The organism is Alkalibaculum bacchi (assembly GCF_937875145.1).
GTDB classification, from domain to species: domain Bacteria; phylum Bacillota; class Clostridia; order Eubacteriales; family Alkalibacteraceae; genus Alkalibaculum; species Alkalibaculum bacchi_A.
Genome location: NZ_CALNCS010000021.1, coordinates 1 through 103,908, shown reverse-complemented (window position 1 = coordinate 103,908; position 103,908 = coordinate 1). Strand labels below are relative to the sequence as shown.

Annotated in this window: 96 protein-coding genes, 1 tRNA gene and 1 other annotated feature; of the genes, 17 read left to right on the top strand and 80 right to left on the bottom strand. The window is 34.5% G+C overall.

Annotated elements, in window-relative coordinates:
* The 9 genes from addA to Q7P22_RS01730 all read right to left on the bottom strand — a co-directional run.
* A partial coding sequence (gene addA, locus Q7P22_RS01770; protein ID WP_303859936.1) for a helicase-exonuclease AddAB subunit AddA occupies positions 1-2,809 on the bottom strand: 2,809 nt, incomplete at its 3' end.
* Between the two features lie 218 nt (positions 2,810-3,027).
* On the bottom strand, positions 3,028-6,375 hold the full coding sequence (gene addB, locus Q7P22_RS01765; protein ID WP_303859934.1) for a helicase-exonuclease AddAB subunit AddB: 3,348 nt from the start codon (positions 6,373-6,375) through the stop codon (positions 3,028-3,030).
* A 94-nt stretch (positions 6,376-6,469) separates the two neighbouring features.
* Positions 6,470-7,621, bottom strand: a complete 1,152-nt coding sequence (locus Q7P22_RS01760) for a DUF362 domain-containing protein (protein WP_303859932.1) — start codon at positions 7,619-7,621, stop codon at positions 6,470-6,472.
* A 150-nt stretch (positions 7,622-7,771) separates the two neighbouring features.
* A complete protein-coding gene (locus tag Q7P22_RS01755; RefSeq protein ID WP_303859930.1) occupies positions 7,772-8,605 on the bottom strand; it encodes a deoxyribonuclease IV in 834 nt (277 codons plus the stop codon).
* A 153-nt stretch (positions 8,606-8,758) separates the two neighbouring features.
* Complete coding sequence (locus Q7P22_RS01750; RefSeq protein ID WP_303859928.1) at positions 8,759-10,549, bottom strand: nitric oxide reductase activation-like protein; 1,791 nt, start codon at positions 10,547-10,549, stop codon at positions 8,759-8,761.
* 11 nt (positions 10,550-10,560) lie between these two features.
* Positions 10,561-11,484 (bottom strand): AAA family ATPase, encoded by a 924-nt coding sequence (locus Q7P22_RS01745; RefSeq protein ID WP_303859926.1) that lies wholly within the window; start codon positions 11,482-11,484, stop codon positions 10,561-10,563.
* 327 nt (positions 11,485-11,811) lie between these two features.
* Positions 11,812-12,558, bottom strand: a complete 747-nt coding sequence (locus Q7P22_RS01740) for a hypothetical protein (protein ID WP_303859924.1) — start codon at positions 12,556-12,558, stop codon at positions 11,812-11,814.
* Between the two features lie 2 nt (positions 12,559-12,560).
* Positions 12,561-13,601, bottom strand: a complete 1,041-nt coding sequence (locus Q7P22_RS01735; protein ID WP_303859923.1) for a ParM/StbA family protein — start codon at positions 13,599-13,601, stop codon at positions 12,561-12,563.
* Between the two features lie 255 nt (positions 13,602-13,856).
* Positions 13,857-13,932, bottom strand: a tRNA-Val gene (locus Q7P22_RS01730).
* A gap of 247 nt (positions 13,933-14,179) precedes the next feature.
* Here Q7P22_RS01730 and Q7P22_RS01725 point away from each other — a divergent pair.
* Positions 14,180-14,863 carry a uracil-DNA glycosylase gene (locus tag Q7P22_RS01725; RefSeq protein ID WP_303859921.1) on the top strand — a complete coding sequence of 228 codons (684 nt, stop codon included), beginning with the start codon at positions 14,180-14,182 and terminating at the stop codon, positions 14,861-14,863.
* 175 nt (positions 14,864-15,038) lie between these two features.
* Complete coding sequence (locus Q7P22_RS01720; protein ID WP_303859919.1) at positions 15,039-17,012, top strand: fructose-1,6-bisphosphatase; 1,974 nt, start codon at positions 15,039-15,041, stop codon at positions 17,010-17,012.
* Between the two features lie 53 nt (positions 17,013-17,065).
* Here Q7P22_RS01720 and Q7P22_RS01715 read toward each other — a convergent pair whose 3' ends face one another.
* The 4 genes from Q7P22_RS01715 to nuoE all read right to left on the bottom strand — a co-directional run bounded on the left by Q7P22_RS01715 (position 17,066) and on the right by nuoE (position 25,378).
* Positions 17,066-18,718, bottom strand: a complete 1,653-nt coding sequence (locus Q7P22_RS01715; protein WP_303859917.1) for a DEAD/DEAH box helicase — start codon at positions 18,716-18,718, stop codon at positions 17,066-17,068.
* Positions 18,719-19,507: 789 nt separating this feature from the next.
* Entirely contained in the window at positions 19,508-23,083 is a 3,576-nt protein-coding gene (locus Q7P22_RS01710; protein ID WP_303859915.1) for a molybdopterin-dependent oxidoreductase, read from the bottom strand.
* A 20-nt stretch (positions 23,084-23,103) separates the two neighbouring features.
* On the bottom strand, positions 23,104-24,837 hold the full coding sequence (gene nuoF / locus Q7P22_RS01705) for an NADH-quinone oxidoreductase subunit NuoF (protein ID WP_303859913.1): 1,734 nt from the start codon (positions 24,835-24,837) through the stop codon (positions 23,104-23,106).
* A 4-nt stretch (positions 24,838-24,841) separates the two neighbouring features.
* Positions 24,842-25,378 carry an NADH-quinone oxidoreductase subunit NuoE gene (gene nuoE / locus Q7P22_RS01700; RefSeq protein WP_303859911.1) on the bottom strand — a complete coding sequence of 179 codons (537 nt, stop codon included), beginning with the start codon at positions 25,376-25,378 and terminating at the stop codon, positions 24,842-24,844.
* A gap of 374 nt (positions 25,379-25,752) precedes the next feature.
* Between nuoE and Q7P22_RS01695 the strand changes: the two genes are divergently transcribed.
* Positions 25,753-26,646 carry a ComEC/Rec2 family competence protein gene (locus tag Q7P22_RS01695; protein ID WP_303859909.1) on the top strand — a complete coding sequence of 298 codons (894 nt, stop codon included), beginning with the start codon at positions 25,753-25,755 and terminating at the stop codon, positions 26,644-26,646.
* Between the two features lie 135 nt (positions 26,647-26,781).
* Here Q7P22_RS01695 and hcp read toward each other — a convergent pair whose 3' ends face one another.
* The gene (gene hcp, locus Q7P22_RS01690; protein ID WP_303859907.1) at positions 26,782-28,347 is read right to left on the bottom strand and encodes a hydroxylamine reductase; all 1,566 of its coding nucleotides are present in this window, start codon (positions 28,345-28,347) and stop codon (positions 26,782-26,784) included.
* A gap of 311 nt (positions 28,348-28,658) precedes the next feature.
* On the opposite strand from hcp, the gene Q7P22_RS01685 reads away from it, so the two are divergent.
* The gene (locus tag Q7P22_RS01685) at positions 28,659-29,354 is read left to right on the top strand and encodes a Crp/Fnr family transcriptional regulator (protein ID WP_303859905.1); all 696 of its coding nucleotides are present in this window, start codon (positions 28,659-28,661) and stop codon (positions 29,352-29,354) included.
* Positions 29,355-29,598: 244 nt separating this feature from the next.
* Here Q7P22_RS01685 and Q7P22_RS01680 read toward each other — a convergent pair whose 3' ends face one another.
* Positions 29,599-30,093, bottom strand: a complete 495-nt coding sequence (locus tag Q7P22_RS01680; protein ID WP_303859903.1) for a DUF1836 domain-containing protein — start codon at positions 30,091-30,093, stop codon at positions 29,599-29,601.
* A 157-nt stretch (positions 30,094-30,250) separates the two neighbouring features.
* Between Q7P22_RS01680 and Q7P22_RS01675 the strand changes: the two genes are divergently transcribed.
* Positions 30,251-30,892 (top strand): hemolysin III family protein, encoded by a 642-nt coding sequence (locus tag Q7P22_RS01675; protein ID WP_303859901.1) that lies wholly within the window; start codon positions 30,251-30,253, stop codon positions 30,890-30,892.
* 249 nt (positions 30,893-31,141) lie between these two features.
* On the opposite strand, the gene Q7P22_RS01670 is transcribed toward Q7P22_RS01675, so the two are convergent.
* Genes Q7P22_RS01670 through folE form a run of 5 tightly spaced genes read right to left on the bottom strand, consistent with a single transcriptional unit; the run spans position 31,142 to position 33,953 of the window.
* On the bottom strand, positions 31,142-31,639 hold the full coding sequence (locus tag Q7P22_RS01670) for an HD domain-containing protein (protein ID WP_303859899.1): 498 nt from the start codon (positions 31,637-31,639) through the stop codon (positions 31,142-31,144).
* 40 nt (positions 31,640-31,679) lie between these two features.
* Positions 31,680-32,159, bottom strand: coding sequence for a 2-amino-4-hydroxy-6-hydroxymethyldihydropteridine diphosphokinase (gene folK, locus Q7P22_RS01665; RefSeq protein ID WP_303859897.1), 480 nt, complete (start codon positions 32,157-32,159; stop codon positions 31,680-31,682).
* The gene (folB, locus tag Q7P22_RS01660; RefSeq protein ID WP_303859895.1) at positions 32,152-32,517 is read right to left on the bottom strand and encodes a dihydroneopterin aldolase; all 366 of its coding nucleotides are present in this window, start codon (positions 32,515-32,517) and stop codon (positions 32,152-32,154) included. The genes folK and folB overlap by 8 nt, the downstream gene beginning before the upstream one ends.
* The gene (folP, locus tag Q7P22_RS01655) at positions 32,510-33,331 is read right to left on the bottom strand and encodes a dihydropteroate synthase (protein WP_303859893.1); all 822 of its coding nucleotides are present in this window, start codon (positions 33,329-33,331) and stop codon (positions 32,510-32,512) included. The genes folB and folP overlap by 8 nt, the downstream gene beginning before the upstream one ends.
* A 52-nt stretch (positions 33,332-33,383) precedes the next feature.
* Positions 33,384-33,953, bottom strand: coding sequence for a GTP cyclohydrolase I FolE (gene folE / locus Q7P22_RS01650; protein WP_369695474.1), 570 nt, complete (start codon positions 33,951-33,953; stop codon positions 33,384-33,386).
* A 338-nt stretch (positions 33,954-34,291) separates the two neighbouring features.
* Here folE and nadA point away from each other — a divergent pair, with 338 nt between their 5' ends.
* From nadA to Q7P22_RS01625, 5 genes are all read left to right on the top strand, one after another.
* Positions 34,292-35,200, top strand: a complete 909-nt coding sequence (gene nadA, locus Q7P22_RS01645; RefSeq protein WP_303859889.1) for a quinolinate synthase NadA — start codon at positions 34,292-34,294, stop codon at positions 35,198-35,200.
* Positions 35,201-35,204: 4 nt separating this feature from the next.
* Positions 35,205-36,509, top strand: a complete 1,305-nt coding sequence (locus tag Q7P22_RS01640) for an L-aspartate oxidase (protein WP_303859941.1) — start codon at positions 35,205-35,207, stop codon at positions 36,507-36,509.
* On the top strand, positions 36,484-37,338 hold the full coding sequence (nadC, locus tag Q7P22_RS01635) for a carboxylating nicotinate-nucleotide diphosphorylase (protein WP_303859888.1): 855 nt from the start codon (positions 36,484-36,486) through the stop codon (positions 37,336-37,338). The genes Q7P22_RS01640 and nadC overlap by 26 nt, the downstream gene beginning before the upstream one ends.
* Positions 37,339-37,693: 355 nt before the next feature.
* Entirely contained in the window at positions 37,694-39,280 is a 1,587-nt protein-coding gene (locus tag Q7P22_RS01630) for an ABC-F family ATP-binding cassette domain-containing protein (RefSeq protein WP_303859886.1), read from the top strand.
* Positions 39,281-39,515: 235 nt separating this feature from the next.
* A complete protein-coding gene (locus Q7P22_RS01625) occupies positions 39,516-40,082 on the top strand; it encodes a DJ-1 family glyoxalase III (RefSeq protein WP_303859884.1) in 567 nt (188 codons plus the stop codon).
* Between the two features lie 101 nt (positions 40,083-40,183).
* Here the strand turns inward: Q7P22_RS01625 and Q7P22_RS01620 are convergent, their stop codons facing one another.
* The 3 genes from Q7P22_RS01620 to tlp form a co-directional block, all read right to left on the bottom strand.
* The gene (locus Q7P22_RS01620; RefSeq protein ID WP_303859882.1) at positions 40,184-40,552 is read right to left on the bottom strand and encodes a hypothetical protein; all 369 of its coding nucleotides are present in this window, start codon (positions 40,550-40,552) and stop codon (positions 40,184-40,186) included.
* Positions 40,546-41,133, bottom strand: coding sequence for a UbiX family flavin prenyltransferase (locus Q7P22_RS01615; RefSeq protein ID WP_303859881.1), 588 nt, complete (start codon positions 41,131-41,133; stop codon positions 40,546-40,548). Before Q7P22_RS01615 ends, Q7P22_RS01620 begins: the two co-directional genes overlap by 7 nt.
* 202 nt (positions 41,134-41,335) lie before the next feature.
* A complete protein-coding gene (gene tlp, locus Q7P22_RS01610; protein ID WP_303859879.1) occupies positions 41,336-41,569 on the bottom strand; it encodes a small acid-soluble spore protein Tlp in 234 nt (77 codons plus the stop codon).
* Between the two features lie 311 nt (positions 41,570-41,880).
* On the opposite strand from tlp, the gene sfsA reads away from it, so the two are divergent.
* Positions 41,881-42,576 (top strand): DNA/RNA nuclease SfsA, encoded by a 696-nt coding sequence (gene sfsA, locus Q7P22_RS01605; RefSeq protein ID WP_303859877.1) that lies wholly within the window; start codon positions 41,881-41,883, stop codon positions 42,574-42,576.
* 93 nt (positions 42,577-42,669) lie between these two features.
* On the opposite strand, the gene Q7P22_RS01600 is transcribed toward sfsA, so the two are convergent.
* Entirely contained in the window at positions 42,670-44,079 is a 1,410-nt protein-coding gene (locus tag Q7P22_RS01600; protein WP_303859875.1) for a polysaccharide deacetylase family protein, read from the bottom strand.
* 247 nt (positions 44,080-44,326) lie between these two features.
* On the opposite strand from Q7P22_RS01600, the gene Q7P22_RS01595 reads away from it, so the two are divergent.
* Positions 44,327-45,034 carry a pseudouridine synthase gene (locus Q7P22_RS01595; RefSeq protein ID WP_303859873.1) on the top strand — a complete coding sequence of 236 codons (708 nt, stop codon included), beginning with the start codon at positions 44,327-44,329 and terminating at the stop codon, positions 45,032-45,034.
* A 132-nt stretch (positions 45,035-45,166) separates the two neighbouring features.
* Here the strand turns inward: Q7P22_RS01595 and Q7P22_RS01590 are convergent, their stop codons facing one another.
* The 28 genes from Q7P22_RS01590 to Q7P22_RS01460 all read right to left on the bottom strand — a co-directional run bounded on the left by Q7P22_RS01590 (position 45,167) and on the right by Q7P22_RS01460 (position 63,753).
* Positions 45,167-45,982: a hypothetical protein gene (locus tag Q7P22_RS01590; RefSeq protein WP_303859871.1), complete on the bottom strand. Its 816-nt coding sequence runs from the start codon at positions 45,980-45,982 to the stop codon at positions 45,167-45,169.
* Between the two features lie 84 nt (positions 45,983-46,066).
* Positions 46,067-46,915: a hypothetical protein gene (locus Q7P22_RS01585; RefSeq protein WP_303859869.1), complete on the bottom strand. Its 849-nt coding sequence runs from the start codon at positions 46,913-46,915 to the stop codon at positions 46,067-46,069.
* Positions 46,916-47,657: 742 nt separating this feature from the next.
* Positions 47,658-49,250, bottom strand: coding sequence for a recombinase family protein (locus Q7P22_RS01580; protein ID WP_303859867.1), 1,593 nt, complete (start codon positions 49,248-49,250; stop codon positions 47,658-47,660).
* An 18-nt stretch (positions 49,251-49,268) separates the two neighbouring features.
* Positions 49,269-49,571 carry a hypothetical protein gene (locus Q7P22_RS01575; protein ID WP_303859865.1) on the bottom strand — a complete coding sequence of 101 codons (303 nt, stop codon included), beginning with the start codon at positions 49,569-49,571 and terminating at the stop codon, positions 49,269-49,271.
* Positions 49,558-49,794 (bottom strand): hypothetical protein, encoded by a 237-nt coding sequence (locus tag Q7P22_RS01570; protein ID WP_303859863.1) that lies wholly within the window; start codon positions 49,792-49,794, stop codon positions 49,558-49,560. The genes Q7P22_RS01575 and Q7P22_RS01570 overlap by 14 nt, the downstream gene beginning before the upstream one ends.
* Before the next feature lie 35 nt (positions 49,795-49,829).
* Complete coding sequence (locus tag Q7P22_RS01565) at positions 49,830-51,428, bottom strand: phage/plasmid primase, P4 family (RefSeq protein ID WP_303859861.1); 1,599 nt, start codon at positions 51,426-51,428, stop codon at positions 49,830-49,832.
* Positions 51,429-51,440: 12 nt separating this feature from the next.
* On the bottom strand, positions 51,441-51,800 hold the full coding sequence (locus Q7P22_RS01560; RefSeq protein ID WP_303859860.1) for a hypothetical protein: 360 nt from the start codon (positions 51,798-51,800) through the stop codon (positions 51,441-51,443).
* Positions 51,797-52,315 carry a hypothetical protein gene (locus tag Q7P22_RS01555; RefSeq protein ID WP_303859858.1) on the bottom strand — a complete coding sequence of 173 codons (519 nt, stop codon included), beginning with the start codon at positions 52,313-52,315 and terminating at the stop codon, positions 51,797-51,799. Before Q7P22_RS01555 ends, Q7P22_RS01560 begins: the two co-directional genes overlap by 4 nt.
* A gap of 256 nt (positions 52,316-52,571) precedes the next feature.
* Positions 52,572-53,348, bottom strand: a complete 777-nt coding sequence (locus tag Q7P22_RS01550; protein ID WP_303859856.1) for a hypothetical protein — start codon at positions 53,346-53,348, stop codon at positions 52,572-52,574.
* 222 nt (positions 53,349-53,570) lie between these two features.
* The gene (locus Q7P22_RS01545; RefSeq protein WP_303859854.1) at positions 53,571-53,888 is read right to left on the bottom strand and encodes a DUF960 family protein; all 318 of its coding nucleotides are present in this window, start codon (positions 53,886-53,888) and stop codon (positions 53,571-53,573) included.
* A gap of 264 nt (positions 53,889-54,152) precedes the next feature.
* The gene (locus Q7P22_RS01540) at positions 54,153-54,461 is read right to left on the bottom strand and encodes a JAB domain-containing protein (protein ID WP_369695473.1); all 309 of its coding nucleotides are present in this window, start codon (positions 54,459-54,461) and stop codon (positions 54,153-54,155) included.
* 225 nt (positions 54,462-54,686) lie between these two features.
* Entirely contained in the window at positions 54,687-54,839 is a 153-nt protein-coding gene (locus Q7P22_RS01535) for a hypothetical protein (RefSeq protein WP_303859852.1), read from the bottom strand.
* Positions 54,840-55,026: 187 nt separating this feature from the next.
* Positions 55,027-55,389: a hypothetical protein gene (locus Q7P22_RS01530; protein ID WP_303859850.1), complete on the bottom strand. Its 363-nt coding sequence runs from the start codon at positions 55,387-55,389 to the stop codon at positions 55,027-55,029.
* A 163-nt stretch (positions 55,390-55,552) separates the two neighbouring features.
* Positions 55,553-55,891: a hypothetical protein gene (locus Q7P22_RS01525; RefSeq protein WP_303859848.1), complete on the bottom strand. Its 339-nt coding sequence runs from the start codon at positions 55,889-55,891 to the stop codon at positions 55,553-55,555.
* 30 nt (positions 55,892-55,921) lie between these two features.
* A complete protein-coding gene (locus Q7P22_RS01520; RefSeq protein ID WP_303859846.1) occupies positions 55,922-56,119 on the bottom strand; it encodes a hypothetical protein in 198 nt (65 codons plus the stop codon).
* Positions 56,120-56,282: 163 nt separating this feature from the next.
* Positions 56,283-56,462: a hypothetical protein gene (locus Q7P22_RS01515; protein WP_303859844.1), complete on the bottom strand. Its 180-nt coding sequence runs from the start codon at positions 56,460-56,462 to the stop codon at positions 56,283-56,285.
* A 27-nt stretch (positions 56,463-56,489) separates the two neighbouring features.
* Entirely contained in the window at positions 56,490-56,636 is a 147-nt protein-coding gene (locus tag Q7P22_RS01510) for a hypothetical protein (RefSeq protein WP_303859842.1), read from the bottom strand.
* Positions 56,637-56,799: 163 nt separating this feature from the next.
* Positions 56,800-56,916 carry a JAB domain-containing protein gene (locus tag Q7P22_RS14895; RefSeq protein ID WP_369695472.1) on the bottom strand — a complete coding sequence of 39 codons (117 nt, stop codon included), beginning with the start codon at positions 56,914-56,916 and terminating at the stop codon, positions 56,800-56,802.
* An 80-nt stretch (positions 56,917-56,996) separates the two neighbouring features.
* Positions 56,997-58,145 carry a DNA methyltransferase gene (locus tag Q7P22_RS01505; protein ID WP_303859840.1) on the bottom strand — a complete coding sequence of 383 codons (1,149 nt, stop codon included), beginning with the start codon at positions 58,143-58,145 and terminating at the stop codon, positions 56,997-56,999.
* Positions 58,146-58,620: 475 nt separating this feature from the next.
* Entirely contained in the window at positions 58,621-59,100 is a 480-nt protein-coding gene (gene rlmH, locus Q7P22_RS01500; protein WP_303859838.1) for a 23S rRNA (pseudouridine(1915)-N(3))-methyltransferase RlmH, read from the bottom strand.
* 7 nt (positions 59,101-59,107) lie between these two features.
* Positions 59,108-59,713 carry an NAD-dependent deacetylase gene (locus Q7P22_RS01495; protein WP_303859940.1) on the bottom strand — a complete coding sequence of 202 codons (606 nt, stop codon included), beginning with the start codon at positions 59,711-59,713 and terminating at the stop codon, positions 59,108-59,110.
* A gap of 85 nt (positions 59,714-59,798) precedes the next feature.
* A complete protein-coding gene (locus tag Q7P22_RS01490; RefSeq protein WP_303859836.1) occupies positions 59,799-60,005 on the bottom strand; it encodes a hypothetical protein in 207 nt (68 codons plus the stop codon).
* A gap of 172 nt (positions 60,006-60,177) precedes the next feature.
* Positions 60,178-60,807 carry a bifunctional 2-keto-4-hydroxyglutarate aldolase/2-keto-3-deoxy-6-phosphogluconate aldolase gene (locus Q7P22_RS01485; protein WP_303859834.1) on the bottom strand — a complete coding sequence of 210 codons (630 nt, stop codon included), beginning with the start codon at positions 60,805-60,807 and terminating at the stop codon, positions 60,178-60,180.
* Complete coding sequence (locus Q7P22_RS01480) at positions 60,807-61,517, bottom strand: NAD(P)-dependent oxidoreductase (RefSeq protein WP_303859938.1); 711 nt, start codon at positions 61,515-61,517, stop codon at positions 60,807-60,809. Before Q7P22_RS01480 ends, Q7P22_RS01485 begins: the two co-directional genes overlap by 1 nt.
* Entirely contained in the window at positions 61,492-61,740 is a 249-nt protein-coding gene (locus Q7P22_RS01475; RefSeq protein ID WP_303859832.1) for a hypothetical protein, read from the bottom strand. The genes Q7P22_RS01480 and Q7P22_RS01475 overlap by 26 nt, the downstream gene beginning before the upstream one ends.
* A complete protein-coding gene (locus Q7P22_RS01470) occupies positions 61,740-62,186 on the bottom strand; it encodes a PTS sugar transporter subunit IIA (protein ID WP_303859831.1) in 447 nt (148 codons plus the stop codon). Before Q7P22_RS01470 ends, Q7P22_RS01475 begins: the two co-directional genes overlap by 1 nt.
* An 18-nt stretch (positions 62,187-62,204) precedes the next feature.
* Entirely contained in the window at positions 62,205-62,909 is a 705-nt protein-coding gene (locus Q7P22_RS01465; RefSeq protein WP_303859828.1) for a PTS sugar transporter subunit IIB, read from the bottom strand.
* Positions 62,910-62,925: 16 nt separating this feature from the next.
* The gene (locus Q7P22_RS01460) at positions 62,926-63,753 is read right to left on the bottom strand and encodes a PTS sugar transporter subunit IIC (protein ID WP_303859826.1); all 828 of its coding nucleotides are present in this window, start codon (positions 63,751-63,753) and stop codon (positions 62,926-62,928) included.
* A 240-nt stretch (positions 63,754-63,993) separates the two neighbouring features.
* Between Q7P22_RS01460 and Q7P22_RS01455 the strand changes: the two genes are divergently transcribed.
* Positions 63,994-64,836, top strand: coding sequence for a MurR/RpiR family transcriptional regulator (locus Q7P22_RS01455; RefSeq protein ID WP_303859824.1), 843 nt, complete (start codon positions 63,994-63,996; stop codon positions 64,834-64,836).
* Between the two features lie 223 nt (positions 64,837-65,059).
* Here Q7P22_RS01455 and Q7P22_RS01450 read toward each other — a convergent pair whose 3' ends face one another.
* Together Q7P22_RS01450 and gndA are read right to left on the bottom strand one after the other, a co-directional pair.
* The gene (locus Q7P22_RS01450; protein WP_303859822.1) at positions 65,060-66,040 is read right to left on the bottom strand and encodes a D-isomer specific 2-hydroxyacid dehydrogenase family protein; all 981 of its coding nucleotides are present in this window, start codon (positions 66,038-66,040) and stop codon (positions 65,060-65,062) included.
* Positions 66,041-66,102: 62 nt separating this feature from the next.
* The gene (gene gndA, locus Q7P22_RS01445) at positions 66,103-67,542 is read right to left on the bottom strand and encodes an NADP-dependent phosphogluconate dehydrogenase (protein ID WP_303859821.1); all 1,440 of its coding nucleotides are present in this window, start codon (positions 67,540-67,542) and stop codon (positions 66,103-66,105) included.
* 295 nt (positions 67,543-67,837) lie between these two features.
* On the opposite strand from gndA, the gene Q7P22_RS01440 reads away from it, so the two are divergent.
* Together Q7P22_RS01440 and Q7P22_RS01435 are read left to right on the top strand one after the other, a co-directional pair.
* Positions 67,838-68,713 (top strand): diacylglycerol kinase family protein, encoded by an 876-nt coding sequence (locus tag Q7P22_RS01440; RefSeq protein WP_303859819.1) that lies wholly within the window; start codon positions 67,838-67,840, stop codon positions 68,711-68,713.
* A 189-nt stretch (positions 68,714-68,902) separates the two neighbouring features.
* The gene (locus tag Q7P22_RS01435; protein ID WP_369695470.1) at positions 68,903-69,415 is read left to right on the top strand and encodes a lactate utilization protein; all 513 of its coding nucleotides are present in this window, start codon (positions 68,903-68,905) and stop codon (positions 69,413-69,415) included.
* Positions 69,416-70,013: 598 nt separating this feature from the next.
* Here Q7P22_RS01435 and cysK read toward each other — a convergent pair.
* Together cysK and Q7P22_RS01425 are read right to left on the bottom strand one after the other, a co-directional pair.
* Complete coding sequence (cysK, locus tag Q7P22_RS01430; RefSeq protein WP_303859817.1) at positions 70,014-70,946, bottom strand: cysteine synthase A; 933 nt, start codon at positions 70,944-70,946, stop codon at positions 70,014-70,016.
* Positions 70,947-71,041: 95 nt separating this feature from the next.
* Complete coding sequence (locus Q7P22_RS01425) at positions 71,042-71,425, bottom strand: RidA family protein (RefSeq protein ID WP_303859815.1); 384 nt, start codon at positions 71,423-71,425, stop codon at positions 71,042-71,044.
* Positions 71,426-71,661: 236 nt separating this feature from the next.
* On the opposite strand from Q7P22_RS01425, the gene Q7P22_RS01420 reads away from it, so the two are divergent.
* Complete coding sequence (locus Q7P22_RS01420) at positions 71,662-72,036, top strand: YbaN family protein (protein WP_303859813.1); 375 nt, start codon at positions 71,662-71,664, stop codon at positions 72,034-72,036.
* 155 nt (positions 72,037-72,191) lie between these two features.
* Here Q7P22_RS01420 and carB read toward each other — a convergent pair whose 3' ends face one another.
* The 11 genes from carB to Q7P22_RS01365 form a co-directional block, all read right to left on the bottom strand.
* Entirely contained in the window at positions 72,192-75,407 is a 3,216-nt protein-coding gene (carB, locus tag Q7P22_RS01415; protein WP_303859811.1) for a carbamoyl-phosphate synthase large subunit, read from the bottom strand.
* A 9-nt stretch (positions 75,408-75,416) separates the two neighbouring features.
* Positions 75,417-76,463, bottom strand: a complete 1,047-nt coding sequence (locus tag Q7P22_RS01410) for a carbamoyl phosphate synthase small subunit (protein ID WP_303859808.1) — start codon at positions 76,461-76,463, stop codon at positions 75,417-75,419.
* A 12-nt stretch (positions 76,464-76,475) separates the two neighbouring features.
* Positions 76,476-77,045 carry an orotate phosphoribosyltransferase gene (pyrE, locus tag Q7P22_RS01405; RefSeq protein WP_303859807.1) on the bottom strand — a complete coding sequence of 190 codons (570 nt, stop codon included), beginning with the start codon at positions 77,043-77,045 and terminating at the stop codon, positions 76,476-76,478.
* Between the two features lie 198 nt (positions 77,046-77,243).
* Positions 77,244-78,146, bottom strand: a complete 903-nt coding sequence (locus Q7P22_RS01400) for a dihydroorotate dehydrogenase (protein WP_303859805.1) — start codon at positions 78,144-78,146, stop codon at positions 77,244-77,246.
* Positions 78,139-78,846 carry a dihydroorotate dehydrogenase electron transfer subunit gene (locus Q7P22_RS01395; RefSeq protein WP_303859803.1) on the bottom strand — a complete coding sequence of 236 codons (708 nt, stop codon included), beginning with the start codon at positions 78,844-78,846 and terminating at the stop codon, positions 78,139-78,141. Before Q7P22_RS01395 ends, Q7P22_RS01400 begins: the two co-directional genes overlap by 8 nt.
* The gene (pyrF, locus tag Q7P22_RS01390; protein ID WP_303859802.1) at positions 78,837-79,691 is read right to left on the bottom strand and encodes an orotidine-5'-phosphate decarboxylase; all 855 of its coding nucleotides are present in this window, start codon (positions 79,689-79,691) and stop codon (positions 78,837-78,839) included. The genes Q7P22_RS01395 and pyrF overlap by 10 nt, the downstream gene beginning before the upstream one ends.
* Positions 79,678-80,820, bottom strand: a complete 1,143-nt coding sequence (locus Q7P22_RS01385; protein WP_303859801.1) for a dihydroorotase — start codon at positions 80,818-80,820, stop codon at positions 79,678-79,680. The genes pyrF and Q7P22_RS01385 overlap by 14 nt, the downstream gene beginning before the upstream one ends.
* An 82-nt stretch (positions 80,821-80,902) precedes the next feature.
* Positions 80,903-81,325 (bottom strand): aspartate carbamoyltransferase regulatory subunit, encoded by a 423-nt coding sequence (locus Q7P22_RS01380; RefSeq protein ID WP_303859799.1) that lies wholly within the window; start codon positions 81,323-81,325, stop codon positions 80,903-80,905.
* Positions 81,326-81,327: 2 nt separating this feature from the next.
* A complete protein-coding gene (pyrB, locus tag Q7P22_RS01375) occupies positions 81,328-82,248 on the bottom strand; it encodes an aspartate carbamoyltransferase (protein ID WP_303859798.1) in 921 nt (306 codons plus the stop codon).
* A gap of 497 nt (positions 82,249-82,745) precedes the next feature.
* Complete coding sequence (locus Q7P22_RS01370) at positions 82,746-83,615, bottom strand: DUF1002 domain-containing protein (RefSeq protein ID WP_303859796.1); 870 nt, start codon at positions 83,613-83,615, stop codon at positions 82,746-82,748.
* A 298-nt stretch (positions 83,616-83,913) separates the two neighbouring features.
* Complete coding sequence (locus Q7P22_RS01365; RefSeq protein WP_113920985.1) at positions 83,914-85,749, bottom strand: clostripain-related cysteine peptidase; 1,836 nt, start codon at positions 85,747-85,749, stop codon at positions 83,914-83,916.
* 410 nt (positions 85,750-86,159) lie between these two features.
* On the opposite strand from Q7P22_RS01365, the gene Q7P22_RS01360 reads away from it, so the two are divergent.
* On the top strand, positions 86,160-86,963 hold the full coding sequence (locus Q7P22_RS01360) for a YihY/virulence factor BrkB family protein (protein ID WP_303859793.1): 804 nt from the start codon (positions 86,160-86,162) through the stop codon (positions 86,961-86,963).
* A 150-nt stretch (positions 86,964-87,113) separates the two neighbouring features.
* On the opposite strand, the gene Q7P22_RS01355 is transcribed toward Q7P22_RS01360, so the two are convergent.
* The 13 genes from Q7P22_RS01355 to Q7P22_RS01295 form a co-directional block, all read right to left on the bottom strand.
* Positions 87,114-88,655 (bottom strand): DUF3794 domain-containing protein, encoded by a 1,542-nt coding sequence (locus Q7P22_RS01355; protein ID WP_303859792.1) that lies wholly within the window; start codon positions 88,653-88,655, stop codon positions 87,114-87,116.
* A 232-nt stretch (positions 88,656-88,887) separates the two neighbouring features.
* The gene (argF, locus tag Q7P22_RS01350; RefSeq protein ID WP_303859790.1) at positions 88,888-89,874 is read right to left on the bottom strand and encodes an ornithine carbamoyltransferase; all 987 of its coding nucleotides are present in this window, start codon (positions 89,872-89,874) and stop codon (positions 88,888-88,890) included.
* Positions 89,875-90,109: 235 nt separating this feature from the next.
* Positions 90,110-90,376 (bottom strand): Veg family protein, encoded by a 267-nt coding sequence (locus Q7P22_RS01345; RefSeq protein ID WP_113920989.1) that lies wholly within the window; start codon positions 90,374-90,376, stop codon positions 90,110-90,112.
* Between the two features lie 383 nt (positions 90,377-90,759).
* Complete coding sequence (locus tag Q7P22_RS01340) at positions 90,760-91,392, bottom strand: YhcN/YlaJ family sporulation lipoprotein (RefSeq protein ID WP_303859786.1); 633 nt, start codon at positions 91,390-91,392, stop codon at positions 90,760-90,762.
* A 213-nt stretch (positions 91,393-91,605) separates the two neighbouring features.
* Positions 91,606-92,802, bottom strand: a complete 1,197-nt coding sequence (locus Q7P22_RS01335; protein ID WP_303859785.1) for a hypothetical protein — start codon at positions 92,800-92,802, stop codon at positions 91,606-91,608.
* 201 nt (positions 92,803-93,003) lie between these two features.
* Positions 93,004-94,077, bottom strand: coding sequence for a 3-isopropylmalate dehydrogenase (gene leuB, locus Q7P22_RS01330; RefSeq protein WP_303859783.1), 1,074 nt, complete (start codon positions 94,075-94,077; stop codon positions 93,004-93,006).
* Between the two features lie 31 nt (positions 94,078-94,108).
* Entirely contained in the window at positions 94,109-95,686 is a 1,578-nt protein-coding gene (gene cimA, locus Q7P22_RS01325; protein WP_303859781.1) for a citramalate synthase, read from the bottom strand.
* Positions 95,687-95,720: 34 nt separating this feature from the next.
* Positions 95,721-97,385: a biosynthetic-type acetolactate synthase large subunit gene (gene ilvB, locus Q7P22_RS01320; RefSeq protein WP_303859779.1), complete on the bottom strand. Its 1,665-nt coding sequence runs from the start codon at positions 97,383-97,385 to the stop codon at positions 95,721-95,723.
* A 199-nt stretch (positions 97,386-97,584) separates the two neighbouring features.
* Entirely contained in the window at positions 97,585-98,577 is a 993-nt protein-coding gene (gene ilvC / locus Q7P22_RS01315) for a ketol-acid reductoisomerase (RefSeq protein ID WP_303859777.1), read from the bottom strand.
* Between the two features lie 155 nt (positions 98,578-98,732).
* Positions 98,733-98,987: a binding site (T-box leader), on the bottom strand.
* 262 nt (positions 98,988-99,249) lie between these two features.
* The gene (locus tag Q7P22_RS01310; protein WP_303859775.1) at positions 99,250-100,212 is read right to left on the bottom strand and encodes a 3'-5' exoribonuclease YhaM family protein; all 963 of its coding nucleotides are present in this window, start codon (positions 100,210-100,212) and stop codon (positions 99,250-99,252) included.
* A gap of 140 nt (positions 100,213-100,352) precedes the next feature.
* On the bottom strand, positions 100,353-101,510 hold the full coding sequence (locus Q7P22_RS01305) for a S1C family serine protease (protein WP_303859772.1): 1,158 nt from the start codon (positions 101,508-101,510) through the stop codon (positions 100,353-100,355).
* 17 nt (positions 101,511-101,527) lie between these two features.
* Positions 101,528-102,316 carry an MBL fold metallo-hydrolase gene (locus Q7P22_RS01300; protein ID WP_369695468.1) on the bottom strand — a complete coding sequence of 263 codons (789 nt, stop codon included), beginning with the start codon at positions 102,314-102,316 and terminating at the stop codon, positions 101,528-101,530.
* Positions 102,317-102,513: 197 nt separating this feature from the next.
* Positions 102,514-103,770, bottom strand: coding sequence for a UDP-N-acetylglucosamine 1-carboxyvinyltransferase (locus tag Q7P22_RS01295; RefSeq protein WP_303859768.1), 1,257 nt, complete (start codon positions 103,768-103,770; stop codon positions 102,514-102,516).
* Between the last annotated feature and the right edge of the window lie 138 nt (positions 103,771-103,908).

Genomic DNA, 103,908 nt, shown 5'->3' with positions numbered 1-103,908 from the left:
TAACCAAACACGCCCAATACTGTATTAAATCCCATTTTCCCTCTAAGTGTTCTGTTTTTAATTTATTTATGATCTCAGATAATCTTTTGTATTCAAGGATAAAACAGCTCTCATCATCCTCTTTGTGGTCCAACCTTTTAAGCACTACAGGCATAATCCAATCTAAATACGTTCTACCTGTAGAAATAAAATATTCACTTAATGTATTTGACCATTTCTTTTCAATAGATCTTTCTAATTTATTTACCGTTCCTACTAAATAAAGATAATCTTTTGCCCTAGACAAAGCTACATATAAAACTCTCATTTCCTCAGACAAAGTCTCTAATTGAATTTTTTCCTTGGCAATGGTCTTAAAGATGGTAGGGCAATATCTACGTTCATCTAGATTTACATAATTAGGACAAATACCTAAATCTTTGTGAACAATAATAGAATCTCGTATATCTTGTAGATTCATATTTTTTCCTAGTCCCCCTACAAAGACTACAGGAAATTCTAATCCTTTGCTTTTGTGAATGCTCATTATACGTATAACATTTTCGTTCGGTCCAATAATCTTCGCTGAAGACAAATCTCTTTTTGTCTCTCTCAAATTTTCTACTAGCCGAATAAAATTAAACAAACCATTAATATTAGATTCTGTGTACTGCTTTGCTCGATCTATAAGTACTCGAATATTTGCTTGTCTTTGTATTCCCCCTGGCATTGCACTAATATAATAGTAATAGCCCGTTTCTACGACAAGTTTCCAGATAAAATCATTGAGGGGCATATACCTACACTGTTTTTTCCACAATTCAATTTTTTGCATCATGTTTTTTAGGCGCGGACTTAAATCATCATCCTTATTGATGATATAAGCTTTAACAGCATCAATAAAGCTAGCTTTTTTTTCATTTATGCGTATCTGTGTAAGCTCTTCAATGGTAAAAGAGAAAACCGGAGACTTCATAACGCTAATCAAAGGAATGTCCTGATAGCTATTGTCGATTAGTTTAAGTAATTCAATGATCAATCGAATTTCTAAAGTATCAAAATATCCTGTTTGAGACTCTGCATAGACAGGTATTCCTTGTTGATTTAATACCTCATAATAAAGGTCAGACCATTGACGCGTGGTCCGAAGCAATATGACCATATCCTTGTATTCTAAGGCTCTGTAGTCGTTTATATCTTTGTCGTAAACCTTTTCTTTTAATAACTCTTTTATTTTGTTAGCAATAAACAGCGCTTCCCCTTCAATTTTTCCAATCTCCATAAGCTCTTCACTGGGAATATTGTCTTTATCATTTTCTATAATTGTAATTTCTACTTTTTCTTGCAAGGGAGCTTGCTGGGCACCTAAATACAATTTAGCATCGTCGTCGTATCTTACCTCTCCAATGTATTCGCTCATGATATTTTCAAAAACCAAATTAATAAAATCGATGATCTTTTGTCTACTTCTAAAGTTTTGATTTAAGGCGATGGTTTCCTTTGTATTCTCTTTTTTATCAGAAAAAGAAATCTGCTTTTTTAAAAATAAGGTTGGATCTGCCATTCGGAATCGATAAATGCTCTGCTTTACATCTCCAACAAAAAACACATTATCTTCTCTCATAATACTAGAGATAATCGTATCCTGAATTTCATTACTATCCTGATACTCATCTACAAATACAAATGCGTATTGGCTTCGCAGCTCTTCTCTAACTTCTGAATTTTGAAGTATTTTGAGAGTATAATGCTCCATATCATTAAAATCCATAACTCGTCTTTCTAACTTTTTCTCTTGAAAGACCTGATTGTATTGTAATACTAAATGTAACAGATACCCTATAACAGGTTCCATTTCTGCAATCTCTTCCATCATAGTATCTGGCGAATTGTACTGCAAACTCTCTTGAAGTTTCTTGACAATCTCTTTTGCACTGTTTCGGCGATCTACTATCATCTCTTTTAACTCTATATTATCTGTTTTGATTCTAAGAGTGCTAAACTTCGCATCTTCTAAGGACTGATAATAAAATTCATAACCACGATTTAAATCTCTTAGAATGAGATCAATTTGGCGTTCTTCGTCTTGTAAAACGTGAATAGCTTTCTCATTGTCTTCTAAGGCGTTTGCCATTTGTAAAGCTTTGTATATCTCTATTTTAGCCGAATTTAGTTTTCTTTTTGCACTAGCTCCATACTCCTCAAAAAGATTGCTCTTATTAAAACTCTCTAAGTTCATTTTAAAGCTTTTTAAGGACTTCTCCACCCACTCCTTAGGAAAAGGCCGATTCATTAAAAAGAGGTGGAGCTTGTTAATCATATTGCGTATCTCTTCATCATCTCTTTTATTGTTAAACATCTCTAACAAATCGATAAATCTTTCATCTTCTTTTTCGTACTCTTCTTCTAAAAGCTCTCCTAAAGCCTTATCCTTCAGTATTCCAATCTGAGTTTCATCTCCGATACGAAGCCCTGGATCTAAATTAATTATTTGAAAGTATTTCTTTGTAATATCTAAACAAAAAGAGTGCAAGGTGCTGATGGATGCTCCAGAAAGTTTCGCGATTTGACGACTTAAAAAGCTCCGACTAACCTTCTCCTCTTCCATCGTCTCCATTAATTTCTTATAGAGGCGAGCCCTCATCTCTTCAGCAGCTGCTTTTGTAAAGGTAACCACCAATAGACGATCTACATCTACCTTATCTTCAATAATTATCTTTACTATTCTCTCTACCAATATTGCTGTTTTTCCTGATCCTGCAGCTGCAGAAACCAGCAAACTTTTATCTCTAGTATCAATCGCCCTTTGCTGATTCTCAGTCCACGGCATGGTTTTCACCTCTTTTGCTATAGTTGTAAAGGATGCATTCTATATTGTATGTTTTTATAGTTCGTTTTAATTTTTAAGTAACGTTATGGTTGGACAGGCATTTGCTCACCCATGGTGACCGTTGTGCCGGAGCGGTGAAGGCGTCTTCTCCTACATAATAGCAGATTTTCTTTGTACAACCAGCTTGCAATCTTCTGCTTTAATGTTTTTCCGTCCAACTATTCGTCTAGACGTTTCAGTACTTCCTCATCACTCAAATCCAACTTCGTACTAAATTTATTTCCATCCAGCTGTTGATCAAAGAAACATATTCCTTTGTACTTACAATAGGTGCAGGCTTCTCTTTTTTGTCCTTTTATTGGTCGGATGGCGATGTTTCCAGCAAATATTTCTTCTCCTATATTGGTAATAGTATTCTCTACGTGAGATAAGAGCTGATCTAATTGTTTCTCTTCAATCAATCCTTTTGATGTAGCCGAAAAGTCCCCATTCTTTTTCACTTTGTAGTTGACGATATCAGAATGTTCTACATCCTCATCCATAGCCTTTAAAACCTCTATATCTTTTAACATGAGACCTTTTAATTTGAAATGCTTGGTAATTTCACTTTTAATCACTTCTTCCTCTACCTTACCACTTAAGACGAGAGGATCATCTAATTTAAAATAAAACATTCCAGCAGCCACCGATTCCATATCTTTTTTCTTGCCATAATTCAAACATACCCACATGTATACGATTAATTGTAAAGACAAACCGTAGTATATATCACTTAAGTTTAACTCTTTATTCCCCGTCTTAAAATCCATGATTTTCATAAACCATTTATCTTCATGTTTTAATATATCTACTCTGTCCATTCTACCCTCTAAATAGAGAATATGCTCTTGTGATAATTCAACTTTAATAGGAGGAATGGATTGTCCTAGACCAAAAATCAACTCATTTCCCAACATAGAAAATTTGCCTTTCTTGTAGTGATAGGTCAAAGTCTCTACTGCTCTAACGAAAATCCTATAAATATACCTAGCTAAATACTTATACCTAAAATTACTCTCAAAGATTCCTTGCCTATAATCTACTACGAGACGATCCATGACTTCTCTACATATTAAAACAGACTTTTCTCTTTGAATTTCCTTCCAATCCAATCCATCTTTTTCAATAATAAGAGTGTACTCATAAATCAATCGGTGAAGGATCTCCCCTATATCTGGTATAGAAACTTGATAAATCTTTCGTTCTTTTGGTCTTAATCCGTAATTTACATAATGTTTAAAAGGGCAATTTGAATACTCTTCTAATCTTGTAACGCTTGTATTTAAGGTTTCACCATAAAGTCCTTTTATCAAATCTGGTCTTAATCGAGATATTCTATTATCAAAAACCATTGCCTCTTTTATATGGGACATATGATTTTCCCAGCGGGGATTTTCTTCATACCAAAGGTATACATCATCCCAAATACTTTCACCTGCTTCATCAAAGCCGTCTATAATTGACCTGTAGTATTGAATCATATGCTTTACTGTTCCTCTAGCATTCGTAATAGGATAAGCATCCTGCCATTCCCTCTCCACTTTTATAGAAGGAAATATTTCTTCTAAGCGATGTATTAGCATAGATGGTCTTAATGAAGCTCCTTCCCAATCTGCTAAGGGATAACTTACGATAATCTTTTCTTTTGGCTTTGCTAAAGCGCTATAAATCAAGTATCTTTCCTGAATGTTTTTAAAGCTAATATCCTCTTCAATTTCCATACCCTTTTCTCTGAGAATAGCGTTCTCATTTTCACTGAAGATTCCTTCACTAATCTGGGGTGAAGGTAATTTCCCTTCATTTACCCCTAGTATAAATAAAGCCTTAAAATCTGTGGTTCGCGTTCTCATAATATCCCCTACGATGACTTGATCTAAAGAAGAGGGGATAACGGAAAGGTCTACACATTCGATACCTGACTCTAAAATATCTAAATACTCTCGTGTACTGGTTTTGTGATCGCCAAATATCTCGATTACTTCGTCAAATAAGTCCATTACAATATTATAAATTTGAGCGATTTCAGCAGCGTACTCATATTGACCATACTCGTTTTTTACTTCTTGTAACATTTTTTGAAGTTTTTCTTCTATAGATAAAGATTCCATGTATTCATACAAGGCAATTGTGATATGCTCGAAGCTAGGATTCCCCTTAATCTTCTCATATAAATTTAGTAGAGGGTCTATTATAGAACTTCTCATACTATTTAGTTTTTCTAAGTCAAACTCATCAGATTCTTGTGTTTGAGTAAATCCATTCTTCCACTTACTCCCCTTTATGCCGTATTTTAATACGTAATTTTCTAAGATTTCGTATTCTTCATAATCTAAATTGGTGAGTCCCGTCTTTATAAGGGCAAACATATCTTCATATGTAAAGTGATATGCAATGGCCCTCAAAGAATAAATGAGTAAAATACTTAAAGGCTTGTCTGTTATTTTCCTTTTAGCATCCATGAAAAAAGGGATACTGTATTCTCCAAAAGATCTTTTTACTAAGAATTCATAACTGCCTAAATCATTCGTCACAACTGTAATATCTCTAAATCGATAACCTTCTTCTTGTACCAACTTTAAAATATCTATACAAAGATAGTCTAGTTCTTCATAGACATTTTTGAAGGCTCGAATTTTAATATTCTCTTCTTTCTCTTCATAGGGGATAAGTGGATAAGAGTATAATTCTCTTTCCAAATGCTCAATATCTTTCCGTTTATCCTTTTGCTTATAATGAGTAGTGATGAGCTTTGCCTGTCCTCTTGCCATTTCCATTAGTTTATTTTGTGTATTTTCATTGATAAGGAAAATCTCTACATCACGATCTTCTTTATTTGTTATTTGAGTAAGACTTATGGTTAACTCTTTGCTATAGACATAGAGTTTTTCAACAAATTTAAACATCTGCTCCGTAAAAGTATCGAATCCATCAATCCATATCTTTAACTTAGGAATTGTAGTGCTGCCCTCCATCTGGTCTATAAGCAAGTCTATAACGCCTTCGTTGTCTAAGTATTCCTCTCCTAGCCAGTTATTATAACTTTCCATAAGAGTAGTAATATCCTTAAGTTTTCTGCTAAGCATTTGATGATCTTCTAAGTCCTTTTCTAGAATTTCTTTTAAATCTTCTTCACAAATCATCTTTTTTTTGAGATTAGCAATAATATCCTGAACTTCATGAATAAAACCTGGTTTTCGAACCATACCTCTGTAAACAGAAAGCTCTTCCTGTCTATCTAATAATGATTTTTGCAAGGCCATATGTTTTCCAGTTGGAGACAATTTCACTTTTGTAGCGCCTCCAACTTCTTCCATGAGCCTACTCATTAATCTGGAGAAGCTCAAAACTTCCACATCTAGTATTCCAGGGCTATCTAAGACTTCAATCAATTCCCTCTCTGCCTGAAAAGTAAATTGCTCCGGTACAATAAGGATAAGCCTATCCTCACCCTTTTCGATGCATTTTTTTATTTGATTATATATAATATGAGATTTTCCGGTACCTTTTCGACCTAAAATTAGATTCATGATTTCACTCCCTTCTGGTTGGACGGTTGGTTGGGAAAAGCCTTGGCGTATTTTTAATTACGAATTTAAAATTATTCCCTGCCTATAAGTATGCCTAGTTAAATACTCTACCCAACCTCGTTTGCGCCACTTCTATGGCCCCTTCTGGACATAATTCTTGGCAACAGAAACAACGAATACATGTTTTCTTATTAAATTCAGGTGCCTTCTTACCTTTTTGATCGGTCATAGTAATCACATCTGGTTTTTCAGGGCAAACTTCATAACATCGATTACAGCTGATACATTTTTCTAAAATCAATTTTGGATAAGGTGCTAAAAATCTTCTCATAAATTTGTGAGAACCTTCTGTGCCTAGGTACTCTAACTTTTTAGCTATGAGTTTAAAATCCTCTACCTTTAGACCTTCTCTCTTCTCTCCTAAAATCTTAATTTCATCAAGAAAAACCGTTCCCCAATTAGATTCATAAGCTGCTTTTAATTGAGGTAATTCTAAAGGATCTTCATAACCTATAAGACTCGCTGCAACTGCGTCTATAGCTGTAAGGCTTTCACCCATAATGATTGTATCCATTTTCCTAGGAGTTCCGTTTCTCGGCCCATTGCCTTCCATTGCCACTATGCCATCTAATACAGCAAACTTTGTATCGACTAAAGTGTTTAAATCTAAGAGCATTTTTGCAAAGTTTTCTAAATTATTCATTCGAGCATGCCATACAGCCTTTCTCGTACCTGGCACACAACCAAACTGATTTTTGACCGCTCCAGTGTAATACATCATTCCATGAGTTTTTAATTTAGGTAAGGATATCAAGACATCCGACTCATAAGCAGCCCTTGCTATATCCCAGTTTTTACACAAAATAGCGTCTTCTAGCTCTAGATTAATATTGTCATTAAAATCTACAAAGCTAGCACCGTATTTACTTCCTACTTCAATAAGCCTTGCCTTTTGAGCCGCTTTATAAGAGCTTCCAAAACCAGGAGAATCTCCAAAAGTAATACTGTCTGTGTAATCAGAGATAATTCGAAGGAGTGCTTCGAATACAATATAATGAGTTATAACAGGCGAACCTGCCTCTTCTGCCATTAAAAGATTTGGCTTTAGTAAGACCTTTGCATTAAGGGGAATAAGCTTTCTTATAAAGGGCTCTCCCCCAAGAAGTTCAAAACCTTCTCTTAATGTCCTTTCAACGAGCTCTAGTTCATAACCTGTGCACTTTAATAATGCAATTTTTTCTTTCATATATCTCTCCTTTTGAATGATGGTTGAATGATAGTAGAACAATTGTGGAACGATGGTCCAACAATAGTTAAACAGTAGTTAAACGATTGTTCGACTACTATTTAACTATTGTCAGATATATGTTTATATATCAGATATGCATATATCTGACTATATTTTTAGCGCTTTCCGTATCATCTCAATTTCTTCTCTATGACCTTCAAGTTCATTTGGCGTTTCTAAGAAGAATGGAATATGTTTAAGTTTAGGGTGTGTCATAATATTTAGAATTGCTTTTAAACCTATATGACCTTGTCCAATGGTCTCATGTTGGTCCTTTTTACTTCCTAGAGGATTTTTACTGTCGTTTAAATGAATGGCCTTTAATCTATCTACTCCAATAGTTTTATCTAATTCTTCTATAACTCCATCTAAATTATTGACGATATCATATCCTGCAGAGTATATGTGACAAGTGTCTAAGCAAATGCCTAATTTATCATTTAATTTGACTCTATCCATAATCTCTTTTACCTCTTCAAAAACAATTCCTATCTCTGTTCCTTTCCCTGACATCAACTCTAATAGAACAGTCGTCGTATGCTCTTCTTTCAATACTGCATTGAGAACTTGTGCAATAAGTTCAATGCCCTTCTCTGCACCTTGTCCTACGTGACTACCTGGGTGAAAGTTATACAAATCACAAGGTATATATTCCATCCGATTTAAGTCGTCTTCAAATACCATTTTAGCAAATTCTCTCGTACTTTCTGTTGCAGAGCTCATATTTAAAGTATAAGGCGCATGAGCCAGTAAAGGTCCAAAGTCATTCTCTTCCATTAAAACTTTACATTTAGCCATATCATCTAAGTCTAGCTTCTTTGCTTTACTTCCCCTAGGATTTCGTGTAAAAAACTGAAAGGTATTTGCACCAATACCTATTGCATCCTTCGTCGCCATATACATCCCCTTAGAGGTAGATATATGGGGTCCTATATATAACATTGGCCTTCTCTCCTCGCTGTCTATTCCATACCTATATTTTATCATCATTAGGGTGTATTATCCACGAAAAGGAGATAAACGAAACCTTAACTTGCCTATAGGCGAGTTAAGGTTTCCCTAGCCAACTAAAAACACCCTCTCGCGAGGGTGTTTTTAGTAATTTTCAATTACTCTCTTTAAGAATGTTCCAACTATATCTGCAAAGCGATCTACATTTCTAGTGTATATGAAGTCTTTGCCGTAAATGAATTTCTCTGCATGTAAGTCTTCTTCTTTTCCGGTGAATACGCCTAGAACTAGGATCCCTGATTTACGAGCTTTTCGTACTTCTAGGGCCGTATCTTTTATGGCTGCTGTCCCTTGATAGGATACTTTTCCTTTTAAACCAATCTGTGCTACTTTGGAAATAATAATATCATTAGGTTTACCATCGCTTAAGATAATCATGATTTTATTTTCTTCTTCTCTTTTCAAAAGATCTTGAGCAACTGATTGAATCGCTAAACCGTCTCTATTATTACCTGCAGAATAATATTCAAATATATTTTTGTTTTCACTGCGCGGACTATCATAATTGCGATATCGCCTTAAAATCGTGTAATCTAGAAAGTTGCTAAAACCCATAACCCTATTAGGAATAGATGCTAAGGTTAAAGCCTCACTAATAATATACGCTTGTGATGCTACCTGTCCTTGGTTCATCCTTTGAGAACCACTGGCATCTAGGAGGATGTCTACTGCATATCCGCCTTTTTCATTTTTTAAGATTTTATTAAACACTTTAGTATCTTTGCTTCTACCAATTTTCCAAAGCTTATTGGCAACTATTACGCCATTATCAGATGGTATTTTTGTCACTTCACTCTCAGCGATCATCGTTCGCAAGATCATTTGTTTCAATTTTGTAATATTTCTCTTGTTTATCCTTGGATTCTGAGCATAAAAGGATAAATTATTTTCTCTTTGACGAGACACAAACTTTTTCTGAAAAGCATTATCGTTGTCTGTTCGAAGTACTCCATCTGTAAAGTGAATCCTGCATCCATCATGGGCATTGCTACAAACTTTCCGTTCAATATTTCGCACTTCTTCTTTACTTAAAAAGGGATCCCCATAATAGTAAGATATTTTATCGTAAATTTTATTAGCTGTTTCTTGATCCACAAAAATATGTCTATTGTCCATTGTAGAGGCATCCTTAGAAAAATCTCCTAAAGACTCTACTAATAAGGAGCTATTCATATTATCCACTACTTCAGATATTTCTTGACTAACCTCATTATCTTTATATAATTCTTCATATAAGAAATCTTGAAAATCCCCATTGCTATCTTCACTTAAGGCCTGTTGTTGCACTTGTTCTATAAGCTGATCTTCTATTTCAACGAAGTAATCTTCTTCCTGGCTAAAGTGCTTTGTATAGATTTTGTCCATAAGCACAATTACTTCTTTTGTAGTAGTAGCGTTTTTGCACTCCAACATATCCTTCAAAATCCCCCTGACCTGTCGGTCAAATTGGACGCTTTTACCCATTTGCTCAAACACCCAAGCATAGCGGATTTTTTCCATCAATGTAGAGGAATGTGTCTTTAAAAACTGTTTTAAGAGTTCCTCGTACCCCTCGTTTCTTATATCTTGAACTCCTGGACGTTCCTCAATCAATTTATCTTCGACCATAATGTCTAGGCAGATTTCTACAAAAGGTACAAGAATATCAGGATTTACACCTTTTCTTGCCTTATAGGAAATATACTTTTTTACCGTCAACCAATCTACATACTTTTTTCGAGCACCTGTTTTGACTGCAAAGTATATGGCTAAATCTTTAGATACATTTGCATACCTCTTTAGATCATTCGATTCTTCTCCATAATCTTCGGATATGGTCCACATCATATTATGTAACCTATTATCTAATTCATAATCATTATACTCCCATTCCATGATCATTTCTCCTATCTAGAAGGAAACACATCTTCTACTGTCCAAGCTTCAGGTATTCTCGTTCGAATTACATCTTCTACTATTTCCTTTTCATATTGATCAAAGGTTTTTCCTGTTATCCCCATTTGAATACCTAATCTCGGTCTCAAACCTCTTCTAATCGTCTTTAAGGAAGCAATCAAACCTCTTAAATCAACTGCTTTTGTTGAGATCTCACCATTTTCTGATTTCATTTGCAAATCTATAAATACGCCAATAAATTGACTTAGGATTTCCTTATCCGCATCTGGAAAATCATCTGTTAATATTTTCATTAGCTTTGGTTCATCCACTTTGGGGATGTCCACAACTAAGAACCGAGATACGAGAGCCTCATTTAAATCTTTTGTACCTGCATAATCGTAATTCATCGTACCAATAAAACGAGTCGCATCGTTAAGTGCAATTTTTTCATAGCCAGGTATATCAATAATCCTTCTATAATCAAGAGCTGAATGCAAAACTACAACAGCATCATTTTTAGCCATATTGATTTCATCAAAAACACCGAATCCACCATAAGTAGCACAATGGTATACTGGTCCCTTACGAAGTTTTACTTCGTTGTTTTCGAAGGTATCTGTACCAATTAAGTTTGCGCTATCTGTGTTTACATTAAAAGATACATTCCATTGGGGCCTGCCAAACAAATGACAAGCATTATCTGCCAAAAGATTTTTTCCAGTAGCCTTTGGTCCTGATAGGAGTACATGCTCTCCCTCTAATAATGCAGAAATAACCATCTCCCAAATTTCTTTCCCATAAAAATAATTGCTAAGGCCAGGAATTCGATCTAGGGCATTGGAGTCTACTTTGTGATAACGACTAAAATAGTCTACGTCATCAATCAATTTTGGATTAACACCATCTTCTATAAGAAAATTTTTAAGATTCATAAAGACCTCCTTGTTTTTGTGTTTTCTGTTCTTTTATATCTCTTTTGTTATATCATAAATTCCGTAGATTACCTCAGTCGCCTCGCAGCCGAGATTGTTTGCACTTGCTAGCAATCAAGATATTTTCTTGTGCGAGCACAGAAAACATCCGGATTTCTGCGAGTCAATCTGCTGATACAAATATTATAACACAATATATTACAAGAAACCTTTTAGTTCTACATGAATAAACAATAGTTAAATAATTGTAAAAACACTTCCCTCGCCCCTAGGCGAATTTGTTTTTATCAACTGACCACCTTAAAGAAAAAAGGTAAGGAGTACTCCTTACCTTATAGTGATCATACCACTCACTAGAGCTTCTAAGTCTGAGTTGTCTATCTCTTTCTTCTCTGCTAGTGATTCTTCTTTTACTTCTTCTTTTACTTCTTCTTTTACTTCTTCAATCATTTCTTCTTTTTGCTCGTCTTCTATTATTTCTTCTTCTATTATTTCTTCTTCTGTTGTAATGACTTCTGCAGACACTTCTATAGAAACTTCTCCATCTATTTGAGACTCTGTTTTTTCAACTTCCTGTTCTACTTGTAGCCCTTCTTCTAGAATTTCTGTTTCTTCAACAGCTTCTATTGTTGTAAGAGGAGATTCTTCTACTGATTTTACTGTTTCAATTTGTATTGGCTCTTGTTCTTCTAGCCCAACGGCTTCCTTGATGCCTTTTATCCGCTTTCCCTTAGGTAATTTAGCTCCTTGTTTTGGGCTCTTCACTTGAGGATTTACGGTCTCTATAGTATCTGTTTGTTCTAAAATATTTGATGCCAATGAACTTGCTATATCCATTTCTTCCAGGACCTTTTTTACGGTTTTTTCTACAATAGACTCAATACGATTATAGTCTATATCATTCTTTTGTTTCTTTTTATTAGATATATAATTAGCTTGATAATATCTTAAAGCATCTTTTACTAGTTTTGATACTGTGACCCCTTTACTTTCCATTTGTTCTAAGAAATCAAATAAGTCTTTATCATTTAGTGAGCCAAGGCTTGCTGTAATAGTTTTTCGAACATTTGCCATTATTATTCAGCTCCTTTAACTTTCTCCAAGTAATCAAGTGTTAATAATTCCTTGTACCTTTCTGCAAAAATTACTGTGTTTGCGTGTTGTGCTTTTACATTTTCTATAACAATTGGGGTAGCTTCTGGTTTTACATTCATCTCTGCTTGTACATATGGAAGCAGTATGTGAGCTGGAGCACCCATTAACAATATACTTTCACATGCAGAAAGTTGGAAAATGCTTTTTATAGAACTCACAAAATCCGAAACATATGGCATAAGAATTTCATCCTTTACACTCTTTAACTCTTCTTCTGTGCTAAAAGGAAGATAATTTTCTTCTAAAAACTCAATAGCATCTATTATATCGTAGTTCCCATCTGAACCTTCTGCAGAGTTAAATCTTGTTAAAAGATCTTCCATAACTGGCTGAAAACCATATTGAGCATAGCTCTTCGCAGCAGTCATATTTAATACTTTATTATCAAATTCATCTTTTACAAATCGCCAAAAGGATACATCTAATGTCACAGAACCAAGGTCAACCATTAACATAGGGAACTTATAATTTTTTGCCCTAGTGGAGCTTAACGTACCACCCTGTTTAAACACCTGAACATCTAAAATTTCAATATTGTACTCTACACTATTTACTGTGATTTGTTGTTTTTCCATTTTTAGTATTTCATCTTTTAGAGGTTGGAAATGAATATCATAAAATTCAGCAGGAAGTCCTAAAGCAAGTCTTACGCTTATATCTTTTTTTCCTTTAAAGCTAAGAGCAATGGCAGTAAGTAAACATAATTTGTAATGATCTGATGAATACTTTGTAGGCTCAATATTAGCCTTACCATTCTTACTACCTACTGTATATAATTTTCCATTCCAAATAACATTACTTGTCTTTGCCGTCACACTTCCATGTCTATTTACTTCGGAAATCCTACTTGGTATAGAAAGTCCTACATTTGTCTTCACATATGAGTTACCTACATCTACAGCTAATACAGTGTCTATTACCTTTTTCAGTTCAGGGTGTTTTTTCAAAACTTCTTCATTCATATGTACTTCATATCCTTTCTCTTTTGTATATACTTTGATTTTATACTATACATATTTGAAAATCAACAAACATTTGACATATGTTTATCTATTTTTATATTGTCTCTATATTATCTGGATGTATATACATTTATCTACACATTACGACATGTAGCAATCTCGTCTACGTATCTCAAACTGACCACCTTATACAAAAAAACTCCTAGTACGCACTTTGCACACACTAGAAGGCTATAAAAAATAATATTCATAAATTGGTGATTCCGACTGGACTTGAACCAGCGACCTCCACCGTGTCAGGGTGGCGCTCTCCCAGCTGAGCTACGAAATCATTGTTTTTATTATATACTATTATGGACAAGATTGTAAACATTTTTTTACTTTGATTATAAGCAAAGTAAACAATTATAGAACAATAGTTAAAGCCTTGTAAAACGCTATAAACCATGTAGATCTTCCAACATAAAAATTTTGCATTTAGCTTTCCCCTTTCAACCCTTTTACTTACACATGTTTCATTGAATTTTAGGATAAACTATTCTATACTTTAAATATATTACAAAGTAAGGAGCATTCACATGACTATTAAATTTCAAAATGATTGGGGCCTGATTCTTGAAGGTGAGTTTGAAAAGGAGTATTATGTCCGATTACATGATATCTTAAAAAATGAATATAAAACCAAAAAAATTTATCCCAATATGCATGATATCTTTAACGCCCTTCACTATACTGCTTATAAAGACGTGAAAGTGGTTATCTTAGGACAAGATCCATATCATGGCTCAGGACAGGCTCACGGTCTATCCTTTTCAGTAAAACCTGATGTATCCATACCACCTTCTCTTATGAATATTTATAAAGAACTTCACGATGATCTGGGCTGTTCTATACCAAACCACGGTCATTTAAAGAAATGGTCTGACCAAGGAGTCCTCTTGTTAAATGCAGTGCTTACTGTAAGAGCGGGTTCACCAGCTTCTCATCAAAAACTAGGATGGGAGATTTTTACGGATCAGATCATACAAATAATTAATCAAAAGAAAGATCCTGTTGTCTTTGTCTTATGGGGAAAATTTGCTCAATCAAAAGAAATGTATATTAATAATCCTCATCATAAAATTATCAAATCCCCCCACCCAAGCCCTTTTTCTGCCAATAAAGGTTTTTTTGGAAGCAGACCCTTCTCAAAGGCAAACGATTTCCTATTAAATATGGGGGAAACGCCAATTGATTGGCAAATAGACCCTGTTTTATTCTAAATTCTATATGTAAGTTCTTAGTAAAGTCGCTAATTAGTATATCACATAATTGAAATTTAACTTTTATTATCTATTTTAATTCTTTTATAGTATGATATACTATTTGTAAAAGCGAATATATTCAAAGAATATGTGCTACTCTACAATATTATCAACTTAGTTATGGAGGCTTTCTATGAACAGATTTACTAGTAAACAAATCCAAGATAATAGAAATTACTTAGAACTCTTATCTCAAAAATTCCCCTGCATTGGAATAGCTGCTTCTGAGGTTATTAATCTAAAAGCTATTATGAATTTACCAAAAGGGACAGAACATTTTCTCACAGACATTCATGGTGAACATGAAGCCTTTAATCACGTCATGCGAAATGCTTCGGGCGTCGTCAAAAGGAAAATAACAGATGTACTTGGAAAAACCTTATCTGAATCAGATATACAAGAACTTGCTACACTGATATATTATCCTGAGGAAAAATTGCAACAGGTAAAATCTCTAGAGAAAAACCTGGGTGACTGGTACAAAATTACCATCTACAGATTGGTACAGGTTTGCAGAGATGCATCATCTAAATACACTCGTTCAAAGGTAAGAAAAGCACTCCCGCCCTCTTTTGCCTATATCATGGAGGAATTATTACACGAAAATGAAAACCGTTTCAATAAAAAAGACTACTATAATGAAATCATTAATGCTATTGTCTCTTTAGAGCAAGCCGATGAATTTATTATAGAGATTTCTTCTGTCATACAAAGACTAACCATTGATCACCTACATATTATTGGAGATATTTACGATAGAGGTTCTGGTTCTCATATTATCATGGACACTTTAATGGAGCACCACTCTTTAGATATACAATGGGGAAACCATGATATCCTCTGGATGGGAGCTGCCGCAGGGGATTTATCATGTATTGCTAATGTGATACGTATATGCCTACGTTACTCAAATATGGATATCTTAGAAGACGGATATGGAATTAATTTATTGCCACTGGCAACTCTTGCATTAGAGATGTATTCTGACGATCCATGCAAAAACTTCATTCCTAAAGTAAATAGCACAGAAGTTTTTACAGATTCTGATATACAGTTATTATCAAAAATGCACAAGGCCATTTCTATTATTCAGTTTAAATTGGAGCATCAATTAATCCTTTCACATCCTGAGTTTGAAATAGAAGATAGACTTCTCTTAGATAAAATTGATTATGAGGCTAGTATCATCAAAATAAATGGAGCACAGTACAAGCTAAGTGATAGCAATTTTCCAACTATAGACCCTAAAGAATCGTGGAAACTTTCTTTAGACGAAGAGCGAGTAATACAAAAACTTCGTTCTTCCTTTACTCTGTCTGAACGATTGCAAAAACATGTACGATTTTTGCTATCTAAAGGAAGTATTTATTTAAATTACAATGGCAATTTGCTCTTTCACGCTTCTTTGCCCATGAATAAGGAAGGTAGTTTCAAAGAAGTAAAAATCAACAATAAATATTACAAAAGCCGAGAATTCTTGGATAAATTAGATCAATACGTAAGAGAAGCTTATTTTGGAGACGGACAAAGTAATATAGGACCGGAAATTTTTTGGTATCTATGGTGCCATAAAGACTCCCCTCTCTTTGGCAAGAATAAGATGGCTACTTTTGAACGGTATCTTGTCGTAGATAAAAGCACTCATAAAGAAGTATACACTCCTTATTATAATTTAATCTATGATGAAAAAATTGCAAAAAAAGTTTTAATGGAGTTTGGTTTAGATCCTGATCATGGACATATTATTAATGGCCATGTGCCTGTAAAATCTAAGGATGGAGAAAGCCCTATAAAGGCTAATGGAAGGCTTTTAGTCATAGACGGTGGTTTTGCTCGTGCTTATCAAAAGACAACGGGTATTGCTGGGTATACTTTGATTTATAATTCTTATGGGTTGCAGCTTGCGAGCCATGAGCCCTTTGAATCTGTTGAAAAAGCCGTCAATGATGGAAAGGACATCCGTTCGACTATTAGGGTCATTGAAAAGGTATTAGATCGAAAAAAAGTTGCAGATACAGATGTAGGTTTGAGCTTGAGCAAGCGGATATATTATTTAGAGATGTTAATCAGTGCTTACCGCAGTGGAAGTCTAAAAGAAAGACTGTAGATCACTACAGTCTTTCTTTTAATTAAAAATTGACAATGGTACAAAACAAAGTTTTATTTTGTACGCACTCTTCTTTTTGGCTTTTTGCCTTGAGCTCTCTCAATGACTACTTTATTGCCCTTTATCGTTCCTTTTCTCATAATTTCTAGTACTTCGTCAGCGTATTCTTCCGGTATGTCTACAAATGTATAATTTTCAAAGATATCGATATGACCTATATTGCTGCCACTCATGCTTGTCTCAGAGGCAATAGACTTCACTACATCTCCTGGTTGAATTTTTTTGTTTCTTCCTACATTGATAAACATTCTCGCCATATGTTCATCGCCTCTTCTTCTTCTACCACCTTTTTGAGATCCTTGATCTCTTCGACTACCTTTATTAAATTGAACTGGCTCAATCATATCTTTTTCTGGCAGTTCTAATTCCATTTTGAGCATTGCTGCCGCTACTTCTATGGATTGGAAATCTTCTGTCTCCATCATTTTATCTAGAATATTAATGTATTTGGATAATCCACCTTCTCCGATGGCTTTTTTTAATTTATTAATAAATATTTGCGTCTTGATGTTCTCAATATCGCTTATACTTGGTATAGGATGTCGATTGATTTTCTTCTTAGTATAATTCATAACATTCTTTAGCAAATAATAATCTCTTGACGTTACAAAAGTAAAGGCCGTTCCATTTTTACCAGCCCTACCTGTTCTACCAATCCTATGAACATAGTATTCTTCATGGCTTGGCATATCGTAATTAAGTACAATTTCTACATCATCAATATCTAATCCTCTAGCCGCTACATCCGTAGCTACTAAAATCTCGATATCTCCTCTTTTGAACTTGCTGATTACATTACTTCTCACCTGTTGCTTCATATCTCCATGAATTTTATCTGCGCTATAACCTCTTGATTGAATAAGGTCTGTCACATCATCTACTTTTCTCTTTGTATTACAGAAGATAATTGATAATTTAGGATTGTAAACATCTATTAATCTTGTAAGAACTTCTATTTTATCCTGTTCTTTTACCTCTATATATAGTTGCTCTACATTTGGCGTAGTCAGCTCTTTGTGCACTACTTTTACAATCTCTGGATCTTTTTGATACTTATTGATAATTTCTAATATTGCCTTAGGCATCGTAGCAGAAAAAAGGAGAGTTTGTCTTTCGTGATCTACACTTTCCAAAATTGTCTCTATATCTTCTCTAAAACCCATATTAAGCATTTCATCGGCCTCATCTAATACGAACAATTTCAAATCCTTTAACTTTAACGTCCTTCTATTGATATGGTCGATAACCCTACCTGGCGTACCAATGACAATTTGTACGCCTCTTTTTAAGGCATTAATTTGTCGATCAATAGATTGACCTCCATAAATTGGTGCAATCTTAATACCATGCTTAAACTTTGCAAGCTTTGCAATTTCTTCTGAGACCTGTAATGCAAGCTCTCTAGTGGGGCATAATATGAGAGCCTGCGTACTTTTATTATTGGGGTCTACTATATCTAAAAGAGGTATACCAAAAGCCGCAGTTTTACCTGTACCTGTTTGAGCTTGTCCTACAACATCTTTGCCTGCCATAATCAAAGGCATAGTCAATTGTTGAATCGGAGTCATCTCCTCAAAGCCCATTGCGTCAACTGCTCTTTTTATCTCGTCGCTACACTGTATGTCTTCAAATTTTTTTATTTCCATTATATCATTCCTTTTTCTGTATATTCCGATTATCAGTATATCATTAATCTTTTAAAATAGATATTTTTATTTTTCGCCTGCTAACGAGCAAGCGAAAAATAAAGCTTTCGTAGCATCTATGTAATGCAGCAGACAAACAACTTTCTGATTTGACTGTGAAATTACATGGATACGTAAATTGAAGCGTTTGCTTTCATTTAGCAAGTGTCGCAATCTTAGAATCGACGTAGACGATTCTAAGGTTTGACCATTACTAACCCTACTATATATATTCCACAAAAACAGAACCTTAATCATATAAAACTAAAAAACATACCCCAAGTCTACTGTGCCATAGGAACCGTTTAAGAAAAACGGGCTGAATACGGAAAAACGACGGTACTCTTTACCGTTTTCAGTACAATAGTTGTGATCTGCTCTGTCACACTAAATTCCTGTGTCAACGCAAGGGTGAAAACCATTATAAGCCTCACAAATAATATCACAAACTTTTTCACCATATTACCTCCATTCAACAATTATAGAATAGATAAAAGTGCTGTCAAAGTCATTTTCACAAAGAATGGTTGTACAAAAAGCCCCCATCCTTTCGGTTCAGAGGCAGGTTAACTATTGTATTTTTAGGGTTTTCGCTATACTGCTATACATTCATCTGATTTTTGAGTAGGTGCTGACATAAACGATAATCGGCAGACAGTGAATATCCACTGCCTGCCGATACATACCGCCCAACTTCACCACGATTTAGAAAGTGTCCCTATGGCACCGTGGAGAAGGCACGATTTTTTATTAAATTATTCCATTATCTTTTAATATTTCTTTAAACATCTTTCCATGAGCATCAGTGCTTTCTACCTTGTCAAGAAGTTTTCCGTCTTCTACAACTTGTAGCTGTGCTTTTCCACATGCAAAGTTATATCCCTTTGTATAAAGAACATGGCCTTCTCCAATTGGCCAGAAGCTCGTTCCATCTGCACAGGCAGTAAATCCATAGTACTCTGGAACATTTCTTGTTAACTCTTCTGTAATATCATCTACGTTGCTGTAGTTGATTTCAATTCCTAATGCTGCTGCTAGATCACATAAATCAACCCAGTTTTCTTCACCAGTTAAAGATGGAATCGCAACTTTTAATGTTTGAATTCTTCTTTCTGCATTAGTGAATGTACCTTTTGATTCTGCATAACTTGCAGATGGAAGTACTACATCTGCTTTTTTAGCAGTTTCAGTCAAGTACATATCTTGAACCATTAAGAATTCTAAATTGCTTACGTCTACATTTGGTATATCTTCGCCAAATATCATCATACCTTTGATGATTCCGCCTTTAATTCCTTCTTCTATGATTGTGTGATCTGCGTTAATTCCAATATCCGCTAAACCTTGGCTATTGTTCTTTGGTTTTAATTGGATGATACCTGCTCTCGCTTTGCCAATATGCCCTGCCAATACTGCAATATTAGCAATCATTTTAGCACTATCCGCTGTTAAAGCATTTTGATCAAATACGATAATAGCTTTTTTCGCTTTTGTATAGATATCAACAAATTCTTTTGCATCTTTACCTACTGTTACAGTATTTAAGCTAGCTTTTAACTCATCAATACCAGCTGTATTTACAGGTGCACTACCTCTTTCAAGAAGCTCTTTAGCTACTTGTTTTAAGAAATCTATATTGTTTTCTACACAAATTTTATTTTTTGCCCACTCATCCGCATGAGATACAAAAGGATTAACTACTAATAATTGAGCACCTTTTGCTACAGCCTCTTTAATCTTAACACCTAGGATTGGATGGTCTTCCATAATGTCTGATCCTAATAGTACAATAGTCTCTGTAGAGTATAGCTCATCAAATGTGTTTGTTGATGCATCATATCCTAATACATCTTTGATTCCACCATATACTCGGTTGAAGGAAGTAATATTTTTTGTACCTAATCCTTCTTCTGCTATTTTCTTAACCATGTAAATTTCTTCATTGGTACTTCGATCAGATACAGATACTGCTACAGATTCTGAGCCGTACATCATTGACAAACTTTGCATTTTCTTAGCAGCAAATCGAATTGCTTCTTCCCATTCTACTTCTACTAAATTACCTTCTTTTCGAACCATTGGGCTAAGAATTCTCTTGTCTTTTTGAACTGTATCAAAACCAAAGCGACCTTTAGCACATAATAGTCCATTGTCTACTTTGCTTTCTTTGTCCGGAATCGCTCTGTAGATCATTTCGCCTCTTGTCTCAAGATTGATATTACAACCTACGCTACAATGTGCACATATTGTTGAAGTTGTATTTGTTTCAACTGGAACAGATTTTTCAAGTTGAAGTCTTTCTTGTAATGCTCCTGTTGGACATACGCTTACGCATTGACCACAAGAAATACAGTTTGTGTCTTTTAACGGTAAACCAAAAGCTGGTTTTACGACTGTATCAAAACCTCTATCGATTAAGCCAAGAGCTTCGTTGTCCATAACTTCTGAACATACTCTTACACATAATCCACATAAAATACACTTATCGCTGTTTCGAACGATGAATGGATGATTGTCATCTTCTTCTCTGTGATGTACTTCTCCTGCAATTCGAGCTGGCTCTACGTCGTACTCATTTGCATAGTGGAATAACTTACATTCAAATACATCGTGGCATCCACATTCTAAACATCTCTTAGCATCTGCTATGGCTTCCTCTTCTGTGTAACCAAAGTTAACCTCTTCAAAATTGCCTTTTCGATCTTCGCCACTTACATGTTTGATTTTTGATCTAGGCATTTTAGGACGATCAGCAAAATCTTCTTCTGTTATTTCATCGTCTCTAATTACATAATATGGTTTTACATAAGGTACCATTTCACCTGCTAGATATTTGTCTATAACATTAGCCGCTTTTTTTGCATCTCCAATAGCTTGAATTGCAATACCTGCACCTGCGTTCGTTACATCTCCACCTGCAAACACTCCTGGAATGCTTGTTTGGAAAGAGTTTTCATCTGCAGCAATGGTTCCTCTAGAAGTAGTTTCTATTGCTTCTAAGCCGGCTAAATTAGATCCTTGACCTATAGCTGCAATAACTAAATCTACATCTAATACTTCTTCCGCTCCTTCTATTGGAACAGGTCTTCTTCTACCACTTTGATCTGGCTCTCCAAGTTCCATCTTTTGAAGTCGAACTTGTTTTGCTTTGCCATTTTCCGAAATGATTTCTATAGGGCTTACGAGGAACTTAAATGTTACGCCTTCTTCTTCACCTTCTATGATTTCAATTTCTTCAGCAGGCATTTCTTCTTTCGTTCTTCTATATAGTACGTAAACTTCCTTTGCGCCAAGTCTAATAGCTGTTCTACAAGCATCCATAGCAGTGTTTCCGCCACCTACTACAGCTACTTTTTCACCTACTACTAGGTCTTCATTTAACATTGCTTTTCTTAAGAAGTCGATACCGCCAATTACGCCTTCAGTATCTTCTCCTTTACATCTCATAGCAGAACTAGTCCATGCTCCAACGCCTACAAACACTGCATCGTTGTTTTCTTTTATGTAATCAAATGTAATATCTTTTCCTATTTTCACATTATTGATGAGTTTTACTCCCATTTTTTCAATAACAGCAACTTCTTCATCTATAATGTCTTTTGGTAATCTGTATTGAGGAATACCGTATCTAAGCATTCCACCCATTTCAGGCATTTGATCATAAATTGTTACATCATGTCCCTTTTGAGTTAAGTAGTAAGCTGCTGTTAACCCTGCAGGACCACCGCCTATAACACCTACTTTTTTGCCTGTTTCAGGCTCTAACTCAGGAATGAACATTTCCTCATTAAACATATCTTGATCGGCTACAAATCTCTTTAAGTGTGCAATTGAAATAGGATCTTCAACCAATTGTCTTCTACATGCATCTTCACAAGGATGTGGACATACTCGACCAATACTACCTGGTAAAGGCAATTGTTCTTTTATTAATTTTAACGCTTCAATGTGCTCACCGTTAGCAATTAAACCAACATAGCCCTGACAATCTGTCTGTCCTGGACATGCTCGAACACATGGTGCTTTACAGTCTCCTACGTGGTCAGATAATAATAGGTCTAAAGCTGTTTTTCTTGATAGCCTAATTTTATCTGAATTTGTGTTGACTACCATTCCATCGCTTGCTAAAGTTGCACAAGATCTTAATAGTTTTGGAATTCCTTCTACTTCAACTACACAAAGACCGCAAGAGCCGTATATTTTTACTCTTTCATCATAGCAAAGTGTTGGTATTTCGATATTGTTTTCTTGTGCAATTTGTAAAATCGTTTGACCACCTATGCCAGTTACTTCTTTTCCATTTATATTTAAACGTATCAAAGACATTATTTTAGCTCCCTCCTGTACTAATCGACTGTAATTGCGTCAAACTTACATGCTTGATAACATTTTCCGCACTTAATACAGATTTCTTGATTGATTTCGTGTTTTTCTTTCTTTTCACCTGTAATAGCTTCTACTGGACAATTTCTCTTACAAAGGCCACAACCAATACATGCATCTATTATTTCATAAGTTAAAAGATTTGAACATTGTTTAGCAGGACATTTATGATCGCGAATATGAGCTTCATATTCATCTCTAAAATATCGAATTGTACTTAATACTGGATTTGGAGCTGTTTGACCAAGACCACATAAAGAACCTGCTTTAATTTGCGTAGCTAATTCTTCTAATAGTTCGATATCGCCTTCTTTTCCATTTCCTTCTGTAATTCGAGTTAAAATTTCTAACATTCTCGTAGTACCGATTCTACAGTGAATACACTTTCCACAAGATTCTTTTTGAGTAAAGTCTAGGAAGAATCTAGCCATATCTACCATACAAGTAGTTTCATCCATAACAACCATACCACCTGAGCCCATAATGGCTCCTGTAGCTGCTAGAGATTTATAATCTACTTTCGTATCAATTATGCTTGTAGGGATACAACCACCTGATGGTCCACCCATTTGTACCGCTTTGAATTGTTTGTCGTTTAGTATTCCACCACCAAGTTCATAGATGATTTCTTTAATTGACATTCCCATAGGAACCTCAACAAGCCCACCATTTTTAATCTTACCTGTTAAAGCAAATACTTTTGTTCCCTTGCTATCTTCTGTTCCCATAGCAGCGTATTTATCTGCGCCATTGCTCATAATCCATGGAATATTAGCAAAAGTCTCTACATTGTTAATATTTGTTGGAAGATTCCAGTATCCCTTTTGAGCAGGGAATGGAGGTTTTAATCTAGGCATACCTCTTTCGCCTTCAAGAGATGCAATTAATGCAGTTTCTTCTCCACATACGAAAGCTCCCGCACCTGCTTTGATTCTTAGGTCAAAAGAGAAATTGCTGTCAAAGATGTTCTTTCCTAGGATGCCCTTTTCTCTAGCTTGATCTATTGCATTTTGTAAACGGACAATTGCAAGAGGATATTCAGCTCGTACGTATACAACGCCTTCTTCTGCACCTATAGCATATGCACCAATCATCATACCTTCGATTAAGTTATGAGGATCTCCTTCTAGTACACTTCTGTCCATGAATGCACCTGGATCTCCTTCGTCTGCATTACATACCATGTACTTAGGTGTTGCCTTTGATTGTAGGGCAGCATTCCATTTAAACCAAGTAGGGAAACCTGCTCCTCCTCTACCCCTTAAACCGGATCCTTTTATTTCTTCAATAACATTTTCTGGTGTCATCTCTGTAATGCACTTTTTTATGGCCTCGTAGCCATTATTTTCTATGTATTCTTCGATTTTTTCTGGATTGATTACTCCACATTTTGCAGTTGCAACTTTTACGATTTTAGATCTTCTAGCTACTTCTTCTTCTGAAATAATTAGATCTGAGTCTTGGAGATTGTTTATAATGTCATCGATTCGTTCAGGGGTAACTTGTACATATGTTTTTTTGTTTCCTTCATCATCATAAACATCTACGATTGGCTCTAAGTAACACATACCATTACAACCTGCTATATCTAGATCCATTTGAAGATTATCTTCTTTGATTCTCTTTTCTAATGCTTTATATACTTTACCAGCGCCTGCAGCAATACCACAGCTACCATATCCTACAATGATTTTCATAAACTTATGCCTCCTTTTCTTCCAAATGATCCATTTTCAACTTTTGTATAATTTCTTTTGTCTTTTTAGGAGTCAATTTACCGTAAGTCTCTTCATTAATCATCATAACAGGAGATAAACTACAGCAACCTAGACAGGCTACATTGTTTAAAGTGAACATATTATCTTCTGTTGTTTCTCCATCATGAATACCTAACTCCTCAATTATTGCCTCTTCAATTCCATTTGCTCCATTTACATGGCATGCTGTACCCTTACATAACATGATGAGATACTCACCTACAGGTTCTAACCTGAATTGCGTATAGAAAGTTGCCACACCATAAACCTTAGCTGGCTTTTCACCTATTTCCGTAGCCACATAGTTTAAAACTGATTCTGGTAAATAACCATAAATGTCTTGAGCTTTCTGAAGAATTGTAATTAAGCTGCCCTTTATACTTCCGTACTTTGCTAGAGTAGCATCCAAAGCTGATAAATCGACGTTCTCATCTTTGAACTGAACTTTTAAAACACTTTTGTTGCCTCCACAACATTCCATCTGCAAAACTCCTTATCTATGTATTATGATAAATAATGCCTTTGTTAATTTAGTCACATATTTATTATAGCATTTTCATAAACCAAATTCACTAAAAGTAATTGTGAATTCGTTTACATTATTTGCAAAAAAAAATTGTTCACGCATAAAATTATTAAGCTGTGTACGCATTACTATTTATATCACAATTGATATGTAAATGTAAATATTAATTTGTAAATTAACAATTACCTATAATGACGTCTAAATCGTATATCCATGAACACTTTTATCATTAAATATTTAATTATATAAAGATGTAGAATTCTTCATAATTTCTCTTAATCCTCATAAAATAATAAAATATTCGCTTTAATTTAAAAGGATAGATTCTTATGACTACACTTTTTCGTAAAAAATATATCATAATGTGTTTATTGCTCCTCTTTATAGCCTTTACAAATTATTATGGGCATATCGTATTAGCAAAAAATGAAAAATCTAATTTAACCGTTCATTTTTTGGATATTGGGCAAGCTGACTCTATTCTCATACAAACTCCCAATGGACAGACAGCACTTATTGATAGTGGAAATGAATCTGATAGCATGTACATACAAGGCTATTTACTTAACTTAGGCATCAAAAAAATTGATGTGCTTATACAAACCCATCCTCATGAAGATCATATTGGCAGTATGGACGATATCGTTTATAGCTTTGAAATAGGTAGAGTATACGCATTAGATACAGACTACGACAGTAGAGCAAATACAAATTTCAAGGAAGCCCTAAAGCAAAAAGGTTATACAATCTCTTGTCCAAAAATTGGAGACTCTTTTAAATTAGGAGATGCTTGTTTTCAATTCATCTCGCCAAAAAAAAGCAAATATAAAAAGCTAAATCACTGCTCTCTCGTGACAAAAATGAAATATAACGTGACATCCTTTCTATTTATGGGAGATGCAGAAGAAATAGCTGTAGACGAAATAATTGATTCTGACGACGATCTTCAAGCAGATGTCATTAAAATTGGTCATCATGGAAGCTTTGGTTCTACTCCAGTAGGTTTGATTCAAAAAGTCCAACCTGAATATGCAGTCATTACTGCGCGAAAAAATTCAAAACTCCTTCCTCATATAAGGACTAATTTTAACTTAAAAATCTTTGGCGTAAAAACCCTCCTTACAGCAGGAAGCGGAACTATAGTAGTAACTAGCAATGGACAAAAAATCCATATGACAAGAAACCCTTATAAGAATACGGATAGTGAATCATTGATTAAGTGATAAATGGAACGATTGTTGTACATGTAATTGTTCAACCGTTAAACAATTGTTTAACGGTTAAGCCATCAACGTCATGTTCTTTTGCTGGCCATCTAAAAAAATAGGCTTACAGCAAGCTGTAAGCCTATTTTTTTATTATGCTAATATTTTCTTTAAATCTTCTTCTGGCGTACTAATTGGAGTTAATCCGAATTTTTCTACTAATACATTTAATACTGTAGAAGAGAAGAATGCTGGGATAGATGGTCCAATGTATATATTTTTGATGCCTAATGCTAATAATGTTAATAAGATACATACTGCCTTTTGTTCATACCATGACAATACTAATGTAAGTGGTAGGTCATTTACTCCGCATTCAAAAGCTTCTGCTAATGCTACAGCTACTTGAATTGCAGAATAAGCATCATTACATTGACCCATATCCATAATTCTCGGAAGTCCACCAATTTCACCTGCGTCTATATCATTAAATCTAAATTTACCACATGCTAATGTAAGTACAATGGAGTCGTCTGGTGTTTGTTTTACGAAATCTGTATAATAATTTCTTCCTGGTTTTGCGCCATCACAGCCACCTACTAAGAAGAAATGTTTGATTGCTCCAGCTTTTACTGCACCGACTACTGTTTCTGCTGCACCTAATACTGTGTTTCTTGCGAAGCCAGTCATTAGTTTATCTCCACCATTGATGCCAGTAAACTTAGTATCTTCTTTAAACCCGCCTAATTCAATGGCTTTAGCAATAAGTGGTGAGAAGTCTTTTTGACCATCTACTCTATCTTCAATGTGTTTTAAACCTGGGTATGCTACTACAGATGTAGTAAAGATATGATCTGCATAGTTATCCTTTGGAGGCATTAAACAATTTGTAGTGAAAAGAATTGCCCCTGGTAGGTTTTCAAATTCTTTTTTCTGATTTTGCCATGCTGTTCCATAATTCCCTTTTAAGTGAGAATATTTTTTAAGTTCTGGATAAGCATGTGCTGGAAGCATTTCGCTATGAGTATAGATATTTACGCCTTTTCCTTCTGTTTGCTCTAATAATTCTTTTAAATCTAATAAATCATGACCTGTTACAACAATGAAAGGTCCTTTCTCAACATTTGTAGTAACTTGTGTTGGCTCTGGATGACCATATGTAGATGTATTCGCTTCATCAAGAATAGCCATACATTTTAAGTTCATTTGACCAAATTCCATAAGTAAGTCTAACCATTCTTCAACACTGTGTTCTTCTCCTAATGCTACTAATCCTTTGTAGAACCAAGCATTTACTTCTGGATCTTCTTTTCCAAGAGCGTATGCATGGTGTGCGTATGCAGCCATACCTCTCATACCTAATAATAATGTAGATCTTAAAGAAACGATGTCTTCATTTCCGGTCCATAGCTCTTCCCAATTAAAATCTTCTGCATTTCCGTATTTTAATTTTTCTGCTTTTACTTTTTGAACCCACTTTTCAACATCTGCTTCATCAAAGTCTACATTCGTTACTTGCACAAATAATGTGTCCATTATTAATTTATCTGTAGTTTTGCTTGTTTCTAATCCTTTTACAGACCTTGCCAAACCTATTAACGCTGCTACTAATTCATCTTGCTTATTTGATACTTCTGGAGTCTTACCACATACTCCCTTTTCAGTACAGCCAGTTCCCTTTGCCGTTTGTTCACATTGAAAACAAAACATCTTTGACATATAAATCCTCCTTCGAATATATAAAAAATTTCTTAAAACTATCATCTTTAGGTGGCAAGATACGCCTTCAGTGTGTTTCTTGCTATACAGATAGATTGTATGTGCATAGATACCCAACCTTGATGAATTCAAAACATTTAATTTGATTTTGCTGTAATCATTATAATGTCTTTAGTCTGAAACTTGAGTTGTCAAGTTTCACCTTTTTATTGAATAATTCTTATGATTGCCCTTGCGTTTCTGTGATTATTATAATATACTTAAGTAAATAAAATCGGTAACTAATGTTACCAAATAATGAGGTCTTTAAAATGTATGACAAATGGTCTAAAATATTATCCCATACAGTATTATTTAAAAATATTGATATTGATGCTATCAACTCATTGCTCCAATGCTTAAAGCCACCTATACATCAATTTCGAAAGAATGAATACATTACCATTGATGGAGACCCCTTTACTGGTATTGGTATCATACTTTTAGGAGAAGCTACGGTAGTCAAAGAGAATGTTGCAGGGAATCGAGTTATGGTTAATCTATTGAAGCAGGGTGATATTTTCGGAGAGATGATCGCTTTTTCAAACAGAAACACTTGGCCTGTATCCGTAAATGCTAGCACAGACACGACTGTCATCTTTTTGCCCCCTGATAAAATTACAGGTAGCTGTAGTACTATATGTTTTAGCCATCAAGAGTTGATTTTAAATATGTTAAACTTAGTCTCTAATAGAGGGCTTTTACTAAATAAAAGATTAGAGTATTTGTCTTTAAGAAGTGTAAGAGAGAAAATCGCTACTTACTTTCTGGAACAATACGATAAATTAGAAAAACCAAAATTTAAGCTTTCTATGAATCGAAATGAATTAGCTGAATTCCTAAATGTAACGAGACCATCCCTATCACGAGAATTAGGAAAAATGCGAGACGAAGGATTAATTAACTTTGAGAGATCTTCTATTTCACTGGTAGATGTGGATTCATTAAAGGAGATTATTTTACAGTAGTTGATCACTTTGACAGGAAAATTTTCAACTGAACGCTGAAAGAAATATAAAATGTAGGATCAATTTCAGGCTCCATTGGAGCCTTTTGAGTTGTCATCGAGAGACGGGGCGTAATGAAGGAATGTACTATATACTTGAAGGCTTCTACTGATGGCTGGTGGCTGTATACCTTTAACAAGTGTTTGAGCATGGTCTAACTATCGTTAGTAAATGTATACAAACATATATATATCTTATCAAATTCTTACTCTTTGCCCCTCATTTCCCTAAGTACTCTCTCAGCTACTCTCTTATTTAGATCTGCTGTAATTATTATTTTTAAAAGCTCTTTTATTTTATCGTTGCCTTCTAGCTCACTTAATTGTTTTTCCTTACTAATAAAATCATCTAACATATTGTCGTGAATCTGTACAAAATCTTCATATAATAGCCCTATTCCCTTTTGATCCTCTTTAATAACCCTTTGAAAAAACACCTCTAGATCTGCAAAGTTCATTATATTTTTCATATGGTAGATCATAATCAACTGCATGAGCTGTTCTTTACCGTACTTCTTTTTTACTGGTTTTTCTATAAGTCTAGATTTGACATAATTATTGATCATCGTCTTTGTCATGACCTTCTCGTCATCATGCAATTTATAACTATCCATTTGACTTTCTAATATAGTTAAAACTTGATCCATGTACAAATCGATGTCAGGTAATTGTATTTCTTGGAGCTTCTCAAACTCTTGCAAAGGATACCCCTCCTGAATAAAATGCAAATTCTCAATCTAAAAGGAATTATATAATATTTATATAGCAATTACAAAGATAACCTTGACATATACTAAATAAAATTTTATTATTATCATATGATATAGTATTGATTACTATGTGAAAGGTGTTGTTTATATGAAATGTAGAGAACCAATAAACTCTATTACCCATTTAATAGGAGTAGTTTTGTCCTTCCTTGCTTTAGCTTTGTTGTTAATGTCTACAATAAATCATTTTTCTTATGAAAATCTTATCAGCTCCATTGTCTTTTCACTTGGGCTAATTGGCTTATATACTGCTTCGACGGTCTATCATTGGAAAATCGCCTCTATAGAGAAATTAGAGTTTCTAAGAAAAATAGATCACATAATGATTTATGTATTAATTGCATCCACCTATACGCCTATCTGCTTGATTACATTAAAAGGCTTCTTAGGATACCTTTTACTAGGTCTCATTTGGCTTCTCGCCCTTATAGGCATTGTACTCAAGATTTTTTGGATGAATGCACCTAGATGGCTTTCTACTGGATTTTATTTATTATTAGGTTGGATATCTATATTTTTTATTTATCCTATATCAAAGGCTCTACCTGCCTTCGCAATTGCGCTACTAGTATTAGGAGGAGTCATGTATTCTGTTGGAGCCATCATATACGGCAAAAAATCCGAAAAATGCAAAATAGGCGAATTCGGATTTCATGAGATTTTTCATGTCTTTATTCTGTTAGGTAGTTTTTTTCATTTTGTGATGATTTTCAAGTATATAATTGTCTGATTATTCGTTGATTCATGGGTCGGTTGGATGGGAAAACTTTATAAGTGAAAGGCTCAAAGTGAAACTTTGTAAATTGACATATTAGTATATTGGAGAAAGCAGCTAGGTAGGAAAGGTGATACTTGCCTTCTGGTAAAAAAGTAGGGAACGACGCCTTCGTCGTTCCCTATTAAGCCACCAATAGTACTTTATTGCTTTTAATAATTGTTATCGACTATTGTTCCACTGCTGTTAACCACGTACTCTTATTTAGTATACTACAACAGGTACTTCACCTTTATTGAACTTCTTACACGTACCTATAGACTCACAGGAAGTACAAGGCCTTGATAATTTGTCTGCCTGGTATAGGTACCGACTTAAAGTCGTAGGGTGGTTTTCTTTGATTCTGTGGTGGCCTATTGCTTGGCAAATCACTACGGTCTCTTCATAAGTGAATCCACAGTCTTTAAGGATTTCATAGGCTAGCTCTTTACTGGCTAGTGCATGGTCTATACCCTTTTCGTATTCTACCCATCTGCCAATATCGTGTAATAGAGCTGTAACATATATTTTTTCTTTATCTATGCCACTTTCTTCTTCTAAATTTAAAATGTACGCAATTCGGGCTACATCCATAAAATGAACTATATGGTGTTTGCAATAAATTCTCGTCTTTTCTAAGCCTTCAATTCTTTTTAGATATTCCTTGTATTTTTTATTTCGCAAGATTTTATTAACTCTATCCCCCTTGTCCTCGCCTTTCATGAAAGCACCTACGGCGCCTTAGTTCCTTTTACTTTAGATATTATTTTTCAAGCTTACGGATTTCTTCTCCATCTAAGCTTTTGATTATTCCATCTATGGATTTTCCTTCTATGACTAAATCAGGGGCGATTTCATAAAGAGGAATCATGACAAAAGCTCTTTCTGTCATTCTTGGATGAGGTATGGTCAAAGATTCTTCAGCACTTGTGTAATTTTCATATAAGAGTACATCCACGTCGATGGTTCTAGGACCCCAACGAATGATTCTCTTTCTCTTCAGTACTTCTTCAATCTGTTGGCAAAATACCAAGAGCTCTTCTGGTTCAAAATTCGTTTCAATCTGGACAACGATGTTTAAAAACCAATCTTGTTCTACATAGCCTACAGGTTCTGTCTCATAATAAGAAGATACTTTTATCACCGTAATATTCTTTGAAGACTTCAAAAGATCAACTGCAATATCTAGATTCTTTCTCGTATCACCCATATTACTCCCTAAACCTAAATACGCTTTAACCATTTTTCTTTCTCCTCAATTCCACACCAAAGTAATCGTAAATCCCTTCAACAGGCGCTTCTGGCTTCTTTACTCTTATCATTACTTCATGAATAATAGGATAAGCATCTAATATTTGATTGCAGAGGGTCTCCGCCACGGCTTCAATTAAATCCATCTTTTTTTCCTTAAAGTTTTTTTGAATCATCTCATATACTTCAGCATAGCTGACGGTATAATGTAAATCATCGCTTTCACCGGCTTTTTTTAAATCAAGATAAAGCTCTGCATCTACAAAAAATTTTTGACCCAGTTTCTTTTCTTCCTCTAAGACGCCATGATAACCATAAAAGTACATATTCTCCATAATAATTTTATCCATCTATTTTCCCCTTTAATATGGCATCTGTCACTTTAGCCGCTCTATAATTTTCTTTTACATCATGAACTCGTAAAATATTCATTCCTTGCATAATACCTATTACAGATGTAGCTAGAGTACCCTCTACTCTCTCCTTTGGCGGTAGATTAAGGATTTTTCCAATGGTAGATTTTCTAGAAGTGCCTAACAATATAGGAAGACCTATTACCTTAAGTTCAGATAATCTTCTCATAACTTGGAGATTTTGTTCTGGAGTCTTCCCAAAGCCTATACCAGGATCTAATATGATATTTTCTCGCCCTACTCCATGAGAAGTAGCAATCTCTATGGATTTGTTTAAGAATCTTTTGATTTCTCCTATTATGTCACCATCATACTCTGTAGTATTTTGATTGTGCATAACGATAACTGGCGCATTGTATTTCGCTACAACGGTTGCCATTTCAGGATCTCTTTGTAATCCCCAGATATCGTTAATAATATCTACTCCATTCTTGAGCGCTGCCTCTGCTACAGCAGGTTTATATGTATCAATTGACACAGGAACGTCAAACCTCTCTTTTAAAGCTCGAATGTATGGGATTGTTCTTTGAATTTCTTCTTCGTCACTAATCATGGTATAACCAGGCCTAGTAGATTCTCCTCCTACATCAATAATATCTGCACCTTGCCTGATCATCTCTTCTGCATGGTTTATAGCACTGTTTATATTGTTCCAGCTATCACCATCTGAAAAGGAATCCGGAGTCACATTTAAAATGCCCATAATATAAGTCTTTTTATCAAAATCAAACATTTCTTTTACTGTCTTCATCCATTGCCCCCATCATTTGTGATAATTTTAATTCTAAAACCCTTGCTGTCAACTAGTTTCTCCAATTAATAAAGGACATGACTTCTGCTCGCGCCTTAGCATCTGTAGCAAATCCTCCTCTTACGGCAGACGTTATGGTTTTAGAACCTGGCTTTTTAACTCCTCGCATAGTCATACACATGTGCTCTGCTTCAATAACAACGATTACGCCATAAGGTTTCAATTTTTCCATAATAATATCTGCTACAGAAGAGGTTAATCTCTCTTGTAATTGAGGTCTCTTTGAGAGGGTTTCTACCACTCTAGCTAATTTGCTAAGACCTGTTAATTTTCCGTCTTTAGGAAGATATCCTACATGCGCTTTCCCAAAAAAAGGTACTAAATGATGTTCACACATAGAATAAAATGGAATATCCTTGATGAGAACTAGTTCCTCGTGATTTTCACCTGGAAAAATTTTTTCTAGATGTGCTCCTGGATCTTGTTCTAGGCCCGAAAAAATTTCTTCATACATTTTCGCAATTCTCTTTGGCGTTTCTATTAACCCTTCTCTATCTGGGTCTTCTCCAATCGCCTCTAATATTTGTCTAACCGCATCTTCAATTTTTTTCTTATCCATTATGTAACCTCCCTATTCTATAATCGCTTATTGATCCGCATAATGTCCGATCAACAAGCAGCTGTTTGATTAAATAACTAAATTTTATATATTTTTACAGTTCCATACTATATATTATAACGTAATCGATTGGTACATAAAAGTGAAACTTTTTATCATATTTATCGTAATGGGTAAACCTGCCACTAGCTACATTAAATTCCCTTTCCTAAATTATTACATCCTATTCAAGGAATTATGATATTAATTTTATTTTTGAACTATGTTATAATCTTTAATTAAGTTATAATCTTTAATTAAATGAGTATGAATGAAAAAAATACAACAGAAAGTGATGAGCGATGAAAAAATTAATTGAAGAAATCCAAAGATTAAAAAAGGAAAAAAATGCAATCATTTTAGCCCATTATTATCAAAGACCTGAGGTTCAAGATATTGCAGATGTCATCGGCGATTCTTACTATTTAAGTCAAATTGCTCGAGACTGCGAACAACAGCTAATCGTCTTTTGTGGAGTAAAGTTTATGGCTGAAAGCGCTAAAATCTTATCCCCAGAAAAAACTGTTTTATTACCTGCCTTAGATGCTGGATGCCCTATGGCGGATATGGCTGATGAAGAAGGTGTTTTAGAATGGACCAAAAATCATCCTGATGCAACTGTAGTGGCTTATATCAACTCATCTACAGAAGTAAAGGCTCTTGTAGATGTTTGTGTTACTTCTTCAAGTGCAGAAAAAATTATCAATAGTATTGAAAGCGATGAAATTCTATTCCTACCAGACAAAAACTTAGGCAGCTACTTAGCCGAGCAATTTCCTAGCAAAAGGTTTGTTTTATGGGATGGTTTCTGTATTACACATCACAAAGTCAGACCAGAAAGCATTGTTGAAATCAAAAAAAGGATTCCAGAAATCAAAGTCCTCGCCCATCCTGAATGCGACAAAGAAGTACGAGACTTGGCAGATTATATAGGTAGTACTAGTGGAATACTTAATTTTGCAACAGACTATGATTTCAAAGATTATCTCGTTGTAACAGAAGAAGGTATCCTTCATCAGATGAAAAAGAAAAATCCAGACAAAAATTTTTACGTACCTGGTGCGACTATGACATGTGTAAATATGAAAAAAACCACTCTACAAGATGTCTATGAAAGCCTTGCATTTAACAAACACGAGATTACTGTAGAGGAAGGTTTGAGAGTTAAAGCATTGCGTTCCCTTGAGAAAATGCATGAACTCTCTAAATAAAAAAATGGAACTAAATGTAGACATACTCATTGTAGGCTCTGGAGTGGCTGGCTTATATTGTGCATTAAACTTAGATAAAGAATTAAATGTCTTACTAGTTTCTAAAGGTGAACTAAGTGAAAACAATACCTATTTAGCTCAAGGTGGTATCGCTACTGCTAGAAATGTAGAAGATATCCCCCTACATATTGAAGATACGCTAAAAGCAGGCCAATATGAAAATGACCGAGAAGCAGTAGCGTGCCTTGTAGGAGAATCTATAGATAATATTAATAAACTGATAGAATTACAAGTTCCTTTTGACTCTAATAAGGATGGATTATCCTATACAAAAGAAGGAGCCCATTGTAATAATCGCATTGTGCACGTAAAAGATAAAACAGGGCAGTATCTATGGGAGTCCCTGATGAATCACGTAAAGAAACTAGATAACGTAAAACTAATGGAACACACCTGTTTGGTTGATCTCATTGTTAAGGGCAATACTTGTTATGGAGGTATTCTCAGAAAAGAGGAAGATCAAATTAATGTTTATGCAAAATCTGTCGTATTGGCCACAGGTGGCATTGGTGGGATTTTTAAAGACTCTACAAATCAACGGACTTTAACAGGTGATTCGCTAGCTTTAGCTTTTAAACACCACATTGAAGTAATGAATTTAGAATATATACAATTTCATCCCACAGGGCTTTACGATAATAATTACTATGGCAGGCGTTTCCTTATTTCAGAAGCTGTAAGAGGTGAAGGTGGAAAACTTCTAAATCAAAAAGGAGAGCGTTTTGTAGATGAGCTACTCCCTAGGGATGTAGTGACAAAAGTTATACGAGAAGAGATTTTAAAATCAAATATTCCTTATGTTTTTCTCGACATTTCCTTTTTACCAAGAGACTTTATTATAGGTCGCTTCCCAATGATCTATGAAAAATGTGTTCAAATTGGTATCGATATCACAAAGGACCCTATGCTTGTTATCCCCTCACAGCATTATCATATGGGTGGAATCAAAGTAGATACAGACTCTAAAACCTCCATGAAGCAGCTTTATGCAGTAGGAGAAACGAGCTGTACAGGTATCCACGGCAAAAACAGATTGGCTAGCAACTCTCTGCTTGAAGGTTTAGTCTTTTCAAAAAGATGTGCTCAAACCATTAATCAAAACTACAAAGATATAGAGATCGTAAAGATCCCTATATCTTTAGACAACATTGATATTTGTTACTTCCAATATGAAAACAAACAATTACTTAAAAAAGAAATACAAAGGAGGTCTCCTGATTTACATGACGAACTATTTGATAATCGATAAAATCATCAAAAACACTCTCAAAGAAGATGTCACAAGTGAGGATATTACTACTAATAGCATTGTGCCGGAAGATGCAGTAGCTACTGTAGACTTAATTGCCAAGGAAAAGGGCATTATGGCAGGGCTATTCACTTTTAAAAGAGTATTTGAGATACTAGGTAATGTAGAGGTAGATTTTTTTAAAACAGATGGCCAACAGGTAATTCCAGGAGATAAAATCGCACTTATTCGAGGAAATGCAAGAAGTATACTAACAGGAGAAAGAACCGCTTTAAATTTACTTCAAAGATTAAGTGGTATAGCTACTTTAACTAGTCTATATGCAGAAAAACTTCAGGGAACAAAGGCCAAAGTTGTAGATACAAGAAAAACTACTCCTGGACTTAGGGTCTTAGAAAAATACGCTGTAAGAGTAGGCGGCGGAGCAAATCACCGTTTTAATTTATCTGATGGTATTTTAATTAAAGACAATCACATCGGCGCAGCTGGAAGTATAACAAATGCAGTAAATTCAGCAAGACAAAATACGTCTTTCGTCAATAAAATAGAAGTTGAAGTAGAAGATTTTGACATGTTAGACGAAGCGCTGGCTGTTGGTGCAGATATTATCATGCTGGACAATATGAACCCTGAGATGATGAAAGAAGCAGTCAAAAAAATTGACGGCAGAGCTATTACAGAAGCTTCTGGCAATGTCAGCTTAGATACCATTGAAGAAATAGGCAAAACTGGAGTTGATTATATATCCGTTGGAAAGTTAACCCACTCCGTAAGCGCATTAGATATAAGTATGAAAAACATGAAACTTAAAGCACCGAAGGCGCTTTAGTCCCTAGTCCTTGGTCACTAGTTACTAGCATTAGAGTATTCCTTTAGGGTACTTTTAATATCTGTAGTCAAAAACGAGAAGGTAGCGTTCTCTACATTAGCTCACCTAAAGGCGAAGTGTATGACTTTACAAGTTACACTTTTAATTTTAAGCTTTCTAAAAAGACTCTAAAAAAGAATTTAGAGTCTTTTTATGTATTTAAGAACGTTTTACTTTGAATTTAACTACTTCCTTATATGCAATGAACTCTTTGGCGCATGTGACTTGACCCTAGCACTTTTATTTTTCATCTATTTACATAAATAAATCAGTTGTGATATAATAGTCCGGATTATGTATAATAAGGATGATATAAATGATAACAGCTACAAATATTAGTTTACGATATGGAGACCAAAAGCTTTTTGAGGATGTAAACTTAAAATTTACACAAGGAAATTGTTACGGAGTAATCGGCGCTAATGGCGCTGGAAAGAGTACTTTCCTAAAGATTTTATCCGGACAGATTGAACCTAATACTGGGGACATTAGCATTGCTAAAGATGTACGACTTTCAGTATTAAAACAAGATCATTATCAATATGATGATAAAGTCGTTTTAGAAACAGTAATACTAGGTAATCCTCGACTTTATGAAATTATGAAGGAAAAGGACGAAATCTACGCAAAAGCTGATTTCACCGATGAAGATGGAATTCGAGCAGCAGAATTAGAAGGAGAGTTCGCAGACCTTAATGGCTGGGAAGCTGAATCAGAATCTGCTACTTTGCTTCAAGGCTTAGGCATTCCAGGTGATTTACATGACAAAACCATGGCCCAATTACAAGGTTCTGAAAAAGTAAAAGTACTTTTAGCTCAAGCTTTATTTGGACATCCTGGAGTTTTAATCCTAGATGAGCCTACTAACAATTTAGACTTACAATCTGTCAAATGGTTAGAGGAGTTTTTAATCAATTTTGAAGGAACCGTCATCGTCGTATCCCACGACCGATATTTCTTAAATAAAGTTTGTACACATATTTGCGATGTAGACTTTGGAAAAATCAAGATGTTCATGGGTAATTACGACTTCTGGTATGAATCCAGCCAACTTGCCCTTCAAATGGCTCGAGACCAAAATAAGAAAAAAGAAGATAAAGTCAAACAACTTCAAGATTTTATCGCTCGATTTAGCGCCAATGCTTCAAAATCAAAGCAAGCTACATCTCGTAAGAAGATCTTAGAAAAAATCACTTTAGATGATATTCAACCATCTTCAAGGAAATACCCTTATGTAGCATTTAAGCCAGAAAGAGAAGTAGGCAACGATATCTTAACAGTTGATAATATCAGCAAGACAATTGATGGAGTAAAAGTCCTTGACAATGTAAGTTTTGGTGTCATTAAAGGCGATAAAATTGCCTTAGTTTCGCCGAATGAGGTCGCTAATACCACATTAATAAAAATACTTACAGGTGAAATGGAACCTGATAGCGGGTCTTATAAATGGGGCGTAACCATATCGAGGTCTTACTTTCCAAAGGATAATTCTGAGTACTTTAATGATGTCGTTTTAAACCTTGTGGATTGGATGCGTCAATTTTCAAAAGATCAAACAGAAAGCTATGTTCGAGGTTTTCTAGGAAGAATGCTCTTCTCAGGTGATGAAGCCCAAAAGAAAGTCAATGTTCTATCTGGAGGAGAAAAAGTTCGATGTATGTTATCGAGAATGATGCTTAATGAAGCTAATTTCTTGCTACTAGATCAGCCTACAAACCATTTAGATTTAGAATCTATCACAGCATTAAATAATGGACTAGTGGATTATAAGAGCAATATTATATTTACATCCCATGACCATCAATTTGTACAAACTATAGCAAACCGAATGATCGACATCGGACCACATGGTGTAATAGATAAACGCATGTCGTATGATGAGTATTTGGAGTTAAATTCGTAGAATTTTCTATTTTAAAAAACCTAGTTGTTTTATGCTAGGTTTTTTATTAGTTGGACGAGAAAAGTAGAATACTAACCTTCTACCATCTTATAGTTATTATATACATACATATATAGATCTATATATGTATGTATGCGTATACGTTTTAGACTATTTTTTCAACCCTAGCCTTACTGTTTAAAACAGATGATTTTGTGATATACTTATACGTAATATGAAAGGACAGGAGGCACTTATGAAAAAAATATTGGTTTTTTTAGCAGATGGATTTGAAGAAATCGAGGCTCTCACTTTAGTCGATGTGTTACGCCGTGCAAATGTGCAAGTAGATACTTGTTCACTAGAAGAGAAATTGGTTCGAGGAACCCACGACATTTACGTTCAAGCCGACGTCTTGTTAGACGAAGATTTAGATGAGTACGATGGAATATACCTGCCTGGCGGAATGCCTGGGGCTAAGAATCTTCAAGAAAATAGTAAAGTACAGGAAATGATTAAAGAATATTTTAGCAAAGGTAAATTAGTATCTGCAATTTGTGCTGCTCCTATTGCATTAAATAGTACTGGAATATTAAAAGACAAAAAAGGTACTTCTTACCCAGGATTTGAAGATCAATTAGAATACCAAGAGTATGTAGAAGCACCTGTAGTAGTTTGCGACAATCTTATCACTTCACGAGGACCTGCCACTGCACTTCTTGTAGCCTTTGAAATACTAAATTACTTAGGCTACAAAAATGAAACAGAAACGATAAAAGAAGATATGTTATTTCATTTGATCGTGCAAAATCAAAAGCAATAAAGTGTAAGATAGAAAGTGTATACTTGACCCTTTAGCCAGGTATACACTTTCTTTTTCTAAAAGAAAATTCAAGCTATCTAAACAGAATCGTTTATGATTATTTAGGAAAGTTTGCTAAGTAGAATTTGTGCAAGCTTCTCTGTAAGAGCCTTTACCTTCTTAATTTCTTCCATCGTAATACGCTCAATATGGATGCCGCAGGTTGCTACTACATTCTTATTAAGAGATAAAGAAAGCTTATGGGATACATACTTTGCCACCTCATCATCTTTATGACCTATAAAGTTTATGACAGATGTAGTGGCGCTTATTATATTAGGGTCTAAAAGACTTGGCCTAGGAACACTTGCTGTTACGCACCCTATATGAGGCGTATCCCCTCCTGATATGATTACACACAGATCCTCACCAATAGAGATGGCCTTTGCCTCTATATGTATTCGCCCATCTTTAACAGAACATTCTACCATACATCTTCTCCCCATCGCTTAAATCCATCTAGTTCAATGTGAAATTTTTCTAAAACCTTGCCGATAATATGTGTATTCATATCATCTACACTATAAGGGTCATTGTAATATGTAATCATTGGTGGAATTAGAATGGCTCCGGCTTGTGACAAAGTCAGCATATTTCTTAGATGTATAGAACTTAAAGGCGTTTCTCTAGGAACTACCACAAGAGTTCGTCCCTCTTTTAAGGTAACATCCGCTGCCCTCAGCAGTAAATTATCCGAATAACCCGTTGCAATTCCTGCTACAGTTTTCATGCTACAAGGGATAATAATCATTCCTTCTGTGCGAAAAGTGCCTGAAGCAATTTTGCCACCAATATTTTTTATATCGTAAAAACAATCTGCCAAATCCGCTACATCGGACACTTTGTACTTTGTCTCTTGGCAAATTGTCTCCTCCGCTCCCTTAGAAATGACAAGGTGGCTCTCGTAATCCGGTCTTTCTTTTAAAATCTTTAAGAGATTAATCCCAAGTATAGCACCACTAGCACCACTCATACCCACAACAATTCTCTTCTTTTTTATTGTGCTTTCCATCATTATCACGCCTTTTATATTAAATAGAACAGCCTTATTATACCATATTTATGCCTCAGATTGCCTTAGCTGCTTCGTAGCTTATACATGAAATAGGGAAATTTTCAAGTGTAAGTATTAGGGAAAACGGAATGCTTTAAGGTAGTAATCAAAAACAACCTCGCAAAAGCGAGGTTTATAATTTTCATCTTAAACTTTGCGGTTATTTGTATCCGTTTTTCTTATCTGTTGCTTCATCTCTGATTTCTTCTCTCATCCCCTTAAGAGCGTCTTTTCTTCTCTCATTTTTTTCTTTAAGAGTTTCTTTCATATTTTGATCATCTGTAACATCAATCATCTCGTTAGCACGTTCGATATTTTGAAGAGTTTTCCCAATATTATACTCAATTTTATCTACATTATCTCTTCTATCATCTGGTTTTGGCTTATTTTTCATAATTTTATCTCCTCCTACTTTATTACTCTTAGTATGTTTCAAAATTTTTAGATTATGACTTGTAAAGATTTGAAATAAATTGGCGAAAAGCAGAAAAATTCAATCCATAAAATAGATGTTTTTTTATTTTGGGATGTATATTTAATAAAGATCACTAGCTTATGCATGTACTAAAAATAATTCTAAATTACTTATTACGTAAAGACATACCCGTTCAACTCACTTTCAATAAATAACAACATTCAATAAAAGACGAAACCAATTATATATGATATACTGACTATTCTAGAAACAGTATTGGAGTGAATTCTTTGAAATATAAAAACATCGTAGAGGGAGAATTTATTTCTCGACCTAATCGCTTTATTGCTCACATAAAAATTGATAAAAAAATTGAAATTTGTCACGTAAGAAATACAGGTCGTTGTAAGGAACTTCTTACAAAAGGGGCCACGGTTTATTTAGAGCACAGCGACAATCCTAATCGAAAGACCGCTTACTCCCTTATTAGCGTAAAAAAAGGCCATCGCCTAATCAATATAGACTCACAAGCACCAAATAAAGTGTTACATGAAGGACTTTTAAATAAAACTATTCTACTGCCAAATTTTGAAGAAATTGCTGAAATTAGACCTGAGAGAGTATATCAAAAATCTCGCTTTGATTTTTATATTGAAAACAAAAACAAAAAAGCATTTATTGAAGTAAAAGGGGTTACCTTAGAAGAAGATGGCGTAGTAAAATTTCCAGATGCTCCTACAGCGCGAGGATTAAAACATGTATATGAATTAGTACAGGCTTTAGAAGATGGCTATATGGCATACATTGTATTTGTCATCCAAATGAACAATGTGAAATACTTTACCTCTAATAATCGTACTCAAAAGGAATTTGGCGAGGCTTTACAATACGCTCAAAATAAGGGAGTCCAGGTTTTAGCTTACGAATCTGATGTTGAGCGGGACTCTTTGAAGCTAAATGGAGTGGCCGTTAAGGTGGTCAGGTAGCTAAACTTTCCTATTAAATAAAAAAACGCTAAAGTCAATATACAGACTTTGGCGTTTTTAATATATGTACTTTTCGCAATGATGTATGATACCTTATTCTATATTTAATTCGGATACAGTGATGCATTCGTAATCTTCTGCCTCTAAATACTGTAATACTAAATCAACTGCTTCCACTGTAGCGCTGTGAATGTCATGCATGAGAACGATGGAACCATCTTCTACATTATTTTTAACTTCATTTAGCACTTTCCTTGCATTGCGGGTCTTCCAATCTTTTGTATCAACCGTCCACAATACAAGCGGTAAACTAGTGGCATTATATACTTGATTATTTATCCCACCATAAGGAGGTCGAAATACAGTAGGTTCTTTTTCTGTTGCCTCCCGTATTGCATCACTAGTCATTTGAATTTCTTTATCGATTTCCTCTTCATTAAGTGCCTTTAAATTTTTATGATTCCATGTATGATTGCCCAATTCATGACCTCTTTTAGAAATCTCTTTCGCTATACCTGGGTAGAAGTCAACCCTATTTCCTAGCATAAAAAAGGTAGCCTTTGCATTGTGTTTATCTAATAATTCAAGGATTTTCAATGTATTGATCTCGTGTGGTCCATCATCAAAAGTAAGGGCGACCTGACGTTTACCTGGCGATTCACTTCCTTTTAGATCCTCTTCCGCAGTAGGGGGCGTATTTGGTTCGTCCATTTTGCTGTCTACTTCGATAAGATTTAATCTTTTTTGCCATTCATCTGTCAATAATTCTTTTAGCTTCTCTAAAGGTATAGAAATCTCTGGAGAGCCTGCTGCTCCTGCAGTAACTACATACTTATCAAATTTAAATACAATAGAATGATCCCTAATAAACATATGTGAAAATCTGTTATTTTCATCTTCAATCCATTTTTTTAATTCTTCTTTAAAGAAAAATGGCTTGTATTCTTTGGATTCTTCAAACTCATTTAGTAATAAAGTGTAAAGCTTATTTCGATTTTGCTCATTATCTACTAGGATCTCTGTTTGTTGTATCGTAGCATTTTCATTAACATCTACGATAAAGACTTTTGAGCTTTGAGCACCATTTGCCCCCATAACGTAGCTTTCTACATGAAAGACTATAGAATAAACATCCTGGGTCACTGGATGGATATCAAATAAAATATACAATGAAGCTGGAAGTTCATTTAAGTACTTTTTCTTCTGGGCTACTTCATCAAAAAAAATTTTTTTCGATGAAGATACATACTTACACATCTGTTCGTTTAAAGATTCATCTTTAAACGTTGGATAGTGAATTGCTATATAATACATTCTTTCATCGTGAATTTCAGTAACTATGTCTACTCCCGGATATGCAGTCTGCGCTATCACCCTGCTATCTGGTATTGCTTCATTTGTAGAGATAACGGGATCACTGCCAAAGATAAAAACAGACAAGACAATAATTCCTAGTATACCAACGGCAACTAGGCTATGAAGTTTTGTTTTTTTGTGCCTCATCACAATACTCCTAAAATTTATTTTTCTAATACTAGAATATACCTAAATCTACACATATACAAAGGTATAATTATCTTTTTACAAGGATTAAACTATTCTTTTACAAAGGATACATTTTAGTTGAACCTCTCGTAGCTAAATTCAAGATGTTATCAGCCCTTTCATAAATAAGGTCTATGTTTCATTCTAAGTATCAGGTATAATTAATATTTAAATAAAAGAATCATCTTATTAAGGATGTGTGATCATGCGCATTAATAAATATATAAGCGAATCAGGAAAAACATCTAGGAGAGGTGCTGATAAATTAATTGCCGATGGAAAGGTTACGATTAATGGTAACCATGCTACATTAGGTAGCAATGTAGCACCGGGTGATGATGTTCGCATAGACGGAAAGCCAGTTCGGGTAGTAAGTAATAAAGTCTATATCGCCTTAAACAAACCTGTAGGAATCACGAGTACAACAGAAAAGAATATAAAGGGAAATATCGTTGATTTTGTCAATCATCCCTTAAGAATATTTCATATTGGGCGCTTAGATAAAGATTCGGAGGGCTTAATTCTTCTTACTAATGACGGGGATATTGTTAATGAAATTCTGCGTTCAGAATATCGACACGAAAAGGAATATATTGTTTCAGTAAATAAACCCATTACCCCTCAATTTTTAAAGAAGATGTCGGAGGGCGTTGAAATTTTAAATACAAAAACGCTTCCTTGTAAGACTTTTCAACTATCAAAATATGATTTTAAAATCATTCTCACACAGGGATTAAATCGTCAAATTCGCCGTATGTGCGCTGGATTAGGATATGAAGTCAAACGGCTTCAAAGAATTCGAATCATGAATATTCATTTAGGTGATCTTCCTATAGGAAAATGGAGAGATTTATCGAAGAAAGAAAGAACTCAATTATTTAAAGAATTAAATTACAAACCAAAAGAATGGTAAAAAACACCTTAACAAAATATAATTAAGATAAATCTAGACTCTTATGAACCTTATCTATTTGTGATAAGGTTCTCCGTACCTATATCATCAGATAAAAAATTACATTCCCCATTCACCTAGGGAATGAATTCTTTAGTTTACTACGTCCTCTCCAAATTCTATTATTTTACCATCTTCAGTAACATAAGCCCATAGTAGTGTCCCTGATCCACCTTCTTCTATCATAGATATAGATTTAAGCGATATCCAATATGCCTTCCTGTTGTTTATATATGTTGGTTCTTTTTCATAGTAATACTCTACATCCTTATCTAATCCATAATAATTTTCAGCTATCTCTATAGCTTTATCTACTGTAAATTCCTCTTTTTTGCTAGTAGCTTCTGTCTTAGCCTTTTTCTCAGCTTTATTTTCTACTTCAATTTTAGTCAATTCTGAATCAACTTTAGAATTTAGTTCGTTTATTTTGTTCTGTTGATTTTCATTAACTAAACCTTTATTTATTTCTTCAATTAAAGTTTTTGCTTCACTATAATTCTTCTCACCAATTAGACCTTCTAGCTTAGTTATATTATTGTTAGTTACTTCTACTTCTTTTGTCTTCTCTTCAATTTGATTATTTAGTGAATCCACATCTTCTTTAATTGAATAATTTTTGTAACGCCCATCGATGTCATCTAATATTTCTTTTGCTTCATTGATTTTATTCTCATCTACTGCCTCTTTTGCCCTTTGATAAGTTTCTAATATGGAATATAACTTATTTGCTTCTGCATTATCATTTTCTTCGTCTAATGCTAATTCCAATGCGACTAAAGCTTTATCGTAATCCTTACTTTCTATTGCTATGTTAGCTTGTTCTAATGATTTTTTTACAATGCTATTTCCACATCCAGTTAATGTTAATACCAATACCATAAGTAGGATTGTTTTAGTTATTTTCTTCATAATAATTCCCCTTAGTATATACTTTAGCTATTATTTCCCAATAATTATGATACATTATAAGTTTAAATACTTAAATTATCATAATCAATGTATTTTTATACATTTTCCGTCTGCTGAAAAAGTGTTTTTATAAACATGCCGTTCCATGTCAACATAGTAATCAGCTATTGAAGTTCCACTAGGAACATGATTTTCATAAAACATATATGCTGTTTTACCTCTCGCTTCCGATGGTATATACGAGGATGATTCTATTGTTATAACACCTGAATATACAATCTCGTAATCTTTTTCGAGGTTTATAACTGACAAGATCAAATCATAAGCTTGAGCTTCAGTAAGACTGTTACTAGTATTATCGTTATTACTACTGTTTGAAGTAGCCTTTTTTTTACTTTCAGTTTCTGCTTTAGCCTTTTCTGAAGTAACTTTAGAATCTAATTCATTTATTTTATTTTTTTGATCTTCATTTAATGAACTTTTATTAATTTCTTCAATTAAGGTTTTTGCCTCATCATACTTTTTCTCTTCAATTAGTTTTTCTAGCTTAGTTATATTGTTGTTAATTACTTCAACCTCTTTAACTTTTTCTTGAATTAGATTATTTAGTGAATTTACATCCTCTTTAATTGGATAATTTTTATAGCGCTCATCGATGTCATCTAATATTTCTTTCGCTTCATTAATTTTATTCTCATCTACTGCTTTTTTTGCCTTTTGGTAACTTTGTAATATAGAATATAACTTATTAGCCTCTACATTATCATTTTCTTCATCTAATGCTAATTCTAATGCAAGCAAAGCTTTATCATAATCCTTACCTTCTATTGCAGTGTTAGCTTGTTCAATGGATTTCTTAACAATGTTATTTCCACATCCAGTAAACATTAATGCTAATGCAACAAGTATTATTGCAGTTGTTAATTTTCTCATATTTATCCCCCTTGATAATAATTTGTATATTCTAAGTATTATTTTATACTATTGAAGGATGCTTTTCCATATATTACATTCTCCGATTTATTGAATCAACCTTATGAACTGTTGTATTCTAACCACCATTCTAATAAAAAATGTAACTACAATAGTACTAAGTACAGAAGTTAAATCATGAGTATTTCTATAAGAAAACATACCTCAGCAGAAATGAATATTTTTTAATTAGGAATTCAACTTTCCCACCAGTAAAAATGGGTTGAATACTTGATAAATCCAGCAAAATACTTCATAAATTGGTGACTTAACATAAAAATAGCACCAATCTTTAGTATAATAAGATTAGTGAAATCAAAACTACACAAAGAAAGTGCTAATTTTACGATATACCAAAATAAATTATTTGAAAATACTGAAATCAAGCTGCTGTTCTATTAATCCAACGACTACTTGATACTAGTATACAGGCTGACTATGCCTTGATGGATATGAAAAAACCATAATGATCAGAAAACCTATTACAAATTATTTTACATATTCTGTGATGATATATAGAACTTAGATCTAACAAAGGCTCTTAAGAGCCTTATACCTCTATCGATGGAGCAGTTAAATACTTTCACAGCTGATATCTCAATATGATTAAATGTAAATTACAGGATTGGATGAATGCCAAGCCTTATATATTCAAGAAATGTTTGCAAATTTAAGCTGGGAACGTTCACTAACAACATCTTTTTTATATTACAAGCCGAAACACAAAAATAGGGTCATCCTCATTGGATGACCCTATTATCATTTCTATATCCTCATTATATTTAATCTCAATACTATCCAGTTCTCTCTTCTCATTAACAGTTATCTTTTCTACAAGCAAGTGGAGTAACAGTTTTTTGTTCTCGTTACTTGCTTGTTGTAGCAGAGCGCTGAATTTGCTTAATTTTTCTTTTACATAATCAACTGGTATCTCATCTGATGAACTATATTCTAAATTAGACTCCAAATATAATAGCCTCTCTTCAATCTTCAATACATCTTCATCTGATTTTTTAATCCTTTTTGCAAGATCCTCTTTAGTAATTAAATCCAATTGAAACAACTCAATCAATTTATCCTTTTTTATATTATCTTTTTCTAGCTCATCCTTAGATAGTTTTATTTCTTCTTCTATAGGCTTTATATTTTTATTCCTCTCCTCATTCAACCTTTGAACTACATCTTCAACTATCTTTGTATTTATTGTAACTTCATTTATTCTGTTTAATACAGCTTCTTCTATATACTCTTGTCTAATACTATTCGCAGTACAAACAGCGCTACCTTTATTATGAAAGTTACCACATTGATAATATTGATATATGGTTACCGCTCCTGTAGTCTTCGATTTATAATGCCCTCTACCTCTTACCATACTGTATCCACATACAGGACATTTTAGTATCCCTGTAAGTAAAAACTCACCATCATAAACCCTAGAAGGTTTAAAACTCTTTTTGTTCATTAGTAACTGCACTCTATCCCAATCTTCCTCGTCTATTATAGCTTCATGTTCTCCTTTAACTAGTATATACTCTTCATTTTTACCTTTTCTTCTCTTATTACACCAATCGACATACCTGCCGAACCTTATATATCCTTTATATAAGGGGTTGGTTAATATATACTTAATTCCAAAGGTATTAAAATGTGTTCCATTCTTAGTCTTGTATCCTTGCTGGTTTATTCTATTCACTATTGCCTTGTAACCCTTTCCTTCCAAATAATAGTTATATATCTTTACTATAATTATTGCTTCACTTTCTACTATCTCTAATTTCGTCTTACCTGTCCCATCATCTACTGATTCATATCCCAATACTCTACCACCATTATATTTCCCTTGCTTCGCACGCCCTTTCATCCCCATTTTCACATTATCAATTATAGTACCTCTTTCAAACTCTGCTATTGAAGCTAGCAAGCTCATCATTAATTTTCCTTGGTTAGTATTTGTTTCAAATGGTTCAGTCAATGAACTAAAAGTTATATCATATCTCTTTAAATGATCTACTATCTTTAATAAGTCCAAATGATTTCTTGCAAGCCTATTTGTCTTCCAAGTAATTACCTCATCAAATAGGTTATCTTCTGCATCTTTTAGCAACTGCTGTAACTGAAGTCTATTTTTTACTGACGAGCCACTAATGCCTCTATCTGCATATACTTTAACTACTTTCTTTCCTCGTTCTTCGCATTCTGACTTTATATTTGCAATTTGTTCATCTATAGAGTAGCCCTTTTCGGCTTGCTCTACAGTTGAAACTCTTGCATAAATAGCTACTCTACTATCCATTATGAACTCCTCTCCAATCTAATTTAGGTCGTAAACTATTGTTGAATTAGGCTTGTCATAGCTTAAATCAATTCCCTTTATATTAATTAGTCCTGCATCAACGTAGTACTTGATTCTTTTACCTTTTATAATTCGTTGACCCGTACTTAACTTACTCCAACTTGGATCTATTTCTGATAATTTTCCTTTGGACATTCCAATACGTTTAAATCTGTATAAATCATTCACTAATTTTTTAATTTCATCTTTTATTTCTGCAGATTTGCCTTCAGCCTTCATTTTCTGTACAATTTGATAACCTGATGACTTAAATTTGCTCATTGTCTGTAGCCTCCTTTTTATATACCTCTTCTATCATTGCCACTAATGAATCTATGAATAATTGATACATTTGATCTTCCCCTTTATAATATATATTTAATAATTGATTAGAGACGGAATCAGTGGCGATAGTACCGTATTTTTGGAAAATATTTTTGTTATTGCTTTTGGCTTTGTAAGAACTTTTTTTATTATTCGCCACTATCGCCACTACTTTCATCATCTAAAGTCTTCAGCCCTACCTTTTTTCTTTCTTCACTATTTTTTTCGATCACTTTTCAAACGTATGCCTATAAACAAATCTTTACCATTACTTTTGCCTTCATTATATTTCATGTCTAACGAATTGAGACTATTTCTAAATCTCTTCCAAAATTCTCTACTTGGAATCCTGTTATGTTTTGTGTTATATGTTCTTATGCACCAGCTCTCGAACCTATTTCTTATCTCATACCTTTGAACTGTAAAATGAGTCTCCTCTTGGACTTCATCTTCTATAAATTGGCTTAATATATCCATATCCTTCCTGTAATCTCTGAGAGTCGTATCAATCTCTCTACTTTCTGTAAACTTGTAATTATTATCTCTTAACCGCTTTAGGCCTTCTAATGCAAAATTAAGTATTCCAGGCATCTCAGTAAATAATTTTTCTTTTAAATTTGGATTCGCTAACTCTTCTCCCTCTTTTGGTTTAAGGCTATATCGCTTATTAAAGGGCAGAATCAGCAGTCTACGATAATACCCATAACTATAATCCATGCTTTTTGGCATTGAGTTAACAGCAAAAATTAGCTTCACAAAGGGTCTATATATAAAGGGATTTCTATACTTTTCTTCAACTTGAATCAAATCGCCTGAAACAATCTTTTTAAAATCTCCAGTAGCCAGCATATCTCTATCCATCTCATTCTCTGTTGATATATTAACTGTCTTGTTGTATATGCTGAACTTAGCAAATTTTCCACCTAGTTCCTTCAACGATGTACTGGATAAATTATCCTCTCCATAAAGTTTAGCCATTACATCACATAATACGGATTTTCCATTAGAACCATGCCCTAGTAATATAAAAGCCTTCTGCGCATTGGTATCTGCCGTTAGACAATATCCTAATATTTCCTGCATTACTAAAACCCTTTCTTGGTCACCGTCAAATATATCCATTAGAAAATCTTTAAATTTGGGACAATTTGATTCCTTTTCGTATTCTATAGGTATTTGTATGCTTGAATAATAATACTTATGGTGACTCTCAAGTTCAAACGTCTTAAGGTTTAACATGCCATTAGTCAAGTTTACATAATTTCTTCGGGAATTAAATTCCTTAATTCGCTTACATTCTAGCTTCAATGCCTCTATATACTTAAACTCTAAAGCAGGTTTCCAGAGATCTTCACTAAGAAAGTTTACAATTCTTCTCAATCTACTTTTGAATTCTAATTCATCTAATTCCACCCAATAACCGTTTCTGTATGAATAGAATGTGTCTGAATTAAAAACCACAAGGTCATATCTATCTGCTATAAATTTTGAGAATCTATTGTGAGAAAACTGAATTGAGCCATCTGATTTAGTAACAATGCCTAATTTGTCATATCCTGCTTTACCAAGCTCACTCTTTATAGTGTTTATATAGTCTCTAATTTTGCCTTCCACTATCTCTTTAGAACTGCTTTTTTCTAGCAGATGAAGAGCCGTTAGATATGACTCTTCATCTGTATCCTTTAAGAAAAATAAGATATTTAGATTTTTATTATCTAAACAATCGCTTTCCTTCAATAAACTTCTTTTGAACATACCTAAGACCTCTAAAGTATCTAGCCCTATAAAAAAATCTGGTAATTGAATACTGTTCAAGCTTGATACCCCCTACTCTTCATATACAATACAGTCTTCTGAGAAGTATTCAACAATGTTGCTATAATATCTATTGGACTTTTCAGAGTAATTTACTTTAATTTCTACTCCTACTTTAGCCCCTATTAATACAGAAGTTAAATCTTCAATTACTGCTGGAATTTCACCAGTTACGGCTTTTACTAATTCTCCTAGTTTTGTTCCTTCCTCTAACTCCAAAAAGATTCGATCAAAAGCTAGCAACCCTTCGTCATCTTCTAAGGTTAGTTTAATATAATTCCTATTACTGTTGTCTTGCGATAAAACTTTAATGGTTAATACATAAACGCCTTCGTCTATGGTTTTATATCCTCGATTAACAGTAATCTTCATGCAACATCCTCCCATGTTTCTAGTACACTTACTACACCAAAATTTGGAATTTTCAGAAGATGTGTATATATAGTCAAATAGATAGATGCTATCTCTATTTTGGTTCTCTTAAAACCTTCTAGTATTTCATCAACCTTACGTTCTATCGTAGAAGATGTTATACTGAAAGTAGTGTTATACGGATTGTCAACAAAGTTAAATAGTTCTATGAAGAAGCAATTCATTGATATATCAAGTGCACTTTGACAACCGACTGTATTTCTGACGTTTCTAGCTAAACTTTTAATTAAATTTAGTTGACTTATACCTGCTCTCCAATCTTTTCCATCAACTATCAACTTATCATCTAATTCAACAGCTACAGTTATTGATGAAATTTCTGTAGATATAATATCTTCTGGTAATTCTTTTTTCCATCTATCTTGGGACCCATATTTAAATCCACAATAATCTTTTAGTGATAAATTGACTTGATAATTTGGCGTAAAAATTGTTTTGGTATCTTGGATCATCAATAATTCCTCCGTTTTACTTAGGGGCAGTTGAACGCACCCGTAAGTATTTATTTTCCTTATTCCTTTTTTCATCAGCAGTGTTTTCTGAAAGTAAGGAATACGTCCTTAAACTACTAGCTATTTTCAAAAGGCGGCCACCTCTTATAAACATTATAGTGTATCAAGATTTTGATTGAAATGAAGGGAATGATGCAGAAAATGAATAAAAGTTTTCATTGACAACAATATATTTTTGTGTACAAAAAAACAGAGCTTCTTATGGCTCTATTTTTTCTATTACATTAAATTCTTTCAGATAATCCAGTAGTGTGTACTCATTATGATTTAACTTTAGATTTGTGTTGTACACTAGTTTTTCTATACCATCCATTTCATCTACGATTCGTCCAATAATTTTTTTATCAATGTAATCAAGTCTACTCTTCATGTATTCATAAGCATCAATTTTTGATTTATCTCCCATTGCTAAGAATTTTTCAATAATCCCTTGTACTTGCTTTACCATGTCTTCTACGAGTTCTTCATTTATTTCTGGTAAAGTAAAACGATATAGTTGACTCATTATATTGATACTAACGTTTTCCCAGCTTCTATTTTTAAACGTTTGTACTCTATTACGATCTGTATTTCCTGTTGAACGCTCCCAATCTGTTTTAAAAAGTTCTAGTACATGTGATAATTTAGCTATCCACTCATCACCATCATCTACTAATACAAATTTCCCGTTCAGTAATTGTTCGAAATAGGGCTCGTCATATGTTATTAATAATAAGGCTAGAAATATTGTAGTAGTAAGATTGAATTGGAATGAACCTTTATTCTCATTACTTCTAGTCGGACTAAAGTTAAGTTCTTTAAGAAATAAATCAATCCCTGATCCATCAGAATTTCTATTTAATATTCTTTGAACTCTTTTAGAATCTAAAAACTCAAGAATCTTATCTAGATGATTATTAAGTGTCCGCTCTTCATAATATGTATCTTTTTTACCTCTTGCTAATTCTATTATATTATTTTTACTGAATGTTTCCATCTATTCCACCTCATCTACAAAGATATATTTGCTTTTATTGTACCATCTGTAAATATCTTTTAGTGAAAATGTTTCTTATATTCTTACTACTCATATTTCTACTAATTTTAATGATGTATGCAAGATCACTAAATAAATCGTTTTTTTATTCACAGTACATATAATAGCCAAAAAAATAGCAACCATATATAGTCGCTACTTGATTGTATATATTAGATGCACCTAATATTCCTCTGGCAATAGCATTGTCACATGATCTATATCGTCTATCACATAGATCTTTTCTGTTATATCACTAAATTTACTTATAATATGGACTTCCTCATATGGTGGCTGTTCTTGACTCAACGTTATGATCAGATTTCTTTTTCTGTTCTTTCTTTCTGACTTTAATTTAAATATTTGTAAATAATCCATTGGTACTCCTTTATTCTTTTTCCTCTCTTCTATAATCCCCCACAAATACATTACTAATGCCGATGGTATCCCTAAACTTATTCCCCTAGTTACATACCTAGAACCGTTAAATTTATATTCCATTATGCAATATATCCCCTTCTATAGACTTTTCTAGCACAAAGTATTTTTTACATAAAAACAGCCTTAATCACCATCTTTGGTAATTAAGGCTGTTATGTATTTCCTAGATTTAAAAATTTAGATTTCTTGATCAGACTGATTTTGTTATCACACCTTTAATTATATAAATTCATCAATTTTGAATAGAATTATCCTCTGTATTATTCAATGATTTTTACATTGTAATTTCCCATACATAATTTGTACCATCTAACTTTTACTTTACTATTTAAGCATATCATTTTCTTTAAAACTAAAATATAGACCTTCTCCACCAATTATTATATGGTCTAAGATTGGAATTCCCATCAGACTACCTACTTCTTCTAACCTAGAGGTTATACTAATATCTTCTTTACTAGGATTAGGATCTCCTGATGGATGATTGTGGCTAATAATAATACTATTTGCATTGGATATGATCGCTACCTTGAATATTTCTCTTGGATGACATAGGGAACTATTTAATGTTCCTATGCTTACGACACTTACATTTGTTGGCTGATTTTTCGCATCTAATGATATTGAAATCATCTTGAAATCTTCTACATAAGCTAACTACATCACTAGGGGAGCTTATCTTTCTAGGTTCATATAAGACACTTCCTTCTTTACAGAGTTTTATCTTAACTATATCTATTAACTTTCTGGGTTTTCTTGTATTAATTGTATTCATCCCCTTTCCCTTTGTTTTCACATAAAAACTGCCTCAATCTCCCTAATATGAGAGATTGAGGCTTTTTGATAGAGCTTGTTGGCTCATATAATAGTTTTAGTAGCTTTATTTGTTGTTGTCTGTAATTTCTTTCTCTTAGCTGTCTCATATGCTGTCATACCTAAGATAAGACCACTTGTAAATAGTTCTATAGCTTGAGCTGTTGTAACTGTTATATAAGATATCACCTTTATCAATCCTTTCTCTTTTATTAATACGTTACTGTATTAGCTAAATCTACAGTTTCAACTAACACGCAAATAGATACTCCAGCTACAATTCCACTTATAAACCATCTCATAGTTATTCCTCCTTCCATATATTCTGACATGTATAGTTCCATAAAAAATAGCCTTAATCACCACATTGTGGAAATTAAGGCTGTCATTCTTCCATTTGGTCTATTAAATTCTTTGGCATTAGTCTCATCGGCATTATTAATGATATTGCATAATTATCGCTACAGATCATCAAAACATTGGTATATACCTCACCATTACCACATACTATCGTATTTATATATTCGGCAATAATATCGTCATAATCAATATAGAGTTCCTCCTTTATTATTAAAAGGTCATCTTCACTTTCTACTACTAGAACATATCCTCCATCATCATTGTATTTATCTCTCTCTTCTCCATATCCTAAGTCTAGTATTTGAAGAATCTCAATTATTGCCTCTTGTACCTCTTGAGGTAAAGAATGTATCTTTTCTTTTTCTTTTAAATATGCTATTTCTATCATTTTTTATCCTCCCTTGTAAGCTGCTATCATGATCGATGTACCTATTGACAAATTAGTTCTTTAATATCATAAAACTTTTGACCTAATGTTAAGGGATCAATACCTTCTGTTGTTTTATTAGTTTCTATTTGAGCCCAGACATTTTGCTCCTATTAAAGTCATTCTACTGATATGGATCTTGTAACTGAAGATAGCAGATGTCATTTAACTCTTTAAGCCATGTAATACAATCTTCTACTGTTCCACCATTAAAAACTGGCGTTTTCTCAAAATAGTTTACTTCTATTACTACCTCATCCTCTGCTTCCATGAAGAAAATATCCATTCCGTCCACATAGGGGGACTCATTCGTTTTTACTGCTACTCTTGCAATGTAGATTTGGTCTGCTCCTTTCTTTATGATGCTTACTCCTAGTACCCATTGACTATAGTCCCCTAATGAATCATGTTGCTCTAGTTCTTCTCTTAGGATTTCTACTATTGAGTCTGAAATCTTTGTCATATATACCACTCCTATCAAAATATATAGACCCTAAAGGTTTTGTCCTATAGGGTCTATCAAAGTAATAATATATGTTTGAAATCTCGATTGTTCTTCTACAAGATTTGATTGTATTTCGTTAGGAACTCTCTTAAGAGAGCATTGTAAACTTCCTAGAATCTTTTGTCCTTTTCTATTGACAGTATCGCCATTATTAAAATGTAATTTCGATAGTGACGATACTGTCATTTTTTAGGATCAAAAGAGTGCTTTAGATTCATTACTTAATCTTACAATTGTACATTTCAACGGTGTAGTTCCATCTGCATTATAATTCAGGCAAACTAAAAAGAGTGGATTCTCAGTACCTTCTTTATAGGCAATACCGATAATCCACTCTGATTTTTCTTCATTATATATATGTGTGAAATGAAACTGGATTCGGTAAGATTTGCAACACATCACCTGAAATGAGTTCCTCATCTAGTTCTTCATGATATAGAATTACCGTCTCTCGTCCTATCGCATTTAATTCAACTGCTACACCAAATTTCTTTTCTATAAAATTAATCAATTGTTCGATACTAAACATGGCGTGATTCCTTTCAATATAATATCATTACTTTACATTATGGCTTTCTTCATACGCTACTAGTTTCGATTGATGTTTCACCTCAGAATAAAGAGGGTGGAAACCTTTTCGACCAAAAGCCACTTTTATTTGAAGAATACTTGCTTTTTTATCTAGCAATATGGCTAATATCATATTCAAGCATTCAACAGCTTTTTTGTTTGTTTCTACTCCTCTTCCAGCTGCAATAATACATGATCCACTCTTTCCTAATAAGATACTTGTTTTTCATTTCGCCGTCATAAGTAACTTCAGTTTTTATCGTACTTTTTGTTGTTCTCACTGTTTTTTACTCCTTTCAAATGCAATAACCTTTTTCTTTCAATGAAACAAATGATTCACCACCCACTATGATGTGGTCAAGAACGTCTTTGCTCATGATCTCGCCTGCATCAGATAATCTCCTTGTAATCACAATATCTTCTTTACTTGGTTCGATCAGCTCTGATGGATGATTATTAATGCAGGATTAGTTAAAATTGCTGATTTTATCACCTACCTAAGATGTAGTATACTGGCATTTAAGCTACCAATATGACACACATTAATTGACTCTTTAACGGATATTAAATTAGAACCGAATGGTATTTTTTCATTTGTGTATGTTAATCCTTTCAATATAACATTGAAGCGATCCTTAAACTTTTCTATAACATTTGCTTCAATATAAACATTAGGCAACCAATATGCATGCTTATCCATAGAAGTAGGATTACCGTTCTCCCAATTTTCTGTAACACGAGACATTTTATTTGTATACCTTAATGAGGAACTGAACGCAAAATATATACAGTCAACTATGTCATTATCAATTTGGCCTTTCAACGCTAAAATTCTGTTGAATATAATAACATTTAAAATAAAGTTTCTTTCTGTATATAGATCGCTAAACCGATAGACTCCTTTTTCAATTAATTTATCTTCATGAGTTCTATCCCAGTTTAGAGGTATTTCATCATCAGGTATTACCATAGATTCTTCTATGAGATGTGTATACCTTTGTGATTTAATAAAGCTAGCTTCCTCATCGGATAAGTCAATAACCACTGTCTCTTCACCATTACTAATCTTCACTCTTAACGGGTGACTGCCTATAGATTTACAATCTGTTCTCTTTACCCCTGTTCTCCTATCATGACCTCCACATAACTGATTCGGACAACAATAATAGCCGTTTTTAGGTTTTCCATTAGGAGATACTACTTTATTATGCTCAGCCAATCTAATAGTCGTAGAGCAAAGAGGACAACTTACTTCATAAGTCCATTCAATCCATTCAATCTTATAGTCTATGCAATTATAATTATACTCATAATATCTTGATAATTCTTGTTCTAAATTATTAATAAACGAATTTCCCAATACTTTTAAAGTAGATATATTAACTTTTTTTAGTTGCATTTTTGATATAAAAGTTGCTAAAGGATTCAAATCAACTCCAATAGATCTTCTATTCATTGCGACACTTTCGAAAACAGTTACTCCACCCCCACAAAAGACATCTAGCACTAGATCGTTTTCCTTAGTATAGTGCTTAATTAAATTCTGAAAAACATTGTAGGGTCTTCTTGCAAAGTATTTATGCATTTTATATTGATTTGTATGTGATTTTGCTTTAACAGAAATTGAAATTGGTTTAATCATTTATACGCCTCTCCTGCTAACTGAACTAACGTTCCTGTTAGTTATTTATTCTAACACAATGTTAATTTTCATTCATTATTTTCACCAAATAAAATTGTGATTAACACAAGCCTATTTACTCCCAAATAAAAACAAGTGAAATCACCAGAATTGATTTCACTTGTACAATAAATAATTGTATTAACAATATAAAAAAACCAGTAAAAGATCAATTTGAACAAATAGAATTAGTCTAAGTTCTTAATCCATTATAGCATTTTTATTGTAAATTCCTAATCCCTATTATTCCCTTTACATCAATGATAAATTTTATTATTTTTATAATTAATTTAGGTAGTTCTCCTTTTGATACATAAACATGTCACTTTAATATTACTATATAGAATAAAGAACCTCACTTACTTATGATACGGTTCGCCCTGTATCTCAATATTCTATCGTACCAATAATGTGTGATTCATCAGATTTTTATCCGTTACTTATGATACGGTTCATTTCTCATAATGCGAAAGGCCCTGTAAATTTGCTCTAATAACATTACTCTAAAGAGCTGATGAGGAAATGTCATCTTAGAAAAAGAGAGTTTAAGTCGGCTCATTGTCCTTACTTCTTGTGATAAACCTAGAGATCCACCTATGATAAAGCAAAGATGGCTTTGACCATTAATAGCAAATTGTTCCACTTCTTTAGAAAAATCTACAGAGGTCAATTGCTTTCCTTCAATTTCCATAGTGATTACTGTAGAGGATACTGGTATTTTTTCGATAATCTTCTTGCCTTCTTTGTCTATGATTCCTTGTTGCTCTGCTGGGCTTAAATTCTCAGGGGCCTTTTCGTCTGGCACCTCTATTATCTTCAAGGTACAATATCGGCTAAGTCTCTTACTATACTCTTCTATTGCCTGTGTATAAAACTTTTCTTTAATTTTACCTACTGTAATGATTGTTATATTCAATAAATGCTCACCTTATCTGATTTAAAAATTTTGGAATGAGTTCTTCTGCATTTTCATTGATTATCTCTACCTTTACCCCAGCACTTTTAGCCGCTTCACTTACATAAGTAGCAGTTGAAGTGTAAAAGGACGTTCCTATGACGAGTAGCAAATCAACGTTTGAAACCAAATTTATGGAATCTTGAAGCCTAGGTATATTATCGCCATAAAGTACAATGTCTGGTTGTAATATTACATCTGTACATTTACCGCATTTAATAGACTCTTCTGTTACAGAAAAAGGATACCATTTACTACATTTAGGACAGTACACCTTTCGAAGACTACCGTGTATCTCTATGACTTCTTCTTCTGTACTTCCCGCTTTATGATGAAGACCGTCAATATTCATGGTTACAATGGGAATATGTTTTTTAGCTAGTGCAATATGGGCTGGATTTGGGTTTGCGGCTTCTGTTACAGTTCTCATGCCATTGAGTATTTGATAAAACTCTATCGGATGGCTATTATAATAACTTCTGCTAAGCTTGTCTCTTAAGTCGCCCATCTCTACAAATGTAGGCACTCCACTAGCCTTAGAAACACCTGCTCCTGTCAACGCTGCTATTTTCATCTCTATCACCCCTGTATCATCTACAATTATAACAATATCTTTATTATACCTCTATAATTGCCAGGAACGGCCTTTTATTAATAAATTATTTTAATTTGCTAATAATTTGTTCGAGTACATCTACAAAATAATTTAGTTTCCCTTCTATACGCTCCATATCTTCTTCAAATTCTTTTGTATGAACGACTACCCTATTCTCCTTATACTCCCCTGAAGTAATAATAACGTCTCCAAATTCAGAAAGGGACTTATCCTTTTGATGTTCATAAACTTCAGCCAGATTGAGATTCAAAGTATTATTCGTAAAGATGTGTACATCTCCTTTGCTTCCAATACTATCTAAGTAGATTACTTTTACTTTTTTATTAGATAAAATGCCACGAGAAAAAGTATGGGATATTTCTCGTGGTCATCGTTATTTTATAAATAGCTTACGAGTAGCTGCTTATAAAGTAATATTTAGTTTATTTTACTGCTTCAACAAATTTCCGAGCATCTTCTTCAACTTCTTTAAAGTTGCCAGCCTTCGCTCCTTTCGTTAAGACACTTCCAACGCCTACTGCATATGCACCATGATCAAGCCATTCTTTTACATTGTCTAAGCTAACTCCGCCAGTAGGCATAAATTCTGCTTGTGGTAAAGGACCTTTAAATGCCTTAATGGCTTTCGGTCCAAAAATATCCCCTGGAAATAATTTGATCACGCCTGCGCCTAAGCTCAAGCAGGTGACCATATCTTTAACCGTAGTAGCACCTGGAAAAACTGGAATGCAGTATGAATTGCAAAGCATAATGATTTCTTCATCTAAATGTGGGCTTACAACAAATTGTGCTCCTGCTAATATTGCAAGGCGTGCACTAACAAGATCCATGCAAGTTCCAGCACCTATAATAATATCCTCGCCTTTAAATCGCTCTACTAAACTTTCTATTACTTTGACAGCATTTGGAACCGTAAATGTCAGCTCAATAAATTTAATTCCTCCTTTATATACTGCTTCCACTGTCTTTATAACTTCTTCTTCATTGTTGCCACGAATTACGGCTATAAGTTTTTCTTCTTTTAATTTTCCCATCAACTCAGCTTTATTCATTACACTCTCCCTAAGTCCTTAATAATATTTCCTGTAGCCATTAGACTCATCAAATTTGTAGCCTCAAAGGAAGATGCTGCTGTATGAGAACCTACTATCACATTTTCTAAAGACAATAGTTTAGAGTTTTGTGGTGGTTCTTCTTCAAAAGCATCAATTCCAGCACCATAGATCTTCTTGTCTACAATTGCTTGGTATAGTACTTCTTCATCAACTATGCCACCTCTAGCTGTGTTGATTAAAACCAAATTCGATTTAGCTTTACTCAATAAGTCCCCATTGATCATATGATGAGTCTCTTCTGTTAATGGCATGTGTATACTAATGAAATCACATTCTCGCATAATGGTTTCTACATCCACAAATTTAATACTATTTTCTTGAATATATCCTTCATCTTTAAAAACATCATATGCGTAGATGTCCATATTAAAACCTTTTACACGCTGTACCATGCCTCGTCCTATAGCTCCTAAACCGAGGATACCAATCTTTTTACCAAAAACATCTAAGGCAATTTTTTTACCCCAATCGCCATTTTTACAGCCATTATGAATCTCCACTACTCTCCTTGCAACAGCCATTAATAAGGCAAAGCTATAATCAGCCACTGCTGAAGAGTTTGCACCTACTGTTCTCGAGACAGAAATCTTTTTAACCTCTGCTGTATTCATATCAATATTATCAATACCAACACCATATTTTGCAATAGCTTTTAAATTGGGCGCACTGTTTATAACCTTTTCCGTAATAGGATCTACTCCGATCTATTAGCCCATCCACATCTTTTAGTGCTTCTATAAGTTGTTCTTCATTCATAATGGCGTTATAAGCATTAAAAATAGGTTCTATACTATTGCTTTGGAATAGAGCTAAAATCTCTTGACGATTGTATTTAGCAAAAGATCTTGGGGTGACGAGCACCTTTTTCATTAGTAATTACCTTCTTCATCGTCTGTCTCTGTACTATTTAACATTTGAGAAATAGGCTCTTGTATTCCATCTCTACCGCTATTTACAGCATGTTGAGCTAATTGTTCTAACGACATAGACCCTCTCATAGCGTTTATCTCCAAGAGCATAGATAAACTCATTCCTGTTACAATTCGAATATGAACACCAGACTCCTTCAGCTCTTTGTACAAGAACATGGACGCATTATAAGGGGAAGCTCCAAATAAATCTACAAGGATTAATGCTCCATCACCACTATCTAAGGCTTTGATTTTTTCTGAAATTTCACTTTTAAACATTTCAAAATCTTGTCCTGCTATAAGAGAAACTGTATCAATGCCTTCAGCTGATCCAGCTATTAAATTTAAACTATCAATCATGCCCACAGCCATTTGACCATGGCTTATTAACAATAAACCTACCATATTATCACTCTTTCTGTATTAATCAAATAATTTAATAGCTTCTTTTAACGACACCTTCTTAGAAGATGGAATGGCTTGGAAGTAAATATCTACTCCATACTTTTCGTTTAGGTCTACTAATATATCTAATTCTTCTTTCGTGATTGATACTTCAGGAATTACAGATGTGAGACCTGGTTTTTGAGGAATACCACCAAGGTTTAATTGTTTAATGGGTACGCCACCCTTAATAATTCCCGCCATAGCCTCAACGGTTTTTGTCAATAAAACCACTTTATAATTATCGTATTGTCGGTCATTCCAATACCTTACTGCTCCATCCTCTTTTAATACGCGAACCTTTAACCCAGTTCTTGAACCAGCGCTTAGTAAGATATTTTTTGTAAAATCGTCATTGATGCTAATTGGGTCACCATTGTACATTTCGTTAGCACGTGCTTGTTCAAGAGATGCCATAATACCTGTTATCGTTCCACCACCCCACGATAATTGGGTATTAAAGAACAGTAGATGTCGTTGATATGCTGCAATTAAATCATTTTTATCTTTGTAAAGTTTTTTTAGTATTGGCATTAATGCCCACATTAATGCTGGTGAAATATATCTGTCAAAAGCATGTGGTATTTCATTTGCAAAGTGAAATCTTAACCAGGCTATGCCTACATCTCTTTTGGTTATTTCTTCTGGTTTAAGACTTACATCTTTTTGAATTTGATTACTCATATCCTAATCCTCCCTTTTAATAGTCATCGTCATCGTCATCAAGAATGACCGCTGATCCACCTTGAGCAACTTGAGGAGTAGATGAACCCTCACCCTTAGACAATACATAGATGAATGCAATGATGGCTCCAAAAATTGCGTAGGTTACCATTGTGATGCCTAAATCTCTAAATACTACTGCTAAGAAATATGCTAATAAGAAAAAGGCAATATAGCTTTTCTTCCCAATAACGTATACTGTGACAGCAATACCAATAGCCGCTAATCCACCACCTATAACAGACAGAATATGGAATAACACACTACCTGAATTGGATTCTACAATGCTTGCAATTACAGGTGCTCCATAATATAAGGCTATAAACATAAATGGTATATAAATGATAAATGATGCTATAATTGGATAAACGATGATAGACGTCGTCAACATTTTTTCGTTTCCTTCTTCTGCATATTTATCCGTAAACTTTTGCATGATAAAAGTATTTACAAAAAATCTAAATTGATATAAATAAGATCCTAAAAGACCAACTGGTACAGCTACTCCAATAGCTGCTTCTGGCTCTAAATTACTTAATAAAGCTACAGGTACTGCAATAGCTGCTGCAATTGCAGGTTCAGATGGCATTTGACCACCTGGCGAAAAAACACCCATATAAATTAATTGAATGGCAGCCGTAATAATCATAGCTTGCGATACTTGTCCAAAGACGATTCCTACAATCAAACCTGTCATTAATGGAGAAAAACGCATAGTTAACGTCGCTCCACCTAATAAACTTCGACTCATGACAAGAGCTATCCATACAGCAATTACTAATGCCTGAAATACACTTACTTCCATTTTTTATCCTCCTTATTAACCCTAATTCTTTTTTGTTTACGATTACAATTTTAAAAACTTTTTGCATTTTGTCAATACGATATTGAAAAATATTTTTATTGCTGTGTTGACGCTCCTCTCACAATATCTTATCTGCTTGCTTTATAAAAAATTGTAGGTTAAAATATAATAAAACAAATTATTCCTTCCTGATTTTTGTAAATTTTTTCTTTACTAATACTTTAAAACGGCGGTGATATTATGTCTTTTCAGAGCATTGTCGGAAAAGATTATACAAGTTTAACCAAGTCTCAAAAAAAAGTCGTCGATTACATTCTTGAAAATATAGAAACAGCTGCTAGAATGACCATTCAAGATATTTCTGAAGCAACTAATGTCTCTATTGCAACAATTTCTCGTCTTACTAAAAAGTTAGGTTATGGCTCTTTTCAAGATATGAAACTCAAGATTTATGAAAACAACCAAAATGCAACAATAAAATTCTTTCCATTCATTAACAAGGAACATTCTTATTGTGATATTGCTTCAAATTCTTTTTATATGGGAAAGCTCTCTTTAGAAGAAACACAATCGATGCTTCAAGAAGAAAACCTCGTAAAGGCAATCGAAATTTTAGCTAATGCAAGAACATGTGCTATTTTTGCATTAGGTGCATCACAAGTTGTGGCTTTAGATGCATTCCACCGTTTTATGCGAACGTCTCTTAAGTGTAGCTTTCTTCAAGATTTTCATTTTCAATTGATGCATGTTGCGGGTCTAACAAGTCAAGACTGTGCCTTAATTATTTCACATACTGGTAGAAATAAAGATTCTCTTGAAATCGCTAAAATCGCCAAAAAAAACGGAGTGCCTATCATTGCTATCACAAGTAATATGACGTCTCCATTAACCAAACTAAGCGATATCGTTCTAGTATCTGTTTCGGATGAAACAACCTACCGACCAGAGGCAGTTTCCTCATTAGTTTCACAAATCACACTAGTAGATGCACTTTTTATGATGTACGCTATTAAAATTGACGACAATGAAGAATACTTTACTACTATTCGAAAAGTAATCAATACAACTCAAATCGATAACTAAACATAATTAGTATTATTCAAAAGTACTTAATTATGCAAAAATAGCTTCAAAACACGTATCGGTTTTGAAGCTATTTTTGTTTACTTATTACCAAGGAGTATAATCTTAATGAATAAAATTTGTAATGATATCGTTACAATAAATTATTTTTAACTTTTAACACTCTCTTATCCTCATCTCAAATGATTTAATTTATAATATGCAATTTTTTCATCTCTCAACCCTACCTGCTAACTATGCTATCTGGAGTTTCCCCTTTGATGATTTGCTCTACATCTGTGACACATTTTTCTCCCATGCCTTCTAAACATTCAAAGGTGTAAGCTGATGTATGTGGGGTCACAAGTATTCGATCATTGCTGTAATAGGGGTGTGTATTAGAAGCTGGCTCTTTGACCATCACATCTGTAGCAGCTGCACAAACAATACCTTTGTCAATAGCCTCAAGTAAATCTTCTTCTTTTATCAATGCTCCACGAGCTGTATTTGTAATATAGACCCCCCGTTTCATTTTTGAGAAAGCTTCTTTATCTAATATTTGATAACTTGTATCATTTAATGAGGCATTCAATGAAATCATATCAGCTTGGGTAAGGAGTTCATCTAATCCAACAATTTCAGCACCATGTTTTTCAGCCCATTGTGTATCTACATTGGGGTCTGTCACCAATAGCCGGGTATTAAAACCATGTTTTAATATTTCAGCTACTCGACTGCCAATATTGCCACAACCAATGACACCTACGGTTTTGCCTGTTAAATTGTGTCCCATAAAAGTTGCACGCTCTACCCAACGGTTGTCTGTAGCTGCTTTTGATGAATCTATAGTTCGGCGCAAAATGGCCATTAAGTTTGCAACAGCGTTCTCTGCTACGGCATCTCGTTCTACTAAAGGTGGCACAATGGTTACTATCGTTTTCTTTTCCTTGGCTGCATCTAAATCAATATTGTTATAACCGATTCCATGTCTAGAGATTAAGAGTAACTCATCCTTGTGTTCAAAAAATTCTTTTGTAAAGAAAGGCGTAACACTTGAAATAATAATATTGAATCCTTCTAATTCCTTAGCTAGTGTAACTCCATCAATATCATTATCAAAGGTAAAGCTTTCAACTCGCCCAATGGAATCTAAACGTTCTATATGTTTTGGAAACCATTTGCCAAAGCTACTAGAATTGACGATTGCGATTTTATAATTACTCATTATTGGGGCCCCCTGTACTATATCTTATTTATCTCACTATACTTGCATTATATCTGCCTTTACTAATCTAACAACTCTTCCTTACCTTCATTCCAGTGAAAGTGGAATGTTCCTGGTTTGTCTACTCGGTTATAAGTATGAGCACCAAAAAAATCTCTTTGAGCTTGAATTAAGTTCGCTGGCAAAACTTCTGAGCGATAAGAATCGTAATAAGTTATTGCACTAGCAAATGTGGGTACAGGAATGCCCATAGCAATTGCTGTTGAAACTACTTTACGTACAGCTTCATGATTTTCAGATACGATACTTAAGAAATAGTCATCTAACATTAGATTTTGTAAATCTGGGTTTTTCCTATAGGCCTCTGTAATCTTTTGTAAGAATTTAGCGCGGATAATACAACCGGCTCTAAATATGCTTGCGATCTCACCATAAGGTAATTTCCAATTATATTCTTCACTTGCTGCGCTCATTTGGGCAAAGCCTTGAGCATAGCTCATGATTTTGCTAAAATACAGTGCTTTTCCAAGTGTATCGATAAATTCACCCTTGCTCTTTTCATCAAAGCTTATTTGAGATTTTACAGATGGAATGATTTTACTTGCCTTTAATCTTTGTTCTTTTTGAGAAGAGATAAAACGAGCAAAAACAGATTCGGTGATTAGTGATAAGGGTTCTCCTAAATCTAAGGCACTTTGTGATGTCCATTTTCCTGTTCCTTTGTTGCCAGCCTTGTCCATAATGACATGGACCATTGGTCTGCCTGTATCAGGATCTCCTGTTTGAAGAATTTGTTCTGAGATTTCCATCAAAAAGCTATCCAATTCTCCTTTATTCCATTTTTCAAATATTTGACCAATTTTCTTAGGAGATAAGTCAAGTCCACGATGTAAAATGTCATAAGCTTCAGCAATCAATTGCATATCTCCATACTCAATCCCATTATGAACCATCTTTACAAAATGACCCGCTCCATCTGGGCCAGTGTAAGTAACACAAGGTTTACCATCCTCTGCTTTCGCAGCGATTTTTTCTAGAATAGGAGCTACTAATTCATAAGCCTCTTTCTGGCCACCAGGCATTATAGCAGGCCCTAATAAAGCACCTTCTTCTCCACCAGAAACACCAGTACCTATAAAATTGATTCCCTTTTCAGCTAAATATTCACTTCTTCTCATGGTATCTTTAAAGAATGTGTTTCCACCGTCGATAAGGATATCTCCTTTATCTAAATGTGGCAGTAAATTTCCAATGGTAGAATCTGTACCAGCTCCTGCTTGAACCATTAGTAGAATTTTACGTGGGGATTCTAGACTTTCTACAAATTCTTCGATGCTATAAGTTGCTTTTAGCTGCTTACCTGGGTTTTGCGCTACAACTTCTGATGTCTTTGACTCAGTCCGATTATATAAAGCAACCGTATATCCGCGACTTTCAATATTCAAGGCAATATTTCGCCCCATAACGGCCATACCTACTACACCTATTTGTTGTTTTGACATAAAACAATCCTCCTCTTTTATGTGAATGTCACGTTAGCTATTCTATCAAAATAAAAAGTCTTATAGAAGACTTTAATGAAAAAACTTTACATTATTTTTATTTTATACAGGAATATATTTTCACTTATATAATAAGGAGCATTTCTATAAGATAAGCTTAGGATGACCATTTATGAAAATATTATTTATACTATTATCTATCATTTGCCTTTCAGTTAAATAATAAACATAGCGCCAAAAGGTCATTTACGGTATGATAAAAGTAAAGAAATTTATGCAATAATAGGAGAATCTAATGAAATTATTCTTTGTACTCAATCCTGTAGCAGGAAAAGGAAAATCTATTGAACTTATGCCCATTATAAAAAGGATCTGTGAGAAAGAAAATGTAGAATATATGATAAAACTGACCCCACGTATAGGGGGTGCTGAAGATACTGCACGGTGGGGCATTGAAAATAATTATAAAAGAATCATTGCAGTTGGCGGTGATGGGACCGTTAATGAGGTAGTCAATGGAATTACAGGCTCTAAAGCTGTTCTTGGTGTGGTTCCAGCAGGATCTGGAAATGACTTTGTCCGAAGTATAGGTGATCCTAAAGAACCTGAACAGTGCATTTTAGATACAATACATGGTAAAGTCAAGACAATTGATTTAGGTATGTGCAATGATCGATACTTTATTAATATGGCCAGTATTGGGTTAGATACACAAGTAGCAATTAGAACACAAAAGACGAAAAAGTACTTTTCAGGAAGCCTTGCGTATCTTGTCTCCGCACTACTTACCATATTTTCTTACAAAGGTTGGGATTTAAATATCCAAATTGATGGACAAGCTTTCCATGCAAAAACTCTTTTAACTGCTATAGCAAACGGAAAATTTTATGGTGGAGGAGTACTGCCTACCCCTGATGCCAAATTAGACGATGGATACTTTGACATATGCCATGTAAAGCATATGTCTAAAGAAAAGATGTTCCGCGTACTACCTAAGTATATGAAGGGTAAGCATAGAGATATTAAAGAAGTTCAACTTATAAAAGGAAAAGAAATCCTCATAACTAGTGATTGTCCCTTCCCCATTAATCTTGATGGTGAAGTTTCCATTACAAATAAAGCTCATTTTAAACTCATGGAGAATTATATCGACATTATAGTTCCCAAATAAATTAACTAGAGGTCCTCATCTCACTTAAAGACAAGTTTTGTTGCGCTTATAGGTTTTTCCTTCCAACCAATCCCTTTGCTTTCAGCTAAAAATCAAACATCTACAATATGAAAACTTGAGGTATACAAAAGTATACTTTTGTACTACATTTATTTGTTTTCCTAAAAAAATATATCAAGGAGTGATTCTGTGAAACCAGTAAACAAACATTATGAAAATATGGCAAACACATTAATGTCCCAATTTGAGAAGAGACGATTCGAGTCTTTTTACTGTCCAGATAAGGAATCTGCGCTGCAAAAGACCTTAGAACTAATACCCCAAGGCTCTGTAGTATCTCATGGTGGTTCTGAATCTATTATTGAAATTGGCTTATTAGATGCTATAAAAAGTGGTAATTATACTTATATAAACCGAAAAGATGGCAATACCCCTGAAGAGCTAAGAGAGTCTGCTATGAAATCCATCTTTAGCGATTACTACCTTATGAGCTCTAACGCCGTTACCATAAAAGGAGAACTCGTCAATATTGATGGTGTAGGTAATCGAGTGGCGGCTCTGGCTTTTGGACCTAAAAACGTAATCCTCATTGTAGGTATGAATAAAATATGTAAAGATATCGATGAAGCAATCTGGAGAACACAAAATATTGCCTCCCCTAAAAATACCCTAAGACTAAGCAAAGACACCCCCTTGCGCTAAAATGGGAGTATGCGGTAACTGCTTTGGTGACGACAGTATTTGTTCTACTGTTACTATCACGAGAAGAAGTACGGAAGTAGGAAGGGTGAAGATTATTTTAGTTGGAGAGAACCTAGGATACTAGGTCGTTGGACGGAAATTTGATCACCATAGGTGACCTTTATGCGAAGCGATGAGGCGTCTCTCCCTACATACAAGAAAGTCCCTTTGACACTTTAGCCATATCAGCCAGTCTTCAACCATCAGTGCTAGGGTCAAGTCTTACAGGTCAAAGATTCCATCACGTATAAAGAGGGCTTAAATAATATTTAAGTCCAAAAGTAGGACTTTCCTAATATATGAGAATAGTTCACGTCAAATATACATATATATACCTACCTTGTATTTAAATAAAATCTTTGATTTGTAGCTTGCTACGAAGGTTTTTGCACTTTCCCGCCTAAAGACGAGTTTATTTTTTCCGTCCAATAAACCAACCATCCAACCACCAAGGAATAGAAAAATTTCAACGAAGCATCAAACTCATAGCAAGTATTATTTCCTACATTAAAAAAAGTCTTTGGAATCAATGATTCTAAAGACTTTTTTAATGTATAGATTATTCTTGATACAATGCTGTCGAAAGATATCTTTCTCCTGTATCTGGTAAGATTGCTACAATTGTCTTACCTTTATTTTCAGGTCTCTTTGCCACTTCTGTTGCTGCGTGTAGCGCTGCTCCTGATGAGATACCTACTAATAAACCTTCACTCTTTGATGCTGCCCTTGATGCTTCAAATGCTTCATCATTTGTTACTTGGTATATTTCATCTATAAATTCACTATTGTATACTTCTGGAACAAATCCTGCTCCGATTCCTTGGATTTTGTGTCCACCGGGTTTTCCACCAGAAAGAACTGGTGAATCCATTGGCTCTACTGCGATGATTTGAACACTTGGTTTTTTATTCTTTAGTACTTCTCCCACACCTGTAATCGTTCCGCCTGTTCCTACACCTGCAATAATAATATCTACTGTACCTTCTGTATCTCTCCATATCTCTTCTGCAGTCGTCTTTTTGTGGATTTCTGGGTTTGCAGGATTATTAAATTGTTGTGGTATAAAGCTATTTGGAATTTCAGCTTGTAATTCTTTTGCTTTGGCAATAGCCCCTTTCATACCATCCGCACCTGGTGTTAATACAAGTTCTGCACCTAATGCCTTTAAAAGATTTCTTCGTTCCATACTCATTGTATCAGGCATAGTAATAATCATTCTGTATCCCCTAGCTGCAGCCACAAAGGAAAGAGCAATACCTGTATTTCCACTAGTAGACTCGATAATAGTAGCACCTTCTTTTAGGATGCCTCTTTCTTCTGCCTCTTTGACCATTGCATAACCAATACGGTCTTTAATGCTACCTAATGGATTAAAATATTCTAGCTTTGCTATTACAGTAGCGCTTAAATCATTGTTTTTGTTGTAATTTGATAATTCTAATAATGGTGTGTTTCCAATTAAATCCGTTAAACTCTTAGCTATTTTACTCATAATACCCCTCCATCATTTCATACTAATTCGATATGTTTTATATGTTATATTAATTTTATTCATTTTAGACAAAAATGTCAATAGTTTTTCAAATATTATTTCACTATTCCTATGGCTTCTATTTCTACTAGCACACCTTTTGGTAATTTTGATACCTCTACGCAAGATCTTGCAGGATATACACTAGTAAAGTAGGAAGCATATATTTCATTGACCTTATTAAAGTCATCCATATTTTGGATATAAACAGTCGTTTTTACCACGTGGTCTAAATCACTGCCCCCTGCCTCTAGCACATTTTTTATATTCTCTAAGGCTTGCTTTGTTTGCCCTTCTACATCTGTACATACTATTTCTCCAGTTTTAGGATTTAGGGGAACTTGACCAGAAGTAAATACTAAGTTTCCTACTATTATTGCTTGTGAATATGGGCCAATAGCTTCGGGTGCTTTTTTCGTATGAATAATTTCTAAATTCAATCGTTTCATCCTCTCTTATTATTAAGAATTCCTATATGTTTTATATAATTAATATACCACAATAACGACTTCGGCAAACAGTTTTATTGTTTTCTATTTTTCACTTTCACATTCAATTTCTCATAAAATGTTTGAATTTGACTTTTTTGTAGAATAATTAAGATAGTATTTCTATTTTTAATTAATATGGTCTACTCGATTTACACTATCGACTATATATTTTGAGGAGGTTTTTTATGAATGGTGTGCTTCGTTATCTTTTGCTAGGTATTGGCACTCTTTCACTAGGTTTAGGAATTGTAGGAATGGTTTTACCTTTGTTGCCTACAACGCCTTTTTTACTTCTTAGCGCTGCTTGTTATTATAGAGGTTCAAATAGAGCTTATAATTATTTACTTCATCACAAGATATTTGGCAAGTATATTGATGACTACCGAAATAAAGGTGGTATCACCCTAAAAGTAAAAGTTTACGCCTTAACGCTTTTATGGCTCAGCATAAGCTGTTGTCTTGTATTTTCTCCAATACCCTCCTACGCGAAAGTACTTATTTTCTTCATAGCCAGTGCTGTGACTTACCATATCGCTTCGAAGAAGACCTTGAGAGAGTGACTTGGGTGAACTATTTGCACAATTTAAATTGAGAATTATTTTTTCTCCTTCGGCGAGTTGTAGTTTTCGGATTTTCGCATTCCACTTTCCACTAATAAAAAACCATCGAGTAGCAGCACACCCTCGATGGTTTTAGCATTCCTATTTACCTCATATTATTTCCCATATTCCGATATTTCATAAATTTCTAAATCTTCTTCATTTATATTAGCATATAGAATCTCCACAATGGCCTTTGCTTTGTCTAAGCTGGTCATGAGCTCTACAGAAGACTCTATTGCCGTTCTTCTTATGGCAAAACCATCTCTTTTAGAGTCATTTCCTTTTGTTGGCGTATTAAAGACCATATCAATATTACCTGTTCGAATAATATCTAGGATATTAGGGCTACCTTCATGAATTTTCTTCACCACGTCTACTTTGATTCCTATGCTTTCTAAATAATTTGCTGTGTTTTCTGTAGCAAAGAACTCATAATTCATCTCTTTCATCTTTAGGGCCAAAGGTTTAAATTCTTCCTTATCTTTCTCTCGTAAAGTCACTAGTACTCTTCTCTTTCTATGAGACATATCCATGCCTGCTGCTGTCAAACCTTTATAAAGAGCCCCTAATAGATCGTCACTAACACCAAGTACCTCACCTGTAGAGCGCATTTCAGGACCTAAGCTGGCTTCTACTTTTGGCAGTTTTTCCGTCGAGAATACAGGTACTTTTGCGCAAATGAGCTTCGATTCTGGGTAGATTCCTACTCCGTAGTTTAAATCCTTTAATTTTTCTCCTAACATAACTCTTGTAGCGAGATCAATTATAGGCACTCCTGTCACCTTGGTAATATAAGGCACTGTCCTACTAGATCTAGGGTTTACTTCGATAATATAAAGCTCCCTATTATACTCAATAAATTGGATATTTATCATACCCATTACATTTAATGAAAGGGCTAGCTCTTTTGTATACTCTAATATCTTATCTTTTGTTTTTTGTGATACATTTTGTGGAGGATACAAGCTAATGCTGTCTCCTGAGTGAATCCCCGCTCTTTCAAGATGTTCCATAATTCCTGGAATAAGCACATCTTCTCCATCGCATATGGCGTCTACTTCTATTTCCATTCCATTTAAGTATTTGTCTACTAATACAGGATTTTTCTTGTCTTTAGAAAATGCATCGCCTAAATAAAACTCTAATTCAGAGTCATCATAACATATTTCCATTCCCTGTCCACCTAACACATAGGAAGGACGAACTAATATTGGATAGCCCAGCTGTCTTGCCATAGCAAGTCCTTCTTCTAAAGTCCAGATTCCTTTGCCTTCTGGTCGCTTGATATTTAGTTTTTCTAGGATTTCTTCAAATTTTTCACGGTCTTCTGCTGCATCGATATCCTTAGGTAATGTGCCCAGCACAGGGATGCCCTTGCTTTCAAAGAATTCAGCTAATTTTATAGCTGTTTGCCCTCCAAATTGAAGGATTACACCATCAGGATTTTCCTTTTGTATGATATTGTAAGTGTCTTCTTCTGTAAGAGGCTCAAAATATAATTTATCTGAAATATTAAAATCTGTACTTACGGTTTCTGGATTATTATTTATAATAATGGTCTCTACTCCTAATTTAGATAGAGCTTGTACACAGTGAACAGAACAGTAGTCAAATTCAATGCCTTGACCAATTCGTATTGGACCAGAGCCTATGACAATTATCTTTTTATTTTCAGATACTTCTACTTCATCTTCTTTGTCATAGGTAGAATAATAGTATGGAGAGATCGCATCAAATTCACCAGCACAAGTGTCTACCATCTTGTACGAGGTGCGAATTCCCCACATATCTCTCATTTCATATACTTCATTAGGAGAAATTCCCATCAGGTCAGCAATACCCTTATCAGAGAATCCTTTGATTTTTAAATCAGTCAATTTTTCTTCCGTCAAATCTTGAGACTTGGTATTCTTTAATTGCTCTTCTTCGTCGACGATAAACTTAATTTTATTGATAAAAAATTCATCCATACCCGTCTCTTCCGATAATTTTACGACTCGGTATCCTCTTCGGAGCATTTCTGCTAAATAAAACAATCTCTCATCATTAGGGTACATAACTTTCTCTCTAAGCTCTTGCAGAGAGTATTTTTTCACACCTTTATGATCTAATGAGTACTGTTTTAATTCTAAGGATCGAATCCCTTTTAAAAGTGCACTTTCAAAACTGCTGCCTATGGCCATTACCTCACCAGTAGCCATCATCTTGGTGCCTAATTTTCGATCGGCTCCGTAAAATTTATCAAAAGGCCATTTTGGAATTTTTACTACTACATAATCTATACTTGGTTCAAAGCATGCAAAAGTCTTTTTGGTCACGGCATTTTTAATTTCATCTAATGGGAATCCTAGTGCTATTTTTGATGCTACCTTTGCAATAGGATACCCTGTTGCCTTTGAAGCTAGAGCAGATGAGCGGCTTACTCTTGGATTAATTTCAATAACTGCATACTCAAAGCTTTTTGGGTGAAGGGCAAACTGTACATTACATCCCCCCTCTATGCCAATAGCGCTAATAATATCTAAAGATGCCTTACGAAGCATCTGGCATTCCTTACTGCTTAAAGTTTGGGTTGGAGCCACTACGATGCTGTCACCTGTGTGAATTCCTACAGGGTCAACATTTTCCATATTACACACCACAATACAGTTTCCCTTGCCATCTCGTATGACCTCGTATTCTACTTCTTTCCAGCCTTTTATGCTTTTTTCAATAAGCACTTGCCCCACTCTACTTAGGTGCAATCCCTTTGAAGCAATTTCTTTAAGCTCATTTACATCTTCAGCAATTCCCCCACCAGATCCACCTAGAGTATAGGCAGGTCGAACCACTACGGGATAGCCAATTTGTTCTGCATATTGTAATGCGTCATCTAAATTAGATACCGTTGTGCTTTCAATAATAGGCTGATGAATTTCCTCCATAAGTTTTCTAAATAACTCTCGATCTTCTCCCTTTTTTATGGACTCAATAGATGTACCTATAACCATTACTCCGTATTTGTCTAGGATTCCTTTATCGTGAAGCTCTAATGTAATATTTAACCCTGTTTGTCCACCCATTCCAGCTATTATGCTATCTGGTCTCTCTATTTCAATGATCTTTTCTATAGTCTTTACATTAATTGGTTCAATATAAACCTTGTGGGCCATTCCTTTATCGGTCATAATCGTAGCCGGATTGCTGTTAACAAGAACTACTTCTACGCCTTCTTCCATCAAAGATTGGCAAGCTTGCGCTCCAGAATAGTCAAATTCTGCTGCTTGGCCAATTACAATGGGACCGGATCCAATTACTAATACCTTTTTTATATTATCTCTTTTTGGCATAATTTCCTCCTACAATAGTTCTATGAATTCGTCAAAAATATCAATCGTATCTTCTGTTCCAGGATATGCTTCTGGTTGAAATTGTACGGATAGTATAGGCTTTGTCTCGTGTCTTAATCCCTCAATAGTTTGATCATTAAGACTGATATGTGTAATTTCCATATCTTTTGGAACTTTGCTGACTACATAGCCATGATTTTGAGACGTTATATAAGATCTGTCTTTGTAAACATCTTTTACTGGATGATTGGATCCTCGATGGCCAAAGGCTAGCTTTTCTGTATCACCACCTAATGCCAAAGCAATAAACTGATGACCTAAACCATTGCCCATAGTTGGTAGCTTTTCAAGGAGTGCTTTTACATTCTCAATAATTTCGGGATAATCTTTAGGGTTTCCAGGCCCATTAGATAAGAATAAGCCTTGAGGATTTGAACTTAATATTTTACTTACAGAAGTATTACTTGGAAACACAGTAATCTTTAAGCCTTTATCTTTTAGTGTCTGGAGGATTGTGTTCTTGATACCAAAATCAATAACTGCGAGATTTTTTCCTGATCCTTCAATAGTATACGTTTCTTTTGTGCTAACCATGTCTACAGCTTTTGAATTATTATAGCCATCTAGCATGTCCATTAATTTTGTATGAGGTAATCTACAAAGGCTAATAAGTCCTCTAAGAGTTCCATTTCTTCGTATGATTTTCGTAAGCGCACGGGTGTCAATACCCTCTAAACCCATAATATTGTTGTATTTTAAATAGCCTTCTAAATCCAGCTCACATCTGAAATTATTAGGAAAATCGCATTTTTCTCGTACAATTAGCCCTTTAATTTTCGGACCATCTGATTCATCGTCTTCTAAATTAATGCCGTAGTTTCCTATTAGAGGATAGGTCATAGTAAGGATTTGTCCATAGTAGGATGGATCTGTTATAAGCTCTTGGTATCCTGCCATGCTAGTATTGAATACAACCTCTCCCACAATATCTCCTACTCTACCAAATGCTCTACCTTCAAAAGTAATGTCATTTTCTAATTGCAAATACGCTTTCATAGAACCCTCCTATTATTTTTTCATATCTCTACTGCCTGGCTTTACTAATTCTTGTCCCGTTGAACAGATTGGACAATCCTCTGAATCATAAACCTCAATATTTAAATCCACAGCACAGTAAATTGGCATGCCTATGTCTTCTTTCACTCGCTTTACAATGCAGGCAACGCCTATTACTTCTGCCCCTAGCTTTTCTAGGGCTTCTTTTGTTTCAATGGTTGATTTTCCGGTAGTTACTACGTCTTCCGCAATAATCACCTTGTCTCCAGGAACAATCTCAAACCCTCTTCTAAGTTCCATTACGCCATCTTTTCTCTCTGTAAATAAACTTTCTTTACCTAATTGCCGCCCTACTTCATAAGATACAACCACGCCACCCATTGCAGGTCCAATGACTTTGTCGATCTTTACATTTTTTAATTGTTCTACTACGGGTTTTAGTACCTTTTCTGCCTTATCCGGAAACCGAAGTACCTTGGCACACTGTACATATCCTCCACTGTGTTTACCGGAAGACAATAAAAAATGCCCTTCCAAAAACGCACCTGTTTCTTTTAATATATTAATGATTTTTTGACTCATTATTTTTCCTCCTTTGTAATTCTAAGTTCTACGCTGTAAGTATAAGAACAATAGTGGAACGATGGTTAAACAGTTGTTCGAAGCACAAAAGCTTCAATAGACATAGAAGAGTATAAATATGCGATTTGTTCAAGTGCCTCAATACATTGTTTATTGCGACGTAAGTCGTATATTTGCTGTCCGCCTTACCACCTGAGCTTAAACAATTCCCACTAACTCCCCAACACTCTCCACATCATTCTTCACACAATACTCCTCTAATCCTCTTATAATCTCTATAGGCGTCATGGGATTGATAAAGTTGGCTGTTCCTATTTGGATGGCTGTAGCTCCTGCCATAATAAACTCTAGTGCATCTTGCCAGGTGCTTATTCCTCCTAAGCCCATGATAGGGATATTGACATTTTTGTATACTTGATGGACCATTCGAAGGGCAATAGGCTTTATAGCTGGTCCAGATAATCCCGCGTATAGATTATCAAAGGCTGCTTTTTTCTTGTGTATATCAATTGCCATTCCTTGAAAGGTGTTTACTAAGGAGAGTCCATCTGCTCCGTTATCTTCACAAGCTTTTGCCATTTCTACGATATTTTCTGCATTTGGTGATAATTTAACCATAATCTTATGCTTGCTTATATTTGTAACCTTAGATACAACCTTTGCCGCAGATTTTGCCTTTATGCCGAACGCCATCCCCCCTACCTTTACATTAGGGCAAGAGATGTTTAACTCAATAAAATCAATATTGCAATCATTTAAAAGCTCCACAGACTCTAAGTATTCATCTATAGTATTACCGCCTACATTAACGATTACCGCCGTATTTAGTAAGTTCATCTTTTTTAAATGCTTCTCTATAAAAGTCTCAATACCTGGGTTTTCTAATCCGATGCTGTTTAATAGACCACTTGGGGTCTCCCACAACCGTATGCCATCATTTCCAAGCTTTGGATAGCGGGTAATTCCTTTACTACAAACGCCACCTAAAAGTGCTGGATTGTAATAATCTACGTACTCTTCTCCGTATCCATAGGTTCCAGATGCTACGACTACGGGGTTTTTCAGCAGGGTATCCATAAACGTTGTCTCTAATCTACTCATATAAGATTTCCTCCCCTAAAAACACTGGACCATCTTTACAGGTTCTCTTATTACCTTTTGTCGTCTTACATGTACAGCCTAAGCAAGCGCCAACACCGCATGCCATTCTCTTTTCTACAGAGGCGTATACCACAATTCCTTGACTTTTACCTTCCTCCGAAATGATTCTCATCATAATTTCAGGTCCACAGGTAAAGATCACGTGGTCTTTTTTATACTCTATATCTTCTGTTATGATACCTCCTATATTGACCTTTACATTTGGAAATTCTTCTTTAAACTGCTCTATTATTGGGTTTTCCTCTCGAGCTCCTAGGTAAATTTCCATGTGTCTAGTAGGATTGATTCTATATAGTTCTTTTACTGCGTAGTGTAGTGGTGCAATGCCCATTCCACCACCTACGAGGGTAATATTCTCCTCCTGTAAATAAGGAAATCCATTTCCATAGGGTCCTTGAAGGGTAATTTGATCTTTTGCTTTAAGTTTTGATAACTTTTCCGTTCCTTTGCCCATTACTTGGTACAAAAATTTTACGATACCATCTTGAAAATCATAAATGCTAATAGGTCTTGATAAAAGTGGTTCAAAATCCCAACATCGCAGCATAAAAAACTGGCCCATTTTGCAACTTCCTGAATACTCAACACTTAAAGAGTACATATTATCTTGTACACAGACATTTTCTACAACTATAGCCAAGCTTCTAAATCCTCCTTCATTCGCAGGGTAGCCCTTCTAATTTCATCCCAGCAGTTTTCTCCTTCATTTATACCCTTGTGGGCAGTAATTAACCCCCTAGAAGAATTAATTACTGCACATCTGCTTTTCTTAAGTATTCTACCTATATCCTCACCTTTTCCTCCTTGGGCTCCATAACCAGGCACCAAGTAAAAGGTCTTTGGTAAAAGCTCTTGAATGACTTCAAATTCTTTTGGATAAGTAAGACCTACTACTGCACCTATAGAGCTAAAACCAGAGTCTCCTAAAAATCGATTACCCCACTTTTCAATGAGCTTTGCCATATGCTCGTAATAGGGCCTTCCATTGCAATTTATATCTTGTATTTCCTTTGCACTTGAATTAGAGGTTTTTAAGAGTATAAATAGACCCTTTCCACTCTCCTCGATATACGGATAGTAAGGAGATACAGCGTCCTCTCCCATATAGGCGTTTATAGTTAACATGTCCGCCTCAAAATCTCCTGTAAAATGTCCTTTAGCGTACATCTGCCCTGTTGCAGAAATATCTCCTCTCTTTATATCTGCAATAGAGATCTTATTTACCTCTTTGATGTAGTTAAGAGTCTTAGAGTAAGCCTCCATCCCTTCTAATCCTAAGGCTTCATAGTAGGCTACTTGAACCTTGTAACAAGCTACTAAGTCTAAAGTGTGATCAATAATATTTTTATTAAACAAAAAGAGCTTTTCTCCAATGCTTATTTTCTTATCTGAAAAATACTGTGGAAAATAAGATTCTTGTGAATCTAAACCTAAACATATGGGGCTCTTTTCTATGGCTTCTTGATACAATCTATCGATTATCATATATAACTTCTCCTCTTTTTATAGTCATCATTACCTTCCCCTTAACTTTACGCCCGTGGAAAGGGTTATTATTGGATTTCGAAACAAAACCCTTTATATCTATAGTGGTCTCTTTATTTTCATCGATTAGCACTACATTGGCTTCTCTACCGACAACTATTTCACCACAGTTCAAACCAAGAATTTTCGCTGGCTGGTAACTCATCATTTGGCTCAACTTTTCTAGTGGAATATTTTCTTCATGAAACACCTTCCAGTACATAGAAAAAGCCACCTCTATATTGCTGATTCCAGGGGAGCCCTTTTCTTTGTCCTCTTTAGAATGAGGAGCGTGATCCGTAGCACATAAATCGATGATTCCATCTTTAATGCCTTCTATGAGAGCCTGACGATCTGCTCTTGTCCCGAAGGGTGGGCTGACCTTGTAATCTACATCGTTATCAAATACATGATGAGGAGTTACCTCACAAGTAAAATGTAGACCTTCTTTTTTTGCTTTTCGAATAAGATTCAGGGTTTCTTTTTCACTCACATGGCAAATGTGCAGATTTCCAGGTACTTCTCTTAATATATTTAAATCTCTTTTTACGATTTCAACCTCTGGTTCACAGTGAGTGGCAAGAACAAACCCTAACTCCTTAGATCGTTTTAAGCCCTCCCTCATGATATCTTCACCTGCAACAGTCTTTCCATCGTTTGAAAACACCTTTGTGACAGCTATTATTTTTTCTAAATCAACGAATTCCTCTCCAAAGTCTTTCGTCAAAGCACATATTTGAGTGAGATTACATAAATTAAGCTCTTTACTCTTTGAAAGGTTCTCTACAACCATTTCAAAATTGTCCGTAATCGGATTGGTATTGGCCATAGCCGCCAAATGGGTATATCCCCCCTTTAAAGCTGCTCTCATACCCGTTTCCATATCCTCTTTATACTCAAAACCCGGATCCCGAAGGTGAGTGTGCATATCAATAAAAGAAGGCATAAGGGTATAATCTGAACCATCAATAACTTGGTGATTTTCATAATTCCCCTTAACGTTCGTGTCTACAATAATCCCGTCTTTAACAAGAATATTTCCCTTCCTTCGACCATATTGGTCTACAATCTCTACATTATTTATAATCATCCTCATACCTCCGTTTGAGTTTTAAGTTCTAAGTGAAATCAGCAGGTTATTCTGCAATGGTGGATTTGACCTAACCACCTATTTACAAATGTGTTCTCGCATCGCAATACTCACATTTATACTCCTTTTTCTTACAATCAACTAAAGTAAATTCAATTGTCGGCACTTCTTCACAATTTGTGATACACCTTGGGTTTTTGCATTTTAGGGTACCGTATACTTTCTTAGGTAGACTTAGTTTGATTTTAGATTTAATCTCTCCATTTTCTACAATATTGACTGTAGCATTAGGATCCATTAGACCTAGTATATCAAAGTTAAGATCTAAGTCTGTCTCTATTTTTATCAAGTCCTTCTTACCCATTTTTTTGCTTGGAATATTTCGAAGGATTACTACTACATCTTCTATTTCGTGAAGTTTTAGCTGTTTAAAAATTTGAAATCCATGACCGTATTCGATATGATCAATAACGATTCCCTTCTTGATTTTTGATACATTTATCATATTTACCCCTCCAAGCCTAGTAATTTGATAATTAGAGCCATGCGGACGTACATGCCGAATTTGGCCTGTTTAAAGTATACTGCTCGTTTATCGCGATCTACTTCCTTTGCTATTTCATTGACTCTTGGCAATGGATGCATGATGATCATATCCTTTTTAGCCCTTTGTAATTTTTCTTTATCTAGAATGTAATAATCTTTTAATCTTTGGTACTCAAACTCACTAACAAAGCGCTCTCTTTGTACTCTGGTCATGTATAGTATGTCTACTTGATCGATGACATTTTCTAAATTGCTGGTTTCTGTATAGCTCGTATTAGAGAGTTCCTCTTTTATATACTGAGGGATCGTCAATTCTTCAGGTGAGATAAAGATGAACTTCACATTGCTGTATCGGTTTAAAGCCTTTACAATAGAGTGAACCGTTCGACCAAACTTAAGGTCTCCACAAAGGCCTACAACGTGATTACTCAAACTTCCCTTTAAGTTTCTAATAGTCAATAAATCCGTCAATGTCTGTGTTGGATGCTGGTGCCCTCCATCTCCAGCATTGATAATAGGCATATCCTCAGTATATTTGGTAGCCAGCTTGGCAGTACCTTCCTTAGGGTGGCGAATAATTGCAATATCCGCATAACAACCTACTGTTTGGATCGTATCTCCAAAGGACTCTCCTTTAGCAGTAGAGGAATTGCCAGGATCGTCAAATCCTATAATCTGACCACCTAATCGAAGCATCGCCGATTCAAAACTAAATCTAGTTCTAGTAGATGGCTCAAAAAAAAGGCTAGCCAATAATTTACCTTTGCAAATGTCTAAGTACTCATTAGGATTTGCAATAATCTTATCAGCTAACCTGAAAATACTATCTAATTCGTTTAAATCAAAATCGTGTGGTTCTATGAAATGTTTTCCCTTTAACATAGGTTTCACTCCTCATCTTTTAGGTGGTCGGGTGGTCAGCCGTAGGTTGCGGGCATCTAGCTTCTTTCTATCGCTACAAACCTCGCCAACTTTGGCGGGGGGCAATACCTAATTTCTCTCGCTTGTGTGAGATAAACTAGGTATTGCCCCAGGTGATCAGCAAAATCCAATCAGCCACGAATAGTGGCTTAAGGTTTTCCCATCCAACCGTACAACTGTTATAAACTACTGTACTTAACTCAAGACTTACAATAAATAAAGCTTTCTTAGGCACAAAAAAGCCTCTCTTGTAGATACAAAGAGGCATAATAAGTCTAAGAATCCTATTATATATACCTTCCCAGTATCTCGTACCAAGTTAAAAGTAATTTTTTATTACACATATTCTACATGAGCGTATGGAAATTGTCAATAAAAATCTTAGTAGAACAATACTTTTTTCTATACAAGAATATAAGTGATGATGTGTATTGACATCATCACTTATGGCTATTGGCTTATTTAAATAGGGATGCAATCCAATCTATTAATCCATTAAAGAAAGATTTTACACCTTGCAAGAATCCCTGACCTTCTTCTGAGGACAAATAATCAGAGGCTTTGCCTGCAATATTTTCAATTTGATTGGATACTTGGTTCCAGTCGATATCTAAGCCCTTCATTTTATCAAATAAAGCGACTAGTTTTTCGATTTGTGCGTCACTTAAGCTAATATTAAAATTATTGACAATATTGATAACGATGTCTCGCACTTCTTCTTTTGTCTTAGGATTCTTTTCGGCGATTTCTCTTTTGATTTCATTGATAATTTCTGTAGCTTTTTCGTCACCTATTTCTTCACCTAATTCGGCTGTACGAATCATCTCTTCATTGGCTACCTTTTTTACATCCTCGTCGATGACTTCACCTGTAGATACTTCATAAGCCTTCATAATCCCCGTCAAAGCTGCTGTACCTGATGCATTTTTAGGTGCTGTAATTTGGATATCGGCGTCTTCTACTCCAGCTGTCACCAAAGCATTGATATAGGTCTGTTCTGTAATATAAGTAATTTTATCACTAGTAGTCACTTTGATACCACTGCCCTTTTCCGTATAAGTAATCATAGCAGAAGAAATAGCGTTCTTTCCAATCTTTCCTGCTGGAACTACATCTCCTAAATACTTGTGTTCTTCTGCATTGGTAGTAACGATCATCTGTGCATTTTCCGGTGGGTTGAATTCTGCTAATATGGCTTCTTTTTCAGTTATTGTCAAGTTATCGCCTAATGTGACGATGACATCTCCTGCAGCCGCGTCAGCAAATACCGTAGCAGAGTTTAAAGATAACATAGCAAATAAAAATATAGCAATGAATTTTTTCTTCATAAAATTGTTCCTCCTAGTAGTAGATTTTAGTTGATTATATCATAAGATTTTGAGATAAAATACCATTTTACAGAAGCTTTACACTTTAGTTGTAAGTTCTGAGTTTTATGTAAAAGAGGTACCAGGTGGTAGGGTGGTAAGGTGGTAAGAAAAACCTTGACTCGTCTTAAAATGAAATAGTGTAGGGAACTACGCCCTTGTCGCTCCACCCTTAAACGACTAATGGTGGCACAGGTGCTTTTGCTTACCACCTTAATGCTTACCACCTTACCACCTTAATGCTTACCACCTGACCACCTTATTCAACAATTGGCACAAATTCTGAATATCGTTGATTTAATGCATAATCATCGATACAAAAACCTATAACAAAATCTTTGTTCGGTAAATCCATCAATTGAATTTGTGGTTTTTCTTTTATTATAAAGGGTTTTCCTTGGACATCTTCTGTTTCTTTTGTGTTTGTATTGTAGATTTTAAATAAAGGCTTAATCACATCCCCTTGATTTATAGGAATCGTCTCTTTTCTTACTGCCATGCTTTCTGGTATAACTCCGTGCCACGCTCCTATGATTTTGTATTCCTCTTCGTCTTCATACTTAGCTACTCTTATATTTGCATATTCTTCGTTGAGGATCACAGGAAGAGAATAGATAATATAATCCTCTTGAATATTTGTCGGACAAGTATATACTAAATGACCATTTAAGCTCATCCATTTATTATTAAAGTCTACCTCTAATTGTCCTATTTTTTCGTCGTATATTGTCTTAGGATTACCACCATATAATAAAATTTGTTCTTCGTCTATTTCTTCTCCTAATACTAGCACGGAATTGCTGACATTCCTTGCATCTTCTTCTTTTACTGCTAGACGATAATTTCCACCTCTATTTTGGATACTTTCACTTGCTAGCTCTACTCCTGTTTGGTCATTTGACGCTACTTCTGTATATCTGCTTAAGAATTGATTATACTCTTCTGAAAAGCCTATGGTTTGATATATTGGTAGCTCATATACGAGGTTTTCTTTATTGTAATAAGGAAAATAGACCGATATCCCGCTACTATCCTGCTTAGATTTTCCCTTTACTTGATAAACCACCGCATCTCTTACGTCTTCAATAATACGTTCCTTATCCTCTGCATACTGAGAATCTAAGTTTTTTGCTAAGTCTCCTAAATCAATCATATTGCTATATCCCTCTTCAGGAGATTGTCCACCATAGGATTCAGATCTGCTTACACTATTGGAAATCTGATTGAAGGTCCCTAAATCGGTTATGGTTTCGCTGGCTTTGCCTATAAATTTTTCAAAGGACTTGGTTAATTCGTCTGTTTTTCTTAAGTCGATGATGGATAAAGTGACAAAGTCCCCTTGAGATCTGGCTTGAGCATCTTTATTAAATCCATCTGCAATGGCTTTACCAAGTTCAATTTTATCTATATTGCCTTTAGCGGCTTCTTTTAAAAAGGAGCTATATTCCCAACCCATAGCCGGCTCTAATTCCGTTGAAGCCACAAGATAATTAGAATAAGGCGCTGCCATATTAGCCGTTTCTAAAGAAGCCATCAAGCAAGCATCGAATCCGATAATCTCTAGTTTTTTATTTGTAGTCTTATACGCTTCATCTAGACCTCGTCTTAATTCTGCTAAAAGAAGTGTATCATAATTATACTTTTCATCGTATCCAAATCCCGATATTGCTCCACCACCATGATTCCATAAGATCAAGACATGTTTTTGTGCAGGATAATTTTCTACTCCCCAAGTGATAAAGTCTCTTAGGGTATCCCCATCGCCCATATTCTTTTGACCTAAGTCTGCCAAATGTGTCATATTGCTCTTTTGTACTAGCCATCTTTGATTTTGGCTAGGGTCTATATAGTAGTTATTCCACTTATTTGTGCCCCCTGTTTCAATAACGATGTTTATATTGTCATTTGAACCTACTTTCATCATTTCATACAAGTCTTCAGTCCCTGCACTATATTCGCTCTCTAGGTCAGAGCCATTCATATAAATTAAAAAGGTGTATTCTTTTTCTTTATCACCTTGAGATTTTGTATTCCCTGATGCGCAAGCAGTGCAAAACAGCAAAACAAAAAGCAACAATCCCGTTATTTTCTTCAAATCCAAACCCTCTTTCTAAAGCATATGGTTTAGTATTTGCCAGTTTAGGAAAAAAATTTATGCTGTTACTAATATTGTTTTTTTAAGGTGGTCAGGTGGTCAAATATGCGACTTATGTCGCAGTGAACAATGAATATTGAACAGTGAATAATGAACAATTTAAAAGACTAATAAAACTCGCATATTTGTACTGTTCAATGTTCACTACTCATTCTTCATTGTTCATTAAAACTTAATTATTTAATATCAACCGTCCACTTTCCCCAAAAAGCAAGAAAAGGCCAGCCTTCGCCGACCTTTTCCATTGCACATAAAGATTATTATAGGGGGATAACCTTAGTGTTGATATGTAGTATTTTAAGGTATAATTCTTAAATAAAGCTTAAAAATATAGGGTAAGGAGAATTGTTATGAAACTTTTTAAATATATGTACACAAATTATAAAGAAAATGACTTTGCTTATTTATCAGCTCAAACATCTTACTTTTTGCTATTGTCTTTTATCCCTCTTTTGATATTTATCTTTACTATCTTAGGGAGTTTTAACTTGCCTACGCAAGATCTCTACACCTATTTAAAATCGGTGCTGCCTAGTCCGTCTTATACTACTGTTACCTCTATTCTCTCAGAGGTATTATCTGCTGAGCCTATTAATATTATGTCTCTATTACTTGCTCTGTACTTTGCATCAAAAGGTGTTCGCGCTTTAATCGTGGCATTAAACAAAGCCTATTGTGAGGATGAGTGTCGGAAATTTTTTCACTTATATACCTTGTCCCTGATTTTTACTCTTTTATTTGTACTTACCTTGGTGCTTATGCTTTTTTCTTTGGTATTTGGAAGGGTAATCGGTGAGATGGTGTTTGATTTTTTAGGAATTCATAGTAATTTTAATGTTATTTGGGTTTATATAAGATATATCATCACCATACTCTTTTCAGTGGTAACTTTTTCTTTTATTTATAAATACGCACCCAGCTGCAAAAGCTATAAGTTAAAATTTAAAGATGTCATTGGAGGCGCCATATTTACTACTGTCAGCTGGACAATAGCCTCTACATTATTTGCTTATTACGTAAACAACTACAATAATAGTTATTCTACTCTATATGGAAGTCTAGGCGGATTTTTTGCACTACTCGTTTGGCTGTATTTTTCGAGTACGATTATCATTTTAGGTGGCGAGGTGAATTCATATTTTGCTAGTCGCTAGTTTCTAATACCCACCATCTGGGTATTGCTTTAAGATCAAGGCAACTCTTTCACGCGTTGAGCAGTAGCTGAGCAATTGTTAGCTACTGCTGTTGTAATATAAAAACAAGCCACAAATAGTGGCTTATTACGGGCGAACGCTGTCTACTTTCTACTTTAATATCAGCAACGGCTCATAATCTGCAACTTGCTCTTCCTCGTCTAATTTATTATCCGTCAATAATTTATTTACTGTAGTGCTGTTGACTTTAGCAATTTCCCATAGGCTTTCTTGTGGTTGCTTGTAGTGAGCTTTAATGGTATAAAATTCGCCTATTTCTTCTGCTTCCTCTTCTTCTACTTCATTTACTGATTTTACTAAGTTTAATTTGATTTTCTTAAAGAAGTTTCCTTTTACTACGATATTTGATTCTACTCCAATAGAATTACCTCTTAAAGTAGATTCTAGTTGATCTACAGCAATATCAAAATCAAATAATTCCTGCTCATCGCTCTTAATGTCTATACTGTAAGAGAATGGAACTTCCTGTTCTACTTTTTCAATCATTTCTATTTCAGATAGAAGAAAGCATGTTTTAAGTACCCCATCAATTTTCAACTGATTATCTGCTATTTCGCTAGAGCTAACTAATACTTGGGCATCAGATAATAATATTTTTTCTACAGGCATTTCTGTTTCAAAAGTGATTTCGTCGCTGATTGTTATATCACCTTGAAAATCTTCTGTTAAGCAATAAGTCTTTATAACCTCTTTTTCAATATTGCTTTTAACTTCTGGGCTATATAAGTCTTGTATGTTTTCAATTTCTACATTTTCATAGAAAGTAATATCTGTGCTGACTACAAAGTCATAATTTAAAGACAGTAATTCTGTTTCTGGATCTAATGCAAAGTCAATGTTCTGACTTTTAATTTGGGGTGCATAGAAGAAATCATCAATATTTTCTACTCCATATTTTTCAATAAATTGGCTAACATTCACACTATGGTGAATATTTTTATATTCTTTTCTTTCCTCTGTATCTTCTGAATATAAAGTATCAATATTTACTTTTCCAGTAATTAGTACTCCACTAGGAGATTTACTTGACTTCATTTCCGAAAAAACAAACGAGCTGTCAATAACCTTTAATGACAATTCATCTTTTTCATCCATAGTAACGGATTCATTAAAAGATAATTCCTCCATATCTTTTAGTGCAGATACGGTAATGGTGATTTTGTCTTGTAATTTTTGAATATTGGCCATTTCTTTTACATCTGCTAAAAGAGGGAAATTGCTCTTTTTAATCATCTTGCCCTCAACCTGAATGATGCTTCGAATATTTACTTTACGGCTATTTGTAATTCGATAATCTACATGCTCAAGATTGGCTTTGATGAGACACTCTACGTCTCCTTCTAAATCGCTAAGTTCTGCTGAATACTCAAAAGGCGCCACAACTTCCGCACAATCTAAATAACCACCTTCTGCTACATAATACACTTTGTAATTTACGTCTCCCTCAATATTCAGTACATTTCCTTCAATGATTTGAGAAGATGGATCTACTTCTCCATTAATGTGGAGAATACTTCTCATATTAGGTTTAAAGTCCGGTATCTTTATAATTTCTTCTAAACTTGTCTGTGTATTAAAAGCATTTACTTCTTGATCTAGAGTAATGTATTCTCTAACCAATTCAAAAGGCATATTATTTCCCCCTTAATATTTTCACGATAATTTATTTCTTAATATATTTATTAAGGAGGGGGACAAAAAATGACCAAACAATAAAGTTTTTTATTGTTTGGTCATTTTTAGCTGCTAGTCACTAGATTTTTATCACATAAAGTGATGTATTGCTTGGCAACCACAAGAAATACGCTTCGCAAGTTTTCCATGGTTACGCGGACAGCCGCTTGGATCGTTGCCTTTGCGATAATCAAAGAGTAGCTACCATGACTGCTTTAATTGTGTGCATGCGATTTTCTGCTTCGTCAAATACTTTTGAATAGTGACTTCTAAAGACTTCATCTGTTACTTCCATTTCTTTGATATCGTATTTTTCGTAGACATACTGTGCGAACTCTGTATTTAAGTCATGGAAGGAAGGGAGGCAGTGTAAAAAAATCACGTCTTTATTTCCTGTTTTCTTTATAGTATCCATTGTAATCTGATATGGAAGTAGTAATTTAATTCGCTCTTCTTCTTTTTTCTCTTCACCCATAGAAATCCAAACATCCGTATAAAGGACATCTGCATCCTTTATACCTTCTTCTATATTGTCGGTTATTTCAATGGTTCCCCCACTTTTAGTTGCTACTTCTTTCATATCTTTTAGTAGCGCTTCATCTGGATACAATTCCTTAGGGGCTACTTCTACAAACTTCATCCCCATCTTTGCTGCACCAATCATCAGCGAATTTGCCACATTATTTCGAGCATCACCTATGTAAACAATTTTTACGTCTTTTAATGGTTTATTGACCTGTTCCTTTATTGTTAGAAAATCAGCTAATATTTGAGTAGGATGATATAAATCTGTCAAGCCATTCCATACTGGTACTCCTGAGTATTGGCTTAATTGTTCAACGGTTTCTTGTTTAAATCCCCTAAATTGAATGCCATCATAAAAGCGACCCAATACTCTAGCGGTATCTTCAAGAGATTCTTTTTTTCCCATTTGACTATTACTCAGATACGTTACATTCGCACCTTCATCATAAGCTGCTACCTCAAAAGAACAACGGGTTCTTGTAGATGCCTTCTCAAAAATCAGCACGATATTTTTTCCCGATAATCTCTTATCTTGTATACCTAATAACTTTTTCTTTTTAAGGCTTAATGCAAGATCTAACAAATGATTTATTTCATCTTGAGAATAATCTCTCAATGTTAGTAAATCCCTATTTTTTAAATTTATCGCCATATTGATCCTCTCCCTATCAATGCATAATATACATTAATATTCATACATAAAGCTTAATCCCCTACTAAATATGAATATTGTTGCATATTTTCTTATAATTATACATATACTATAAGAGAAATGCAAGAGTTTTGTTGCTTACTTAAAGATAAAAAGAGCCACCAATGGTAGCTCTTTTAGAATGGATAAGGTCATTCGCTGGTGCGTATGAATCTTTAGCCGTTTCTGCGTATCTTTATCCATATACTATATTCTGTTCGCTATCACATAATGTTAATTCTACATTACGAGTTAATAAGTCTGAATAACAAAATGACATCTTCCTTGGACTTTTGTTTTCTTCCTCAACTTCGATAACAAATATACTAGGATATGCTCCTTCTATTATTCCCTCTTTTATAACAACTCTTTTTCGACTTTTGCTTGCTTTTAACATTACTCTGTGACCTACATACGATGACAATCCTTCTTTAATTTCAGATATAGTCATATTCTTGCTCATTCAATCACCTCTATTTTAAAATTATAACACATCAAATTGAATAAGTCAAATTAAAATATTATAACAGATTCATGTAAACCATGTCAATAACAAATTCTATTTATTGTTTGCAGTTTTTTTACATTATATCCATAAAACACTTTATAAATACTCTTTTAATCTATTTTAGCATAAATCTGCACTACTTTTTTAATAATTATCCATCTATAATAAGAGAGGTATAATACAAGAAAGTACTGACCACAATTTAGCCATCAGTGATTAGCACCAGTTACCAGTGTTAGAATAAAATCTTATAGGCCAAAGATTTAACTTCATATAAAAATAGAAATTTCCTAGTTAAATAAAAACGCGAAGGCATTTTATTCTTCGCGTTTAAATAATTATCTAAATACGTTCTCTAATTTATTCCAATCTACATTAATAGTATTGCCTATATCATCAATAAATTCTTCTATTTTATCCCGATCTTTTGTAAAGTACACTTTAGTAATGCTTGGATCTTCTCTTTTTATTTCGTTGGAAAGGGTTTCTTTTGTTTTTTCACTTAACTGATCCTTATCTAAATCCAAACCTACGTAACAAGTATCATCATTGATTACAACAGTGGAATCGTCAACTTCATCTTTTCTATTACAGATTTCTTCAATACGATTTGTTAAATTTGAATCGCCTAATGCAGAATTTCTATAGTTGTTGTTTGTTCCATTGTTATTTGTATTTCCATTATTATATGTGCGGTAATTATAATTACTAGCTCCGTTATTGCGCACCATCTCATCTATACCATTAGAATTACCTAGCCCGTCGTAATTGGAATTAGTGTCATACTGATTTACAAAATCCCTCTGTCTGCCATTAATATTAGAATCATCTACATTATACATACCTTCACCATAAGAATTGTTTCTTGTAGTATTATTTTTTGTAGCATCATCTGTATTCGTAGTACATCCAACACCTAATAAAGCTACTAAAGAAACGATTGTTACTACAGTTATAAATTTCTTGTTCATATTATTTATGTCCTCCTTCTTTTCAGTTGATAGTATTATTGTGATAAAATCGAGGACTAAATATGCTACCAATTTTTATTAATAATTTTTTTTATAAAAAATTATTAGATATAAGATATAATCTCATTTTTAGGTGAGTTTAATCTTTCTACCTAACCAACTTTTTCAAAAAAACCCTGTGACAGTTCTTGTCACAGGGTTAGCGTTTACTTATTACATATTATTATGTATAATTTGCTTGCTCAGTGGTGGCTTTACTGGTCTTCTTGGGATGACAATCTTTCCTGTATGTACATCTACATAGAGTAGCCAATAGCCCATGGGTTCGCTTTTTACTACATCTTCAGATTGCCAATACAAATATCCTGTACTGCCTCTAAAAGGTTGCTCTTGCATATAAAATCTTCCTGGTATTCCATAGACAAAGTATTTTAGCAGCTTTTTATCCCCTGAATCTTCTGTTACCACGCCAAAAATCCAATCTCTTGGAATAGCATGAATATTTTTATAATTCATAAATGGATAAATCATAGGCATTAAATAACCATTATACAAAATACAGTAATATTGAATATCTGTATCAAATTCTCTAACATACCACCATTTATGATTTTGTATAGGTTGCTTAAATGGATCTGCCAGTTCAAGAATAGTATCTAACTTATCCAAATTCTCCCACAGGTAAAAAATAGTATTGTTAAAAATCCCCCCTTTATTTTCTGTTTTATGTGATCCTTGAATTTCAGATTTTAAGGTAGATTCATTTATTTTGTCTGCATATTTTTTTTCTATTGATTCTTTTAAAATATTTCTATCTATTATAGACTTTTCTTCCGCAGTTTCAGAAAAATGTAAATCAGAATTAATGACCTCATCTTTTTCTTCCTTTTTAGGCTCATCAGTAGCTCTTGCCTCCAAAGGCTCTTTGAGTTCTTCTACTTCAATAGACTCTTTAACTTTAACTACTTCTGGCTCCTTCACCTTAGCTTCTTCTTTCTCTTCAGTAGCTTGAAAGACATCCTTTTTTTTCGATACTTTATGATTTCCTTTAAGATAAAGAATCTCTTTGATATTGATAGAATCTCTCTTAACCAGATAGGCTATAAGGACAAGGGTTCTACGATCTCTTAAAGGATAGATTGCAATAGCTTGAATCTTTTCTAAGCTTTCTTCTAGAGAAATAGTGTAATCTACTTTATTTTGACCACTAAATTTGCCCATGTTCTTTACATTTTGCCCTTCTACAATGACATCTATTCCGTATTCTTCAGGTTTTATTCCCTCAACAAATACTTTAGCTATTGTTTTACCTTTGCTTTCATTTAATTGGACATGTCCCTTTAAACTCTTGGAATGAATTGCATATCCTGAATCTATCGCTTCAAGAAAAATGAATTTTCTCTGTTGCATGTCTATACCCCTCTCATAACTTGTTTATTTATTAATATGAGAAGACTATATCTTTTAGAATAAAGAATTAAATAAAATAGATGTTCGCATAAACAGTAGTTGCTCGATGGTTAGCAATAGTTGAACGGTAGTTACACAATTGTTCATTCTCCCATCCAACTAACGAATCATATAAAAAAATCACGCCGAAGCGTGAAGTTTTTATATATTTCCTAATATGATTTGTGTCATCTCTTTTGTAGATAGAACTTTTTCATCTTTTGCTACGATGTCGGATGTTCGATGACCATCGTCTAATGCTTTTTTGACAGCTGCTTCTATGTTTTCTGCTTCTTCATTTAAGTTAAAGGAGTACTTTAACATCATCGCTACAGACATGATCGTGGCGATTGGATTTGCTTTCCCTTGCCCTGCAATATCTGGTGCTGATCCATGAACTGGTTCGTACATACCCTTGTTGTTTTCGCCTAAACTTGCAGATGGTAACATACCAATAGAGCCTGTTATCATACTAGCTTCATCTGATAAAATATCGCCAAACATATTTTCCGTTACGATAACGTCAAATTGCTTTGGATTTCTTACTAATTGCATGGCTGCATTATCTACGTATAGGTGATTTAAGCTTACATCTGGATATTCTTTTGCAATTCTCTCAACCGTTTTTCTCCAAAGTCTTGAGCTTTCTAAGATATTTGCCTTATCTACACTTGTAAGTACTTTACCTCTTTTTTGAGCCATGTCAAAGGCAACTCGTGTAATTCTCTCAATTTCTTTTTCTGAATAAATAAGCACATCGTAAGCTGCTTTTCCCATGTCTTCCGTTTCTTTATATCCTTTTTCGCCGAAATAAAGGCCACCAGTTAGTTCTCGAACAACTAATACATCTAATCCCCCTTCGACAATTTCAGGTCTTAGTGGACATGCATCTGCCAAGGAATCAAAAAGAATAGCAGGTCGTAAATTAGCATATAAACCCAATCCCTTCCGTAAACCTAGTAGGGCAGCTTCTGGTCTTTGATCTCCAGGAAGGTCATCCCATTTAGGTCCACCTACAGCCCCTAAAAGCACTGCATCGCTATTATTTGCTACCTCTAACGTCTTTCCTGGCAATGTAGTTCCATACGTATCGTAAGCAATACCACCTGCTAATACTTCCTCAAATTCAAATGTGTGATTATATTTTTGTCCAATCGATTGAAGAACTTCAACAGCAGAATCTACAACCTCTGGGCCAATTCCATCGCCTTTTATTACGGCAATTTTATAATTCATATTGATGACAACCTCCTGTGTGAAAAATAATTTATTTTAATTTTATCTTTTGGTCTTTAATTAATTTATAATCTATAGAATCTACTAAAGCATTTACACTGGCTTCGATAATATTAGTAGATACTCCTACAGTAGTCCAGTAGTCTTCTCCGTCTGTAGATTCAATTAATACCCGAACCTTTGCTCCAGTATTGGTTCCATCTAGAACCCGTACCTTGTAATCGGATAAATGAAATTCTTTAAGATTACTGTAAAATAAGCCTAGGACTTTTCGAATAGCCTTATCAATCGCATTTACGGGACCATTTCCTTCTGCTGCTGTCATTTCTGTTTTGTCGTTAACAGAAACTTTTACCATAGCAGATGCCGTACAGTGTCCATTGGATTCCGTAGCCTCTTCAATAATCTTATAATATTCCAATTTAAAAAATGGTTTGTATAATCCTAGATGCTTTCTAATAACTAACTCAAAAGAAGCTTCTGCACCTTCAAACTGATAACCATCTGCCTCTAAATTCTTTAATAATTCCACAATTTCTGCCGTTTCAGGAGAATTCTTTGTTATAGAAGAATCTACTTTATTAATTCGGTTGATAACTGTATTCTTACCTGAAACTTCAGACATGAGAAATCTCCTTGTATTTCCTACTACTTCAGGTTCTACGTGTTCAAAGGAGCCTTTTGCCTTCATGATGCCATCTATATGCATACCGCCCTTATGTGCAAAAGCATTTGCTCCAACATAAGGCATAGAATGATCTAATGGAATATTAGAAACTTCGGCAATATATCTCGCTGCAGGAGTCAATTGGCTTATCTTGTCAGAATGAATACACTCATATCCCCATTTGATCTGCAAATTAGAAATAATAGTGGATAGATTTGCATTTCCGCATCTTTCGCCTATTCCAAGGAAAGTACCTTGAACGTGACTTGCTCCACCTTTTACAGCTAGAATGGAGTTCGCTACTGCAACTCCACTATCATTATGACAGTGAATGCCTATAGGTACTTTTAATATACTTGCCAAATCTTTTACGATGGAATAAATTTCGTTAGGAAAACAACCCCCATTTGTGTCACACAATACTAAATAGTCTGCTCCTGCCCTTTCTGCAGCTTTTAAGGATTCAAGGGCGTATTCTGGATTGGCCTTATATCCATCAAAAAAATGTTCTGCATCGAAAATTACTTCTTTCCCTTTGTATTTCAAATAGGATATCGTATCATAAATCATATTTATATTTTCTTCTAAACTTGTACAAATAACATTTTTTACGTGATAGTCCCAGCTCTTTCCAAAAATACTAATCGCTTTTGTATCAGCGGATAACAAGTCGTGGACATTCTTATCCTCTTCTACCCGTATGTTTTTTCTTCTAGTACTTCCAAATGCCACTAAGGTTGCATGTTTTAGCTCATATTGCCTCATAGCGTCAAAATACTCACGGTCCTTAATATTAGATCCTGGGTTTCCTGCTTCTATATAATCAATACCTAGTCGATCTAGCTCTTTTGTTATTTTTATTTTATCATCAAGAGAATAGGATATACCGCTCCCCTGGGCTCCATCCCGTAAGGATGAATCAAATATTTGAATCTTCTGCATCTATTTCACCCCTTTTACTCTATAAAAACAACTCTTAATCGGCTTCTAAAATAAGCGTCTCTAATGATTGTCCTGCTGGTACGATTGGCAAAACATTATCGTCTTTACTAATTCGACATTCTAATAAAACTGGTTTCGTTAAATTTAAATGACTTAGAAAATCATTTAAACCGAACATATCATTTACCTGTATACCTTCTATACCATAAGCATCAGCTAATTTTATATAGTCCACTACGTCCGTATTGTCCGTTTCCATATATCTTTTCTTGCTAAACATCTTTTGCCATTGCCTTACCATTCCAAGCGTGTTGTTGTTCATAAGAACTATGAGAATAGGTAATTTAAACTTTGCAATCGTCAGAAGTTCATTGCAGGTCATCCTAAATCCTCCATCTCCGACAAATAGGATTACAGGTTTTTCTGGAGCACCAATTTTAGCACCTACAGAAGCACCTATACCAAAGCCCATGGTTCCCAAGCCTCCAGAAGTAACAAATTTAGTATCTTGATTAAATTTCCAATACTGTGCTGTCCACATTTGATGTTGACCTACATCTGTAACGACAATTGCTTGTTCATTAAACTTTCCGTTAATAGCTTCTATGATATTCTTTGCTACAAAATCTTTAGATGTGTAGTGGCTTTTAACTTCAGTTTGTTGAATTTCATTCAGCCAATTTTTTCGACTATTTTCTTCAACACTGTCAACTATCATTTTAAGAGAATTTTTGACATCACATATGTATGAAAGATACGTTTCAATATTTTTGTCAATTTCCGTCTCATCAATATCTAAATGAATAATGTTTGCTTTTTGAGCAAATTTTTTTGGATCTCCGATAACTCGGTCACTAAATCGAGCTCCAATAGCAATAAATAAATCGCATTTTGTCACAGCGATATTAGCTTCTTTAAAGCCATGCATACCTACAAGCCCCAAAGAAAGAGGTTCTGTTCTATCAATGGTAGATAAGCCCATTAGCGAATTTACTACAGGTATTCCTGCTTTTTTTGCTAATTCAACCATCTCGCTTGATGCATTTGCTGTCTTTACACCTCCACCAGCGTAGATGATCGGTTTACTAGAAGAATTAATCAAATGTGCTATCTTTTCAGCATCCTCAATACTAATGGTATCTGCAAACACAGAATCCTTTTCTTCAATATCTGTAGGTTCAAAATCTATTACAGTGGTGAACACATCCTTTGGGATATCAATTAATACCGGTCCTGGTCTATCAGAATTAGCGATAGCAAAGGCTTTTTTTACTGCCTTTTCTATGTCCTCAGCCGTCTTAATGAGAATATTATGCTTTGTAATCGGCATCGTTACTCCAGTAATATCGATTTCCTGAAAAGAATCTCTTCCCAATAGAGAATTCGCAACTTGACCTGTAATGACCACCATAGGTATAGAATCCATATAGGCTGTCGCAATTCCTGTGACGGTGTTCGTAGCCCCTGGTCCTGAAGTAACTATGCAAACACCTGTTTTACCTGTTACCCTAGCGTATCCATCTGCTCCATGAGCTGCCCCTTGCTCATGAGCTGGTCTGTATACTTTAAAATGATCTGTCTCATCATATAATGCATCAAATAAGGGTATTACAGCTCCCCCTGGATAACCAAAGATCGTATCTACATTTTGCCCTTTTAAACATTCTAATAGTATTTGAGATCCGCTCTTTTTTCCCATAATTTGACCTCCCTAAATCTTTTATTCGATTCGCTACTGCATCTTTACAACTATTCATACTACATTTCTAAATCTTAAAAAATAATGATAAGTGGGGGATTACACCCTTGCGAAATAAAGTCCTATTTTATAAAAGATGCTGAATAGATAATATCTCATTCAGCATCTTCAACATAGTCTAATTAAACTTTTGGTTTAATTATTTTTGCAACCATGACATCATAGATCTTAATTTTTTACCTACTTTTTCTACTAGATGTTCTTTTTCTATTGATCTTGTAGCATTAAAATATGGTCTGTTTACAGTGTTTTCTTGTAACCAATTTCTAGCAAATGTTCCATTTTGAATTTCTTCTAATACTTTCTTCATTTCTGCTCTAGATTCTTTACCAATGATTCTTTTACCTGTTACATAATCGCCATATTCTGCAGTATCACTGATAGAGTATCTCATTTTTTCAAATCCGCCTTCTACAATTAAGTCGACGATTAATTTCATTTCGTGAACACATTCAAAATATGCGCTTTCTGGCTCATATCCAGCTTCTACTAATGTTTCAAAACCAGCTTTCATAAGCTCTGTTACACCACCACAAAGAACAGCTTGCTCTCCAAAAAGATCTGTTTCTGTTTCTTCTCTAAAAGTAGTCTCTAGAACACCCGCTCTAGCGCCACCAACACCTGCAGCATAAGCTAATCCAAGATTGAAAGCATCGCCTGTTGCATCTTGGAACACTGCGATTAAGCAAGGAACACCTTTTCCTTCTTCATATTGTCTTCTTACAATATGTCCTGGTCCTTTTGGTGCAATCATAAATACATTTACATCTGCTGGTGGTACAATTTGCTTGTAGTGAATATTAAATCCATGTGCAAACATTAAAGATTTTCCAGCAGTTAAATTAGGTAAAACATCGTTATTGTATATTATTGGTTGTTTTTCATCATTGACTAACATCATAATGATATCTGCTTCTTTTGCAGCTTCAAAAGTAGTTTTAACTGTTAATCCAACTTCTTCTGCTTTTGCTTTTGATTTGCTACCTTCGTATAATCCAACTACAACATCTACGCCGCTTTCCTTTAAGTTTAAAGCATGTGCATGTCCTTGGCTACCGTATCCAATAATTGCTACCTTTTTTCCTTTAAGATAATCTAAATTACAGTCTTGTTCATAGTACATTTTTGCCATTTATAATTCCTCCCAAATTTTGTTTTAGTATATATAGAATATATCCTATATATAATTTATAAAAGGGTGTCCTTGACGCAGGGGTACTGCTAGAGATCTTTTGTGAGCTTTCTCATTGTACAAAAAAGCCTCGTTCCTATAAGCATCTTAATACTCATAGGGACGAGGCATTTATAACATCGTGGTACCACCCTAGTTTACAGTTAAATAAAACTGACTCTGTTCAGGTCAAATCTTCTGATTGAACCCTTATTTATATATCGGTAAAAACCGCCTTAACCTACTCGCATTAACTTTCAGCAAGGTACTCAGAAGTGATCTATTGCATACCTACCCAACGCTAATTTTCACCAAACATTAGCTCTCTAAAGTTGAATTTATGGTACTTTTGTCTTCGTCATCGCATTCTTATATCAAATTATTAGTTCTATTTTAATCCCTTCTAAATTCTATGTCAAGGAATTTTTCAGAAAATTCCGATTAAAATTCTATTAGGTAAAAAATATAATGTAAAATACGGAAAGGAAAACCTACTCACCCGAAGGCGCCGCAAGATTTTATTGAAAAACGGACTAGCTTCAGCTGACAATATTTAGAAGAAAACTTTTACTATTCTCGAATAATCCGTTGAATAGTAATGGAGCAATTATTTCACTATCGCTCAACGATGGTTCAACCATTGTTCCTTTCATCAAAGCTCGTCTTATAAAGACTTCTCCCTTCCAATGAATAATTTTTCTCTGAGAAGGTACCACCCTCTATATTAGATAAGGCTTTGTTCATACCATACATTCTAGCATCGATTAAGTCGATATAGTGAAGTAGTTCTGCCTCTGGAACCAGGGGCATTTTAGGGCTTCCATACTCTGCATGATAATGATGAGATAAAATCATATGCTGAAGAACCATTTTTATTTCGTCATCTATGAAAAGTTCTCTACAAACTCTATCTATTTCAGTAATGCCCTGAATAATATGACCTAGAAGCTTTCCCTCTGTAGAATAATCTTCTACAATACCTAGCTCATCTGCTATCATCTCTTCTGTTTTAGAAAGATCGTGTAATACAATGCCAGCGTAGAGTAAGTCTGTATTGATAAAGTCATAGGCAGAACTAATCTTCTCACCTAAATCTAGCATAGTTCGAATATGATATAATAACCCACCTTTTATATTGTGATGGTGAGTCTTGGCTGCTGGATAATAGGATAATTTGTCCTCCTTATCTCTAAATAAGGTCAAAGTAAGTTCTTTGATTTGAGGATGAGTAATTTTATCGATAAAACTATAAATCTCACGAATCATTTGATTAGAAGATACAGGAGCAGCTGCAATATAATCTTCAAAATTAACATCATCCGATTGATCCACTAATCTAATCTTTTCAATATGCAATTGCATCTTGTTATTAAATTTTTGAACTTGCCCTCGAACTTTAACTAAAATACCAGATTTATATGTGTTTAAATCTATTCCTTGAGTATTCCATACCTTCCCATTAACTTCATCTTTATTTTGATCGGCAACATTTATATCAATATAGCTACCTCCATTTTTAGAGGTCCTCTCTTCTATTTTCTTAATCATATAATAGCCTTGTATCTTCTGATTGTATTCAAAATCTTTTATATTCATTATTATCCCTCCATAAAAGCGTCTTCGGCAATTTTGGTTCTAAGTTGTAAGTAAAAATATTTGAGCTACCACTGATAGCTCTTCTTGTCCAACCACCTAACCTTTAAAAAACAATCGCGACCGTCTCCAGTCGCTGATTATTAGTTTTTAATGCTATTTGACAGTCTTGAAATCTCCTCCTGCCCCATTAATCCTACTGTTGCAGTAGACGTTTTTTCTCCTCTAGTGTACTTAACCTGAACGGTATCTCCTGGAAGTTTATTGTAGATAACTTCCCTTAGTTTTAACATAGTATTGACCTTAACCTCATCTATATGAGTAATGATATCACCCTTTTGTAATCCTGCTACATCCGCCCCGGAACCCTTTTGAACATCCATTATCAGTATTCCTGCATCAAGTTTAAAGTCCTCATCGCCAACATAATATTTAGCAAATTCTCTATCTGTACCGCTTATGCCAAGCAATGTAGGTGTAAATTTTCCATTTTGGATGATTTGTTCTACTATTGGTTTGACAATATTTATTGGTATAGCGAAACCCATACCTTCACCGCTGTCTACTTTAGCTGTATTGATTCCAATGACCGTTCCTTCATTGTCTAATAGAGGACCACCGCTATTTCCGCTATTTATAGAAGCATCTGTTTGAATCAAATCCTCTGCTATATTGCTTTGGCTGATGGCAATACTTCTATTTAATCCACTGACAATACCGGATGTAACTGTTCGTTCAAAAGTTAAACCTAAAGGATTTCCTATAGCGATAGCCATCTCACCTACAGAAAGATGATCTGAATCTCCTAATATGGCAACAGGTAGATTATTTGCATCTATTTTTATGACCGCCAAATCTAAGTTTTCATCGGACCACACTACGGAAGCCTCTAAAGACCTACCATCCTTTAAAGACACTGTAATCTTGCTTGGATTGTTTGTTACTACATGTTGATTGGTAACAATATAACCATTCTCCGTTACAATAAATCCAGATCCTACTCCAGCTCTTTCATATTGTCTCATAAAGATATCCTGGGTCATTTCAACTGTAGTTATTCCCACAACTGCTGGCGTAACTAATTCTGCTACAGCTTCAACGGTAGTTGGAGGGTCATCCTCAATGGTAAGAGATTCTACAAGACCGCTATTTGTAGAATTATTTTGCACAATTTCATTGTCTATATTATTTATATATTGGATTGCTATAACTCCAATTACAAGTCCACCAATTAAGGCGCCTACTAAACCTACAGCTAAAATCTTTAAAAAACTGACTTTACCATAGTTTCCATCTTCCATACTCTTTCCTCCTTAACTTAAAAGCTAAACACTGTGCTTGGAGTAAATCGTGATGCCACCTCTAAAGTTACATCCTTTTGTATTTTAATTTTATTTTTAGTAAGAAGAGAGCTTGTCGTTTCAAATGCCAATTCAGGAAAATTATTTTCTTCACTTAAATGAGCTAGTAGCACTTTTTTAAGGCCTTTTTCTACTAATTCTAAAATAGCACTCGCTGCTACCTCATTTGATAAGTGTCCCTTTTCGCCTAGTATACGCCTTTTTAAAGGGTATGGATAAGGTCCTGCTTTAAGCATATCTACATCATGATTTGATTCAATAACAGCTAAATCAGAATTTACAATACGCTCCAGTATACTGCTGTTGATCTCTCCAGTATCCGTCACAATGGAAATTTTGTTCTTACCATTGGTTATAGAAAAACCGACAGGCTCTCCAGCATCGTGACTTATCGAGAAAGGTAGTATTGATAATCCATTTAGAATAAGCTCTTCATCTGATGCAAAAACCACTCTGTTTTCAGACCTAATTTTCCCTAGACAGGTGGATGCTACATCCCATGTCCCACTATTAGCGTAAATAGGAATATTATAGCGTCTAGATAGGACCCCTGCTCCTTTTGTATGATCAATGTGATCATGAGAAAGAAACAATCCACTTAATTCCTGTGGATTCACTTGAATCTTTTTTAAATTCTCTTCTATTCGCTTTCCGCTTACTCCAGCATCAATTAATATCTTTGTATCTCCATCCTCTAAATATGAACAATTGCCACTACTTCCACTATATAAGCTACAAAATCTCATCAAATTCTCCCTTTTTTTATTTTCACTTATATAATCATATCAGAGTTTATGATTATATAATAATGTAATTTTCTTAAAAATAACTTAAAAAAGACAGCCCCAGCTACCAGTGGTCGCTGGGGCTAGAGGACATACCAAAAAGCACTACATGTCTTATTTTAAAAAGAATATAGTGCTTTTTACCACCTCTTATAGAACTAATCTACTACTTTTTTAATTTTTGCACCTAGGCTTCTTAACTTTCCTTCTAAGTGTTCGTAGCCTCTTTCAATATGTTTTAATTCTGTAACTTCTGTTACTCCATCCGCAACCAGTCCAGCGATGACCATGGCAGCTCCAGCTCTTAAATCTGTAGCTCTTAATGTTGCACCGCTTAATTTCTTGCCTCCACTAAAGATTGCCACTCGTCCATCTACAATAACATCTGCGCCCATTCTTCGGAGCTCGTCTACATATTTAAATCGATTCTCAAAAATACTTTCTGTGATAGTACCTGTACCTTGGGTTAAACACATGAGCACTGCCATAGGCTGTTGTAAGTCTGTTGGAAAACCAGGGTAAGGTAAAGTCTTAACATTAATGGAATTTAAATCTTCTTTTCCAATCACTCGAATAGCATCGTCGTATTCAATGATTTCTGCACCCATTTCTGTTAATTTGGCGGAAATAGACTCTAAATGTTTTGGTATGACATTTTTAATCAAAACATTTCCCTTTGTTGCTACAGCAGCCACCATATATGTACCTGCTTCAATTTGATCTGGAATAACCATATACTCGCAACCTCTTAATTCTTTTACACCATTGATTTTTATAATATCTGTGCCTGCACCTTTAATATTTGCACCCATTAGATTTAAAAAGTTTGCCACATCTACTACATGCGGTTCTCTAGCAGCATTTTCAATAACCGTCATGCCTTCAGCCTTAACCGCTGCTAACATAATATTAATTGTAGCACCTACACTAACTACATCCATGTAAATTTGGGCTCCTATGAGCTTTTCTGCAGACATATTAATAACACCGTGTTCTATTTCTACTTTAACACCTAATGCCTCAAAACCCTTTATGTGTTGGTCAATAGGTCTTACACCTATATCACATCCTCCTGGAAAAGGAATGGTAACCTTTTTAAATCTTCCCAGTAGTGCTCCTAGCAGATAGTAAGATGCTCTCATCTTACGAGTCTCATCGTCTAGCATTTCATACTGCTCAATATTTTGAGCGTCAAAAGTAATTGTATTTTCATTTATTTGAGTTGTCTTAACGCCTAATTTTCGTAATATATTAATAAACCGGTTAACATCTTTAATATTAGGTATATTTTCTAATTTGCATACGCCTTCTGAAAGGATTGTAGCTGGTATTAAACCTAAAGCTGCATTCTTTGCACCAGCAATGCTTACTTCACCTTTTAAAGGAGTACCTCCTTGGATTACATATCGCTCCATAATAACTTCCCTTCATTATATTGTTCTATTCAACGGTTGATTATATCATATTTTTTTTCATTCTCAAAACATTATATTAACATTACTTCAATTCGTAATATGAACCGATCAATAATATCTTGTTATACTAAAGCCAAG

Coding starts and splice junctions, on each gene's coding strand:
- addB (WP_303859934.1), bottom strand. CDS start 6,375: ATGAATCTAATTTTAGGTCGAAAAGGTACCGGAAAATCTCATATTATA.
- Q7P22_RS01760 (WP_303859932.1), bottom strand. CDS start 7,621: ATGAAAGAAAAAATTGCATTATTAAAGTGCACAGGTTATGAACTAGAG.
- Q7P22_RS01755 (WP_303859930.1), bottom strand. CDS start 8,605: ATGTTATATATAGGACCCCATATATCTACCTCTAAGGGGATGTATATG.
- Q7P22_RS01750 (WP_303859928.1), bottom strand. CDS start 10,549: ATGGAATGGGAGTATAATGATTATGAATTAGATAATAGGTTACATAAT.
- Q7P22_RS01745 (WP_303859926.1), bottom strand. CDS start 11,484: ATGAATCTTAAAAATTTTCTTATAGAAGATGGTGTTAATCCAAAATTG.
- Q7P22_RS01740 (WP_303859924.1), bottom strand. CDS start 12,558: ATGGCAAATGTTCGAAAAACTATTACAGCAAGCCTTGGCTCACTAAAT.
- Q7P22_RS01735 (WP_303859923.1), bottom strand. CDS start 13,601: ATGAATGAAGAAGTTTTGAAAAAACACCCTGAACTGAAAAAGGTAATA.
- Q7P22_RS01725 (WP_303859921.1), top strand. CDS start 14,180: ATGACTATTAAATTTCAAAATGATTGGGGCCTGATTCTTGAAGGTGAG.
- Q7P22_RS01720 (WP_303859919.1), top strand. CDS start 15,039: ATGAACAGATTTACTAGTAAACAAATCCAAGATAATAGAAATTACTTA.
- Q7P22_RS01715 (WP_303859917.1), bottom strand. CDS start 18,718: ATGGAAATAAAAAAATTTGAAGACATACAGTGTAGCGACGAGATAAAA.
- Q7P22_RS01710 (WP_303859915.1), bottom strand. CDS start 23,083: ATGTCTTTGATACGTTTAAATATAAATGGAAAAGAAGTAACTGGCATA.
- nuoF (WP_303859913.1), bottom strand. CDS start 24,837: ATGAAAATCATTGTAGGATATGGTAGCTGTGGTATTGCTGCAGGCGCT.
- nuoE (WP_303859911.1), bottom strand. CDS start 25,378: ATGGAATGTTGTGGAGGCAACAAAAGTGTTTTAAAAGTTCAGTTCAAA.
- Q7P22_RS01695 (WP_303859909.1), top strand. CDS start 25,753: ATGACTACACTTTTTCGTAAAAAATATATCATAATGTGTTTATTGCTC.
- hcp (WP_303859907.1), bottom strand. CDS start 28,347: ATGTCAAAGATGTTTTGTTTTCAATGTGAACAAACGGCAAAGGGAACT.
- Q7P22_RS01685 (WP_303859905.1), top strand. CDS start 28,659: ATGTATGACAAATGGTCTAAAATATTATCCCATACAGTATTATTTAAA.
- Q7P22_RS01675 (WP_303859901.1), top strand. CDS start 30,251: ATGAAATGTAGAGAACCAATAAACTCTATTACCCATTTAATAGGAGTA.
- Q7P22_RS01670 (WP_303859899.1), bottom strand. CDS start 31,639: ATGAAAGGCGAGGACAAGGGGGATAGAGTTAATAAAATCTTGCGAAAT.
- folK (WP_303859897.1), bottom strand. CDS start 32,159: ATGGTTAAAGCGTATTTAGGTTTAGGGAGTAATATGGGTGATACGAGA.
- folB (WP_303859895.1), bottom strand. CDS start 32,517: ATGGATAAAATTATTATGGAGAATATGTACTTTTATGGTTATCATGGC.
- folP (WP_303859893.1), bottom strand. CDS start 33,331: ATGAAGACAGTAAAAGAAATGTTTGATTTTGATAAAAAGACTTATATT.
- nadA (WP_303859889.1), top strand. CDS start 34,292: ATGAAAAAATTAATTGAAGAAATCCAAAGATTAAAAAAGGAAAAAAAT.
- Q7P22_RS01640 (WP_303859941.1), top strand. CDS start 35,205: ATGGAACTAAATGTAGACATACTCATTGTAGGCTCTGGAGTGGCTGGC.
- nadC (WP_303859888.1), top strand. CDS start 36,484: ATGACGAACTATTTGATAATCGATAAAATCATCAAAAACACTCTCAAA.
- Q7P22_RS01630 (WP_303859886.1), top strand. CDS start 37,694: ATGATAACAGCTACAAATATTAGTTTACGATATGGAGACCAAAAGCTT.
- Q7P22_RS01625 (WP_303859884.1), top strand. CDS start 39,516: ATGAAAAAAATATTGGTTTTTTTAGCAGATGGATTTGAAGAAATCGAG.
- Q7P22_RS01620 (WP_303859882.1), bottom strand. CDS start 40,552: ATGGTAGAATGTTCTGTTAAAGATGGGCGAATACATATAGAGGCAAAG.
- Q7P22_RS01615 (WP_303859881.1), bottom strand. CDS start 41,133: ATGGAAAGCACAATAAAAAAGAAGAGAATTGTTGTGGGTATGAGTGGT.
- tlp (WP_303859879.1), bottom strand. CDS start 41,569: ATGAAAAATAAGCCAAAACCAGATGATAGAAGAGATAATGTAGATAAA.
- Q7P22_RS01600 (WP_303859875.1), bottom strand. CDS start 44,079: ATGAGGCACAAAAAAACAAAACTTCATAGCCTAGTTGCCGTTGGTATA.
- Q7P22_RS01595 (WP_303859873.1), top strand. CDS start 44,327: ATGCGCATTAATAAATATATAAGCGAATCAGGAAAAACATCTAGGAGA.
- Q7P22_RS01590 (WP_303859871.1), bottom strand. CDS start 45,982: ATGAAGAAAATAACTAAAACAATCCTACTTATGGTATTGGTATTAACA.
- Q7P22_RS01585 (WP_303859869.1), bottom strand. CDS start 46,915: ATGAGAAAATTAACAACTGCAATAATACTTGTTGCATTAGCATTAATG.
- Q7P22_RS01580 (WP_303859867.1), bottom strand. CDS start 49,250: ATGGATAGTAGAGTAGCTATTTATGCAAGAGTTTCAACTGTAGAGCAA.
- Q7P22_RS01575 (WP_303859865.1), bottom strand. CDS start 49,571: ATGAGCAAATTTAAGTCATCAGGTTATCAAATTGTACAGAAAATGAAG.
- Q7P22_RS01570 (WP_303859863.1), bottom strand. CDS start 49,794: ATGATGAAAGTAGTGGCGATAGTGGCGAATAATAAAAAAAGTTCTTAC.
- Q7P22_RS01560 (WP_303859860.1), bottom strand. CDS start 51,800: ATGAAGATTACTGTTAATCGAGGATATAAAACCATAGACGAAGGCGTT.
- Q7P22_RS01550 (WP_303859856.1), bottom strand. CDS start 53,348: ATGGAAACATTCAGTAAAAATAATATAATAGAATTAGCAAGAGGTAAA.
- Q7P22_RS01545 (WP_303859854.1), bottom strand. CDS start 53,888: ATGGAATATAAATTTAACGGTTCTAGGTATGTAACTAGGGGAATAAGT.
- Q7P22_RS01540 (WP_369695473.1), bottom strand. CDS start 54,461: ATGATTTCAATATCATTAGATGCGAAAAATCAGCCAACAAATGTAAGT.
- Q7P22_RS01530 (WP_303859850.1), bottom strand. CDS start 55,389: ATGATAGAAATAGCATATTTAAAAGAAAAAGAAAAGATACATTCTTTA.
- Q7P22_RS01525 (WP_303859848.1), bottom strand. CDS start 55,891: ATGACAAAGATTTCAGACTCAATAGTAGAAATCCTAAGAGAAGAACTA.
- Q7P22_RS01520 (WP_303859846.1), bottom strand. CDS start 56,119: ATGACAGTATCGTCACTATCGAAATTACATTTTAATAATGGCGATACT.
- Q7P22_RS01515 (WP_303859844.1), bottom strand. CDS start 56,462: ATGTTTAGTATCGAACAATTGATTAATTTTATAGAAAAGAAATTTGGT.
- Q7P22_RS01510 (WP_303859842.1), bottom strand. CDS start 56,636: ATGATATTAGCCATATTGCTAGATAAAAAAGCAAGTATTCTTCAAATA.
- Q7P22_RS01505 (WP_303859840.1), bottom strand. CDS start 58,145: ATGATTAAACCAATTTCAATTTCTGTTAAAGCAAAATCACATACAAAT.
- Q7P22_RS01495 (WP_303859940.1), bottom strand. CDS start 59,713: ATGAAAATAGCAGCGTTGACAGGAGCAGGTGTTTCTAAGGCTAGTGGA.
- Q7P22_RS01485 (WP_303859834.1), bottom strand. CDS start 60,807: ATGAATAAAGCTGAGTTGATGGGAAAATTAAAAGAAGAAAAACTTATA.
- Q7P22_RS01475 (WP_303859832.1), bottom strand. CDS start 61,740: ATGAAAAAGGTGCTCGTCACCCCAAGATCTTTTGCTAAATACAATCGT.
- Q7P22_RS01470 (WP_303859831.1), bottom strand. CDS start 62,186: ATGGTAGGTTTATTGTTAATAAGCCATGGTCAAATGGCTGTGGGCATG.
- Q7P22_RS01465 (WP_303859828.1), bottom strand. CDS start 62,909: ATGAGTAATCAAATTCAAAAAGATGTAAGTCTTAAACCAGAAGAAATA.
- Q7P22_RS01460 (WP_303859826.1), bottom strand. CDS start 63,753: ATGGAAGTAAGTGTATTTCAGGCATTAGTAATTGCTGTATGGATAGCT.
- Q7P22_RS01455 (WP_303859824.1), top strand. CDS start 63,994: ATGTCTTTTCAGAGCATTGTCGGAAAAGATTATACAAGTTTAACCAAG.
- Q7P22_RS01450 (WP_303859822.1), bottom strand. CDS start 66,040: ATGAGTAATTATAAAATCGCAATCGTCAATTCTAGTAGCTTTGGCAAA.
- gndA (WP_303859821.1), bottom strand. CDS start 67,542: ATGTCAAAACAACAAATAGGTGTAGTAGGTATGGCCGTTATGGGGCGA.
- Q7P22_RS01440 (WP_303859819.1), top strand. CDS start 67,838: ATGAAATTATTCTTTGTACTCAATCCTGTAGCAGGAAAAGGAAAATCT.
- cysK (WP_303859817.1), bottom strand. CDS start 70,946: ATGAGTAAAATAGCTAAGAGTTTAACGGATTTAATTGGAAACACACCA.
- Q7P22_RS01420 (WP_303859813.1), top strand. CDS start 71,662: ATGAATGGTGTGCTTCGTTATCTTTTGCTAGGTATTGGCACTCTTTCA.
- carB (WP_303859811.1), bottom strand. CDS start 75,407: ATGCCAAAAAGAGATAATATAAAAAAGGTATTAGTAATTGGATCCGGT.
- Q7P22_RS01410 (WP_303859808.1), bottom strand. CDS start 76,463: ATGAAAGCGTATTTGCAATTAGAAAATGACATTACTTTTGAAGGTAGA.
- pyrE (WP_303859807.1), bottom strand. CDS start 77,045: ATGAGTCAAAAAATCATTAATATATTAAAAGAAACAGGTGCGTTTTTG.
- Q7P22_RS01400 (WP_303859805.1), bottom strand. CDS start 78,146: ATGAGTAGATTAGAGACAACGTTTATGGATACCCTGCTGAAAAACCCC.
- pyrF (WP_303859802.1), bottom strand. CDS start 79,691: ATGATAATCGATAGATTGTATCAAGAAGCCATAGAAAAGAGCCCCATA.
- Q7P22_RS01385 (WP_303859801.1), bottom strand. CDS start 80,820: ATGATTATAAATAATGTAGAGATTGTAGACCAATATGGTCGAAGGAAG.
- Q7P22_RS01380 (WP_303859799.1), bottom strand. CDS start 81,325: ATGATAAATGTATCAAAAATCAAGAAGGGAATCGTTATTGATCATATC.
- pyrB (WP_303859798.1), bottom strand. CDS start 82,248: ATGTTAAAGGGAAAACATTTCATAGAACCACACGATTTTGATTTAAAC.
- Q7P22_RS01370 (WP_303859796.1), bottom strand. CDS start 83,615: ATGAAGAAAAAATTCATTGCTATATTTTTATTTGCTATGTTATCTTTA.
- Q7P22_RS01360 (WP_303859793.1), top strand. CDS start 86,160: ATGAAACTTTTTAAATATATGTACACAAATTATAAAGAAAATGACTTT.
- Q7P22_RS01355 (WP_303859792.1), bottom strand. CDS start 88,655: ATGCCTTTTGAATTGGTTAGAGAATACATTACTCTAGATCAAGAAGTA.
- argF (WP_303859790.1), bottom strand. CDS start 89,874: ATGGCGATAAATTTAAAAAATAGGGATTTACTAACATTGAGAGATTAT.
- Q7P22_RS01345 (WP_113920989.1), bottom strand. CDS start 90,376: ATGAGCAAGAATATGACTATATCTGAAATTAAAGAAGGATTGTCATCG.
- Q7P22_RS01340 (WP_303859786.1), bottom strand. CDS start 91,392: ATGAACAAGAAATTTATAACTGTAGTAACAATCGTTTCTTTAGTAGCT.
- Q7P22_RS01335 (WP_303859785.1), bottom strand. CDS start 92,802: ATGCAACAGAGAAAATTCATTTTTCTTGAAGCGATAGATTCAGGATAT.
- leuB (WP_303859783.1), bottom strand. CDS start 94,077: ATGAATTATAAAATTGCCGTAATAAAAGGCGATGGAATTGGCCCAGAG.
- cimA (WP_303859781.1), bottom strand. CDS start 95,686: ATGCAGAAGATTCAAATATTTGATTCATCCTTACGGGATGGAGCCCAG.
- ilvB (WP_303859779.1), bottom strand. CDS start 97,385: ATGGGAAAAAAGAGCGGATCTCAAATACTATTAGAATGTTTAAAAGGG.
- ilvC (WP_303859777.1), bottom strand. CDS start 98,577: ATGGCAAAAATGTACTATGAACAAGACTGTAATTTAGATTATCTTAAA.
- Q7P22_RS01310 (WP_303859775.1), bottom strand. CDS start 100,212: ATGAATATAAAAGATTTTGAATACAATCAGAAGATACAAGGCTATTAT.
- Q7P22_RS01305 (WP_303859772.1), bottom strand. CDS start 101,510: ATGGAAGATGGAAACTATGGTAAAGTCAGTTTTTTAAAGATTTTAGCT.
- Q7P22_RS01300 (WP_369695468.1), bottom strand. CDS start 102,316: ATGAGATTTTGTAGCTTATATAGTGGAAGTAGTGGCAATTGTTCATAT.
- Q7P22_RS01295 (WP_303859768.1), bottom strand. CDS start 103,770: ATGGAGCGATATGTAATCCAAGGAGGTACTCCTTTAAAAGGTGAAGTA.